Source organism: Caballeronia arvi, assembly GCF_001544695.2.
Classification (GTDB): domain Bacteria; phylum Pseudomonadota; class Gammaproteobacteria; order Burkholderiales; family Burkholderiaceae; genus Caballeronia; species Caballeronia arvi.
Genome location: NZ_FCOM02000003.1, coordinates 112,914 through 228,256, shown reverse-complemented (window position 1 = coordinate 228,256; position 115,343 = coordinate 112,914). Strand labels below are relative to the sequence as shown.

Sequence of the window (115,343 nt, the reverse complement as noted above, 5' to 3'; positions counted from 1 at the left end):
CGCCGGCGCGGGCAACGGCCCGAGATACGCGAACACGAGTCCACCAAGTTCCTGCACCGGATACGCCTTCAATTTCTGCTTGATCTCGCCGCGCGGCGTGGCTTCCATCGGCCGCTCGACGCATTTGCCGTCTTCGTTGAAGAGCCAGCCGTGATAGGGACAACGCAGACCGCAGTTGTCGGGGATGCCGAACTTCAGATCGACATTGCGATGCAGACAACGATCGCCGATCAAACCGAGCGTGCCGCTCTTGTCCTTATAGAGCACGAGATCTTCGCCGAGCACGCGCACCTTGTGCACCGGATTATCGTCTTCGAGTTGCGAATAGGGCGCAATCGGAATCCAGTAGCGCCGCATCAGTTCGCCGCCCGGCGTGCCCGGGCCGACGCGCGTGAGTCGTTCGTTCATCGCTGCACTCAGCATGTTCCGTCTCCGTGTTCAGGTGAGTGCAGATTAGGGTCCGTATAGCGTTCTGACAAGCGGCACAAATTCTGTTGGACAGAACCATCGTCGCGGGCTATAAATTCCGTCATGAATCAGCTTTGAGGAGACGAAACGATGCACCTCGATCACCCGATGCAGGCAGAGCAAGCGGACGCATCATTCTATGAAGCGATCGAAGCCGAAGACAAGCGTCCGCGTGTCGAAGCGGTCGAACGTTCGCTTGCAATTCTTCAATGCTTCCGTCTTCCTGGCGAAGCGCTATCGCTGGCGGTGCTCGCGCAGCGCTCGGGCTTCTACAAGAGCACGATCCTGCGGCTGTGCGCGTCGCTCGTGCATATGCGCTTTCTCGATCGCGATGCGAGCGGCCATTTCACATTGGGCCCTGAATTGCGGCGCCTCGGCGCGCTGAGCCAGGCCGATGTGAGTCTCGAAGATCTGGTCCGCCCAGCGCTGCAGAAGCTGTCGACGTTCACGCGCGAAACCGCGTCGTTCTATGTGCGTGATGGCGACGAGCGCATCTGTCTGTATCGCGTGAATTCGCCGCGTTCGGCGCGGCATCATCTCGACGAAGGCTCGCGGCATTCGCTGAAGGGCGGCGCGGCGGGCCGCGTGTTGTGGGCGTTCGATCCACAGTCGCGCGGTGAGGAATCGAGCATGCCGGTGCGCTCGCGGGGTTGGGTCGTGTCGAAGGGCGATCGCGATCCCGATCTCGCTGCGGTCGCGGTGCCGCTTCTGAACGAGCGCGGCGAGTTGCTTGGCGCATTGACGGTGTCGGGGCTGCTCACGCGCTTCACGACCGATCAGGTGAAAGTGTTCCGCAAGATGCTGCTCGATACGGCTGCCGCGCTCAAGCCGCGCCTGCCGATGAAGAGCGTGCTGACGAACGTTACGCGTCACGTCAAACAGGATTGATCTCGCGGCGCGACGACGCCGCACGTATTGAGGAGTGGTTCCATGTCTTTGTCGATGAATATGCGCGTGACGGCGATCCGTTATGCCGCCGACGATATCAACGTCTACGAAATCCGTCGTCCCGACAATGCGACATTGCCGCGCGCGGAGCCGGGCGCACATATCGACGTGCATATGCCGAGCGGCCTGATGCGCCAGTATTCGCTCGTGACCGCCGATGGCGACGAGCGCGCGTATCTCATCGGCATCAAGCGCGATCGTGCGAGCCGGGGCGGGTCGCGATTTATGCATGAGCAGTTGCGCGTGGGACAGATGCTGGATATCGGCGGGCCGCGCAATAACTTTCCGTTGTGCGAGACGGCGGCGCATACGGTGTTGATTGCGGGGGGCATCGGCATTACGCCGATCTGGTGTATGGCGCAGCGGTTGATGCGTCTTGGTCGGTCGTTCTCGTTGCACTATGCGTGCCGTGAGCGCAGGGAGGCTGCGTTTCTCGATACCTTGACTTCGTTGCCGCAAGCGGCGCTGCATTTCGATGCGGAGCATGATGGTCGTGTGCTCGATATTGCTTCGATCGTCGCGACGGCGCCCGATGGATCGCATTTCTATTGCTGCGGGCCGCAGCCGATGCTCGCGGGTTATGAAGCCGCGACGGCATCGGTCGATCCGGAGCGCGTGCATATCGAGTATTTCGCGCCGCGTGCGCAGGCCGCTTGTGAAGGTGGATTCGTCGTGAAGTTGCATCGCACGGGGCAGGAGTTTGATGTGCCTTCTGGGAAGACCATTCTCCAGGTGTTGCGTGAAGCGGGGGTTTCCGCGCCTTATTCTTGCGAAGAAGGAATCTGTGGAGCTTGCCAGGTCGATGTGATCGAAGGGACGCCGGAGCATCGGGATAGCGTTCTTAGTGAACGCGAGCAGGTCGCGGGGGATACTATGCTTATTTGTTGTTCCGGGTCGAAGAGTCAGCGGCTTGTTATTGATTTTTGAGTTTTTTGTTTTCGGTTTTTTGCCGGATCCCGTATTGGTGTTGGTTTATTAGCTTCGCCCCTATGCGGGGCAGCAGTCACTTTCTTTGCTGCTGCAAAGAAAGTAACCAAAGAAACAGCTATCCCCATCCAAAGTACTTCATGCCGGCCGCGGCACAGGCGATTGGCTGAATGGAACCCGGAGTAGCGAGTGCCCTCACAAGCAGAATCGGGCTTGGATCGCGCACGGTCTGACGAGCCATAACTTTGAGCGCGCTGGTTCAGCACGAAAGAGTTTCGGCACAGCGCTATGCGCTGCCGTGGGGTATGCAAGGGAAACCACGCGGATGCACACGCACACGCAACCCCCGATTGACCGGTCGGCCGCGAAGCGGGCCGGAGCTTGCAGGGGTGCACCAGTCCCTTAAGCGGTGCGATGAAACAGACCGTGCGCGATCCAAGCCCCGCGAGTTTTGCGAAACACTCGCTACTCCGGGGGCCATTAGATCAATCGCCTGTGCCGCGGCCGGCATGAAGTGCTTAGGCTGGGGATAGCAGTTTCTTTGGTTACTTTCTTTGCGTCGACCAGAGTTGGCGAATTAGCGCTTACTCTGGTCCCGAGCAAAGAAAGTGACTGCCGCCCCGCACAGGGGCGAAGCTAATAAACCGACATGAATTCAGGATTCCACATAAAATTCCTAAGAATCAAGCGCAACGCCGAGCGCATCGGCCTTCCTAGGATCACTTTGTTCCGGATAAACATAAGGCCCGAGCCGAACGATAGAAACCACTGACAAACCGACCAACCCTGAAAACACCCAAAGCGCCAGATGATAGGACCGCGTAAGGTCATAACAAAGTCCCGAAAGAAAAATCATGATCCCCGCGCCCCAACCCCAACAAGCCCACATACCGCCGCATACACGCCCGAACAAACGCAAATCGAAATAACGACTCACAATAAACGTGATGATGTCCGCTTCAGCGCCAATACTCACACCGATCATCGCCGATGCAATCATCGCCGTATCGCCGGTCGCGCCCGCAGCAAGAATCAACACACCGCACAACGTCAACCCGAACGACATAGCCGCAACATAAGGCGCATGCACACGATCCATCAGATAACCCGCGAACAAACGCCCGACCGCCGACGCAAGCCCTGCAATGGAAAGCATCGTCCCCGCCGCGCGCACGGTCTCGCCGCGATCGGTCATCATGGGTACGAGTTGCGATAGCAATGCAAGCAACACCCCCGACATGCAGAAGATCGCAATGCCGAGCAATCGAAACGTGCGATCGTGACGAAAGATCGTCCACAGCGAAGGCAGATCGGCTCGTGCCTCGCGCGCGTGTCGCGAGATCGCTTCATCGACACCAGGCGGCATCTTCACGAGAAAGTACAGCGCGGGAATCGACAACACGACCATCAGCGCGGCAACGCCGAGATAACCCGTGCGCCAGCCGAAATGTCGCAATAGATAACCCGCGTATTGCGGCATCAACATCGCGCCGATAGCCGTGCCGCCGACAGTGAGCCCGAGCGCCAGCCCGCGCCGATGATCGAATCGCGCACAAACGACTTTCGCGTAAGGCAACGCATTGCTGCCCGGCGCAAAGAAGCCGACCATCACGAAGACGAGACAGAAGGCCACGAGCGAAACCGGAATTACGCCGACGAGCGCAATGGATGCCGCGAATAGCAGCAGAAACAGCAGCGTAGGGCGGCGCACGCCGAAACGGTCGATCAGCGAGCCGAGCATGATCGTGCCCGGGCCCATCGCGAACTCGAAGATGGTGAGGCCGAGCGATACCTGCGCGCGGCTCCAGCCATTCTCCGCTGCAATCGCCTTGATGAACGTGCCGAACATGAACGCCGATATCACGCCCGCGCCGACGGATAAGCAGATCGCGCCGCCGAGGACGGTCCACCATCGATTGATGTCTTGCTTCAAAGCCTTGTCTCCAGCATGTTGTGTCGCTATGCGCCGAGAGCGGCGAGCAGACCTTCCAGATAGCCCGCGCCGACCGGAAGAATCAGCATCGTGCAATGAGGGCGCAGCAGGTCGGCCGTGAAGGCATGTTTGCGGCTTTCGAGCGAAGGCCCGACCACGCCCGACACGGTCACGCCACGGCTACGATACGCCTTCGCCGCGACCGCGCCCGCATGCGCGTCATCGCCTTCGCGGCCCGCGATCACCACAAGATCCGGCGCGCCGAGCCATGCGTTCAACGCGGCCGTGCCTTCGGTCTGCAACAGCGCGGCGAGTTCAGTCGCGTACACGAACTGCACATCGGCGTGCGCGCGTTCGGCGCATCTTCTCACTTCCGCATCGTCATCCGTAAGAGCGATGACCCTGATACGGCGCGGCACCGAATTCGGGGCGCGTACCCTGAATCGCACCTCCGACGGTACGCGATGATCGGGCATGGTTACTTCCACGGGTCGATCGTCATGTGAATCGCGCCTTCGACGCCTTCGCCCTGCAAGGTGCGCAGCGCAAGATCGGTATCGTCGAGGCCGAAGGTGTGCGTGCTCATCTGCGTGACATCGTGCCGGTTCGCGGCGATGAGTTGCAGCGCGAGCTCGACCGACTGATAGCTGTGCCCGCGCATGCCCTTCACCGTGAGAAAGCGCGCGATGATCATGTCGCTGTTGAACTCGGGAATCGGCACACGCTTCTGGCCGCCGAGCACGACGGTGCCACGCTTGCGCGCGAGCTGAATGGCGGACGTGACGGTCGCCGGGCCGCCCGATGCGCAGTCGATCACGAGATCGGCCATCGCGCCGCCGGTCAGATCGGCGACACGTTCGAGCACGTCTTCCCGATCGACTTCGATGGTGTGATCCGCGCCGAGACGTTTCGCGAGCTCGAGGCGATCGCGATCGGTTTGTGTCGAAAGGCCCGTCACGATGATCTTCGCCGCGCCCGCTTCACGCGCCGCGACGACGCACGACAAACCTTGCTGTCCCGGCCCCTGAATCACGATCGCCTGGCCCGGTCCCGCACCGCCTTGCAGATACGCCCATTCGATGCCGTTGCCGAGTGGAAGCGCGAGCGCCGCATGCGTGGGCGCGACACTCGACGGCACGCGATGAAACACCGTGTTCAACTGCAAGTACTGGTACTGGCTGAAGCCGCCCCAGAAGCTCGGCGCAGTGCGCAATCCGGTTGCGCCGTAGCGCAGGCCGTTGAGACGCCAGTCGGTTGCATCGCAAAGACGGAACTCGTTGGAGAGGCAGTATTCGCAATGGCCGCACGGCACGTATTCTTCCAGCGCGACGTAATCGCCTTCTTTCAGGCCCCATCGTGCGCGCGCGAGCTCGCCCGCTTCCTCGATATGTCCGACCGTCTCATGCCCGAGAATGAGCGGGCCGCGGCTTTGCGGCAGTTGGCGATAGTAGGGGCCATCGCTGCCGCACACGCCCGTGATCGCGACGCGCAACAGTCCCGTCGATGCCGTGATGTCCGGCCGCTCGAACGTCTGAATCTCCGTGCGCGACGATTCGACCGCGACGGCGGCCTTGAATGTGCGTGAAGATTCGCTATGTTGATGATGTGCTTCGTTCATGCATCAATGGCGCGCGATTCATGACGAACCGTGCGCCTCCTCGTCAGATGGTGGTGTGAGCCTTGCCCGCTTCGGAGTGAAGCGCATCGTGCGCGCCTTCCTTGAACGGCTTGTCGCGATGCAGGACGATCGCGACCGAACGCACCTTCTGCGACTCCGGATCGCGTCCCGGCGGCTCGATGCCTTTCTCGGCAAGCGCACGCGCCGCCTTCATCAAACGATGACGCACCATGATGATGCCGTTGTCCGTCGAGACGAGGTTCTCGCGCGTGCGGTCCTGAACGGGCCCCATGCTTTCCTGTAGCGATGCATCCTGCATCGCAATGCCTTCCACGCCGCTATACGTGATGCCCGCCTTCTGCGCGGCGCGATCCATCAGATAGTTGTTGGTCTTGTTTTGCAGCGGAATGTACGTGCCGGGAATGTAGCGCACGTGAATGCCCTTGCCGTCTTTCATCGCCTGCACCTCGGCTTGGGTGAGATCGCGCGTCGGATGATAGTCGAAGCTCCAGGCCCAGCAGCTTTCATCGTCGATGGGCACCCAGAAGTGGCCGTGCACCGGATGATCGCCGCGCGGCGGAACCATCGTGAAGCAGGGCATGACCCACGGCGTGATGCGCCAGTAGTACTGGTCGTCCTCCGCATTGCGGCGCGCGCCGATGAAGAGGCCGCCATCCGCTTCCGCCACTTCGAACACCGGGCTCAGGTCGGACAGGTTGTATTGATTGCCGCGCGAGCCCTTGAAAAGCGGGTCCGTGTTGAGGCTTCCGCTGTGCAGGAAGGAAACGTGGCTCGAATCGACGCCGCCTTCGAGCGCCTGCAGCCAGTTGCATTCCTGCAGACGCTTGCTCGTGAACGACTGGCTCTGAGGCACGGTCGAGAACTCGAACGCGGGCAGCGGCGGCTGTTCTTCCTTCGGTCCCATGTAGACCCAGATCACGCCGCCCTGCTCGACGAGCGGATACGACTTCAGCTTGATCTTGTTGCAGTAGCCGCTCGCAGCCGGTTCCGACGGCACGTCGATGCACTGGCCGCTCACATCGTATTTCCAGCCGTGATACGGGCAGCGAATGCCGCCTTCCTCGTTGCGGCCGAACCAGAGCGAGACGCCGCGATGCGCGCAGAACTCGTCGATGAGGCCGAGCTTTCCTTCCGAATCGCGGAACGCGAGCATGCGCTCCGACAGCAGTTGCAGGCGCACCGGCTCGCCGCCCGCCTCGGCGAGTTCCTCGGACAGCAGCGCGGGCAGCCAGAAGCGCCGGAAAAGTTCGCCCATCGGCGCGCCGGGGCCGGTTTGCGTGACCAGATCGTTTTGCTCTCTTCTCAACATAGTGCTTGCCTCAGGGTTTGCGCTTGTCTCTCGACGTGTTCGTGTGGACGGTTGGTTAGACGTGTTCCGTATAAAGGAACTCTGTTCTTTAAACAGGAACAAAGTTATCATTTGCCCCATGCCATGTCAAACGGAGAAGGAGAGAACCGATGCATCAAGCTTGTGCTTTTGCCCGCCTTTGCAGCGCCGGCGATGTCGCCGAAGGTCAGGCCATCAAGATCGAAAGAAACGGTCTTGCACTGGCGGTGTTCAACATTCAGGGCGAATACTTCGTCACCAACGACACGTGCACGCATGGTCCGGGTTCGTTGTCCGAGGGATATATCGACGGCGACGTGGTGGAGTGCGATTTCCATAACGGCTCCTTCAACATCAAGACGGGCGAGGTCGTCGCGCCGCCTTGCATGATTCCGCTCAAGACCTACAAGACGCATGTCGAGGATGGTGAAGTGAGCATCGAGATCGACGAGCAATGACGCAGCCCGCCGAGGCGCGCACGTTCAGCGTGCTGCGCCCGGCTTCACGATCAACGTGAGTCCACTCTTCACATCGTTCGGGATCGTCGATGTACGCGTAATCTGCGCACGCGCGTCGCCACGCGCGAGTTGCACGAGAGCGAAGCAATCTTTCAGCCGCACGAGCCCCTTCAGACGCAATAGCGAATCGCCATATCGCTCTTTGAGTTCGATGACTTGCGCGTGCAGTGCGTCGATATCAGGCGCATCTTCGATCGCGATGAAGCGCGTCATCGCATCGTGCGAGCGCAGGCGAGAAAAAGGCGGCGCGACCGTGCGTTCGACGCGCGGCGCGGGCTGAGCCAGAAGCGAAAGCGCATCCTCCAACGCGAAACTCGCGTTCGCCGAATGCGCGATGCGTGTGCCGGAACAGGCTATGTGATCTTCCACGGCGGCGCGTTCTTGCGCTCCGACGAGATCTGTCTTCGTCACGATCACGGCATCGGCGCCGCTCAGTTGCGCGCGCGCTTCCGGAAAGCGCGAGAGCGTATCGAGCGCAGTGTTCGCGGCGATGGCCGTGAACGTGCCTGCAATGCGATAGCGTTCCTTCACCAGCGAATTAAGGCTCAGCGACGCGACGAGCGGCCTCGGATCGGCGAGTCCGGTCGTTTCGATGACGACCATCTCGAAGCGCTCGATACTGCGATGGAGCCGCGCCCAGAACAGCTGTTCCAGCGCTTCGTTCAGCGCGGGCAGGCCGCTGCAGCAGACGCACGCATCGGCGAGGAGCATCGATGTATCGCCCGAGAATCCGAGCGTTGCGTGATCGATGCCGACCTCGCCGATTTCATTGACGATGAGCGCCGCGTTAGAGAAGGGCGCTTCCTTCAGCCAGCGCGCGAGCAGCGTGGATTTGCCGCTGCCGAGAAAACCGGTCACGACATAGACCGGTATGCGTTCACGATGCATGTGAAGCGATCAGTCGCGCGCGCCGAGCTTGCCCGCGTGATAGTCCCAGACCTTCTGCAGCAGGTTCGGCTTCCAGAGATTGCGCCGGATCGCTTCGATCTGTTCCGCATCGAGCACGGTCGGCTCGCCGAGTTGACTGGCGAGATACTGGCGATGCGCGTTCTCTTCGAGGTAGAACGCGAGCACGAAGGCTTCGAGAATGCTCGCCGCCGCGATCACCGAACCATGTGACTTCAGCATGGCGACGCGATGCGGCCCGAGCGCTTCCGCAAGGGCTTCACCGAGTTCCTTGCGATTGATCGATGCGGTCTTCGGAAAGCGCTGGATCTCGCCGAGCACGGCCGCCTGCATGATGACGGGCAATACATGCCTGCCCGTCATGGAAAACAGCGTCGACCATAGCGGATGCGCATGAATCACCGAACCGACATCCGGCCGCCTGCGATAGATCTCCGAGTGGATATGAAACTCCATCGGCGGGGCGGAATCGCCTTCGATCAGATTGCCGTCGAAATCGACGATGACGATATCGGCGGCAGTGAGCGCGCTGCGCACGGATGCGCCCGAGTTGATCAACATGCGTTCCTGGCCGGGCACGCGCCAGCTTGCATGCCCGTTGAAATCGATGACTTCGGCGCGCTCCAGCATGAGGATCGCGTCGGCCAGCATGCGCTTCTGGCCGGTATGGTTCTGCGTTTGAATCGTTGCGGTCGAATTCATGACATGACGAATGATTGAGGCGCGTTCAGCGCGACGACTTCCACGGAATCAGCTTGCGCTCCAGCTCCGTCAGCACCACGGAGATGAAGTAACCGAGCGCGGCGATGACGAGCAGGCCCACATACATCTGCTCGACGGAAAGCAGTTCCCACGCGTTCCAGATCATGTAGCCGAGGCCGCTCTTCGATCCGATCATTTCCGCAATCGCGATCAGCATGAGACCGAGACCGATGCCGAGCTTGATGCCGCTCATGATGTGCGGCACGGCGCCCGGCAGCGCGATGGTGCGGAACACCTGCCAGCGGCTTGCGCGGAAATTGCGGCCCACGTCGAGATAGATCTTGTTGAGTTCGAGCACGCCCGTCGCGGTATTGATGAGCACCGGAAAGAACACGCCGATCGCAACCATCACGATCTTCGATGCTTCGCCGAGGCCGCAGATCAGAAGCAGCAGCGGGAAGATCGCGCTTTTCGGCACCGGATACGTCGCCGCGATCAGCGGATCGAACACGGCGCGCAGCGGACGCGAAAGACCGATGGCGACGCCCAGGATCAGCGCGGGAATGCCGCCGGCGAGCGTGCCCCAGAAGAGACGTTGCAGCGTGGCCCACGTGTTGTCCCACAGCGAGCCGTCGTTGACGAGCGCGATGAAGGTGCCGAAAACTTTCGACGGTGCGGGAAAGAAGCGTTCGTCGATGACGCCCGTTTCAGCGAGAATCTGCCAGACGATCAATAGCACGATAGGCGATGCGATGCTGATCATGCGATCGCGGTTATTACCCGAGAACCAGCGCTTGAGCCGGGAAGGAGAGGACTTGTATTGCATCGCGGGTGCGGTCAGTTTTTGCGCGGTTTTCATGCGTGGATCTCGCCAAGGTCGCGTGAGCGGGCGCGCTGGACTTCATCGCGCAATTGTCCCCAGATGGAATAGACGAACTCGCCATACTCGGGCCGCGAACGCAGTTCGAGCACGGAGCGCGGACGCTCGAATGGCACATCGACGATCTGTTTCGCCGTGCCCGGTTGCGCGGTCATGATCATCACGCGGTCGCCGAGCGTCACGGCTTCATCGACGCTATGCGTGATGAAGAGCACGGTCTTGCGCGTCTCTTCCCAGATGCGCAGCAGTTCTTCCTGCAAGAGCACCTTGTTCTGTTCGTCGAGTGCAGAGAAGGGCTCGTCCATCAACAGGATGTCGGGGTCGTTCGCGAATGCGCGCGCGATCGACACGCGCTGGCGCATGCCGCCCGACAGTTGATGCGGATAAGCCTTGGCGAAACGCGTGAGACCCGTGCGACTGAGGTAATGACCGACCACTTCGCGAATCTGCGCTTTGGGCACGCCGCGCAACGTGAGACCGTAAGCGGCGTTGTCCCACACGGTCATCCACGGAAAGAGCGAATCGCCCTGAAAGACCATCGAATTGCTCGGACGCTTTTCCGCAGGCGCACTGATTTCGACGGTGCCGCTCGTCGGTTCGTCGAGATTCGCGAGCATGCGCAACAGTGTGGACTTGCCGCATCCGCTCGGTCCGACGATCATGAAGAAACAGCCCGTCGGAATATCGAGCGACATGTTGTCGAGCGCGGTCACGGTGCCGCCGCCAGATTGAAACGACTTGGTGAGATTGCGCAGGCGAATCTTGACAGGCGGATCGTCTGCGATGAGCGAGGGAATCGACATGCCGGCTCCTTACTTGAGAGGTTTGTACGGGCCGAGTTCCTTCACGGCATTTTCTGCAAACGACGTGTCGAGCACTTGCGCGACCGTCACGTTGCCCTTCACCACGCCTTCGCTCTTGAAGAACGCGAGATCGTTCTCGAGGCTCGCGACGTTGAGCTTGCCGTCGGGGTTCGTTCCTTGAGGCACGATCGTGCGATAGATGTTGGGGTCTTTGATCGGCGTGTATTCGGTGAGGATCGAGATCACTTCGGGCGCGTTCGGCCCCGCGAGCTTGCCGTTCGAAAGCGCGTTGTTGTAGTCGCGCACCGCGCGAAGATAGGCGCGCATGAAAGCCTTGGCCGCATCCGGATGATCCTTGATGAAGCCTGTCGAATAGAGCACGACAGCGAGCTGATGATTCGGATAGATTTGATCGTCGCCGACCACGCGCACGGCTGCGCCGCGTTTCACGGCTTCGGTGGCGGAAGGCTCGGTCGTGAGCGCGGCATCGACGGCCTTGTTCTGCAGCGCCATTACGTGCTGCGGAAACGACAGATAGATGCGCTCGACGTCCTTCGTCTTCAGACCGGCTTTCTTGAGCGCCTCGTTCATCGTCGATGTGGATGCGCTGCCCGTTGCGCTGCCCGCGACCTTCATGCCCTTCAGGTCCGCAAGCGACTTGTAGCGGCCATTCGCAACGAGATCGGCGCGCACGAGCAACGGTTGATAGCCATATCCCGGCGGCGTCGAGCCCTTGTCCGCGACGATCTTGATGCCAATGCCGCGCACCACGGCGTTATAGAGTCCCGCGGAGGGCGAGCCGCCCGCGACATCGAGCTGGCCGGCGCCGAGCGGCGCGACCATCTTCGCGCCGGAGTCGAAGGGAATGAACTTCGCGTCGAGACCTTCCTGACGGAAGTAACCCTTCTTCTCCGCGATGAAAAACGCCACGTCGCTGCTCGCGTTGGCAATGCCGACGCGCACCGTCGTCAGATCGGCCGCTGCACCCGATCCCGACACGACGCACGCGACGAGCGCCGCACTCAATAGCCTGACTGCTTTCACTGCTTGTCTCCTTGATCGAACACCTATCGCGCATGGCTTCATGAGCCGCGGCGCCCGCGCGCCGTGCCCTGTCCGTCGATCAGGTATGCAGCGTGGGGCGCCCGAATTTTTATCGTTCCTTTATTCGGAACGAAGTGTCGTTGTGTGGAACAACATTAGCATCGGCGAATTCGCGATGTCAATGTAAAACGCATCAGAACCGATGACGCAGCGAGAGCTTGACCGCTACCTGATTCGCCGTCGACGACTGGCCGAGCGAGCCGATCGCCGCGACGGCCGGTTTGCCGGTCGAATCGATGCCCGATGCGTGCTGCCATACGCCGACGAGGTTCAGGTCCGTGCGCTTCGAGATGAAGTAGTCGGGCCCGAAGTCGACCTGCTCGTATTTCGCGGTCTGAGCCTTCGTGTAGTCGAAGGAGGCGGCGATCTGGAGCGTTGGAATCACGAACCAGCGCGCATTGATTTCAAAGCTGTTGAAGGTGGCCTTGCCGCTGTTCGGCGTGGTCGGCGTGCGCAGAATGTCGTTGAAGCGGGTGTTCGTATAAACGAAGCCGATCTTGCCGGGGCCGAAGTTATACGCAATGCCGGCGCCGAAGATCTCGAGCGAATTCGCCGATGCATAACCGCTGTACACCGGGCTCTTGCCCGGCGACGTATAGCCCGGCTGTCCAGGATTCACGGTTCCGTCATACGCGGACACCGACGGATTGTTCACGTTGTCATAGGCGATCGCCGCGCTGATCGGGCCGTTTGCGTAAGACGCGGCGAGCGTATAGATGCGGTTCGTGCCGAAGTTGCCCGCGACGCCGCCGGGCGCGAAGATGCCGGACAGGCGCAGGCCATTCATATTCGGCGACATGTACTTCAGCGAGTTGTTGACGCGGAAGTTCGAGTTGAGGTTGTCGAAGTCGCCGGGGTGCGTGCCGACCCAAGCCCACAGCGATGTTGCTGCGATCTCGCCGATCCATTGCGTCATCGGATCATATTGGCGGCCGAGCGTGAGCGTGCCGTAATGGCTTTCCAGACCGACGAACGCTTGCCGGCCGAACTCGCGTCCGCCTTGCAGCAGCTTGCCGTTGGACGTATCGAAGCCGTTTTCGAGCGTGAAAATCGCCTTCATGCCGCCGCCGAGATCCTCGGCGCCGCGCATGCCCCAGCGGCTGCCGTTCGTCTGTCCCGTCACCGTCTCGATGTTGGAATGGCCCGACTGATTGTTGATATAGACCAGACCGGCGTCGAGCAGGCCATATAACGTGACCGAGCTTTGGGCGTGCGCCACGCCGGCGCATGCCAGCATGGGAAGTGCGAGAAACAACGCTGTCTTTTTCATGCGGTCTCCGTCCCTTGATTCATAGTGATGCCGGTTTCATTCGAACCGGGATGCTTTGCTACGGAATCTTCCAGTCGCATTTTTTTGGACGCCTTGTATTACGGATGACTAACCGTATGCGCGTCCTGCGCGCTTCCTCGAGCGCTTGTTCATGACGAATGTTCGGTTGTTTCTGTTTGCCGGGCGGCAAGTTCGGGTACGCTATTTCGTTCCGATATACAGAACGATAGTCTGTTAAAATGGAACGAATCGAGTGTCGCTTTGTTTAGGTTCCTAAGTCAAGCGGAACGAAAGCCGGTCAGGGTTATTCCGCATCCTCTCCGGGCGCGATCGTCCGCAATTGAGGCAATCCGTTGTTTTTGCGTCGTGCAGGAAGGGATCTGACGGTACGGTCGGGGATGAATCAATGCGTTCCTATATACGGAACGCTATTCCATTTCAGTATTTCGTGGAGTATATTTCGATGAAATCAGAGGCAACGCAGCACGAAGCAGGCAAGGTGCAGGAGAAGGAGGAGGGACCGCAGCGCCTGTCGTCGGTGACGGCGGCGCTCCAGTTGCTCAAGGTGTTCTCGGAGCATGAGCCGGAACTGGGTATCAGCGTGCTCGCGAAACGCATGGGTATCGCAAAGAGCACGGCGCACCGGCTTGCGAGCGCGCTGCTTGCCGAAGGCATGCTGGAGCAGAACGCGGACAACGGGCGTTATCGGCTGGGCATTCAGTTGTTCACGCTCGGCGCGCTGGTGCGGCGGCGTTTCGATGTAGCGAAACAGGCGGTGCCGTTTCTGCACGTGCTGCGCGAGCACACCGACGAAACCGTGCATCTCGCGGTGCTGGACGACACGAGCATCGTGTACCTGTTCAATCTCGAGAGCGATCAGGCCATCCGCATGCGGTCGTATATCGGCGTGCGCAAGCCTGCGTTCTGCACCGCCGAAGGTCATGTGCTGCTCGCGTCGCGCACGCCCGATGTGATCTCGCGCGTGCTCAAGGAAGGGCTCGCCGCGCGCACGCCGAAGACCAACACCGACACGCAGGTCTTCCTGAAGACGCTGGAGGCAGCGCGGCGCGACGGCTATTCGATCGACGATGAAGAGTCGGAAGTCGGCATGCGCGGCATCGCGGCGCCCGTGCGCGATATCTCGGGCAGCGTGGTGGCGGCGGTCGGTATCGGCGGGCCGTCGCAACGGCTCACGAAAAAGGCGCTGCGCGCAGCGGTGCCGCATTTGCTTACCGCGGCCGAAGGCATTTCCGCAACCCTCGGATTCCACAGGCCGCTATGACATAACTCATCAATCGAGGTGGATTCATGCATTCGGACGGCCCCGCACATCGCATCACGCTCGCAGCATCCGATCAAACGTACGAATGCACAAACGGCGATGTGATGCTGCGCTCGGCCTTGCGCGCGGGCATCGCGTTTCCGTACGAATGCAACGTGGGCGCGTGCGGCAACTGCAAGTTCGAACTGATCGAAGGCGACCTCGATGTCCTATGGCCGGAAGCACCGGGCTGGACCGCGAAGGATCGCGAGCGCCGCCGCTATCTCGGCTGTCAGAGCGCGCCGCGTGGCGACTGCACGATCAAGCTGCGTCCTTCGGCGCACTATGCACCGAAGCATGCACCGCGCCGCGTGAACGGCACGCTGAGCGAACGTCGCGCGATCACGCATGACATCGAGGAATTCCGTTTCACGCTGTCCGGCGCCATGCCGTTCGAGCCGGGCCAGTATGCGCTGCTGACGCTGCCTGGCGTCGAAGGCCAGCGCGCGTATTCGATGAGCAATATCGCCGATGGCATGACGCATCCGCGCGAATTGCATTTCCAGGTTCGCCGGGTGCCGAACGGGCAGGGCACGGGTGTGCTCTTCGATGTGCTCGATATCGGCGCGTGCATCGATATCGACGGGCCCTATGGCATGGCGTATCTGCGACGCGACGTGAAGCGCGACATTCTCTGCATCGCGGGCGGATCGGGCCTCGCGCCGATGATCTCGATCGCGCGTGGCGTAGCGGCCGAGCGCGCGCTCGACGACATCAAGCTGCACTTCCTCTACGGCGGCCGCACGCCGCGCGACGTATGCGGCCGCGACATGCTCGAAACATTGCCGGGATGGGCCGAGCGCCTGCATTTCCAGGCGGCCGTTTCCGATGTCGCGCCCGATAGCGAAACCGCATGGGATGGCCACGTGGGCTTCGTGCACACGGTGGCGGAAACGCTCTTCGGCGAGAACCTGCGCGACATGGAGATCTATTTCGCCGGCCCGCCCGCGATGGGCGCGGCGATCCAGCGCGCGCTCGTCGCGTTGAAAGTGCCCTTCGATCAAGTGCACTTCGACCAGTTCTATTGATCCGCGCGTCGCTCGACGTGCGCCGCATGAATCCCCAACACGCTGCCAGGAGCAGACCTTGTCCAAGCTGAGACTCACCTTCGGATGCTGGAATTACGACCGCACACGCGCATTGATGGACGGCAGCGTGCAGCCGGACGGCATCGATCTCAACTATCTGAACATGCCGGTGGAAGAGACGTTCTTTCGCATGCTGCGGCATCATGAGTTCGATGCGTCGGAGATGTCGCTGTCGTCGTACACGATGTCGTGCTTTCGCGAGCCGCGTCCGTTCATCGCGATTCCGGTGTTTCCGTCGCGCTTCTTCCGTCACTCGTGCATCTACGTGAATGCGGATTCGGGCATCGACAAACCGCAGGATCTGATCGGCAAGCGCATCGGCAATCCGGAGTATCAGATGACCGCGCCCGTGTGGATTCGCGGCATTCTGTCAGATCATTTTGGCGTGCCCGTCGATAGCGTCACGTACTACACCGGCGGCGAGGAAGAGCCGAATCGGCCCGAGAAATTGAAGCTCGATCTGCCTTCGAACATTCGCGTCGAGCAGATCGGTCCGGACAAGACGCTGTCGCAGATGTTGCTCGACGGCGAAATCGATGCGCTCTATACCGCGCGCATGCCGTCGTCGTACGTGAATGGGAAGGGACGTGTGAAGCGTCTGTTCGAGAATTACATCGACGTTGAGCGGCAGTATTTCCGCGACACGAAGATGTTTCCGATCATGCACACCGTCGTGCTCAGGCGCGAGGTCTACGAAGCGAATCGCTGGGCCGCGCAATCGCTCTATAAGGCGTTGATCGAATCGCAACGACGCACGTATGCGGATCTCAACGAAACGGCCGCGCTCAAGTCGATGTTGCCGTGGCTGAACGCGCATGTCGAAGAAACGCGCAAGGAAATGGGCGACGATTTCTGGCCTTACGGTCTCGACAAGAATCGCGAGAATCTGCGCACGTTCCTGCGCTATTCGTACGAGCAGGGTTTATCGAAGCGTCTGCTCGAACCTGAAGAAATCTTCGCGCCGGAAACGTTCGAGTCGTTCAAGATCTGATGATATGAGCATGATGCGCCGCGTGCGAATTGCGCGGCGCATCGCTCATGAAAGCGATACGCCCAGCAGCCTGCCGAGCCCGAACGTGCACCCTGCGGCGATCATGCCGATCAGCACCTGGCGCACGGCAGAGAAGAGCGCGCCGCGGCCATTGAACAGCGACGTGAACACGCCGATGCCAGCAAGCCCGAGGCCGCTCAACGCGATGCACTGAACGATCGCGTCTGCTCCGCTTGCCCATAGAAACGCGATGGCCGGAAAGATCGCGCCGATCGCGAATAGCGTGAACGATGCAAGCGCGGCCGTCCACGGATTGCCGCCCAGCTCGCGCGGATCGAGACCGAGCTCTTCGCGCGTGAGCGTATCGAGCGCCTTGTCCTTGTCGCGCATGATCTGTGCGGCGACGCGTCTCGCTTCGGCTGCATCGATGCCCTTTGCCTGATAGATGAGCGCAAGCTCGTGGCGCTCGGCATCGGGCATGTGATCGAGCTCGTCGCGTTCCTTTGCGATCTGCGTGCGCGCAAGTTCGCGTGCATTCGTGACGGAGAGCCACTCGCCGAGCGCCATCGATGCCGCGCCCGCGATGAGTCCCGCGAACGCCGTGAGCAGCACCGTTCTGCTGTTGCTGCCCGCGCCCGCGACACCCATGATGAGACAGAAGTTCGACACGAGGCCGTCGTTCGCGCCAAGCACCGCCGCGCGCAAATCGTTGCCCGACGCTACGCCGCGATGCCACGATTCCGCCGCTGCAATCGCACCGCCTTTGCTCAAACCCTTGTTGCGATTCGCCACTTCCTGCACGATATCCGCGTGATGCCGCTCTTCCGCCGACATCTGCGCCGCATCGGGTTGCCCCGCGTATTTGTCGCGATCCGCCATCTCACTGGCGGCGACGGAGCGCAGCACGAAATCCGGGCCGAACGCACGCGCGAGCGCGCGCATCATGCGTGTTTTCGCACCGACGCGATGCGCGCGCACCGACACGCCATTGGCCTTGAGCTTCGCGGCCCATATGTCGGCATGACGGCGCTCGGCGGCTGCCAGGTCGGAATACACGCGCCGCTTGTCTTCCTGCTTCTCGGCTTGCGCGAGCGTGTCGTAGAGCGCCGCGCTGTCGAGTTCGTCGGCGAGATTGGAGCTAAAACGTTTGAGTTCTGTCTGGGACGCCATAACGTCACCTTTTTATCGTTCGTCTCATACTTGCTAGAGTAAAGACGAAGCTCATGTCATGACGTTAATACCCCCACAAGTCGCGATGAGTGAGAATGGAATCGCGTCTCATGGTCGTCATCGTTTAGACGGCGCCTGATTGCGACGAGCCGGGAACATGCGTTCCAAAGTTCGATCGCGCAAGACGAACTGATGAAAAAGCGCAGCGCCGACATGCAGGGCGACGAGCGCGAGCAGGACCCACGCGAAGTTGCGATGCCAGTCGCCGAGCGCGTGACCGATGGACGAGCCGGCCGACGAGAGCGGCGGCATGGGCAGGAACGTAAAGAGCGTGACCGGCCACCCGCGCGCCGACGCGTTGGCCCAGCCCATCAATGGAACGGCGAGCAGCAGGATATACAGCAGCCAGTGCGTGAATCGTGCAACAGTGCGCAGAACTGGCGGCACGCTGCCGGGTTCGGGCGGCACGTCATGCGTGCTACGCCAGAGAAGCCGAATGATGACGAGCAGAATGATCACCATGCCGACGCCCAGATGCCACGCGATCAGGCCGATGGGCTTCGTATCGCGATGCACGTCGGGCATCGTCCAGGCCAGCAGGTATTGAACGAAAAGCAGCGCGGCGGTGAGCCAGTGAAACACTCGGGCGGGCGCATTATAGACAGACGCGTACAGGTTGCGCATAAACGGGTTCTCCGATGAAACGATATACGGCCGCGCTCGCACGGACCAGGCCGCAATCATCGGAGAGAAAGCTTATGCAAGCCTTATGGCGAGGAAAAATATGTGGATCGGACAGTCAAATATCGAGCACCAGTTCATTCGAGCACGCGCGCGATACGCAGATCATGATCTCGGAGGCCTGCTCGTCTTCATCGAGCACGAAATCACGATGATCGGCCTCGCCCGAAAGCAGACGCGTTCTGCATGAGCCGCATGTGCCTGCTTCGCATGAGCTCGGCGTGTCGATTCCGTTCGCGCGCAGTGCGTCGAGAATGGTTTCGCCGGGCGCGACGTTCAAGCACCCGCCGGTGCGTGCGAGACGAACCGTGAACGCCTTTTCGCCTGCGGCGTTTTCCTGCGCGCTCGTGCCGAAATCCTCGAAATGCACGGCGGAAGAGGGCCAGTGCGATGCGGCGTCGCGCACCGCCTGCATCAGAGGACGCGGGCCGCAGCAGTAGATATGCGTATCGCCGGAACGGTCGGCCACGAGAGGCGCGATGGCGAGCGATTGCGCGCGGTCGCCGAAATCGTGATGCACACGCACGCGCGAGGCGAACGCGCCGGTCTTGAGTTCGTCGAGAAATGCGGTGGATTCGGGCGAGCGCGTGCAATAGATCACATCGAAATGCGCGTCACGTGCCGCGAGTTCGGCCATCATTGCGCGCATCGGCGTAATGCCGATTCCGCCCGCGATCAGCAGATAGCGCGATGCATCGCTCGAAAGCGCGAAGTAGTTCATCGGCCATGACACGTTGAGCGTTGCGTCGATGCGAACCTCTCGGGCCATGCTGATCGATCCGCCGCTGCCCGCCGCATCGTGCTTCACCGCGATCACATAACGATCGCGTTCGGCGGGATCGTTGCAAAGCGAATAACGTCGCGCTATGCCAGCGGGCGTGTGCACCAGCAGATGCGCGCCGGCGGTGAAGGGCGGCAGCGCATTGCCACCGGCGTCGCGCAATTCGAACAGAAAGATATCTTCGGCGATCTCGCGCTTGTCCGTGACGGTCAGCGCGAGCGTTGCATCGGCGGATTGGATTCGATCAGGCATGCTAAGGGTATTCATGATTCCATTGCGGACTCGTTCGCCGCCTCACGGTTGGGTCAGGCAATCACGCAATCATGCGAGTGCGACCTGATGCTCCAGAAATACTTCCTCGCCACGTTCGGACGATGCGATCGCAGCCGCGCAGACTTCGAGATTGGCGACGCCCCAGCGGCCGTCATGAATGGCGCGCTTGCGCCCGCTGATCGCGTCGTGGAACTCGCGCATCACGAGTTCGCGCGGCGATACATCGGCCGGCAATTCGATTTCGCGTTTTCCATCGTTCGTGTAGACGAGCAGCCCCTTCGGCGATTGGCGCATCTCGCCGCGCTCGCAGCTCACGACGGTCAAGCCGAAGAACGGTTGATTCGGCGCGCCGGCGGGAATCGCATGACGCGCGCGTTCGGCCTTGGCGCGCAGTTCGTCTTCGACATTCGACGGCTTTGCAATCGCGCGCGATTGCGCCGGAAAACCCCATTCGCCGATGTCGAAGCACAACTCCGCGCTCGCGAACCGGCCATAGCCGTTGTAGACGGCAGTGGCGGCGGCGCCATCGTCGAATTCGATGAATACCGTGTGCGCGCCGATCGCGCGGCGCTCCGGGTCCCAGTCGAACGTCTTCGCGCGAACGCTGCGCGCAGCTCCGCCCGCAAGCAGGCGAATGATGTCGAACTGATGCGAGCCCTGGCGCAAGGTGACGCCGCCGCCTTGCGACGCGTCGAGTTCGTCGGGGCGCCGCGGGCGATAGATCCAGTCGGTGAAGCACCACGTATGCACCATGCGCACGCGGCCCAGCTCGCCCGAATCGATGAGGGCGCGCATCGCGTGAATCGGCTGATCATAGCTATGCGAATGTCCGGCGAGCAGGACGATGCCCGCGGCGTCGGCGGCTTGGACCATCGCGCGCGCGTCGTCGAGATTCGCGGCCATCGGCTTTTCGACGAGCACGTGCTTGCCCGCGCGCGCCGCAAGCTCCACATGCGCGCGATGCAGCGTGGTCGGCGAAGCGACATAGACGGCATCGAGCGCACCATGTTCGATGAGCGCTTCGATGCTCTCGTATGCCGTCACGCCGAACTCGCGCGCACCTGTTTCGCGCACCGTCGCGGACGGATCGGCGAAGCCTGCGAACACGAAGCCCGGATGCCCGACGATGGCCGGAACGAATGCGCGTCCCGCCGTGCCGAAGCCGACGATGCCGATGCGCACGGCGCTCGTGTTCGTCACAGTGAGTCCTCGCTGTTATCGTCATTGGCCGAATCGCGGCCGTTCTTCGGCGCGGCGATTTCATCGGCGGCCAGGTTCTCGATCATCGCGAGCAGCGTGCGACGCGTCGCCGCGATGTCGTCCTGCGTGATGCCTGCTAGCGCGATGCGGTTCACGTCGATTGCAAAAGGCACGAGCACGGTGCGCAGCGCGACGCCCTTCGGCGTGAGAAAGACGCGCACCTGCTTGCGGTTGTCGGGCAGCTTCTGGCGCGTGAGATAGCCGAGGTTTTCCATCGTCTTCAATGCGGAGAACGTGGTCGGTTCGGCGACGCCCGCCTGCTCGCTCAACTGTCGCTGCGTGAGACCGTCCGTCTGCCAGAGAATGCGCAGAAACGTCCAGTGGCCATAGAGCACCGAATGCTCTTTGAGACGAGCCTGTAAGGAGCGCGAAAAGCCGCGCGCCGCATCCTTGACGAGATGCGCCATGCGCTCTTCGGGCAGTGCCTCGCGCCAGTGCTTGAGCGTGCCCGGCTGCGGGTCGCGTGGAATCTTTTGCTCGCGCTTGTTCATCCTCTCACCTGTTTTCGGCATGTAGCGATGCCCTTTTCGTTAACTTAGATAACTAAGTTTAATTTGTCAACGATCTGGATATCAGGGTGAATCCGGATCTCGTCGCGCGGTGGCACATCGGGAAGAAATCGCCTCCATATAGACGCGATAGGCAAGAGACGGCTTTTCGGATGCGCGTGATCCCACCTAGTACTTTCCATTATTTTTAAGTTAGATACCTAAGCATATTATCGATTTCAAGGCCGGCGGCATGACGGTGCCTCCGGCGCGCTTCTTCAAACATACGGGAATCGACTCATGCTCACGGCAGAACAAAACGAAACGTTGACGCGCATCGGACCGGGCACGCCGATGGGCAAGCTGTTGCGGCGTTACTGGCAGCCCTTCGCAGCGGCATCGGAACTCGACGACAAGTGGACCAAACGGGTGCGTCTGCTCGGCGAGGATCTCGTGCTCTTTCGGGACCGGCAGGGAAAGCGCGGTCTGATCGCGGAACAATGTCCGCATCGGCGCGCGTCGTTCGCGCACGGCATTCCCACGGAACAGGGCATCCGTTGCCCGTATCACGGCTGGGAGTTTAGCGCAGAGGGTAAGTGTCTCGATCAGCCGAACGAGCCGGACAACTGCGCGTTCCGCGACAAAGTGACGACCGATGCGTATCCGGTCGAAGAGCTCGGCGGCGTGCTGTTCGCTTACATGGGACCGGAGCCGCGCCCGCTGCTGCCGCGCTTCGACGGCTTCGTCGCGCAGGGCGCGATCCGCATGATGGGCCGCGCGCTGTTGCCGGTGAACTGGCTGCAGATCATGGAGAACTCGGTCGATCCGATCCATACCGAGTGGCTGCATGGTCATCACTATGAATTCCAGAAGGAGCAGGAAGGCGTCAAGGTGGCGATCAGCGCGAAGCACGAGAAGATCGCCTTCAATGAGTTCGAGTTCGGCGTGACGAAACATCGTCTGCTCGCGGGCCATTCGGAAGACTCGGACGACTGGCGCATCGGGCATCCGATCGTGTTCCCGAACATGCTCGCGGTAGGCAATGGCGACGAGGCTTCGCGCTACTACTCGTTCCAGATTCGCGTGCCGGTCGATGACGAGCACACGCTGCACCTTTGGTACAACGCATACCTTCCGCCGAAGGGCATCGACGTGCCGGCGCGGCTCACCGAGCGTCTGCATACCTACGACGTGCCGTTCAGGGACGAAGACGGCGAGTTCATCGTCGATAACGTCGACGGGCAGGACATGATGGCGTGGATCACGCAGGGCGCGATTGCGGACCGCACGCGCGAGAACCTCGGCGCATCCGACCAGGGCCTCGCGATCTACCGCCGCATGTTGCGCCGCGAGCTGAAGAGAGTCGAAGCGGGCGAAGACCCGATGGGCATCGTGCGCGATCCGGTGCGCAATCAGTGCATCGATTTGCCGAACGAGCGCAAGAAGCATCACAACAGCGACGGCTTCTCGAGCTTCATGCTGCGCACGCACGCGAAGTATTCGCCGATCGCCAAGGATCTGGTGCGTATCTTCGAATAGTGCCGGGACGGGCAAGGCATAAGACGTAAGGCGCACGACGCAGGGCAAGACGGCGGCGCGGCTGCATGTTGCATGCAAAACGCATAACGCAAAACCCAATCGTGAATGCGTAATGCAAAACACATCATGCAAACAGGCATGTCGCGCGGCGGCGAGCAGTTCGACTGGCGGTTCGACCATAAACACCCGGCCACGCAGCCGGGCGACTACCGGAGACTTGAGATGCGACCCACAAGCACTCGATCGCGTTGTCACGGCCGCTGTCGTGCCGCGCAGCAAGCTCACCGGGAGGCGCGCTGATGCTCGACGCCGCCCTCCATGCGCTGACCCTGATCCTCGATCCGCTGCGCCTCGGGATCATGCTGGGCGGTGTGCTGCTCGGACTCGCGCTCGGTGTCGTGCCGGGCCTGGGCGGTATCGTCGGGCTCGCACTGCTCATTCCGTTCACCTATCACCTCGACGGCTATACGGCCTTCGCGCTCCTGCTCGGCATGGCCGCGGTGACGACGGTGTCCGACTTCATCCCCGCCGTGTTGTTCGGCGTGCCCGGCACGGTCGGTGCCGCGGCCACGGTGCTCGACGGGCATCCGCTCGCGAAGCAGGGCCACGCGCGGCGGGCATTCGGCGCGGGCTACGCGTCGTCGCTCGCGGGCGGCATCTTCGGCGCGCTGCTGCTCGCGCTCGCGATTCCGGTCTTGCGCCTGATCGTGCTCTATATCGGCTCCGCGGAATTGCTGGCGATGTGCATCTTCGGCCTCTCGATGGTCGCGACGCTTTCGGGCAAGGCGCCGATGAAAGGCCTCGCGGTCGCGTCGTTCGGCCTGATGTTGTCGCTGATCGGCTCCGATCCGCAAACGGGCACGCTGCGCTGGACGTTTGGCACTTTGTATTTATGGGACCATCTGCCGATCGTGCCGGTCACGCTCGGCATCTTCGCCCTGCCCGAACTCGCCGACATGGCCATCGAGCGCACCGGCATCGCACGCGCGCATCCGCAGCCCGGCGTGCGCGCCAGCACGCAATGGGACGGCGTGAGGGACGCGGCGCGCCACTGGTGGCTGATCCTGCGTTGCAGCGGGCTGGGCGCGCTGCTCGGCGCGGTGCCGGGCATCGGTTCGGCGGTCATCGACTGGATGGCCTACGGGCACGCGATTCGCACCGAGAAGAACGCGGAGAACTTCGGCAAGGGCGATATTCGCGGCGTGATCGCATCAGAGAGTTCAAACAATGCGAAGGAGGGCGGCCACCTGATTCCGACCGTCGCGTTCGGCATGCCCGCGGGCGCGTCGATGGCGCTGCTGCTTTCTGCATTCATCATGCACGGCTTCACGCCCGGTCCCGAGATGCTGACCAAGCATCTCGACGTGACGTACACGATCATCTGGACTCTGACGATCTCGCACATCATGGGCGCGGTGATCTGTCTTTCGAGCAGCAGCCTGTTTTCGAAGCTCGCGACGGTGCGCGTCGGCATCCTGATTCCGCTCGTCGTCGCGATCGTCTATCTCGGCGCGTTCAATGCAAGTCAAAGCTGGGGCGACCTCTGTTCGCTCGTCCTGTTCGGTGCAGTGGGCTGGATCATGAAGCGCCTGAACTGGCCGCGTCCGCCGCTCATTCTCGGACTCGTGCTCGGCAGCATCTTCGAGCGTTATTACTTCATCTCGCACGAGATCTATGGCATCGGTCTGTTCGCGCGGCCCGTCGTGATCGTGATTCTGCTCGCTGCGTTGTGGGTCGTGCTCGGCCCGACGATCAAGGGGCTGCGCAAGACCTTGCGCACGCGTTCGCAAGCGTCGTCGCGCGGTGCGGTCGCGCCTTCGTTCAAGCTGCGGCTGCGCGGCTTCGACTGGCAGATCGTCTTCACGATGGTCCTCACGGCGCTCGTGATCATCGCGATGACGGTGGCGCGCGACTGGGCCTTCGCCGCGAGCCTAATGCCGATGACATCCGCCTGCGCCGCGCTCGTGTTCTGCTGCATCGTGCTGATCGAGCAGTTGTTCACGCGCGAAGTGACCAGCGCTGAAACAAGGATATCGCCTTCGGTTGCCATGAACGAGTTCGCACTCGCGGGCGCAGGCGCGCCTTTCGATGCACCGCAAAGCAATGGCGATTCCGAGGCCGCCATGAATGCCATCGCGAAGACGAATGCGAACGCCACGGCAAGCCCGGGTTTCGGCGCACACGGCGAGCCGTCGACGCACGACGGCCTCGCATCGTCACTGGATACGCGGACCATTTATCTGCGCGGCGTGCGCTTCTTCGCATCGATCGCGGGCGCGCTCGGCACGGCCGCTGTCATCGGTCTGCTGCCCGCCTTGCTGATCTTCATGTTGCTCGTCGCGCGCTTCGAATTCGGCGAGCGCTGGCGCACTTCGGCTGTGTTGTCGATCGCGATGACCCTCGCATTGTGGCTCGTATTCGGCCGCATCTTTTCGACACCGTGGCCGCAAGCGCTCATCGGCGACTGGCTGCCCTGGCTGCGTCAATTCGGCGGCCTCGTTTGATCTCGTGTGCAATCACACGACACCGGCGGCAAGCCCACATCGGCCAGCCGGTCATAACTGGTGGAGACAGAACCATGAACGATCGACTCTCGCAGATAACGTCGCGCAAAGGCCCTGAAACAAGGGGCCGGCGCATGGGTGCGCGTGCAGCCATCTCCGCGCTTGCGGGCATGATGCTGTGTGCGCCGCTCGCGAGCCGCGCGGCCGCCGAATCCGTGGCGGACTTCTATAACGGCCGCAATGTCACGATGACGATCGGCTATTCCGTCGGCGGCGGCTACGATACTTATGCGCGCCTGCTCGGCAAATACATCGGCAATTTTCTCCCGGGCAAGCCGACGATCACGCCGCAAAGCATGCCGGGCGCGGGCAGTCTGAAGGCCGTGAATTATCTCTATGGCATCGCGCCGAAAGATGGCGCGACCTTTGGGACCTTCGGCCGCACGATGCCCGAGCAACCGCTTCTGGGCGATGCCAATTTCGATGCGCGCAAGCTCACGTGGCTCGGCAGCATCACGAGCGATGTCAGTCTGTGCGTGACGTGGAATACATCGCCGGTCAAGACGTTCAAGGATCTCATCGATAAAGAAGCGCGCATGGGCGGACAGGGGGCGGGCTCGGACCCTGACGTGATTGCGTCCACCATCAAGAATCTCTTCGATTCGAAGCTGAAACTGGTCACGGGTTATCCGGGCAGTAACGAAACGGCGCTTGCGATGGAGCGCGGCGAGATCGACGGCGAATGCGGCGTGTCGTGGAGCACGATTCAAACGCGTCATCCCGACTGGATCACGGGCAAGAAGATCAACATCCTCGTGCAGGTCGCGCTGGAGAAGCATCCCGAGTTGCCCGATGTGCCGTTGCTTCTCGATCTCGCGCCGAACGATCAGACGCGTCAGGTGCTCAAGGTGATCGTCGCGAGTCAGGTGTTCGCGCGGCCGTTCGCGGCGCCGCCGGGCCTTCCACCGGAACGCACGGCCGCGTTGCGCCAGGCATTCGAGCGGACCGTGAAAGACCCGCAATTCCTCGCCGAAGCGAAGCGCATGGGTCTCGAAGTGCGCCCCGTTTCGTGGCAGCGCATGGACCAGTTGCTCGACGAGCTCTACAAGACCCCGCCCGATGTGCTTTCGAAAGCGAAGGCCGCGGTGGGCGGGCGCTACTAGCCGATTCATTTCCCGAACGCAGGACGACACCATGACTCTCAACGAAGCGAAGCAGAAACTGATCGATGCCGGCCGCATTCTCGAAGCGGAAGGTCAGGGCGATCTCACGCGCGGACATATTTCCGTGCGCGTGCCGGGCGATCCCACGCATTTCCTGATGAAGCCGCATAGCCACGGCTTCGACGAGATCACCGACGACAACATCGTCGTCTGCAATCTCGAAGGCGAGAAAGTGAGCGGCGGCGGACGCCGTCATAGCGAGGTTTTCATCCACTCCGAGATCTTCAGGGCGAGGCCCGATGTGACGAGCGTGATCCACGCGCATCCGACGCATGCCGTCGCGCTCTCGGCAACGGGCCAACCGCTCGAGATGATCAGCCAGCCGAGCGTGCACTTCGCGGACGGCCTGCCGTACTACACGGACACGATGAACCTGATCCGCACGCAGGACATGGGCGCGGGCGTCGCGCGCGCGCTCGGATCGAGCAAGGCCGTGCTGATGCGCAATCACGGCGTCGCGGTGGTGGGACGCTCGATCGAAGAATCGGTCGTGCTGTCGCTCCTTTTGGACAATGCATGCCGCATTCAATTGCTGACGAAGGCGGCGGGCGGTGTCGGCGAAACCTTCTCGCCGGAAGACGTGGACCGTCTGCACGACGCCGTGACGCGCGTCGAGCAGTTCGCCGTCAACTTCGAATTCCTGCGCCGCAAGGTCAACCGCAACCTCGTGCATTCGTTGGTTTGATGCACTTTGCATGCAATCGACCAATCGGTTTTATGCACGCAAAATGCCGGAGCTTCACACGATGATCGGAAAACTCAAACTCTCCGTCGCGATGGGCGACTACGACAGAACACGCCCGCTGCTCGACGGCCTGGTGCAGATCGACGGCGCCGAGCCCGTGTTCATGACGCTGTCGCCGGAAGAGATGTTCTTTCGCGCGTTTCGCTACGAGGAGTTCGATATCAGCGAGCTGTCGTTCTCCAGTTATGCGGTGAAGACAGCGGAGGGGTCGTGTCCTTACGTCGCGATACCCGTGTTTCTGTCGCGTGCCTTTCGGCATACGTCCATCTATGTGCGCAGGGACCGCATCGAACGGCCCGAGGATCTGAAGGGCAAGCGCATCGGCCTGCCTGAATATCAGCTGACGGCGAATGTATGGGCGCGCGCCGTGCTCGAGGACGATTTCGGCGTGAAGCCGAGCGATGTGAAATGGGTGCGCGGCGGTATCGACGAGCCGGGGCGCCCGGAGAAGATCAAGCTCGATCTGCCTTCCGATATCCGTCTCGAAGCCGCGCCCGAAGACGACACGATTTCGGCGATGCTCGATCGCGGCGATATCGACGGCTTCATGGCGCCGCGCCCGCCCGGCTGCGCCGCGATCAACCCGAACGTCGGCTGGCTGTTTCGCGATCCGACTGCGGCGGCGAAGGACTATTACCGTCGCACCCGCGTCTTTCCGATCATGCATGTCGTGGGCATTCGCAAGACGCTCGTAGAAGCGCATCCGTGGTTGCCAGCGGCCGTGCTCAAGGCATTCACCGAGAGCAAGCGCATTGCGCTCGCGCGTCTGTCGGACACATCGGCGACGAAGGTCACGCTGCCTTTCGTCGAAGAACAATTGAAAGCCGCGCGCGAATTGATGGGCGACGATCATTGGTCTTATGGCATCGAAGGGAACCGCGATACACTCGAGACCTTCCTGCGCCATCATCATTCGCAAGGGTTATCGAAACGCCGCCTGACTATCGAGGATATCTTTCATCCGGCCACGTTCGAAACGGCCAAGATATAGATATAGGCGCGCCTCTTTTCCACCGCACGCATCGCGATGACTGCCCATACCCTCAACGAGCTTCCGCCCGCCGCCACGGTTTCGAGCGAAGTGAATACCTATGGCGTGCCGCCGACGCCCACTTCGTTCGCGCTTTTCAAAGCATTCTTTTTCATTGGACTGACGGGCTTTGGCGGCGTGTTGCCGTGGGCGCGACGCATGCTGGTGGAAAGACTGGGCTGGCTCACGAATCGCGAATTCGCGGAGTTATTGCCGCTTGCGCAATTGCTGCCGGGGCCTAACGTCGCAAACATAGCGACTGTACTCGGGCGGCAATATCGCGGCGCAAAGGGGGCGGCGATCGCGGTGTTCGGGCTTTATCTCGCGCCGACCATCATCACGATCGGCGTCGGCTATGCCTATGCGCGATGGGGACATGCACCGGTCACCGCACATCTCTTCGCGGGGCTCATGCCCGCCGCGACGGGCCTCGTGATCGCAACGGTGCTCAAGCTCGTGACGAGTCTGCCGCGCGGCGCGGCGAGCATCGTGCTCGTGGCGGCGACGTTCATCGCCATTGCGATCATGAAGATACCGCTGCTCATCGTGCTTGCCGTGCTCGGTCCGCTCGGCACCATCGCAATGCTGCGCGGCGCGCGCAAGGAGTGATGCGATGTGGAGCACACTCGCCGATCTCTTCGTGCATGGCGCGATCTGGTCGTTGCTCGCCGTCGGCGGCATGAACGCGACACTCGCCGATATCCAGCGCTATGCAGTCGATACGCGTCATTGGGTCACCGGCGAGCAGTTCGTCACGTTCTTCTCCATCACGCAGGCCGCACCGGGTCCCAACGGCATGGCGGTCGCGCTCATCGGCTTTCAGGCGGCGGGACTATCAGGCGCATTGGTTTCGACCGTCGCTAAGATTTTGCCGTCTTCATTGATGGCGTATTTCGTGAGCGCATGGGTGGAACGGCGGCAGGACTCGCGCATCGTCGGCGCGATTCGCAAAGGACTCGCGCCCGTGACGGTCGGGCTACTCGTATCAGCGGCCTATGTATTCGCGCGCGAAACGGATGTGAACGTGTCTCGCACGCTTTGCACGGTGGTGTGCGCGGCCGTCGCTTATCGCAGCAAGCTCAATCCTATCTGGCTCGTCGCGGCAAGTGCTCTGCTGGGTCTCGCGGGCGTGTTCGGCTGACGATTCAGCCGGCAAGCATGGCGTCGACATCGACGACGATCTTGCCGCGCGCCGTGCCATCCAATAGCGCTTCATAAGCCTGCTCCGCACTGTGCAGATCGAAACGTCTCGCATCGATGCGTGGCGTGATCTTGCCTGCTTCTGCGAGCCGCGTAGCTTCGCGCAGCATCTCGCCATGATGTGCGCGATGCTGTCCCGTCAACAACGGATGCAGCGTGAAGACCCCCGAATAACTCGCCTCGCGAAACGACAGCGGCGCGAGCGCATGCGTGCCCCATCCCAGCGCGCTGACTACATGACCGAAGTGCCTGACCGCTGCGAACGATGCATCGAGCGAAGGGCCGCCGGCAGTATCGACGACGAGATCGAAACCCGCGCCTCCCGTATGCACGGCGACATATTGCTCGACGTTCGTCGTGCGGTAATCGATCGGCGTCGCGCCGAGGCTCCGAATGTATTCATGATCGCGCTCGCTCGCGGTCGCGAATACTTGCGCGCCGAGTGCGCGAGCGAGTTGCACGGACATATGACCCACGCCGCCCGCACCGCCTTGCACGAGCACGGTTTGTCCCGCCTGCAAATGCGCGCGATCGACGATGCCCGCATAAGACGTTATGAACGCGAGCGGCATGGCGGCGGCGCTGCGCATCGAAAGGTTCGCGGGCTTGTGCGCGAGCAGTGCGGCATCGACGGCTGCGTACTGCGCGAGTGAGCCCTGAATGCCGCCGACACCGCCGGTCATGCCATATACCGCATCGCCCGGCTTGAACGCATCGATGCCCGCGCCGACTGCTTCGACGATACCGGCCATATCGATGCCGAGCACGAGTGGGAGCGGATGTTTCGCATGCGCCGCGGCGCCGGCGCGAATCTTCGTATCGAGCGGATTGAGCCCGCTCGCCGCGATACGCACGAGCACTTCCCCTGATTTTGCTTCGGGACGATCGAGCTCGATCCGTTCGAGCGGACCGTTATGACGATCGAGAACGAGTGCTTGCATGGTGGACATCGGCGGCTCCGAGAGGATTGAACGTTGATAGCGATGCGCTCATACTCTGCCATGCATGCGAGCATGTAAATCGACAGATGTGCACGGTGGTCATACGAAAATGAATGGACCCAATCTCGAATGGAGCGACGTCCGTGTGTTTCTGGCGATCGCGCGAAGCGGCACGCTGGGCGCAGCCGCGCGAATGATCGGCCAGACGCAACCGACGATGGGGCGACGCCTGCGCGCGCTCGAAGAGGCGCTGGGACACGTGCTATTCCAGCGTACGAGCGACGGCTTCGTCCTCACCGACGAAGGCGCGGCCGTGCTCGCGTATGCGGAACGCATGGAAGAAGAGGCGCTCGGCTTCACGCGCGCACTCGCCGGACAGGACGCGAAGCTCACGGGCTTGCTGCGCATATCGTCGTCGGACTGGTTCGGCGTGCATGTTCTTACGCCGGTGTTCGCGCGCTTTCTGGCGAAGCATCCGGAGGTGTCGATCGAACTCGTCACCGATGCGCGCCGTTATAACCTCGCGCGGCGCGAGGCGGATCTGGTCTTTCGCATCACGCCGTTCGATGAACCCGATGTCGTGCAGCGCAAGCTCATGCATATCGACTACGCGTTGTATGGGCGCGCGAATCTCGCATCGCCCGAAATAGGCAATGGAGAAGGGCAGACGCTCATCAGCATGGATAGCGCGTTCGATCAATTGCCCGATGTGCTCTGGATAAAACGCATGTTGCCCAAAGCGAAGCTTATTTTCGGCAGCAACAATCGCGACGCGCAGGCGCATATGTGCGCTGAAGGCGCGGGCTTCGCGGTCTTGCCGTGTCCTTTGGGCGATCCGGACAAGCGCATCAGGTGCTTCGATCTTGGAGAAGCGCCGCCCGGACGCGACGTATGGCTCGGTTATCACCGCGATCTTAAACGCGTCGCCCGCTTGCGCGCGTTGCTCGAAGAGACCATGACGCTCGGCGAGCGATAACTTCCGCATAACATTTGCATTTCGATCGCAACTAACCGTCCTTCGCCCAACCAACCTCCGAATGCAACCCGGCGCATGGGCAAACAAAGCAGGCCGGAGTTTCAGGCAATGCAATGCGTCGCAAACATCACGCCCCATTCTGAATTGCATTGGCTAAGCTATTTCGAATACACCGTCGTTCAAGCTCGATTTTTAAAGCAGCGCTACAATCCCGATGCCTTAAAAGCTGACTGTCCCCACACAGTCGGCCATTTGCGATATCCGCGAAACCATTTAAAAGCCGGAGCCGCTCATGACCACGCTTTCCATCAACGGACAGAACCATACGATCGATGCGCCGCCCGACATGCCGCTCCTTTGGGTGTTGCGCGATATCGTAGGTCTGACCGGAACCAAGTTCGGCTGCGGCATAGCGCAATGCGGCGCATGCACGGTTCATCTCGATGGCGCCGCCGTCCGTTCGTGCGTATTGCCAATCGCAGCCGTTGGCGATCGTAAAGTGACGACGATCGAAGGCATTGGAGACACGCCGGCCGGCAAGAAAGTGCAGGCAGCCTGGCGTCGACTCGATGTCGTGCAATGCGGTTACTGTCAGTCCGGACAAGTGATGTCCGCAACCGCTCTGCTCACGACCGTCCCGAATCCCAACGACTCCGATATCGATGCTGCGATGGCAGGCAACATCTGTCGCTGCGGCACTTATCACCGCATCCGCGCGGCCATCAAGCAGGCCGCAAAGGAGGCGTGACATGTCGCAAGGATTGATCGAAGCGGGATGCCATGCGGCTCGCGCCGGATTTTCACGTCGCGCTTTCCTCAAGCTCGGCGTGACCGCGGGCGTCGCTGCAAGCGGCGGATTGCTGATCGGTTTCAGCATGCCCGCCGTGAGTCAGGATCAAGGCAAAGGCAAATCCGTGATCGGCGGAGATGGCATCGAGACGCCGCAAGACGGCGTATTCGCGCCGAATGCTTTCGTGCAGATCGACAAGAGCGGCAAGGTCGTACTCATCATGCCGAAGGTCGAGATGGGACAGGGCGTCTATACCGCGCTGCCCATGTTGATCGCCGAAGAGCTGAACGTGCCGCTCGAAAACGTCACGATCGATCATGCTCCGCCCGATGAAAAACTCTTCACGGACCCGCTATTGGGCGGCCAGCTGACGGGTGGCTCGACTTCCGTGCGCTATGCGTGGGAGCCGATGCGCAAGGCGGGTGCGGCCGCACGCATGATGCTCGTCGCAGCCGCCGCACAACAATGGCAGTGCGATCCATCGTCTTGCCAGGCGCAAGACGGCAAGGTAACGCATGCATCGGGTGATCGCAGCGCAAGTTATGGCGATCTCGCGGAAGCGGCCGCGAAAATGCCCGTGCCGCAAGATATCAAGCTCAAAGACCCGAAGGACTTCAGGATCGTCGGGACGCCGGTCAGGCGTCTCGATTCGCCGGAGAAGGTAGACGGCACCGCGATGTTCGGTCTCGACGTACGCTTGCCCGGCATGGTGTATGCGGCAATCGTCAATTGCCCGGTATTCGGCGGCACACTCGCATCCGTCGACGATAGCAATGCGAAGAAGATTCCCGGCGTACGTCAGGTCGTCAAGTTCGACAATGGCGTCGCGGTGATCGGCGATCATACGTGGGCTGCAAAGCGGGGCGCAGCCGCGTTGAACGTTCAATGGAATGAAGGCGCGAGCGCGAACGTATCGACGAGGCAGATCGTCGACGACATGGCGAATGCGTCGCAGCGTGCGGGCGCCGTCGCGCGCAAGGAGGGCGATGTCAATAACGCGTTCGCCAATGCAAAGACGCGCGTCGATGCGGTCTACGTGCAGCCGTTTCTCGCGCATGCGACGATGGAGCCGATCAACTGCACCGTGCATGTGCGCCCCGATGGCTGCGATATCTGGCTCGGCACGCAGGTGCCCACGCGTATCCGCGATGCCGGCATGCAGGCGACCGGCTTGCCTGCGGACAAGATCTTCGTGCATAACCATCTGCTCGGCGGCGGCTTCGGGCGGCGGCTCGAATTCGACATGGCGGCACAAGCGCTCAAGATTGGCAAAGCGCTGGGCGTACCCGTCAAAGTGACATGGTCGCGCGAAGAAGACATACAGCACGACATGTATCGCCCGTGTTATTACGACAAGTTATCGGCGGGGCTCGATGCGAACGGCAAACCGGTTGCGTGGACGCATCGCATCGTCGGATCGTCGATACTCGCGCGTTTCGCACCGCCCGCCGTGAAAGACGGTGTCGATCCGGACGCGGTGGAAGTGGCATCCGATCTTCCGTACGATCTGCCCAATCAACTCATCGACTACGTGCGCCTCGAACCGCACGACGTGCCCACGGCATTCTGGCGCGGCGTCGGACCGACGCGCGGAACCTTCGTCGTGGAAAGCTTCATCGACGAACTTGCTGTGCTGGCAAAAGCCGATCCCGTCAAATACAGGCGCGATCTGCTCGGCAAGTCGCCGCGCGCGCGCAACGTGCTGGATGTCGCGACGCAGGCCGCCGGCTGGGGACAGCAATCCACGCCGCAAGGACAAGGCCGTGGTGTTTCGGTGATGCATGCTTTCGGCAGTTTCTTTGCGGTCGTCGCGGATGTCGCCGTCGACAAGGACGGCGCGGTGACGGTGAACCGTATCGTATGCGCGGTGGATTGCGGCATGGTCGTGAATCCCAATACGGTCGAAGCGCAAGTGCAGGGCGGCATTCTCTTTGGCATCACGGCAGCGCTTTATAGCGAAATCACCATCAAGGACGGGCGCGTCGAGCAGAGCAACTTCACGGATTATCGAATGTTGCGCATTCACGAGACGCCGCCGGTGGAAGTGCATATCGTCAAGAGCACCGAGGCGCCTGGCGGTATCGGCGAACCGGGCACGGCTGCGCTGATACCCGCTATCACCAATGCTATCCATGCCGCGACGGGCAAGCGATTGAGGAAGTTACCCGTCGGCGATCAATTGCGTAGCGCTTGAGGAGGCCGTCATGAGAAACGCTCTAAAGCCTCTCTTTGCGGCGCTGTTTGCGTCGGGTGTCGCATTGGGCATGCTATCTACCGCACGCGCCGCCGACGATGCGCTCGTCGTGCGCGGTGCGTATCTCGCGAAGGCGGGCGATTGCATAGCCTGTCATTCCGCACCGCGCGGCAAACCCCTCGCAGGCGGCTTGCCGATGATGACGCCATTGGGCGCGATCTACACGACCAATATCACACCGGACCCGGATACTGGCATTGGTCGCTATACGGAAGAAGATTTCGCGCGCGCGTTACGTGAGGGCGTGGCGAAGGACGGCCACAATCTTTATCCGGCGATGCCTTATCCATCGTATGCAAAGATCAACGACGAAGACATGCATGCGCTCTACACGTATTTCATGCATGGCGTGACGCCGGTGAGACAGGCCAATCGCGACCCGGACATGAAATGGCCGCTCAATATGCGCTGGCCGCTGAAGCTATGGAACGCGGTCTTTCTCGACAAAGGAATTTATCAGAACAAATCCGGAAAAGATGTCGCGTGGAATCGCGGCGCTTATCTGATTCAGGGACTTGGCCATTGTGGCTCGTGTCACACGCCGCGCGGCATCGCGTTTCAGGAAAAAGGACTGGACGAAAACAGCGGCACGTATCTGACGGGCGGCCTGCTCGACAACTGGTTCGCGTCCAATCTGACGGGTGAACACAACACTGGACTTGGACGATGGTCCGAGCAAGATATCGCGGCATTTCTAAAGACAGGCGCCAACGCGCATGCGTCGGCATTCGGGTCGATGACGAGCGTCATCAATAACAGCACGCAAGAATTGACCGACACCGATATCGCCGCGATGGCGCGCTATCTCAAGTCGTTGCCCGCATCCGGAGGCGATACGCGCGCGCCTTATTCATACGATGCAAAAGCGAGCAAGGTTTCTTTGACGCGCCCGGCCGCAACGGATTCGGGCGCGCGGCTATATACCGTCTACTGCATGCATTGTCACGGCGCGGACGGCCGCGGCTTTGCGCCGATGCTCGCGCCGCTCGCGGGCAATCCGAATGTGCTGGAGAAGGACGCATCGTCGCTGATCAACGTCACGCTGAATGGCACCGGCGATCTCGTGCTGCATGGCGTGCCCGCGCCTTATCCGATGCCGCGTTACGCGCCCGTGTTGAACGACAAGCAGATCGCCGACGTGCTGACATTCGTTCGTGGCGCCTGGAATAACAACACGCCGGCTGTGCAGATCGATGATGTGAGCAAGATACGCAAGGCGACGCAGGCGGCGCGCTGACTGGCGCCGCTGTTTGTGCGGCAGCGCTCTCAGGACGCAAAATCGACGACGTCGAGATGAACCGAACTGGAAGGATGCGCAAGAAACTTTCGATGCACGCGTGCGCTGATGCGCTCATAGCCGTCGCTCAGGGCTTTTAGCAGGCGCTCGTCGCTCGCGCCCGTCGGCGCCCAGAAGCACTGTTCCAATGCCTTGCGCGTGATGTTGCACTGGATGGCCTGCTCGCGTGAGAACGCGACGAAGCTGACGGAAGCGCGGTCCGCCGAAATGGTGGCATGGATCGAGATCTTGCTTGTCATGATTCGACAGGAGAGTACGGTTCACTGGTTTTTATTGTGTCAGAAATCGGCGAGTTCGCGCATCCTCGAATAAGGGTGAAACGTGCGCAAACGGTCAAATGAATGGGTGAACATGTTCTTTGCCATTTCGCCGCGTCAGCGGGCGCGGCACACATGACGGCGATATTCATAAATCGAACGTTCGTTCTTTTTTGCGGACTTTAATTGCCTGCTTATTACTTCGATTGTCCACTACGCCGCCTCCAAGAGGCCGCCGTCTATGCGCAACGGGGCGCTGGCGCGATGTTCTAGCTTGTCCACGAAAAAATGAAAACAAAAGCATGCTCAGGTGTACTACTCTAGGAACGATCATCCGAAGCGGCGCTTGCATACCGGCTCAGGAAGCGGGTCGTGCGGCGCATTCCCCGGAACTCCACCGGCAACGTCCACTCCGGCTTCTTCTGCTGCGGCGTGCGTTGTCGCTACCAGGAGCGGAACATGAAGCATCCATCGTTGATGGATCCCTGGAGCCGTACCCTGGCATTGCTCGACAGCCGTTCGAGCCGCCCGTTGGAAGTGAATGACAAGTTTGCATTGATGACACGATCGCTCGTACGCAATGTGCCCGGCAAGAGCCCATGCACAGGACCGGCCGAGGGACATTGCGTCAATATTCGCGTGCTGGAGCGCCTGAGCGATTCGACGCTCGCGCTGTCCTGGCACGATCCCACTTCGTTCAATTATTCGGAGCAGGTCTGGGCGCTTTGCACCGCCCGCAAGCGCGGAACCTGTGCGCTGAGCGGACAGACAATCCGACGTGGACAGCCGGTTTATCGGCCAAGGCGAGTCGGCAGCTCGGTACCCTTGAATAGCGGCGCGATGATTCTGGCGCTTGCGCTGACGCCCGCGGAAGAGGAAGCGAGCGTCGTTTCCGATTGATCGACTGCGAATTATCGGGACGCGTGTGCAACGCACGCGTCTGTCATTCGAGCGCGCCGGTGCCGGTGCGAGGACGGAGCGTGCACGACGTTTGCGTAACGTCGCGATGACATCATCAGGCTCTCGATCGGCAGCGTCACAGTCGCATACATCCGATGCGTGGATCAAAGACGCTGATGATATGCACTTTAGAAAATCCGGATGTCGGCAAATAATCTTTGCACAAGAGTGCTTATCATTGCATTGCGCGATTAAGATTCGCTTGTGGCAGAAATAAAACATCGAATCGATTCATTAGATGAACGGCAATGCCCGTTCACCGCGCTGCCTGGCAAAGTTATGCAGGACGATAGAGGAGGGAAGATGGCTACATTGGCACAACTGGAAGGCCAGATTCAGAAATTGCAGCGCCGCGCGGATGCATTGCGCGAGAAAAAGTCGGTCGAAGTCATCGCCCAGATTCGGGCAATGATGGACGAATATGGCCTGACTGCAGCCGATCTCGCGAAAGCCGGCTCAGGGACCGGCAAGAAGCGCGGCCGTCCGCCCGGCGCGGGGAATTCATCCGGCACGAGGAAAAAAGCGACATCCAAACTTCCGCCCAAGTATCGTGACCCGGAAACGGGCGCCACGTGGAGCGGTCATGCGCGCCCGCCCGGTTGGATCAAGGATGCGTCGGATCGCAGCGTGTATTTGATCAATGGCGCTGCCGGTTCCGCATCACGCTCGGGCGCGCCAAAGAAAAGCGCTCGACGGGGACACGCGGTATCGGGATCGCGTGCTTCGCGCGCAGCGTCCAAGAAACCGGCGAAACGCGTCGGCCGCACGGCGGCAAAGAAAGCCACGCGCAAGAACGCCCAAAGCGCTGCCGGCTGATAACTCGCGATCCGTCAGCCGAGCAACGGACTGCGGGCGCTCGAATATCCACTTGCGCGGTCGTAGGCGAGCCCGATCTGCAATACGCCCAGATCTCCTTGCGTCGGACCGATGATCTGCAATCCGGCTGGCAAGCCGTTTGAGCCGAAGCCGGCCGGGGCGCTCAGTGCGGGCAACGAAGCCATCGTCGCCGGAACGACGGTTTCCATCCAGCGATGATAGGTATCCATCTCCCGATCCGCGATAACGTGAGGCCAGTCCAGTCCGGCGTCGAATGGAAAGACTTGAGCCGAGGGCATCACGAGATAATCGAAGCGATCGAACAGCGCGTTGATTGCCTGATACCAGGCTGCGCGGACACGGACGGCTCGCGATACATCTTCGCCCGATAACTTCAGCCCCCGTTCGATTTCCCATATTGCTTCGGGTTTGAGCAGCTTGCGTTTCTCAGCGTCGCGATAGAGCGGCGCATTCGTGCCGGAGAACGTGAGGCTACGCAAATCCATCCACGCGTTCCAGAGAAGATCGAAATCGAAGTCGAGGTGTGCGGGTTCGACGATGCAACCCGCGGTCTCGAAGTGGCGCAGCGCCGATACGTACGTGTCCATCAAACTTGCTTCGGTCGGCAAACGTCCATTCAAATCGCCCAGCCAGCCGATGCGTGCGCCGCGTCTGTCGCGCTCCAGCGAGTCGGTGAAATCGGCAGGGTTGTCGCTTCTGCGCGATAGCGGCGCACGCGCATCGAAGCCCGCCTGCACGGATAGCAACAAGCCGAGATCGGGAATGTTTCGCGCAATCGGGCCGGCTACGCTGAATTGCTGAAAGAACACATCGTCGCTGGGTGCATAAGGCACGCATCCCGGCGTCGTGCGAAAACCAAAGACATTGTTGAATGCGGCAGGCGTGCGCAGCGAACCCATCATGTCCGAACCGTCTGCGCACGGCAGCATGCGCAATGCAACGGACACGGCTGCGCCGCCGCTGCTGCCGCCCGCCGAGCGCGACGGGTCGAATGCATTGCGTGTGGTTCCGTACACCGGGTTATAGGTGTGACCGCCCAGGCCGAATTCGGGCGAATTCGTGCGGCCGATAAAGATTGCGCCCGCTTTGCGCGCGCGCTCGAATACCACCGCATCGACCTGACTGACAAGGTCTGCGTAAATGGGCGAGCCTTTCGTCGTGACCATGCCGGCAACCGGCAGAATATCTTTGGGCGCTTGTGGAAAGCCATGCAGAGGGCCGAGGCTTTCGCCTTTGGATAACTGTGCGTCGCGTTCGGCGGATAGCGCAAGCACGGCATCGCGATTCTGCATCGCGACGATAGCATTGACCATCGGGTTCAGGCGATCGATCTGCGCGAGGTAGGCCTTCATCACTTCGACGCAGGAGATGTCGCGTGCATGGATAGCTCGCGAAAGCGCGACGGCATCGAGCGAAACGATATCGTCGCTGGGCGGGCAAGCGGAATTTGCGTCGAGTGCGGTCATGGTCTTGTCGGGAATAAACGAGCAGATCAGCGATGAAACTCGGGAAGCACATGTGCGGCGACTTCCTCGATGATATCGCGCGCGGGCCGTCGCTCCGATGTGATGTTGAGCGTGACATGATGCGTGCCGCTCTCGCGCATATCGCGCAAGATGGCCGCGAGCCCGCGATGTCCCGTGCGATAGCCGAGCGAGATATCGGTTGCAGGCTCGTCGGCATCTTCGACGAGATCGAGCCGCATGGCAACGCCGAACGCGCGAAAGGCGCCGGAAGCCGCGCGATCGACGGCGGCGCGCCACATGCTATAGCGCCCGCGCTGCGCCTGCGGCTCGCGATGATAGGTCATCCAGCCGAGCGAGTGCCGTGCGATCCAGTCGACGCTCTGACCGCCCGAGCCCACGGCAAGCATTGGAATCGACGCATGCGGGCGAGGCAAGAGATAGAACTCGGGCGCGCCTTCGGGCGACGCGTCGGGAATCACGCGCGAAGGCACGGTAACGGCTGCCGCGAGCGTTTCCCAATGTCTTCTGTAGAGATCGCGTCGCTCTTCGGGATCGCGGCCGAATGCGGCATATTCCGGTGGACGATCGCCCGAACCGACGCCGAGAATGAAGCGTCCTCGAGAGAGCGTGTCGACGGAAATTGCGCCCTTCGCGACATGGAGCGGATGTCTGAGTGTCAATACGATCGCGCCGCTGATAAGCGCGATGTGTTCCGTATTCGATGCAAGCGCGCCGAGCAGTACCCACGGATCGAGATGTCCGACCGGATCGGGGTAATCGATGCTATTGAGCGGCACGTCGCGGACCCAGAGCGCGCGAAAGCCGAGCCGGTCGGCGAGTTGCGCAAGTGCTATCTGCTCGCTGAAGTCGACGACGCCTTGATCGTCACCGGTTATAGGCAACGTAATGCCGATGGATAGCTTGCCTTGCGCGAAGACGGCGTTAGTGATCGAAGACGAGGCCGAAATGTTATCGCTTGCGGTCATGACACGCAGTGCGTCGGGAGTGGGCTCGACGCCGATGGTATCACTGCCGTCGAAACACATGCCCGACGCAAGAGACGCGCCGGGCATGTCGAATCATCGAGCCTTTAAATCGCAGGCACGATACTGCGCCGCGTGACGAGCGAGACGGCAAACGTCACCGCGATATTCACGACCAAAGCGATCAACCCGATATAGATCGGCCAGGCCGCGTCACCGAGATGCAGGACATAGACCGGTTTGAGCCCTTGCGAGATTGCGAGACCCGTGCCTAGCACGATGCCGAGTAGCCAGCCGAGAAAGAGGCCCGGCGTAGTCAATCGACGAGTGAAGAGCGTGAACACGATAGCCGGGAAGATCTGCAGGATCCACACGCCGCCGAGCAGTTGAAGATCGATCGCATACTGCGTGGGCAGGAACACGATGAAGAGCAACGCGCCGAACTTCACGACGAGCGACGCGACCTTCGCGGTCGATGCTTCGGCAGCGGGCGACATGTCGGGCGATACCAACGGACGCCACAAGTTGCGCGTGAAGAGATTCGCCGCACCGATCGACATGATCGCGGCCGGCACGAGCGCGCTGATCGCGATTGCCGCCGCTGCAAAGCCGACGAACCACGAAGGGAATAGCGTGCCGAATAACGCCGGCACGACATCGGACGCCGATTTAACATGCACGCCCGCCGCGATCGCCATATAACCCAATAGCGCGATCAGGCCGAGCAGCAATGTATAGGCGGGCAGAAAGATCGCGTTCTTGCGCACAGTCATCGCTGACGACGAGGACAGCACCGCGGTCATCGTATGCGGATACATGAAGGCGGCAAGCGCCGAACCGAGCGCGAGCGATGCGTACGCCGTGAATTGACCCGGCTGGAGAATGATGCCGGTCGGACCGCCTTTTGCCTTGAAGTATTGATCGGCGGAATCGAACACATGCGCATAACCGCCGAGCTTCAGTGGAATGAGCCACACGGCCGCTATCACGACGATGTAGATCATGATGTCCTTGACGAACGCGATCATGGCGGGCGCCCGCAAGCCGCTCGTGTAGGTATAGAGCGCGAGGATCACGAACGCGACGATGAGCGGCAACTCGCCCGTCACGCCGAGCCCTTTGATGACCACCTGCATGCCGACGAGTTGCAGCGCGATATACGGCATCGTCGCGACGATGCCTGTCAGCGCGACCGCGGCCGGAAACCACTTGCCGCCGTATTCGCCGTGCACATAATCTGCGCCGGTGATGTGATTCTTCGCGTGCGCGATCTTCCATAGCTTGGGCATCACCGCGAACACGAACGGATAGACGATGATCGTATAGGGCAGCGCAAAGAAGCCGTATGCCCCAACCGAATAAACCAGTGCAGGCACGGCGATCACGGTATATGCCGTATAGAAATCTCCGCCGACCAGAAACCATGAGATCAACACGCCGAACTGGCGGCCGCCCAGGCCCCATTCGTGGAGCTGCGTGAGATCGCCGCGTTTCCAGCGCGCGGCAAAAAAGCCGACGACGGTAACGAGGACGAAGAACGCGATGAAAATGGTCATCGCAACCGGATCGACTGGCGTGAGTTCGTTCATTTCAGGCCCCTGTACACGACATAAAGCAGGAGCGACGTGAGCGGCACCCACAGAAACTGATACCAGTAGAAGAACGGGAATCCCGCGAATGAAGGATGCGTGTCGTTATAAAACGGCAGCCAGAGCAGGGCGACGTAGGGTATGAGAAGGGCGACCCAGAGCCATGGGCTGCGGGGTTCATCATTGTCAGGTTGCAAAGCTTTTTCTCCTCGTGAATCAGCGCTGATAAGAACGTGCCGGCGCACGGCCTTCGCCTTCATTTCGCTGATACGAGCAAGCGCCGCGCCGCCAACGGCTGCGCATTATCCAGCTTATTTTGCTTTATTGCCCAACGCGCAAAACGGGTGGTATGCGCATCAAACAGCGCGCTTACGCGGTGCTTTCTTTGCAATGACACATTAGCGAACTGATGCGCAGTGCGCGAAGAAAACGCCTTCATTCAGGCGGATTCAACGATTACGAATCAATGACGGCGTTCCCGGAAAGCGATCGCTTGCCGACCAGCATCGCGCGCTTGCCGCCGAAGCCCGCGACCTTGCGATATTCGAATCCGCTTTGCACGAGTGCGCGTTTGACATCGCCGGCGCTGGTATAGGTGGCGAATGTCGCATTCTCTTTGGCGATGCGAGCGAGCGACGTGAAAATCGCGGGCGTCCACATATCCGGGTTCTTCGCGGGCGCGAAGCCGTCGAGATAAATGGCGTCCGCTGCGGCGCCGCTATCGGCTAAATGCGGCAAGAGCCGGGCGGCATCGCCGAGCGCGAGCGTCAATGTGACGGCGCCAGCGTCGAATGCAAGTCTATGCATGCCGGCCTCTAGCGGTGGCCACGCCGAAGCTAGCAAGTCGGCGAGCGGAACGACAGCGTCGTCGTCGATGATCGCCGCGTGCGCCGCGCGCAGATCGTTTGCGCTGAACGGATGCTTTTCTATCGAAACGAAGTTGAGTATCGTCGCGCGATGAGCATCGTTACGCCAGGCCGCCCATGTCGCCAGGAAATTGATGCCCATGCCGAAGCCGGCCTCGATCACCGTGAAGCATGCCTTGCCGCGCCAGCGACCGGGCAAACCGTTGCCGTCGATAAAGACGTGGCGCGCCTGAGCCAGCGCGCCCGCCGCGCTGTGATAGATATCGTCGTGACGCGGCGAGTACGGCGTTCCATCGTCGCGAAAGACGAGCGATGCCGAAATCAGCGCGTCGCTCATCACTCAGGCATCGGGCGACGATTGATCGAGCGTGATGCCGAGTTCGCTTGCCATGCGCTGAACCATCGCGCGCAACTGCGCGACTTCATGTGCAAGGCGCTTCTGCTCCGACTTCAGGGATTCGAACTCGGAAAGCGAAAACGATTCGCCGCCTTGCGTGTCACGCGCAGGAAAATCGCTGATGCTGACTTCGCCGCACAGCAGATGCATCCATCGGCTTTCGCGCTCGCCCGGCGTGCGCGGCAGCTTCACGACGCGCGGCGGATCGTTTTCTGCGAGTTCATCGAGAAAACTTTCTACCGACGATATATCCGCAAACGAATGGAGCCTCGCGCTGTTCGCGCGCAATTCCGCCGCCGTTTGGGGACCGCGCAGAAAAAGCGTTGCGAGCAGCGCAACCGACTGGCTCGGCACGCCGAGTACGCGGTTCACGTTATGTTCGAAGCGCGGCACGCGGCTGCTGCTTCCTTCGATGACGAGGCTCAGGCGCTTCAGGCCATCGATGGTCGTCATCACTTCGTCCTCGCTGACGTTCATCACGGGCGCGCGCGCAGTCTTCTGATTGCAGCCCGAGGTTAGGGAATTCAACGAAAGAGGATAAGTGTCCGGCACGGTATGCTGTTTTTCGATGAGCACGCCGAGCACGCGTGTTTCGAGAGGCGTGAGTTCGCGCAGGGCAGGACGGGGTGCGGCTTCGGAAGGCGTGTTCATGGGCGTGAGTGACGTGCGGTAAGACGCCTATGATACCGGCGTGGCGACGCGGCTTTGAAACTTACGCACCGTCATGCAGCATCCAGTCGATGCACCGAATGTGCAGATCGCTTCAACGATGCGCGGTTTTGGTGCAGACACTACAGATCACGCGGCCCGAAGGTTTGTTTTACAAGGAGAAGAATCGCTCATAACATTGGCATTGAAGTTGCTTTTTCGTTTGGTACTGGGCTGCCCGCGCAAAGCTTCGAGGTTGCCTGTCGACGTATCCGCTTTATGTGTACGTCGTGTCGTTCGGGCTATTGAAGCGTCTTGCGAGTGCAGCCAGAAATACGAGCGAAGGGAATCGCCACCACATGCACTTCATATGGAAGACCGGCTATGACGCAAGCATTCTTCAACGAGATGTTCGAGCGCAGTGATCTGGAGGCGCATGGCTTGCCGGCGGCGGCGTTTCGTGGCGTGGGCGATCCGCGCACGCATTACCGCGACTTCATGACCTGGCTCTCCGCGCAGAACGATCAACAGATCGATATCAAGCGCGCCGAAGCGGATCTCAACTTCCGGCGCGTCGGCATCACGTTCGCGGTCTACGGAACGAGCGATCTGCCCGGCATCATTCCCGAGCGCACGATTCCCTTCGATGTCATTCCGCGCATCTTTCCCGCCGACGAATGGCGAGCACTGGAGCGCGGACTGCGGCAGCGCGTGAATGCGCTGAACCGTTTCATTCACGACATCTATCACGAGCAGGACATCATTCGCGCGGGCATCATTCCCGAGGCGCAGATTCTCGGCAACGCGCAGTATCGGCCGGAGATGCGCGGCGTCGATGTCGTCCGCGATATCTACGCGCATATCGCGGGCATCGATATCGTGCGTGCGGGACAGGGCGAATTCTATGTCCTCGAAGATAACCTGCGTGTACCGTCGGGCGTCTCGTACATGCTCGAAAATCGCAAGATGATGATGCGGCTTTTTCCCGATCTGTTCGCGCGCAATCGCGTCGCGCCGGTCGCGCATTATCCGGACTTATTGCTCGACACATTGCGCGCGGCCGCGCCTGCCGCCGCAGAAAATCCGACCATCGTCGTGATGACACCGGGCATGTATAACTCGGCGTATTTCGAGCACGCCTTTCTTGCGCAGCAGATGGGCGTCGAACTCGTCGAAGGGCAGGATCTCTTCGTCGAGAACGACTATCTGTATATGCGCACGACGCAGGGGCCGCAGCGCGTCGATGTGATCTATCGCCGTATCGATGACGACTTTCTCGATCCGCTTGTGTTCCGCCCGGACTCTGCGCTCGGTGTGCCCGGATTGATCGGCGCATATCGGGCGGGCAATGTCGCGTTATGCAATGCAGTGGGCACCGGCATCGCGGATGACAAATCGATCTATCCCTATGTGCCGGACATGGTGCGTTTCTATCTCGGCGAAGAGCCGATTCTCAACAACGTGCCGACATGGATGTGCCGCAAGCCAGACGATCTCGCGTATGTGCTCGATCATTTGCCCGAGCTCGTCGTGAAGGAGACGCATGGCGCAGGTGGTTACGGCATGCTCGTCGGCCCCGCGTCGACGGCGGCGCAGATCGCCGAATTCCGCGCGGTGCTGGAAGCGCATCCGGAGAAATACATCGCGCAGCCGACGCTCGCTCTCTCGACATGTCCCACTTATGTGGAGGCAGGCATTGCGCCGCGTCATATCGATCTGCGTCCTTTCGTGCTGTCGGGAACCGAAGTGCGGATGGTGCCGGGCGGCCTGACGCGCGTCGCGCTGCGGGAAGGATCGCTCGTCGTGAATTCGTCGCAAGGCGGCGGCACGAAGGATACGTGGGTACTGGAGCGCTAGAAAACATTCATTGCCGCTCTGACGACAACGACAAACAAATCGAGAACACCCATGCTGAGCCGTACCGCGGATCATCTCTTCTGGATGGCGCGCTATACCGAACGCGCCGAGAACACTGCCCGGATGCTCGATGCGACCTATCAGCTCTCGCTTTTACCGCAGTCCGATGAATACGCGGAGCTGGGCTGGCGCGCGATGCTGTCGATATCGGAGTTGAGCGGCATCTATTCGGCCGCGCATCACGGCATGAAAAGCCGCGAAGTGATCGACTTCATGGCCCGCGATCTGACGAACCCGTCGTCGATCGTCAGTTGTCTGCGCGCCGCGCGCGAGAACGCGCGAGCCGTGCGCAGCTCCACGAATAGCGAGCTATGGGAATCGCTCAATACGACCTGGCTCGATTGTCAGCGCATGCTCGCCGACGGCATTCTCGAGCGCGAGCCTTATGCGTTCTTCGAATGGGTGAAGTTCCGCTCACATCTTTCGCGCGGCGTGCAGCTAGGCACGCTCGTGAAAGACGATGCGTTCTATTTCATGCGCCTCGGGACTTTCATCGAACGCGCCGATAACACGGCCCGCATTCTCGACGTGAAATTCGAAATGATGGAGCAGCGTGCCGATACTTCGGCACAACCGTTCGATTATCACCATTGGGTTGCGGTGCTCGGTTCCGTATCGGGCCTGGAGGTGTATCGGCGAGTCTATCGCGATGTCATTACGCCGGAGCGTGTCGCGGGCTTGCTGATTCTTTATGGCGACTGGCCTCGTTCGCTTGCGGCCAGCATCGCAGAAGTGGAGCAGCTGATCGGTCACGTGACGAAAGGGCGCGATACGGAAGCCGCACGCCTTGCAGCGCTGTTGAGCGCGGAATTGAAGAACGGGCGCATCGTCGACATTCTGCGAGGCGGACTGCACGCTTATCTCGTGAATTTCCTTGCGCGCGTGAACGATCTCGCGAGCCGCGTGAGCCGCGATTTTCTATTGCCGATTGCGCCGGAAGCGCCTGCCGCGCCGGAGCAATCGCAGACTCAAACGCAAACGCAAGGCAACGGTTGAGCGTGCGTGCTCAGCGTTTGGCCGCCGCCGTGACCACGCGATGAACAAAGCGCAGTTTGTCTATCACGGCAGGCGCCAGCGCGAACGGATAACCGTCCGGCATGCCGAGGCTGCGGTTCAGGCTATTGAGGACATACGTGAGCGGAAACCAGCGGTTCATCAGGTTATCGAACGTGGTTTCCTCGATTGGCGTCTGGTCGGTGAGCGTGGGCTCGTGTGGGCTATCGGGCACGAGCACGAGGCCGCACGAAACCGCGGTGTCGAGCGTATCGACGATATGCAGGTAATGCGCCCATGTTTCCGCCCAGTCTTCCCACGGATGCATCGTGGCATAGGCGCTGATGAAGTTGTCTTCCCATCGGGCGGGCGGCCCTTCGTTGTAGTGACGATCGAGCGCGGCGGCGTAGTCGGCTTGTTCGTCGCCGAAGGCGGTGCGAAACGGCGCGATGCGCGCGGTGTCGGCGATCAGGCGGTCGAAGAAATAGTGCCCGGATTCATGGCGGAGATGGCCGAGCAGCGTGCGATACGGCTCGTGCAGCGCAGAACGTGTCTGCTCGCGATGCGCATCGTCGGCTTCGGCAATGTTGAGCGTGATGATGCCGTCGTTATGACCCGTCATCACGCCGTGGCCGTGCGCGTCGCCTTCGAGAAACTGGAATTCGAGGCCGTGCTCGGGATCTTCCTGACGCGACGCCACGGGCAGGCCCAGTTCCGCGAACGTGTAGAGAAGGCGGCGCTTGGCGCTTTCTATGCGATACCAGTAGAGGCGGTTATCAGGATTCGAGAGGTTGGGAATGGTGCTCGTCAATTCACAGGAGCAGCAAAGCGTATCGGACGTATCGCTCTCGGGCGCGGGCACGACCCAGTTGCACACGTTTTCGACCGCATAGTTGTGGCACGGCCGATACAACGAGTCCTTGGCGAGCGGATGAAGGCTGCGCCAGCGGCCGTCGCCGGTTTCCTCGAACGCACTGATCTGATTGATTTCGGGCACGTAGCCAAGCTGCGCGCCGCACTTTTCGCAATGCGTGTTTTCGAAGAACACCAACTGATTGCAGCGGTTGCAGTGAAAGGTCTTCATCGTGTGGCCGGTAGAGGTGGAATCGCGGAATGTTCCGTGCACGCGCTGTCGTGCAGTGCAAACATCGTGCCGCGGCAAGATCGCGTTTTCATGTCGCTGGCACGACGTCAATTGATCAAAGGAGTCGGGTGTGTCCATTCGTGTTGCATTGAACCATGTCACGCATTATCGATACGACCGGCTCGTCGGCCTGTCGCCGCAAGTCGTGCGTCTGCGGCCCGCGCCGCACTGCCGGACGCCGATCGTGTCGTATTCGATGCGCGTCGACCCCGACGATCATTTCATCAACTGGCAGCAGGACGCGTTCGCGAACTATCAGGCGCGCCTGGTTTTTCCCGAGAAAACGCGCGAATTCAAGGTGACGGTCGATCTCGTCGCCGAAATGGCGGTCTATAACCCGTTCGACTTCTTTCTCGAACCGGCCGCCCAAAGCTTTCCCTTCAGCTATGCGCCCGAATTGCTGCACGATCTCGCGCCCTACATGGTCAAGCGCGAACCGACGCCGCGTTTTGCGGCATTCGTCGAAAGTATCGACCGGACGCCGCGCACGACGATCGATTTTTTCGTCGAACTCAATCAGCGCCTGGCAGAGGAGATTCGCTATCTGATTCGCATGGAACCGGGCGTGCAGACGCCGGAGGAAACGCTCGAAAACGCGGCGGGCTCGTGTCGCGATTCGGCCTGGCTGCTCGTCGAGACGCTGCGTCATCTCGGTCTGGCCGCGCGCTTCGTGTCGGGCTATCTCCTCCAGCTCGCACCGGACGCCAAATCGCTCGAAGGCCCGAGCGGCACGGAAGTGGACTTCACCGATCTGCACGCGTGGTGCGAAGTGTATCTGCCGGGCGCGGGCTGGATCGGCTTCGATCCGACTTCGGGTTTGCTCGCGGGCGAAGGACATATTCCTGTCGCGTGCACGCCGGAGCCGGACAGCGCGGCGCCGGTCTCCGGCGCGGTCGAAAAGTGCGAAGTCGAATTCGTTCACACGATGTCGATAGAGCGCGTGCTCGAAACGCCACGCGTGACAAAGCCCTACAGCGAGCAAGACTGGAGCGCCGTGCTGCGCATGGGCGAGCAGGTCGACGCGCAACTCAACGCATCGGACGTGCGCCTGACGATGGGCGGCGAACCGACCTACGTCTCAGTGCGCGATCGCGACGAGGCCGAATGGAATACCGACGCGCTCGGCCCGACGAAGCGCGCCTACGCCGTGTCACTGATGGACAAGCTGCGCGCGCAGTACAGCGTGAATGGCTTTCTGCATATTGGACAGGGGAAGTGGTATCCGGGCGAGCAATTGCCGCGCTGGGCGCTGTCGCTGTTCTGGCGCGCGGACGGGCAACCGTGCTGGCACGATCCCTCGCTCTTCGCGGATGAACGGCAACCCGCGTCATACACGGCGGACGACGCCGCGCGCTTCATTCGCCATCTCGCGGGCAAGTTGTCTTTGAATGCAAAATTCATTGAACCGGCATACGAAGACACGTGGTACTACCTGTGGCGCGAGCGCCGCTTGCCGGTGAATGTCGATCCGTTCGATTCGCGTCTCGACGACGAACTCGAACGCGCGCGCCTGCGCCGCGTGTTCGATGCGGGCCTGCCGTCCGTCACGGGCTACGCGCTGCCGATCGCACGCGAGGATGACCCGGCGACGGAGCCGGGCCGCTGGGTGAGCGGGCCGTGGTTCTTCCGCGACGAGCGCATGTATCTGGTTCCGGGCGATTCGCCGATGGGCTATCGTCTGCCGCTCGACTCGCTGCCGTGGGTGGCGGAGCACGATTACCCCTGGCAGCACGCCCACGATCCGTTCGGCCCGCCTGTGCCATTGCGCACGGCAACTGAATTACGCATGCAATATGCGGATCGGGATGTTGAATCACGCGTGCAAAACGCCGATGCGAAAACGAGCGCGAGCACGGCCGCGACCGCGACGCGATACGCCGGCACGGCGCCCGGCGCGTCGCGGGAGCGCATCCCGCAGCGTGGCGAGTCGGCCAAATGGACCGCACGCACGGCGGTGTGCGTGGAGGCGCGCGACCCGGCGCGCGCGGCCGGTCCGCAAGCGGAAGCCGCCGCACTGGACAAGCACGGCAACGGCAACAAGCTCATGCACGTGTTCATGCCGCCGCTCGCCGCGCTCGATGACTATCTCGATCTCCTGACCGCCGTCGAAGCGACCGCAGCCGATCTCGCCATTCCCGTGATCGTCGAAGGCTATCCGCCGCCTCGCGATGCGCGTCTAAAGATGCTTCAGGTGACGCCCGACCCTGGCGTGATCGAGGTGAACATTCATCCGGCGGCGAACTGGAACGATCTCGTCGATCACACCGAGTTTCTCTACGGCGCGGCGCACGAGTCGTATCTGAGCCCCGAGAAGTTCATGCTCGACGGCCGCCACACCGGCACCGGCGGCGGCAATCACTTCGTGCTCGGCGGCGCGACACCCGCCGACAGTCCGTTCCTGCGCCGCCCCGATCTGCTCGCGAGCCTCATCGCTTACTGGCATAACCATCCGTCCTTGTCGATGCTGTTTTCGGGGCTCTTCATCGGTCCGACGAGTCAGGCGCCGCGCGTCGACGAAGCGCGCAACGACCAGGTCTACGAGCTCGAGATAGCGTTCGCCGAATTGCAGCACCAACTCGACTTGCTCGGCGGACGCGGCAGTGCGACCGTCCCGCCGTGGCTCATCGACCGCATTCTGCGCAACGTCCTGATCGATGTGACGGGCAACACGCACCGTGCGGAGTTCTGCATCGACAAGCTCTATTCGCCCGATGGTCCGACGGGCCGCCTCGGCCTGCTGGAATTGCGCGGCTTCGAGATGCCGCCGCATGCGCGCATGAGTCTCGTGCAGCAATTGCTGTTGCGCGCGCTCGTTGCGCGCTTCTGGGAGACGCCCTACACCGCGCGCCTCACGCGCTGGGGCACCGAAATACACGACCGCTTCATGCTCGGCACCTTCGTGCAGATGGATTTCGACGACGTGCTCGCCGAGTTGCGCGACGCGGGCTTCGCCTTCGAGCGAAGCTGGTTCGCGCCGCACTTCGAGTTCCGCTTTCCGCTCGTCGGCGCATACGACACCAACGGCATCGCGCTCACGATCCGCAATGCGCTGGAGCCGTGGCATGTGATGGGCGAAGAGGGCGCCATCGGCGGCACGGTGCGTTTTGTCGATTCATCGGTCGAACGTCTCGAGGTGCGTGTGCTCGGCCTGAACGGCAACCGTCATGTCGTGACCGTGAACGGCGAGGCGCTGCCGTTGCAGCCGACGGGACGCGTGAGCGAATACGTGGCGGGCGTGCGCTTTCGTGCGTGGTCGCAGGCGGCGTCGCTGCATCCGACGATCGGCGTGCATGCGCCGCTCACTTTCGATATCGTCGATACATGGACGGGGCGCGCGATCGGCGGATGCCAGTATCACGTCGCGCATCCGGGCGGACGCAACTACCAGACCTTCCCGGTGAACGCCTATGAAGCCGAAAGCCGCAGACGTTCGCGCTTCTTCGCGACGGGTCATACGCCCGGCGCAATGCAGGTCGAAGCGCGCGAGCGCAGCCGCGAATTTCCGTTCACGCTCGACCTGCGTTATCGTTGAAGCGCAGACATCATTCGAATAAAGACCGGGACGACCTTGGCTTATCAATCGACCTTGCCCTTCGACATCGCGGCGGCACGCATCGATGCGCTCGCTCTGCTGCGCACGCTGCCGGCGCGCGAGGGACATTGGGACGAGCTGCGCGATCCATCGGGCCAGTTGCGCGAGCCCTGGCGGCACTTCTTCGAGCTGCTCGGCGAGCAGGGCATCGCGCGCCTTGGCGATGGCGTGGCCGCCGTCGCACAGCAAGTGCGCGACAACGACATCACGTACAACGTCTATGCCGATAACGGCAAGCCGCGTGCGTGGTCGCTCGATCTCCTGCCGCTCATCATCGACGAAGACGAGTGGGCGGTGATCGAGCGCGGCGTCGCGCAGCGGGCGCGGCTGATGGAAGCGATCGTCGCCGACATCTATGGTCCGCAGACACTGCTGCATCGCGGACTGTTGCCGAGCGCGCTTGTGTTCGGGCATCCCGGCTATCTGCGCGCGATGAAAGGTTTCATGCCTGCCTTCGGCCGCTTCCTGCAGATCGTCGCGGTGGATCTCGCGCGTGCGCCATCGGGTGCATGGACGGTCATCGCGCATCGCACGGAAGTGCCTTCGGGGCTCGGCTATGTGCTCGAAAACCGCCTGATCGTCGCGAGCCTTTTCTCCGATCCGTTTCGCGCGATGCGTGTGAGCCGTCTCGCGCCGATCTATTCGCAACTCATCGCGACCATCGCGCAAGGCGCGCGTGAAACGATGCGCGATGACGAAGGCGGCCGTAGCGATACATCGGGCGATGCGCCGCATATCGCGTTGCTGAGTCCCGGCCCGTTCAGCGAAACGTGGTTCGAGCATGTGTTTCTTGCGCGCTATCTCGGCGTGACGCTCGTCGAAGGCAAGGATCTCACGGTGCGTCACGACAAGCTCTATCTGAAGACATTGGCTGGCCTGTCGCGCGTGCATGCGGTGTTGCGGCGTCTCGACGATGCGTTCTGCGATCCCGTCGAATTGCGCGCTGATTCGACCATCGGCGTGCCGGGTCTTCTGCAGGTGATGCGCGCGGGCAACGTGATGGTGTCGAACGTGCCGGGCGCGGGCTTCACCGAATCGCCCGCGCTCAATGCGTTCTTGCCGGGCCTTGCAAAGACATTGCTCGATGAAGTGCTCGAACTGCCGACCGTGCCGACATGGTGGTGCGGCGAAGAAGCCGCGCGCCGCGAAGCCTTCGAGCGTCTCGACAGCGCGCTCATCGCGCCGACATGGCCGGGCGCGCAAGCCGATCAGGCGCCGGGCATCGATGCGGGCGTGCAGGAACTCGCGGCATGGCGTGAGCGCATCGAACGTGCGCCGGATGTTTTCACGGTGCAGGAGAATCTGCCCTTTTCCACGACGCCGCGTTTTCATGACGGTGCGCTCGGCTCGCGTCCCTGCGTGTTGCGCGCGTATGCGATCGCCAACATCGACGGAAGCTGGAGCGTGCTGCCCGGCGGCTTCACACGGCTCGCAGCCGACAAGCGAGCGACGGTGTCGATGCAATTCGGCGGCAGCAGCGTCGATACCTGGGTGATGTCGAGTCAGCCCGGGGCCGGCGTATCGTTGCGCCCTGCGCCGATGAAGCCCGGCGATTTGCGCAAGCATCGGACCGTATCGAGCCGCGCCGCAGAAAATCTCTTCTGGGCAGGACGCTATGGAGAGCGCGCCGAAAACAACGTGCGCTTGTGTCGACTCCTGCTCGGCATGCTCGATGGCAGCGACGCCGAGGCGCTCTTTCCGACGCTCACCGAACTCGCATCGCAATGCGGACTGATTCCATCGGCCGACAAGCTCGCGAACGCCACGCCGCAAGCGTTCGAGCGCGCGCTCGTCGCGGGGCTGCCGGAATCGAGCTGGGCGACGAGCATCGGCGGCAATCTCGCGGATCAGGCGCGTGCAAGCGGCGAGATACGCGACCGTCTGTCGACGGATCACTGGCGCACGATCCTCGCGTCGCGCAACGACTTCCGCGATGCACTCGCACGCGTCGCATTCGCCGATGCCGAAGTGGAAGGCGTGGTCCGCATCGGCCGCGATTACGATCGCCTGATGCTTGCGGGCGCGCTCGAACATCTCGCGACGCAACTGTGCGCGATCAGCGGCGCGCAGGGCGATCGCATGACGCGCGACGAAGCGTGGCGGCTCCTGTTCATCGGCCGGCATATCGAACGTGTCTCGACGATGGCGACGTTTCTGCGCGTCGTTGCGGAGCGCGGCACGCTCGCATCGCCCGCGGCCTTCGACTTGTTATTGCAGCTCTTCGACAGCACGCTCACATATCGGTCGCTATATCCCGGCAGACTCGAAGTGCCCGCGCTGATCGATTTGATCGTGGTCGATCAAACCAATCCGCGCGGACTCTATGGCGTGTACGCACGACTGCGCACGAAACTCGACGAGATCGCGGCGGCAGCGGGCGGCGCGCGCCGCGCGCAAGCGATGCGTTTCGCGGATCTGCTCGTTCACGCCGATGCGTTGCCGGACCTCACCGCGCTTTGTGAAACACGCGAAGATGGCCGTTGCGACGCGCTGATCGCGCTATGCGACAGACTCGTCGCAACGGTCGGCGCGGCATCGAACGAAGTGAGCGCGCGCTATTTCAGCCATGCGAACACGCTGGCCGCGCAGGTGACGTCATGAGGATGACGAAATGATTACGGGTGCAAACAACACCGTGCTCGCGGTCACGCATCGCACGACGTATCGCTATTCGACGCCCGTCGAGATAGCGCAGCATCTCGCGACCATCCGTCCGCTGCATTGTCCGTGGCAGCAGGTGATCTCGCATACGGAACGCATCGAGCCGGTGCCGTCGTATGTGCATAGCCGAGTCGATGCATTCGGCAACGACGTGCTGTACTTTTCGCTCGATGCACCGCATGAACGCCTCTCGATGACGAGCGAAACCACGGTGCGTCTGACCCCGCGCTGGCGTTCGCTCGACGCCGGCGCGACGCCGCCCTGGGAAGAAGTCGCGCAACGGCTGCGCTATCGTGCGGGCGGATCGTTTCATCCGGAAAGCGAGTTTTGTTATGCATCGCCCAACGTTTCGCTCGATCATGATTTGCGCGACTATGCGCAGTCGAGCTTCGACGCCGGCGCGCCGCTCGTTGCGGGCGCGATCGATCTGATGCATCGCATTCACGCGGACTTCGAATATCGGCCTTCGGCCACCACATTCGATACGCCCGCGTCGCGCGCGTTCGATCTGCGTCATGGTGTGTGTCAGGATTTCTCGCAGGTGATGATCGGTTGTCTGCGTGCGCTTGGATTGCCGGCGCGTTATGTGAGCGGCTATTTGCGCAACGATCCGCCGCCGGGGCATGCGCGTCTGATCGGCGCGGATGCATCGCATGCGTGGGTGTCGGTGCATTGCCCGCAAAGCGGATGGATCGATCTCGATCCGACCAATGACGTGCTCGCCGATCTCGATCACGTGACGCTCGCGACGGGGCGCGATTACAGCGATGTGTCATTGTTGCGGGGGATGATTCTCGGGGGTGGCGCGCATCATGTGGATGTGGCGGTGAATGTGCTGGCGCTTTGAACGTCACACAGCGCGCCGCGCGATCCTGCGTTAATGTTCAGGGTTTGGTCGCTCATGCGCGAGCGCATGCCCTTTCATTCTGCAAGGAGATCCACCCGATGGACTACGTGAAACTCGGCTCGACCGGTCTCGACGTGTCGCGTTTGTGTCTTGGCTGCATGACCTATGGCGCGTCCGATCGCGGCACGCATCCCTGGACGCTCGACGAGGAAAAGAGCCGTCCGCTCATCAGGCAGGCGCTCGAAGCGGGGATCAATTTCTTCGACACGGCCAACACCTATTCAGACGGCACATCGGAGGAAATCGTCGGCCGTGCGTTGCGCGATTTCACGAAGCGCGACGACATCGTGATCGCGACGAAGGTGTTCAATCGCATGCGTCCCGGCCCGAACGGCGCGGGACTCTCACGCAAGGCGATCTTCAATGAAATCGATAACAGCCTGAAGCGTCTCGGCACCGATTACGTCGATCTGTACCAGATTCATCGCTGGGATTACAAAACGCCGATCGAGGAAACGCTCGAAGCGCTGCATGATGTCGTGAAGGCGGGCAAGGCGCGGTATATCGGCGCATCGTCGATGTATGCGTGGCAGTTCAGCAAGGCGCTTTACACGTCGCGCGCGAATGGCTGGACCGAGTTCAAGACGATGCAGAACCATCTGAATCTGCTGTATCGCGAGGAAGAACGCGAGATGATGCCGCTGTGCAAGGATCAGCGCATCGGCATGCTGCCGTGGAGCCCGCTCGCGCGCGGCCGTCTCACGCGCGACTGGGATACGACGAGCGCGCGACAGGAATCCGACGCCTTCGGCAGCACGCTGTATCGTACCGACGACGCGGATCGCGCCGTGGTCGAAGCCGTCGCCGCAGTGGCGCAGGCGCGCGGCGTGCCGCGTGCACAGGTCGCGCTCGCGTGGGTCGCGCAGAAGGCGCCGGTCACTGCGCCGATCGTCGGTGCATCGAAGCCGAATCATCTGAGCGATGCGGTCGCGGCGCTCTCGCTGAATCTCACGGCGGAGGAGATCGCGCAGCTCGAAGCGCCGTATGTGCCGCATGCGGTTTCGGGTTTCAAGTGATGCCGCATTGAACGCAGGCAGGCGCGCGGCTCACAACTGCGATTCGATCGGTAAAAGGCCGAGCATCCAGATGCCCGCGCGCTTGAGCGCCGACACGCCCGGCTCCTTGTCGAGCACGGTCGTGTCGCCGTTTGCGGCCGTATCGATCCACACCATGCGCGTGCGGCCATTGCCGTCATCGCGCAGTTCGACACGCCACGCAATGCGATCGAGATTTGCCCCGAGGCCATCCGCCACCTGCACGGCCGCGGCCTCGCTCTCGCAATACACGCCGATCTCCGTGTTCAACTCGACCGAGCGCGGATCGAGATTCATCGAGCCGATGAAGATGCGCTTGCGATCGAACACATAAGTCTTCGCATGCAGCGACGCCTTCGATGATCCGAACGTCGACTTCTTCGTGGTCTTGTCGCCATCGGCCGAAGCAATGGGCTTCAGCTCATACAGGATCACCCCCGCTTCGAGCATATCCTTGCGATAGCGCTGATAGCCCGCATGCACCGCAGCGACATCCGTGGCGGCGAGCGAATTGGTGAGCACGGTGACGCGTACACCACGCGATGTCATCGAGCGCATCCATTGCACGCCTTCCTTGCGCGGCACGAAGTAAGGCGACACGATCAGCATGTCCTTCTCGGGCGCGAGATTCAGGGCCCTGAATTGCGACATCAGATGCCCTTCGGTGTCGCCGGGCGCGCGCGTGATCTTCGCGGGATCGTCGTAGAGGAGCGTCGCCTTGCCCCACGAGAATGCGGTGTCGTGCGCCTGAATCACATCGGCGAGGCGCTCGCGCACTTGCGCGACATAAGGCGAGTGCTGCTCCGACAACAGGTACGCATCGAGCTTCTTGCGATAGTCCGCGAGCGCGTCGGGATCGGCATGACGTCCCATCAGATTCTCGATCGGATACGCCGCATCCGAGTTCCAGTACAAGTCGAATGCGGTAGATACCTCGCGCACCACGGGCCCATGCACGAGCACATCGAGATCGCCGAACGAGACCGTGCTCGACGCGCCGAAGTATTCGTCGCCGATATTGCGTCCGCCCAGAATCGCAGCCTCGTTGTCCGCGATGAACGCCTTGTTGTGCATGCGCCGGTTCACGCGAAAGAACTCGACCGCGGAGCCGAGTGTCTTGAACGTGCGGCTCGCGACCGGATTGAAGAGACGCACTTGCACGTTCGGATGCGATGCGAGCGCGAGCAGGAACTGATCGTCGGCATTGGTGCCGAGATCGTCTAGCAAGAGACGCACGCGCACGCCGCGATCGGCGGCACGCATGATCGATGCGGCCATTTCGCGGCCTGTCAGATCGCTATGCCAGATGTAGTACTGGAGATCGAGCGTGCGTTCCGCGCGCTCGCTCAGGATCACACGTGCGACGAGCGCGTCCGTGCCGTCGACGAGCAAGTGAAACGCGTTGTCGCCGGGATGCGCGGCTTCGCTCGACGAGAACATCATGCCGAGGCGCGTGCTCGCGGTATCGGGCAGGGCGTGAGTCTCTATGCGTCCGCTTTGCGGGGGCAGGCTCGCGCAAGCCGTCATCAGCAGCGTGAATGCAATGAACCAGCTACGAAGTTTCATCGTGTGCCCTCCGTGCAGCACGTGCGGCGCTAAGCCATGCTCTTCTCGCGACGCGAGCCTTCACGCAAGCGCGCCCGCACGAAACTGACGTGTTCACGCAGGACGTAGAGCGCATCGGCATGGGCGAGCGGAAGCCTGAGCGTGTCGAGCGATTCTTCGATGTAGTCGAGCTCGACGAGCAGCGCGCGCCGCTCCTCTTCGTTCGTGACGCGCATGGCGCTGCGTTCCACCGCGATGAGCGCGCCGTAATAGCGATAGATGCGCGAGCGCACGCGCCATCGATACATCGCGGGCACGACACGCAGCGCCGGAAAGATCAGCACCGCGACGGGCAGCAGCAGCAAGAGCGCACGATCCGCGATGTTCGCAAGCCAGAACGGCAGCATGCGATACAGGAAGCTCTTGCCCGAGCGGTAATAACGGCTCGCGTCTTCGCTGATCGGAAACTCGTGCGCGACAGGCGTCGGAAACTGTCCCGCGCGTTGCAGCAGGCCGGCCGTGCCGTGCACTTCCTGCGCGGCCTCGATGAGCAGATCGGACAGCGCCGGATGCAGGCTCGGCCGCGCGACCAGCTCGACCGTCGGGCTGATCAGATGCACCGTCTCCGGCGGAATGCGCCGGCCTAGATCGAGCACGCCGGGCGGCAACTCGATCTCGTCGAGATACGGGAAAAGGCGCGTGTAGGCTTGCGCCTCCTTGAAGTCCATCGCCGAGATGCCGGGCACGCGCAGCAGGCGCAGCATCAGGCCGCGCGTGGCCGAATCGCCGGACAGAAACACGGCATCGGCTTCGTTGCTGACGAGCTGGGTCGCGGCTTGCAGGCCATCGGTCGGAAGCAGTTGCGTTTCATTGCCCGGATAGATGCCGTTCGCCGCCAGTAGCTTCAACGACAGCATGCGCGTGCCGCTGCCCTCGCGGCCTATCGCGATGCGCTTGCCTTCGAGTTGCGACAGCAGCGTGAGCGCCTTGCCGCGATAGAACACGACGAGCGGCACATACGACACGCTTCCGAGCGACATCAGTTGCGACGCCTGTTCCTTCGTCGCGATGCCGCCCTGCACGAGCGCGAGATCGACATGCTGTTTCGGATCGAGCAGGCGTTCCAGGTTCTGCACCGAGCCATCGGAAGGCAGCACCTTCAACGTGATGCCATTGCGCGCGAGGATCTTCGCGTATTCCTGAGAGATCACATAGAACGAGCTGTCGGTCTGTCCCGCGCTCATCGTGATGGTCCTGGGCGGCGCGGGATCGACGAGCCAGTAGACGAGCGCGACGACGATCGCAATGATCAGCACCACAGGACCGGCGGTCCACGTGATGTCGTGCAGGACGCCTTTGGCATGATCGCGAGGCAGATGCGGACGCTTCATGCGGTCCCTCGTCATGAGCGGATGGTCTTGACTGCCTGCGTGTCGCGAAAGACATGGAGCATGTCGTGCCTGTGCCGGAAGCCGCGTTGACTTGCAGTGTAACGCCGTATGCCGATGAAACGACAAGGCCGGAGCGCATGCGGCCGGCCTTTCGGTTCCGATGATGCGCGTTCAGATCCAGTGCGCGGGCACCCACACTGCGCCGACGAAGTGACCCGGAACCCAGATCGCGCGACGCGGCACGACGTAGACGGTCTTGACGGGCGGCGGGGGCGGCGCGACGTACACGGTCTTCACAGGCGGCTTCGGCGCGACATACACGGTCTTGGCGGGCACCGGCGCGACATAGACCGTCTTCGCGGGCGCCGGCGGGGGCGGCGTCACGACGACCGTCGACGAGGGCGGGGGCGGCGTGACCACGACCGTCGACGGAGCCGGCGGCGGAGCGACCACCACGGTCGTCGAAGGCGGCGGGGGCGGCGGCACGATCACAGGCGCCGCGATCACCGTCGTACCCGTGACGACCGGCGCCGTCGCGACCGCGACCGTCGTGCTCGATGTCACCGTGCTGCCGCCGCCGACGACCGTCGTGCTGTGCGAGCCGTTGCTGACCGTCGCGGTGCCCGACGTAGTGACGACGCCCGGCGCCACGCTCGTCGCGCTGCCCGAATGCGCCACGGTGCCGCCGTTCGCCGTGTTCACCGTGCCGGAGCGGTTGCAGGTGTAGCCGCCGCAATTCGTCGATGCCGAGTGCGTCGACGTGTTGCCGTTCGGCCCCGTCACCGAACCCGACGAGTTGTATTGGCCGGGTGCCGTGCGCGTCACGGTATCGCTGCCGGTCGCGGTCTTGCCGTTCGGGCCGGTCGCACTGCCGGTGTGCGAGCAGCTGCCGCCTGCGCAGCTCGTGTCGCCCGCATGCTGCACGGAGCGGCCGTTCGGGCCGTAGGCCGTGCCGGAGTTGGAGAACTGACCCGGGGAGGTGCGCGTCACGGTGCCCGAGTTGGTGGCGACGCGGCCCCAGGGATTTTCGACGCCGCCCGCATGCGAGCAGCTGCCGCCGCCGCACGAGCCGACGTGCGCGCCCTGGTATTCGCCGCGGCCCGTGTAGGCCGTGCCGCCGCGCGCCCAGCCGGCGAACGCGGAACTGCTGCAGAGCGTGAGGGCAGCCGCCGCTGCGATCACGAGCAGATGACGCGTGCGGCGCTTGCCGGAAGCCGCGTCGGAGGAAGACGCAACGCGGACGTTTGAAGCGAAAGTCGATTCGTTTTTCACGGGATGTCCTTCTCGGTTCCTTAGGCCACGTTGCGTTTCGAGTGGCGACGGAAGTGACTATAAATAAACGTCCGGGCGAAGTCCCGCGGCAACTTATTTCAAGTCATGTCACGCCCGTTTGGCCTTGCTGCACAAGGCGTTGCGGGAGATCGAGATGACCTCCTGCGGACCTGCGCGACATGAATCGGCGCATTGCGTCACACTCATGGCTTCGGCCCGATCCATTCGTCACAACAAACGACATCACCAATGCCCACATCCACTCCGATCAAAGTCGCCGTCCTCGACGACTATCAGAACGTCGCGCTTTCGATGGCCGACTGGTCGCCGCTTGCCGGGCGCGCCGACATCACCGTGTTCAACGATCACGTCGCCGGCCGCGACGCGTTGCTCGAACGCCTGCGCCCGTTCGATATCGTCTGCGCGATGCGCGAGCGCACGCCGTTCTCACGCGACATCATCGAGAGCCTGCCGAACCTCAAGCTGATCGCGTCGACGGGCGCGGCCAATGCATCGATCGATCTCGATGCGGCAGCCGCACGCGGCGTCGAAGTGCGGCACACGGGCTACCAGTCCACGCCGACGATCGAGTTCACGTGGGCGCTGATTCTCGCGATGATGCGCCACGTTCCCGCCGAAAACCGCTCGCTCAGAGACGGCGGCTGGCAGACCGCGCTCGGTTCGGAACTGGCCGGCAAGACGCTCGGGCTGCTCGGTCTCGGACGCGTGGGATCGGCGGTTGGCGTGATCGGCCGCGCGTTTCGCATGAACGTGATCGCGTGGAGCCAGAACCTCACACGCGAGCGTGCGGAAGAAAAGGGCGTGGAGCTCGTCGATAAAGACACGCTCTTCAAGACCTCCGACGTGCTCTCGATTCACTTACGCCTGAGTGAGCGCACGCATCATCTCGTCGGTGCGAACGAACTCGCGCAGATGAAGCCGACGAGCCGTCTCGTGAACACATCGCGCGGGCCTCTCGTCGACAGCGCTGCGCTCGTCGATGCGTTGCGCTCGGGCAAGCTCGCGGGCGCGGCCATCGACGTGTACGACGAAGAACCGCTCGCCGCCAACGATCCGCTGCGCTCGCTGCCGAACGTGCTAGCGACGCCGCATATCGGTTATGTGTCGGAGGAGTTGTATCGCACGTTTTATGGCGATACGGTGCGCAATATCGTCGAATGGCTGGATGCGCGCAAAGCCTGAGTCACTTCGGCGGCAGCAATGAAAAGAGCGTTTCGATGGCCGTGCTCGCACGGCGCTTGCCGTCCGAACGTCCCATGGCGAGATCCATGACCGCGAGCCCCACGACGAGCGCGTGCACCATCGCGACATGTTCCTTCGTGACGACGAGGCCCATTGCTTCGAGCATGCGCGTGATGCGTACCGCGACGCCCTCGGCCAGTTCGCGAAAGAGGTTGCGAATGGTCGGCTCTTCGTCGGCGGCTTGCGCGAGCGCCATCAGCACGCGCGTGTTTTCGTGGCGCATTGCGACGTTGGCGATGGATGCAGCCGTGACCTTGGGTGACGCTTCGCCTGCGAAGGCATCGACGGCGGCGAGCTGGCCATCGATCGCGGCGCGCGCAACGGCTTCGATCAAGGCGAGACGCGTCGGGAAATAATAGGTCAGGTGGCTTTGGCGCACGCCCGCGCGCGCCGCCACGCGCGGTTGTGTAAAGCCCGAATACCCTTCTTCACGCAATGTATCGAGCGCGGCTTCGAGTATGGTCTGTCGACGATCCTGCACGAGACGCAATCCGTTATTTGGTTGATTTACCAACCATAGCCTGCGCCATGCATCGCGTCAACCTGAAGGCGGTTGCGGGTTATGCGCGGGGTTTGTGTCGAGCTTGCGGATATCCAGAATCGCATCGTGTCCGAGCAAACGGAGATCGGCTTCGAGTGCATCGGCCAGCGCCTTGTCATAGACTTCATCGCCGTGCACATAGAGCGTGAACGCTTCGAGATATTTGGCTTTTTTCGCGGGATTTTCGATGGTTTCGCGCGTCCATTGATAAAGCGGATAGTGCTCGACGCCTTCGCGCTCCGCTTGCGCCACGTAATCGGCGAACGCGTCGTACTGGCATTTCATCAGTGCATCGTGCCTGATGAGCAGCGCGTTGATCGCCGCGAGCTTTTCGTTCGACGGGTCGCGACGCGCCAATGCCGCATGGTCGGGCGCGAGCCGGATTCGAACCTGGTATTGCCACGATTCGTTCATGATGTCCTTTCAGCTTTGAAAGCGATGAAAACACGGGCGTGCGTATCGGGCGATTCATGCACTACACTTCCTCTCGCATCGCGAAGCAGGCCGGCCATCGACGTTCATCATTGCAGGCGACGAACAAGAGAGAGGGTAACGATGAGTCTTCGACATTCGATGTACTGCCCATGTTGCGACACTGCGCCGGGCAGTGCAAGCCGGCGCGCTTTTCTCGCGCTCGCGGGCCAGGGCGCCGCCGCACTCGCGCTCTTTCCGCAGCTCGCGTATGCCGACAGCGACGTGCCGCCCATTCCCTACGATTCCGTTCCCGATCCGGTGCGCCTGCCGCGCGACGTGTACTTCGGCGAATGCTCCGGCGTCGCGCTCAATTCGGCGGGGCATATCTTCGTGCTTTCGCGCGGCAATACGACCGGTCCCGCCTATGGCGCGGCCGCGGCCCAATTGCTCGAATTCGATCGCAATGGGCGTTTCGTGCGCGAGATCGGGCATAACCTTTATGCGTGGTCGTTCGCGCATACGGTGAAGGTGGACCGGCAGGACAACGTCTGGGTCACGGATAAAGGCTCGGACATGATCATCAAGTTCACGCCGGAAGGGCGCGTTGCGATGGTGTTCGGCCGCAAGCAGGAAGCATCGGACGAAGAGACCGCGCCGCTCAAGCATCCGAATCCGCCATTGCCTTCCGAGCCGGGGCGCTTTCGTCAGGTGACCGATGTCGCGTGGGATGCGGAGGGCAATACCTATATCAGCGACGGCTATATCAACTCGCGCGTCGCGAAGGTCGACCGCGACGGCAACTGGCTGAAGTCATGGGGCGAGCGCGGCAAGGGGCCGGGGCAGTTTCATACGCCGCACAGCATTGCCGTCGATGCAAACGGCATGGTCTATGTCGCCGATCGCAGCAATCGCCGCATTCAGGTTTTCGATGGCGAAGGCAATTTCCAGCGTCAATTCACGATCGACGTACCCGTGCCGCCCGATGCACGTCCGGCTATCGGCAATATGCCCGATGAAGCGGCGATTGCCGCGGGCACCTTTGCGCCGGGTTCGCCGTGGGCCATTTGCATATCGCCGGGACCGAATCAGGTCTTGTATTGCTCCGACGCGTTTCCCGGACGCATCTACAAGTTATCGCTCGATGGCAAGCTGCTGGGCGTGCTCGGCCGCTCCGGCAAGCAGTTGAAGCAGTTCGGATGGATTCATGAAATGGCGTGTCCGGCCGAGAATACGCTGTACGTTGCCGAGCTGCTGAACTGGCGCGTGCAAAAGCTCGTGCTGCATGCGTGATCCGCATCACTTGCGCGCGGCATTCGCCTGCCTTGACATGATCGGCCTGGGCTGCGCATCGCAACGATTCTCGCGCCACGAGCGAAGCGTATCGAGTGCGACCGAATTGCGCACATAGCGATGCCATACGAACGCGAGATCGAAGATCAGAATCGCGAGCCACCACGCATACAGAAAGAACGCGCCGCCGAGCACGACGGGCCATAGCGGCTTGCCCGCGAGATCGCCCCAGAGCCGCACACCGACGATCAGCGCCATCATCAGCGCGCCGAGTGTGACGAGCACACGCCGGCCGATACGCGGCTTGCGTGGCGCGAGCCAGCCGCTTATCGCGCATACGAGCCCGGCCAGCACGAAGACCGCCTTGCCGACGACGGGATCGGCGACATCGCGATGCAGCAGATCCGCAAACGGGCTCGCAAGAAATGCCGCCACGCCGCTGATCAACACGAACCAGAAGATCGCTGCACCCGCGACGAACGCGAGCAGCGCGACGATGCGCCAGCGCAGCCACGCACTCGTGCGCTTTGCGCCGCGCGCTTTCACGAGACGCGGAAGGCGCGCTGCGACCGTCGTGCCCATCAACAGGCAGGCCAGCGCGAATACCGAGCGCGTGAGATAGATGAACTCGGGCGTGGTGCTCGCTGCGCCCGCGCCGGAATCGGACGACGCCGTGACGGCCTTGTAGATGAAGAACACCGCGAGCAGATGCAGCGCGAAGCTCAGCAGATAGGGAATCGCCGTGCTGATGATGCTGCGAAAACGCCTGTTTTGCGGGACTTTCGCGGTGTTTCCGCCGAACACGACGTTCTCGATGAAGTGACCGAAAACTTCGTGATCGGTCCAATAGTCGGTGTGCGCCTTGCCCGGCAGCCAGTAGCGCGCGAAGCCGATGTCATGCGACGGCTCGAATTCGAACGCACGGCAGCCGCGATGATCGAGATAGGCACGCGCCGTATCGAGCGCGAAGCCCACGGGGTCGCCATAGTCGTAATAGTTGCGCCACCGGATACGCGAGGGCAGCGTCATCGGGCCGCCGGGACGTTCGACTTGCGTGACTGCGTCGCCTTGCATTTCGCTTTTGAGCGCCATGCCTTCCCAGAGCTTCGGCCACAACAGGATGTGCTTGTCGATCGGCGAGCCGATGGTCATGAAGCCGCGCAAGCTTTGCACCCAGTCCGTGCTGATGACGTCGTTGCTGTCTTTCGGGTCGTGCACCGTCGGCGTGGAAAGGGCCTGCAAAATGCCGAGAAAACTGATCACGGTGCCTTCGCTGTGCGCGACGATATACACCTCGGGCGCACACTGGCAGCGCGCGGTGACGAGTGCGACGAGCCGCTCCATCACGCGATGAAAGCGGAATACGATCGTGTCGCGATGCTGCTTGAAATCCGCGACGAGCTGCACGTCGCCGACATAGTCGCGCAGCATCGGCGCGAGATCGAACTTGAAGATGCCGGCTTTTTCCGCAACCGCGAGCAGGCTTTGCATCACTGCCACGGTCTCGACGACCTCCTCGACGACACCGGACGCCAGCGAGAAATCGTCGGGCTCGAGCTTGCGTTCGTCGACATTGAGCATGTATGCCGCCTGCGCGCGGCTCACGATCGAAAGGCCCCACGCCTTGCTTTCTTCGAGCGTGTCGTCCTGCTTCACGACTTCGCGCGGAATGTCGGCCCAATACACTTCGGCGAATCCGAGCGCGGAATAGAACTCGCGCTGTTCCGGCGTGTAGGGGCCGCCCGGTGGCAGATCGAGTTGACGCACGTCCACTTCGCCGACGCCCGCGATATCGAAATACCCGAGCGGCATGACCGGCAACGGCGGGTCGTAGCGCGCACCGAACTGGCTCGCCACCGACCGAACCGTGTCGCTATGCAACTGATTGCCGATGCCATGTATCGCGACGACGATCTTCTGCACGCGTGGCGCGATCGGCACATCGGGCGCGGGTGCTGCTTGCGCGTCGGGGGATGATGCGTTCATGAGCGTCTCCCGCTTCTTCATGTCTCCTGCATCAGCTTATACGCAGCCGCTCGATGCAGATTAGTTCATTTTTGGAGCGGTGAATCGAAATGATCGTCTGAAAGCGTTCAGCATGTGCCGATGGCATTTTGCATGCGTGATGTTGCACGCAAGATGCACGCGCGGTCGAATGCATGCAATATCAGCCGCCGCGCGCGAGCCCGGTTTCCATCGCCACGCCGTTCCACAGGTGCATGGCCGCATAGGCGCGCCACGGACGCCAGCGCTCGGTGCGGGCGCGCTGCTGGGCGGGCTTGGCGAGCGACGGGTCGCGCCGCGCTATCGATTGCATGAGGACGAGATCGGCGTCGGGCCACGCGTCGGGATCGCGCAGGGCGCGCATCGCGACATAACCGACGGTCCACGGTCCGATGCCCGGCATCGCGAGCATCTCGCGTTTGACGAACTCGGGATCGGCGCCGGGTTCGTCGAGCGGCAGCGCGCCCGTCGCGACGGCCTGTGCGAAGCGCTGCACGGTCTCGATGCGCTTCGTCGGCATGCCGATTTTCTCCAGATCGGCGGCGGCGAGTTCGGCGGGCGTCGGAAAGCGCCACGCGGTGCCTTCGTGCGGATGCCCTTCGATTCTTCTGCCCGCGCGCTGCACGATGCGGTTCATGATCGTCGACGCGCCTTTCACGCTCACCTGCTGCCCGACGATGGTCCGCACCACGAGTTCGAATCCGGACCACGCGCCCGGCACGCGCAGGCCGGGCGCGGCTTCCACGAGCGGCGCGAGCACCGGGTCGCCGGCGAGGCAGCGGGCGATCTCGCGCGGATCGGCGTGCAGGTCGAACATGCGCGCGATCGGCGCGGCGAGTTCGTCCGCATGGCGCGCCACGGCGCCCTCGACGCTCACGACGATGCGATGCCTGCGCTCATGCGGCCGGACTTCGACGGTGCCGTCCGCACCGCGCCATTCGATGGCGCGCCGGTACACCCCGTCATCGACCGACTCGACGCCCGCCGATGCGCGCCCGCCGATGAATTTGAGCATGCGCGTCCAGTCGAAAGGCCGCCGGAAGGGAAGCTCGAGCGTGGCGGTCGATGTGTCGAATGTCGAATGCATTTTGAATGCCGATTTGCGCGATGGTCGAATGCATGCCGATCTTACTCCGGCAGGCGCTCATTCCCGGCTAAGTCTCGGCGGCCACAATGCCTCACATCGGCAGCAGGCAACCAGCTGCATCGATAGTCAATATCACAAGGAGCCGGATATGAACGCCTTCTCGATCAGCATCGTCGCCATCGTCATCGTCGCCGCGCTGGCGGCCGTCGCGCCGGTCACGCGCTATACGCAGCATGAATTCGCCGTGTTGAGCGCGCATGTGGCAAACACGCGCAGCCAGGTTCGGCTCGGCGGGGGAAGCGGACTCAAGGCTTGAGCGACGCGCGCCCGGATCAGGGACGTTGCGCCAGCTCCATCGAGCGCGCGTTGAGCAAGCGTTTGAACTCGGGGTCCTGCGAAAGCAGGTGGCGCGCGCTCGTGACCAGTTGCGGGCTGCGGTCCCATTGATCGGAGCGCACGACGCAGCGCGCGAGTAAATCGGCGTAGACGGGATCGATGCTCTCGCGGTCATGCACCGCGGTGAGACGGGCGATGCGGGCCTTCTCGTCGTGCGTCAGTCCGCGCGCAAGGCAATCGACGGTCGCGCGGTCCATTGCGGCCTGCGAAGTATCGAAGTCCGGCGAGTGATAGAAAGAAAAGCCCGCGATGACGAGCACCGCGCCGAGCGCAATGCCTATCCTTCGAATCCTGTTCATGGTGTCCCCCGATCGAAGGCTCTGACGGCCCTACTTTCGGAGGAAATGAGCGAGCGTTCTATTCGCTAGCGCTCATCCCGTGACGACTTGTTCGCCGCGCGCTTTTTTGGCGTGTCGGACTTCACCGTCGATAGAGTGCGCTCGGCGAGCACCGCATCGCGCTTGGAGAGCAAGTGCTTGCGCAGGATGTCGCCCATACGCCTGGCATCCCGGTTCTCGAGCGCCTCGATCATCTCTTCGTGATCGCGAATGGCGCTGTCCCACTTCGGCGTCTGAAAGTTCGAGCGGAAGCGCAGCGCCATCAGACGCCGGTTGATCGACACGTAGGTCTGGCGCAGCGCCGTATTGCGCGCGGCCTCGTTGATCTTGTCGTGAATGGCCTGATTGCGGCTGTAGTAGCCGGAAAGGTCGTTCTGCGCGCGACACGCGAGCATCGCGTAATGCAGCGCCTTGATCTCGGCGATCTCGAGCGGCGTGATGCGCTCGCACGCGAGTTCGCCGGAGAACGCTTCGAGCCCGCTCATCAGTTCGAACATCTCGCGGATTTCGAACTCGCTCATCTGCGATACCGACGCGCCACGGTTCGGCGAAATATCGATCAGGCCTTCGGCGGCCAGCACTTTCAGCGCCTCGCGCAGCGGCGTACGTGAAATGCCGAGCGTCTCGCACAGCTTGCGCTCGTTGAGCTTCACGCCGGGCGCGAGCAAGCCTTCGACGATGAAGCCGCGCAAATGATCGACGACGGTGTCGTGTAGCCGCAGCCGCTCCAGCTTCGGCAGCGCGGACGAAACGTGCGTTTCTGGCAAATCGGGATTTTGCATTCAATACCTCGAACTCGTATTCGGCAATTTTAGCCCAGCGTCAGCGGAAAAAACCGCCAGCGGGTTATCCCTAGGCCATTCGGACTATGTATTCCTAGACGCGTCCGGTTTGCTGCGTTATTGTATTTTGCATGCAAAATTACATTTTAGAGGACGCGAACCTATGCTGAAGCTCGACTCTCATCCGGCTGGCCGTCACTTCCTACAGATCCCGGGGCCGAGCCCGGTGCCCGATCGGATCCTGCGGGCGATGAGTTATCCGACGATCGATCATCGCGGCCCGGAGTTCGGCGCGCTGGGCCTGAAAGTGCTCGACGGCATCAAGAAGATCTTCAAGACCAGTCAGCCGGTGGTGATCTATCCGGCATCGGGAACGGGTGCATGGGAGGCGGCGCTCTGCAACACCTTGAGTCCCGGCGACACGGTGCTGATGTACGAGACCGGCCACTTCTCGACGCTGTGGAAGAAGATGGCGGAGAACCTCGGTCTGAAGCCCGAGTTTCTGGGTTTGCCCGGCATCGAAGGATGGCGGCGCGGCGTGCAGGCCGACATGATCGAGAAGCGCCTTCGCGACGACACGCAGCACACGATCAAGGCCGTGTGCGTCGTGCATAACGAAACGTCGACGGGCGTGACTTCGGATATCGCCGCGGTGCGACGCGCCATCGACGCCGCGGCGCATCCCGCGCTGCTGATGGTCGACACGATTTCGGGTCTTGCATCCGCCGACTATCGGCATGATGAATGGGGCGTCGACGTGACTGTTTCCGGCTCGCAGAAGGGCTTGATGCTACCGCCGGGGATCAGCTTCAACGCGGTATCGGAGAAGGCGCGCGAGGCATCGAAACATGCAAGGCTGCCGCGCGCGTTCTGGGACTGGGCCGACATCATCGAAATGAACAAGCAGGGCTACTGGCCTTATACGCCGAATACGAACCTGCTTTACGGGCTGTCGGAAGCGCTCGACATGATTCTAGGCGAAGGGCTCGACAACGTGTTCGCGCGCCATTTGCGGCTCGCGGCGGCGTGCCGCGCGGCGGTCAATGCGTGGGGACTCGAGATTCAATGTGCGGACCCGTCCGTCTATTCGCCGGTGCTCACGGGGGTGATGACGCCCGAAGGCGTCGATGCCGATGCCGTGCGCAAGCTCATCTACGAACACTTCGACATGTCGCTCGGCACAGGGCTCGGCAAGATGAAGGGCCGCATGTTCCGCATCGGACATCTGGGCGATTGCAACGATCTCACGCTGATGGCCGCGCTCACCGGTTGCGAAATGGGCCTGAAGCTCGCGGGCATCGAACTGAAGGGCAGCGGTGTGGCGGCGGCGATGGACTATCTGACGAGCCATGTTGCGAAGCCCGCGCTGAAGGCGGCGGCATGAGCGCCGCATTCGACGCCAACGCGCTCGCAGGGCTTTTCGTCGAGGCGCGCGCGCATCGCGCGAAGCTCGACGCCTTGCCCGACGACGCGCGCCCGATCGATGCGACCCAAGCCTACGCCGCGCAGGAAGCGACATTGCGATTGCTGCGCGCGGACATCGGCGGATGGAAAGTCGGCGCCAAGTCGCCCGATGGCCCAATTCAGGGCGCACCGCTTCCCGGCGATGGCATGCATAAAACCGGCGCGCGTCTCGCTTTGCATGCATTCGGCAAGGCGGGGTTGGAACTCGAAGTGGCGTTCAGACTCGGCCGTCGTTTCGAGCCCGGCAGCGGACCGTATCGCGATGAAGACGTGCTGGCCGCGATCGAGTCGGTGCATGCGTCGATCGAAGTGGTGGCGAGCCGTTTCGCGGCGTGGCCGGATGTCGAGAAGCCCTGGCAGCTCGCGGACCTGCAGAACCACGGCGCGCTGATCGTCGGCGCGGGCGTGCCGTACGACGCGGCTTTTCCGTTCGTGTCGCCTGCGATGACCTTCACGTTCGACGGCGCGCCGCTCTTCCAGGGCGATCCCGCGAACCCTGCCGGCGATCCGCGCCGCCTGCTCGCGTGGACGGTGAATCACAGCGTCTCGCGCGGACTCGCCGTCGAACGCGGCACCGTGGTCACGGCTGGCTCATACACCGGCCTCGCGTTTCCTGCTGCGCCCGGCACGGCGATCGGCGTCATCGAGGGCTTGCCTGCCGTCGAATTGCATAACGCATAACGCATAACGCATAACGCATTCATAAGGCCAGGACCGCAGGACATTCCGGCACTCACCGACAGCGACGATGCTCAATTCCCCTACCGACCGGCTCGTCAAGCCGATCCATCTGATGCCCGCTTCCGCGCGCGCGCGGCTCGCGTCCACGCCCACGCCGCTGCAGGCGCGTTTGCAGCGCGAACTGAAGGGCGACGTGCTGTTCGATCGCGCATCGCGCGGGCGCTACGCCACCGATGCATCGATCTATCAGATCATGCCGCTCGGCGTCGTCGTGCCGAAGGATCAGGACGACTTGCGCATCGCGTTGCAGATCGCGCGCGATAGCCATGCGAGCGTGCTGGCGCGCGGCGCGGGCACGAGCCAGTGCGGGCAGACGACGGGCGAGGCGCTCGCCATCGACACGACCAAGTGGCTCAACAACATCGTTCACTTCGACAAGGACGCACGCACGGTCACGGTCGAGCCGGGCGTCGTGCTCGATCATCTGAACGTGTGGCTCAAGCCGCATGGCTTGTGGTTCCCGGTTGATGTGTCGACGAGCGCGCAGTGCACCATCGGCGGCATGGCGGGCAACAACTCGTGCGGCTCGCGCTCGATGGAATACGGGATCATGGTGCATAACGTCGACGCCATCGACGCGATCCTCGCCGATGGTCACGAAGCCGCCTTCGGCAAGCTCTCGTCGATGACGATCGATGCACGCACGCGCGATCTCGTCGACGCCATTCGCAGCATCGCGATGCGCGAACAGCAGGAGATGCGCGAGCGCATACCGAAGGTGCTGCGGCGCGTGGCCGGCTACAACCTCGATCTCTTCGACTGTCAGAGTCCGCTTGCTTTCAGCGCCGACGGCGAGCCCAACCTGGCCAGCCTGCTCGTCGGATCGGAGGGCACGCTCGCATTCAGCCGTCAACTGACATTGAAGCTCGCACCGCTGCCCGCGCATAAGACGCTGGGCGTCGTGAACTTCCCGAGCTTCTACGATGCGATGGACATGACGCAGCACATCGTGAAGCTCGGACCCGTCGCGGTGGAACTGGTCGATCGCACGATGATCGATCTCGCGATGTCGAATCCGGCTTTCAAACCCGTCATCGAAAAAGCGCTCGTCGGCCGGCCGCAAGCGGTGTTGCTCGTCGAGTTCGCGGGTACGGATCGTGATGCGCAAGTCGCGAAGCTCGCGCAGCTCGTCGAACTGATGGACGATCTCGGCTTGCCCGGCTCCGTCGTGCAGATGCCCGATGCCGGTCCGCAAAAGGCGCTGTGGGAAGTGCGCAAGGCGGGCCTGAACATCATGATGAGCATGAAGGGCGATGGCAAGCCGGTGTCCTTCATCGAAGATTGCGCGGTGCCGCTCGAACATCTCGCCGAATACACGAGCCGTCTCACCGAAGTCTTCAGGAAGCACGGAACGGAAGGAACGTGGTACGCGCATGCGAGCGTCGGCACGCTGCACGTGCGGCCGATTCTCGACATGCGCCGCGACGGGGCCATCAAGATGCGCGCGATCGCCGAAGAGGCTGCCGCGATGGTGCGCGAATACAAGGGCGCATTCTCGGGCGAACACGGCGATGGTTTGTGCCGCGGCGAATGGGTTGCATGGCAGTATGGCCCGCGCATCAACGAGGCGTTTCGCGATATCAAGCAGCTCTTCGATCCCGAGAATCGATTGAGCCCGGATCGCATCGTCGCGCCGCCGAAGATGGACGATGCGAGCAACTTCCGCTTTCCGCCTTCCTATCGCGAACGCGCATTGACGCCGCATCTCGACTGGTCGGCATGGAACGTCACGCGCGATCCGCTGACGGGCGAAGAGGGCTCGCCGGGCTCGGGCGGCGATCTGTCGGGCGGACTCGCGAAAGCGGTCGAGATGTGTAACAACAATGGCCATTGCCGCAAGTTCGATGCAGGCACGATGTGCCCGAGCTATCGCATCACGAAGGACGAGCAGCATCTCACGCGTGGCCGTGCGAATACGTTGCGGCTGGCGTTGTCGGGACAGTTGGGCGACGACGGCCTCGCGAGTCAGGACGTGAAGGACGTGCTCGATCTGTGCGTGTCGTGCAAGGGCTGCAAGCGCGATTGTCCGACGGGCGTCGACATGGCACGCATCAAGATCGAGGCGCGTGCCGCGTGGACAGCGCGTCACGGCGTGCGTCTGCGTGAACGGTTGATTGCTTTCTTGCCGCGCTATGCGCCGTATGCGAGCCGTATGCCGGCTTTGTCGAATGCAATCGAAGAGAGCATGCCGGGCGTTGCACGCTGGCTCAAGACGAAGATCGGCCTCGCACCGCAACGCGCGTTTCCGCGTTTCAAGAAGCCTTTTCTGCAAGGCTCTCAGAGCTCGCGATCGACGTCGGCAAGCAATGAAGTGCTGCTCTTCGTCGATACCTTCAACAACTACATGGAGCCCGACAACGCGCGTGCGGCGAAGCGCGTATTGGAGGCGGCGGGCTACACGGTTCATCTCAACGTGAAGGCGGGCGAGCGGCCCTTGTGTTGCGGGCGCACGTTCCTTTCCGCCGGTCTCGTCGATGAAGCGAAGGCTGAAGCGCGCCGCGCGCTCGATTCGCTCATGCCTTATGTCGAACGCGGTGTGGCGATCGTTGGATTGGAGCCGTCGTGTCTGCTTTCCTTGCGCGACGAGTTTCTCGGTTATGGCTATGACGATGTCGCTAAAAAGCTCGCGAAGGCATCGTTCCTCTTCGAAGAATTCCTCGTGCGCGAAGAGGCCGCAGGGCGATTGCAACTGAAGCTCAAAGCGCTCGATCGATCGAGCGCGATGGTGCACGGACATTGCCATCAGAAAGCATTCGATGCGGTGCGCCCCGTCGAGAAAGTGCTCCACTGGATTCCCGGGCTCGACGTGAAGACGATCGAATCATCGTGCTGCGGCATGGCCGGCAGCTTCGGCTATGAAGCGGAGCATTACGACGCATCGCAGGCGATGGCGGAGCTGTCGCTGCTGCCGGCCGTGCGCGCGGCGCGCGATGCGCTGATCGTCGCCGACGGCACGAGTTGCCGTCATCAGATCGCGGATGGCGCGCAAAGGGAGGCGCTGCATGTCGCACGTGTGCTCGACATGGCGCTCGATGCAAAGGATTGACGACAGCGAGACGAGAGATTTTCTTTCAACGATGCAAAACAGCGGACCGTGACGAGCCGCGACAGGAGACAAGCCAATGACATCACCGCGCAAACCACGCATCCGCAAGCTGCGCCGCCGAACGCAATAGCGCGCATATCGAGCCGCAATCCTCATCCGACGTACCCAAGCAAAGTTCCGCATACCGCGACAACTGGCGCCTTTCCATGAAGGCGTCCGGCCCGCGCACGCGGCTACACAAGGAGACGATGATGTTCCGTCGAGCCACCACGCGCGTTCTGCTGCTGCTATGCGCGATGTATTTCATCACCTATATCGACCGGGTCAATGTCAGCACCGCGGCGAGTCAGTTCGGCGCCGAACTCGGCCTCTCGCACACGCAAGTCGGTTTCGTGTTTTCCGCATTCGCGTATCCGTATCTCGTGTTTCAGATCATCGGCGGATGGGTGGGCGACCGCTTCGGGCCGCGCCGCACGCTCACGCTGTGCGCGATCATCTGGGCGGGCGCCACGGTGCTGACCGGTCTCGCGGGCGGCTTCGCTTCGCTGATCGTCGCGCGCGTGCTACTCGGCCTCGGTGAAGGCGCGACCTTCCCGACCGCGACGCGCGCGATGTCCAACTGGATGCCCGCAGACCAGCGCGGCTTTGCACAAGGCATTACGCATGCAGCATCACGGATCGGCAATGCGGTGGCGCCGCCGCTCATCGTCTGGCTCATGGTCGCGACGAGCTGGCGCGGCGCGTTCGTCATTACCGGGATCATCAGCTTCCTGTGGGCGCTCGCGTGGGTCTTCTACTTCCGCGACAATCCGCGCGATCATCCGCGCATCACGGAGACCGAATGCGCGACGCTTGCGACTTACTCGGGCGTGAAGCAACGCACGCCGGTGCCGTGGCGCACGCTGCTGGGCCGGATGGCGCCTGTCACCGCGGTGTACTTCTGCTACGGCTGGGTGCTGTGGCTCTTCCTCGGCTGGATTCCGCAGTACTTCCTGCACAACTATCACATGCAGCTCGGCAAGTCGGCGCTGTTCGCGTCGGGCGTGTTCTTCGCGGGCGTGCTCGGCGATTGGCTCGGCGGTTCGGTGACGGACCGCATCCTCAGAAAAAGCGGGAACGTGCGCCTCGCGCGCAACGTGATGGTGGGCGTGTGCATGGCGCTGACGTTGTTGTCGCTCGCACCGATCATGCTGATCTCCGATATCTCGATCGGGCTCGTGGCGGTGTGCCTGTCGGCCGGCTTCTTCTTCAACGAGATGACGATCGGCCCGATGTGGTCCGTGCCGATGGACATCGCGCCGAAGCACGCGGGCACCGCGTCCGGCATCATGAATTCCGGCTCGGCGCTCGCCGCGATCATCAGTCCGGTCCTGGGCGGCTGGCTCATCGACCGCACCGGCAACTGGAACCTGCCGTTCACGGTGTCGATGATCCTGATGGCGGTCGGCATCATCCTCTCGTTCACGATGCGCCCGGACCGCGCGCTCGAAGTGGAAGAGGAAAAGGACAAGGACGACCCGGCGCCCGCGCGCAAGTTCGTGTGATCGTGCAAGCAGGGCGGTTCGATGCATTTTGCATGCATTGAACCGCATCGAATAACGCATGCAGCATTCAATTCAAGGAGGCGCTGTGGCGGAGCCATCCATTCTGATCGAGCGCGACGGCGATATCGCGACGGTCGTCATCGACCGGCCCGGGAAGCTCAACGCGATGACCAAGCCTCTCTGGGGCTCGCTGGGCGAAACCATCGAGACGCTGTCCGGCGACGATTCGCTGCGCTGCATCGTGCTGCGCGGCGCGGGCGAGAAGGCGTTTTCGCCGGGCAACGATATCGGCGAGTTCCGCACGGATCGCGCCAATGTCGAGCAGGCGCGTGCCTACGGCGCGATCATGCATCGCACTTTGCATGCATTACGCGAATGCCGCCATCCGATCGTCGCGATGATTCACGGCATCTGCGTCGGCGGCGGCCTCGAGATCGCGGCCATGTGCGATCTGCGCATCTGCGGTGAATCGAGCCGCTTCGGCGTGCCCATCAAGAACCTCGGCCTTGTGATGGCGCATGCCGAAATGGAAGGTCTCGTGCGTCTCGCGGGGCCGGCCGCCGCGCTCGAAATTCTTCTCGAAGGACGCATCTTCGATGCGCGGGAAGCGCTTGCGAAAGGACTCGTCACGCGCGTCGTCGCGGACGGCGAAGTCACGGCGCATGCGGACGAAACGGCGCGGCGCATCGCGGACGGCGCGCCGCTCGTCGCGCGCTGGCACAAGCAGTTCGTGCGCCGCGTGATGGACCCCGCGCCACTCGCCGACGCGGAACGCAACGAAGGCTTCGCCTGCTTCGGCACCGAGGATTTCCGCACCGGCTATCAGGCTTTCCTCGACAAGATCAAACCGCAATTCAAGGGACGTTGACATGGCAGATACGAAACCAGGGACCGCCGCAGGCGCAGGACCGCTCGCAGGCATGCGCGTGATCGAACTCGCGCACATCATGTCCGGGCCGATCTGCGGGATGATGCTCGCGGACATGGGCGCCGACGTCATCAAGGTCGAAAAGATTCCCAATGGCGACGATTGCAGGCGTTTCGCGCCGATTCTCGCGAGCGGCGAGTCGGCATCGTTCATGATCGTGAACCGCAACAAGCGGGGCATCGCGCTCAATCTGAAGACCGAAGGCGGTAAGGAAGTGCTGAGGAAGTTGCTCGCGAGCGCGGATGTCGTGACAGAAAACTATCGGCGCGGCACGATGGAAAAGCTCGGCATGGGCTACGAAACGCTCAGGGCGATGAACCCCGGCCTCATCTACTGTGCGATATCGGGTTATGGTCGCAGCGGGCCGATGGCCGACAAGGGCGGCTTCGATCTGATCGCGCAAGGTTTGAGCGGCCTGATGAGCATGACCGGCGAGCCGGGGCAGGCGCCGATCAAGGCGGGTTCCCCCGTCACCGACATCAACGCGGGCATTCTGGCGGCGCTCGGCATCAGCGCGGCCTATGCGCGCAAGCAGGCGACCGGTCTCGGCCAGATGGTCGATACGTCGCTCTTCGAAGCCGGCCTGCAGCAAATGTACTGGGCCTTCGCGAACTACTTCGCCGACGGCACCGTATTGCCGAAAGCGGGCTCCGCGAATCCGACGAGCGCGCCGTATCAGGCGTTTCGCACGCGCGATGGCTGGGTCAATATCGGCGCGGCGAATCAGAACAACTACGAGCGTCTCGTCGACGTGTTGAAGATTCCCGGTCTCGCCGATGACGAACGCTTTCAGACGAACGCGGGCCGCCTGAAGCATCGCGAGGCGCTGGTCGCGATTCTGACCGCGCGGCTCGGCGAACGCACCACGGACGAATGGCTCGCGAGCTTCGACGAGATCGGCCTGCCGAGCGGCGCGGTGCTCGGCGTCCCGGAGGCGTCGTCGCACGAGCAGGCCATCGCGCGCGGGATGATCGTCGAAACGGAGCATCCGCTTGCGGGCCCGATGCGCGGCATCGGCTTGCCGATTCACTTCTCCGAGGGATGCACGAAGGCTTCACGTCCCGCGCCGCTGCTCGGGCAACACACCGGCGAGGTGCTCGGCGAGTACGGCTTCGACGACGCGCGCATCCAGGCGCTGAAGGACGAGGGCGCGATTCTCGAAACCGAAGTGCCGGCGTGACGTCGGCATGCGAGCGGATGGTTTTATGCATTCGTCATGCAAAATGCAGCGCTATGATCGATGCCTGATTCCACTTCATCGCCACGACTCGCCATGACGCTCGCACCTCCTCCCACCGCCCGCGTGGGCGATACGCTCGCATCCGTCGCCACGCCTTCCCTGACGCTCGACCTCGACGCCTTCGACGCCAATCTCGCGGCGATGTCCGCGTTTGCGGCGCGACATGGCGTCGCCTTGCGGCCGCATGCGAAGGCGCACAAGTCCAGCGAGATTGCGAAGCGTCAGATCGAAGCGGGCGCGGTCGGCGTGTGCTGCCAGAAGCTGTCGGAGGCCTATCCGTTCGCGGCGGCGGGTATTGCGAGCATTCATGTGAGCAACGAGTTCGTCGGCGCGGACAAGCTGGCGATGGCCGTCGAGCTCGCATCGCATGTGCGGCTTTCGGTGTGCGTGGATGCGTTGCCGCAAGTGAAGGCACTCGGCGACGCGGCCGCGCGCGCCGGCGTGTCGATCGACGTGCTGCCGGAAATCGACGCCGGCCAGCATCGCTGCGGCGTGACGAGCGAAGATGCGCTGCTTGCACTCGTCGATGGCATCGCCGGGCAGAGCGCGCTGAAGTTCGCGGGCATTCAGGCTTATCACGGCGGCATTCAGCACGTCGCCGACTGGAGCGCCCGCAAGACCGAAGCGCAGCGCGCCGCGGACATTGCCGCACGCTATGTGCGCGCGCTCGATGTACGCGGCGTGCGTTGCGCCATCGTGACGGGCGGCGGCACGGGCACCGTCGAATTCGATGCAAGCAGCGGCGTCTTCAACGAACTGCAACCCGGCTCGTATCTCTTCATGGACGGCGACTACGGCGGCATTGGCTGGAGCGGCGAACTGCGCTGGCGTCATAGCCTTTTCGTGCTGTCGACGGTCATGAGCGCGACGCGTCCCGGCATGGCCGTATGCGATGTCGGTCTCAAGGGTCTCGCGGTCGATTCGGGCTTGCCGCGCAGCGCGCATTGGCTGGATACGAATATCGAGGCCGCGCTGACGTATGTCTCCGCAAACGACGAGCATGGCATGCTGCAAGCGCAGCACGCGCCCGACGACGACTTCGCGCGGCTCGTCGGCCAACGTCTTTTGTTGCCGCCGGGACATTGCGATCCGACCGTGAATCTCTACGACGAATACGTGTGCTATCGCGGCGAGCGCGTGACGGACATATGGCCGATCGACGCGCGCGGTCTCTCGCGCTAGGCCGATGATTCCTTGAGCGGATAGATCGTCGCGATCAGCGCATCGAGATCGGAGACGATCAGCCCGACGACGAACTGCGCCACTTCCTGCGCGCCGTGCGTTGGCTTTTGCGCCGCAAGCATGTCCTTCAGCTCGCGCGCCGAAGAACGCACGTGCGCGAGCTTCGCATCGTCCTGACGATTCGAGGCGAGCACGCTTGCGAGCGCCTCGAACAACCCTTGTAGTTCGCGTCCTGTCGCGCCGAGCCGCAACGCGCAGGTATCGCGGTCCCAACGCGATACCGCCTTTGCAAGAAAGAGCGCATCGCCATGCAGACGCCGTAGAAAGGGCGCGGCTTTGTCGATGGCGTCGGAGCGGCGATTCTGTACGAGCACGATGATGTGTTCGCGCTCGGCCTCCTTCAACGCGTCGTCGAGTGCTTTCTGCGCGTCCGTGCTTTGCGTTTCGAGGCGCTGCGCGCGGGCATCGTCGTGATCGCCCGACAGATACAGTCCGATCAACTGACCGAGGCTCCTCAACGTATCCGCGACGCTGTGATGCGCGGCGTCGAGTGCACGATTCGGCCAAAGCGCGGACACGACGAACGACGATGCCGCGCCGATCAATATCTCCAGCACGCGATGCATCGGCCGCTCGTATGGCGAGCCGGGACCGGCGGGAATCAGCACGACGATCACGAGCGTCACGCACGCGAGCCTGAACGCAGGCCGCTTCGCACTCAACGCGGCAAGCGGCAGGAGCGCCACGCTGAAGACCGCGAGCGGCGCCGCGCCACGCTGCATCGCGACGATGCCGAGCACGCCCGCGACCGCGCCGATGAAGGCGCCGATGATCTGATCGCGCGCGGTATCGACGGCTTGCGTGAGGCTCGGCTGCGTCACGATCACGAGCGTCGTGATGAGCGCCCAGTATCCTTCGGGCAGCGCGGCGAGCCGCGCGGCGCCGTAACTGATCGCGCAACTCATCAGGGTGCGCAGCAGCCGTCTGGCTTCGGGTGCGCCGAAGAAAGCGTGCAGGCGGCGTCGCGTGCGGATGATCGCGGTCATGCGGTCTCTTTCGATGATGAAACGGAACGGATAGTGGCGACGCGACACACGCGCGCGTCCGCACTGCATTATGCCAATGCGGTGCGGGGCGAGATGGAAGGAGGGGAATCAGCGGGAAAAAGAAACAAGGCGGTACGCATGTTCCCGCTTGCAGAACACGCGTACCGCCCTGGTATCGCGAACAACCGAAGTCTCGACGAAACGTCAGGGTGTGTCGTCAGGTAAGCATCGGCACCGCTTCGATCAGCGCAAGCCCGAGTAACGCCCCGAGGGTCGCGCCGATGAGCTTCGGATGCCAGCGGTCCAGATGCAGCGCCGTGAGCAGCGCGCCGATCAGGATGACGCCGAGCAAGGCGAAAACGACGACCAGATAGCCGATTTCGAACTCGTTATTGATAAGCACGACGTTGGCCTCCCGCCGGCTTGAAACCGGCTGACTTGCGCATTGCGCCGCGCTGCGACACCTATCGATCCGCTTGCGCGACAACTCAATTATATGTCACGTTGTGATGTATTCAAGTATTGAAACCGGCGTGCGGATCGCGCACTTAACGGCCGGGCCCGGCGTTGAGCGGCAAGGTCGAGGCGCGCGCGCTGTCGGCGGTCATCTTCGATGCGCTCGGCTTGTAACCGTTCGACAGCAGCAGGAAGGCCATGATGTCGGCGTAGTCCTGGTCCTTGAGCTTGCCCGGACGATCGGCGGGCATGTTGGTCGCCATGTAGGTGAAGATGCCGCCGACTGTCAGATGAGAATTCGATGCCGGCGCGAACGAAGGTCCTTGCAACGCGGGCGCCGTCACGCCCTGAAGCTGCGCGCCGTGGCACTTGGCGCACGCGCTCGAATAGAGCGTCTTGCCGTGCGTCGTTTGCGCCTGTTCGAACGATGGCGGCGCGACGCTGCCTTCGTTCGCGACCTTGATGAAGCGGCCCGCGCGCGCGGCGTTCATATCTGCGAGGACGATGCCATCAGGCGTGTCGCGATGGCGTGCGGTCGAAGCAGTTTGCGCGGGCAGGAGCCATTTCTTCGTCAATGCCTTCAATTGACCATCGCTGCTCATGGACGTGAGCACATCGTCGATACGCCCGCGTAGTGCAGCGGCTTTATCGCCGAATGCGAACGTCAGTTGCCACTCCGCATACGGCGAGTCGGTGGCCGCCACCGCGAAGCTGCGTGCGGGATGCGCGTTGCGATAAGCGACGACCGCGGGGTACCAGACGATCGCGCGTTGCGCACGTCCGTCCGCGACCGCTTCGACCGTCGCGGCCGATGTGTTCTCGAGATCAAGCGTCACGTCCGACGCTTGCACGGCGATCAGCTGCGCGGGGCTCGCATAGGTCGCGGCGATCGCGCGCTTTGCGGCGTCCTTCAGTTCAGCGCCGGGCGCTTCGATGCTGACATAGCCCGCGCGCAGATAGCCGCGCGAGAAGCGCATCTTGCCGCCGGATGCATCGGCGACGGCGGAACGCGGAAAGCCCGCGATCACATCGCAATTGCGTGCGAGTGTCTTGTCGAGTTCCTTGAGCGATACGCCGTCGTCGTCGCCTTCTCCGATGCCGTTCGCAACGAACGTCGCCGCAATATTGGCGCGCGCGAAGACGGCCTGCGCGACGCTGCGATCCAGCGCCGCCGACGGACTGCCGGGAAACGTGCAGATTTTCACGGCGGCTTCGGATGGCGAAGGCGTGAGCACGACGCATGCGGCGAGCATGCTTGCCGCGCGAAGGGAGTTGAATGAATGATTCATGTCGATGCGTCCGATGATGTCGATGAACACCGCGAACGCGCGCTGAAACGCGCTCGCGATTCGATCAGATGTTTTCAGGTGCGATTGAGCGCGAACACATAGAGCGTGCCGCCGCGCGGCACTTTGTCCGCGGCCTTCGCCATCGGGCCACCCCAGATTGGGTTCGCGCCGCCATAGCCCGCGAGAATTGCTACGTATTCCTTGCCATCGATTTCATAGACCGAAGGCTGCGCGATGATGCCGCTCGCGAGCTTGGGGCTTTGCCACAGGACCTTGCCGCTCTTTTCATCGAACGCGTAGAGATGGCCATCGAGCGAGCCGCTGAATGCGAGGCCGCCCGCCGTCGTCGCGACCCCGCCGTTCCAGGGCAGCTTCGTCCAGTGGCTCCATACTTTCTTGCCCGTATCGACGTCGATCGCCTGCAGTTCGCCATAGCCCTTGCTGTTCGGCTCGGGCTTGATCTCGAAGCCTTCGCCGAGGTAGGGCAGGCCTTCCATGTACGTCACCGACTTGCCCGATAGAGACATGCACGCATGCAGCGCGGGCACGATCGCGAGATGCTCTTCCGGATCGTATGAAACGGACCACCAGTTCTTGCCGCCCAGAAAGCTCGGGCATGTCTCGATGGTGGTGCCCGTCTTCGGATACTTGGAGGCATCCTGAATCGGCTTGCCATCGTCCGTATAACCGGTGACCGAAGTCGCGGTGACGAAAGGTCGCGCATAGATCAGCTTGCCGTTGCTGCGGTCGATCGCATGAAAGAAGCCGTTGCGGTCCGCATGAATGATCGCGTCGTAATCCTTGCCCTCATACTTGATGTTCGCGAGCACGGGCGTGTTGACGCCGTCATAGTCCCACGTGTCGTGCGCCGTGTATTGATAGTGCCACTTGAGATCGCCCGTCTTCGGATCGAGCGCGAGCAGCGAATCGGAATAGAGATTGTCGCCGGGGCGAAGATCGGCAAGCCACGGCCCCGGATTGCCGACGCCCCAGTAGAGCGTCTTGCTCTTGGCGTCATAGGTGCCGGTGAGCCATGCGGGCGCGCCGCCGTGATCCTGCATGCCATCGGGCCACGTGTTGCCGCCGGGTTCCTTCGCGCCGGGCACGGTAAAGCGTTTCCACAGCACCTTGCCGTCATTCGGATCGAGTGCCGCGATGAAGCCGCGCGCGCCATACTCGCCGCCCGCGCTGCCGACGACGAGCGCGCCATCGAGCGCGAGTGGCGCAAGCGAGAACGCGTAGCCCACGCCCGGATCGAACATCGCTTTCTTCCATACGAGCGCGCCCGTTTGCGCATCGAGCGCGGCCACTTCGCCGTTCAGCATCGCGACATAGACGTTCTTGCCGTATAGCGCGACACCGCGATTGATCACATCGCAACATGCGGTCTTGAACGATCGCGCATCGAGATTCGGTTCGTATTTCCAGAGCTGCTTGCCCGTTGCGGCATCGAAGGCATAGACGTTGTCCTTTGGCGTCGTCACGAAGAGAAAGCGTCCGTTGACGATGGGTGTCGCTTCGAAGCCTTGCTGCAGTTCCTTTGGAAACTTGTAGCTCCATACCTGCTTCAGGCCCTTCACGTTGCTCGTGTCGATCTGCTTGAGCGGCGAGTGCGCATGACCGTTATACGTGCGGTAGTAGGTGAGCCAGCCCGGATCGTCTTGCGCGCTCGTGAGGCGTTCATAGCTGACATCCGGATACTGCGCCGGCGTGCTGCCTGCCGCGATGGCCGGATGTTGCGCCACGCCGAATGCCGCAACGGCGCCTGCTGCAAGCGCCGCGATGCGCATGGCCGGACTGAAGCGAGTCTTCATCGTTGTCTCCTGGGTATTGTAGGTACGACGTCTTCCTGAATCTCGATAGCAATGCGAAACGGTTGCGGATTCATCAAGGCAAGTCATGTGCCATTCATGATTCATGCTCGCGTGCGCCTTGCTGCATGCGGATCTCATGCGCCAACTGATGCATGCGAGCGCCTGATGCCGTTCATGCCGGTGTGTTGCATCGTGGAACAGTGGGACGTTGGGCGTGTTGCCCGATGTGACAACGCGGCTTCAGTCGAGCCAGCCGAGACGGCGCGCTTCTTCGATGAAGCGATACACATCCGCCGCAAGTCCCGACATGCCGAAGCGCGCTTCGATCTCGCCGATGATGTGGTCGAGCTCGCGCGTGCCATCGCAGCGTGCGAGTATCTCGCCCGCGCTGCGGTTCAGTTCGACGCTGCCGTGCGGATGCACGATCTCGCACGAGCGCATATCCGCATGCCAATGCAGCTTCAATGGCGCGCGCAAACGCGGGCGCGTCGGTGCGCCCGCACGCGCGGTCGTTGTGTTCATGTGGAGCAGGGGAAGAGGGTGCGAGCCCGAATGCCGAAAGGCATCCGGGCCTTGGTTACCGACGCATCAGCGCGTGGCGATATACATCGTGATCTCGAAGCCGAAGCGCAGATCGGTGAAGGCAGGCGTCGTCCATTGCATGTTCATCTCCTTGGTGATGTTCGAGTGAGATCGCGAACGGTTTCGCAATCGGACCTCGAAAATGCAAGCTCCGTGCCTTCGATGAAGAGACCGTGCATGTGCACGCTCCCGGCTTTCAGATTGGTTTCGACGGAGCAGGGTCGCCGTGCCTCTTCGGGACGAAGGTGTATCGAAGTGGAACACTGCAGTGAACAGTTCATTGCTCCATCGATGAACAGGCGGGCATCTTGCGATAGATCGTGTTACGGGAAACCCCTAAGGCGCGCGCGGCCGCGGATACATTGCCGCGATGACGCGCGAGCGCCGCAGCGATCACGGATGCCGTGACTTCCTGCAGACGCCCCGAAGCGAGGGCCGATGAAGCGCATGCTTCGGACATGCTTTGTGCATCGATGCGGGGTTCGTCGAAGAAGTCGTCCGGAAGATGTTCGCGCCGAATGCAGCCGTCGTCGTCCACCATCGCGGCGGCGGTGCGCAACAGATTGCACAGTTGCCGAAAATTGCCGGGCCAGGCGTAGCGCTCGAACAGCGCCATCACTTCGTCGTCGATGGACAGATGCATGCCGCACGATACATCGACGCTCACGGCGTGCAGCATCTTCGTGATCACAGCGGCGAGGTCGGTGCGCTCGCGCAACGGCGGCAACTTCACGACGAGCCCGTTCAAGCGGTAATACAGGTCCTCGCGAAAGCGGTTCTGCTCGATCATCTCGCGCAAGTTGCGATGCGTCGCGCAGATGATGGCGACATCGACCGGTATCGATTTGCTCGAACCGAGCGGATCGACGACGCGTTCCTGCAGCACGCGCAGGAGCCGCACTTGCAGCGGGTAGGGCATGTCGCCGATTTCGTCGAGAAACAGCGTGCCGCCGTTCGCCTGCAACAGCTTGCCGGCCGCGCCCTTGCGCCGCGCGCCGGTGAACGCGCCTTCCTCATAACCGAACAGTTCCGATTCGATCAGGTGCTCCGGAATCGATGCACAATTCACCGCGACGAAAGGCCCTGCGCGACGCGGTGAATCGCCGTGGATGGCTTGCGCGAGCAGTTCCTTGCCCGTGCCCGTTTCGCCCGTGATGAGGATCGGTATGTCCTTGCCGATGACCTTGCGCACCTTGCCGATGACGGCGCCCACTTTCGGGTCGCCCGTGTCGAGCGACGCGAGCTTCGACGATGCATCGATCGCAGCCGATACGCGCGGCGCAGGCCTGACCGTTGCCGGAGCAGACGTCATTTCTGCGATCGGCGCGCGGTTCAGGCGCACGCGCGCGCATACGACGGTTCCGTTGTTCAGGTCGAGCGTGATATGCGGCGTGCGGCACGAACGCGAACGATCGATCAGTTGCGCGCTCGTCAATCCGAATAACGATGACAGCGTATGCGCGCGCAAAGCGGAGAGCGGCAGGCCGAATTGAAACTGCGCGCTGCGATTGGCGGAGAGGAAGCGCCCATCGCAGGTAAAGGCCATGATGCCTTCCATCAGTGTGCCGAGGAATTCGTGCCGGCCATGAAATGCGATTTGCAACATCCCCTGAAAAGTGCTGGAAAACAGATGGTTTTCGATCATCTGCACGGACATGCGCGCGAGCGCCATCGTGTGGCGATGGTAGCTCCGATGATCGCCCGTCACATCGAGCACGCCGATCAGATCGCCGTACGGATCGAGGATCGGCACGCTGGAGCAGGTGAGAAAGCGGTTGGCGGCGAGATAGTGCTGGTCGCCATGCACGACAGTGGCGGTGCGTTCCGCGATAGCCGTGCCGATCGCGTTGGTCCCTTGGCGTTCCTCGGCCCAGTTTGCGCCGGCCCTGAGCGCGACCTTCTCCGCGCGCGCGAGGAAGTCGTCGTCGCCTGTCGAATGAAGAATGAGTCCTTGCGCATCGGTCAGCACGATCATGCTCTGCGTGTTGACGATCTGGTCGCGCAGCGTTTCCATCACCGGTGTCGCGTGCGCGCACAGTACGCGATTCTGTTCGAGCTTGAGCAGGAGCTCGCCTTCGGTCAGCACATCGTAGTCCGGTCGCGTCGACGCGTTCAGCCCGAACGTCTCCGAGCGCTCATGCGCCTGTCGAATCGAGGGAATGAGCCAGCCGCTCTCGCGTTCATCGTGGGAAGCCGCGGTTTCGCGGAAATCGTCTTGCATCGTCTCCTCCGTGTGCAAGTGCCGGTCGTGTCGCCGGACATCTGAGCACTGACAACAGCAAGTCCCGCGCCAACAAGTGGAGACGATTTCGAGTGTCAGCAAAACGAAAGGAGGCGCTTGTCGTGGTCCTTTGCATCCAAAATGCCAGGTGGCGTTTTGCGTTATGCGTTTTGCATGTTGAATTACAAGCCGGTCCTGCCCGCCATGAGCACGAGACGCAGGCCAAGCGCGGTGATCACGCTCGCGGCGATGCGGTCGATCCACTTCTTGGCGCGCAGATACATTTCGCGCGGCCGCTCGCTGGAGAATCCGAGCGCGACGATGGTGTACCAGCCAGTCTCGATGGCGAAGACCATCGGCGGCAATACGATGTAGCACCAAAGCGGAGGATGTTGCGGCAAGAGCGCGGCGAAGATGCTGCCGTACCAGATCGCGGTTTTCGGATTGCTCAATTGCGTTGTAAGCCCGAGCCAGAACGATTTGCGCGCGCTTCTGGCGAGCACGGGCGCATCGTCTCGAGCCGGCATGTGCATCGGCTGCGCGGCGCCGCGCCAGATCTTCGACGCGATATAGATCAGATAGAGGCCGCCTGCAACCTTCAGTCCGATGTAGAGCCATTCGACGGCGACGAGCAGCGTATAGAGTCCCGCGAGCGCGAGGCCGCCGAAGAAGATGCCGCCCACGCCCATGCCGAGCGCGGTCGCGAGACCATCGGCGCGCGATATGCCGATGGCGTTGCGTGCAACGATCACGAAGCTCGGTCCGGGAATCATCGCGCCCAGCAGCAGCGAGAAAAGAATGGCGAGTACGGCGTGGGATGCGGTCATCGGCTTGTCTCCTGCGAACGTGTTTTGAATGCGGAATGCAACTCGCACGATTGCATGCATGATACGGCGCGCTAGGCGCCGCCGCTCGCGACGCTGTCTTCGTGAACCGCGCGATTGCGTCCGGCCCGTTTGGCGAGATAGAGCGCGGAATCGGCGCCGTTGAGCAGCTTGAGCGCGTTGTCGGCGAGACGTGGCGAGGTCGTCGCGCAGCCGATGCTGATCGTCAGCACGCCCTTGGGCGCGGCGCTGTTCGCGATGGCGAGTCCTTCCACTTTCATCCTGAGGCGTTCCGCGAACGTGAACGCGCCGTTCGCGGCCGTGCCCGGCAGCACGACCACGAATTCCTCGCCGCCATAGCGCGCGACGATATCGCCGGGACGCTTCGCGGAATTCTGTATGCAATCGGCCACCGCCGTAAGCGCATCGTCGCCCATCGCGTGACCGTACGTGTCGTTATAGAGCTTGAAGTAGTCGACGTCGACGAACAGCGCGGAGAGCGGCTGATCGGCGCGGCGCGCACGCCGCCATTCCTCGTCGAGCCGGCGGTCGAGCGCGCGGCGATTGAACAGGCCGGTGAGCGCATCCGTGCCCGCGAGACGTTGCAGCTTCTCTTGCGCGATTGCGCGCGAGCGCAGCGAGATCGCCAGCAGCCAGGAGATGATGACGAAGCCGCCGCCGAACATCAGCGTCAGGCCGCCTATCACGATGCTGCGCTGGCGCCATGCCGCGAGCACGTCGTTTTCCGCGGGTGCGACTGCGGCGATCAGATGCGTGCCCGGCACGTGCTGAAAGGTATAGAGCCGCCGTACGCCGTCGATGGGCGAGCTCGAGATGTAAGAGCCAGAGGGCGCGTCCTTCATCAAGGCGAAGCTCGGCGACTTCGCGACATATCCCGCTTCGTCCGGCCGCAATGCGGGCTTGCGCGCGATCATCACGCCGTCCTGCTGCACGATGAACACCGAGCCGGAATGACCAACGTTCACGCGCGAAAGCAGATTGTTGAAGTAGGCGACGTTCAACGCGATGACAGCGACGCCTGCGAACGAGCCATCCGGTGCATCGATGCGCCGGCTCATCGCGAGCGAGGTCACGCCCTTGCGAAGCCGCGATGCGTAGGGTCCGGAAATGAACAGGCCCGCGTCGCGTTGTCCGGCGTGAATCTTGAAGTAATCGCGATCGTCGAAGAGCAGATCGGCGTGCTGCGAAGGATCGCGTTCGAGAACGATACGTCCTTCGCGATTCATCACGAACGCACCGCCGACATAGTTCATGCCGGTCGCGCCATCGAAAACGACGAGCTTGCGTAGATCCGGCGGGAGCGCCATCACGGCGGGATTTTGCACGCCGCTCACGATGGTGCGTAGCGACAGGTCGCTCGCTTCGACGTTGCGCGCGATATCGGCGCTCAGGGTGGCGACCAGATTGGCCGATGCGAAATGCGCGTTCTGCAGCGCTTGCGCGCGTCCCTGCCAGAGCGCGGCGAACGACAGCACGGCCATTGAAATGGCGATAGCGGTGCCGAGGAGTCCGGCGAGTACCGGAAATCGCGAGAAGGACTCGGCGAAACGCATTGCAGCAGTGCTGTTGCGTCGCAACAGCCGGCGACTGACCACGCGTCCGGTCTTGCGAACGGCATTCAAACTGGCGGGCATTCAGGTTCTCCGCACGGCGCCCTTTCCCTGACGACTGCGTCGAAAACTCCGTGATGGACGGACTGGAAATGACTGTGACGCGCTTTTGATCAACGTGCCGCGCGTCATTGCATGTCGATTGTAGTCGGTTGCGCTGCTTCTTTCAGCACGAGCGTTCTGAAGATCAATTTCATGCTAACAAAAGGACTCCGTAATATCGTCATCGGATATTGGAGTATCGATCTATTTGACGAGGTGCAGCCGTTTGGTGATGATCGTGCCATCCCTGCGATCGATGAGCCACGCTGCATTGACGCTTCCATTCAACGTCGATGTCCTGCGCGTGATATCCGTCGGCTCTTCGTCGGTGGGCGCTATGTGCTCGACGTCATCCACCAGATAGGGCGGCGCGAGCGTGCAGATGAGCACGACGGCGAATTCGCCGTTGCCGCGCTCGTGATCGAAGCTGGGCAACATCATGCGGCCCCGCACCGTCGTCTTGATGCCGCCTTCCGGCTGCAACTGGATGACGTCGAAAGTCTGGACGAAACCCTTCGCCTTCGCCTCGGGCGCTACGACGAGCTTGCGGCCGCTTTGCCCTATCACCGTCTGCTTGAGCAGAATGGCGTCCGGATGATCCGGCGCCGCCAGCGACACGTTCACCGTGAGCACCTTTTTCTTCGCCAGATAGCGCACGCCGTATGAAACCGGAATCACGAACGTGAATGTACGCGCCGCTTCCGCGCGCGTCTGACTTGCGCCCGCGGCAGCGGACGCGCCTTGCTGGGATTTATGGAACGGATGCGAGAGAAACGCCCGCACGCGGCTCGTGATCGACGACGGCTGTCCCGGCGCCGGATGACCCGCGAGCGCATCGCGGACGTGCTCGGGATCGTCGCCGGTGAAGTCGGGCGCAAGCACATTGGCGGTCGGCAGATTTTGCGCCGATGCACGGCTCGCGCTCTCGACGGCACTGGCCGCATGGCCGCCGGACGGCGCGGCGGCCCAGGCGGACACCGTGCCGCACGACAACGCAAAGGTCACGCAAAGAACGGCGCCATGCCCACGTTTCATTAAGAACACCTGCCACTCCTCGCGCATCAAGCGGGTCATGATGAAGCGGCTATCTTAAAACGAAGCGGAACAATCGGCATCTTGCATGCGTAATGATGAATTCAATCCATGCGCGCGTATTCGTCTATTGCCGCGAGCGAGCCGTTCTGCAGTTTCGTCGCGGCGCGCACGAGCGCTTCGCGAAGAGCTGGATTGCGTGCGAGCGATGCAGGGAACACGTCGCTCACGGCAAGCAGCGCATCGACGAGGCTGTCCGGCGTGCCGGCATTATCTGCTGCGTTCGTGAGACGTTCCGCAAGCGGATCGCTGATCGCGTAGCGCGAGCCGTCGTCAGCGCGGCCGCGCAGGAACGTGAACCATGCCGCGACCGCCAGCGCGAGCCGCTCGATCGGCTGACCCGCATCGAGCCGTGCCTGAATGGTCGACAAAATGCGCGGTGGCATCTTCTGGCTGCCGTCCATCGCGATCTGCGCACAGCGGTGTTTCAACGCGGGATTCGCATAGCGAGCGAGCAGGGCGTCGCGATAGGTGCCGAGATCGAACGATGGCGGAACGTCGAGCGTCGGTGCGATTTCGCGCGTCATCATCGCGTGGATGAGCGAGGCGAGCGGCGCGTGGCCGACCGCGTCGCTGATGGTTTCGAATCCCGCGAGCATCGAGAGATAAGCGAGCGTCGAGTGCGTTGCGTTCAGCATGCGCAGCTTGGCGATTTCGAAAGGCGCGACATCGTCGACGAGTTGCGCGCCGGCCGTCTCCCACGCCGGGCGTCCGGCAGGAAAGCGATCTTCGATGACCCATTGACGGAACGGCTCGCACGGCACGGGCGCTTCGTCGCGTACGCCGAGCGCGGCTTGTGCGGCTGCGCGGTCGGCGTCCGTGGTGGCGGGAACGATGCGGTCCACCATCGTCGACGGAAATGCGACGTGCGTTTCAATCCACATGGCGAGCGCCGGGTCGAGGCGGCGCGCGAACGAGCAGACGGCTTGCCGCAATGCTTCGCCGTTATGCGAGAGGTTGTCGCAGGAGAGAACGGTGAACGGCGGGGTGCCCGCATCGCGGCGCGCCTTGAACGCGGCGCAGAGAATGCCGGGCACCGTCGAAGGCTCGTCCGGATGCGCGAGATCGTGCGCGACGCCCGAATGAGTGAAATCGGCGTCGCCCGTCTGCGGATCGCGGCAGTAGCCCTTTTCGGTGACGGTCAGCGACACGATGCGCACGCGCTCATCGGCGAAGCGTTCGAAGAGACGCGCGCGGCCGAAGGGCATCGCCAGCACTTCGCGCAATGCGCGAACGACCGTCACGCGCACGCCGTCCGGCCCGCGTTCGACGACGCTGTATAGCCCGTCCTGCGTCATCAATGCATCGCGCTTGCTCACGTCCCCTTGCAGCGTGACGCCGCAGATGCCCCAGTCGCCCGGTTGCGCGAGCATCGCTTCCTCCGTGTAGAGGGCTTCGTGCGCGCGATGAAAGTTGCCGATGCCCAGATGCACGATGCCGATGGCCGGCACGCGCCACTCGGATGACAGGCAGTGCGCTTCAAGCGCGCTCAGCGAAGAACGGGAAAGCATTGATTTCTCAGTCATTTTCGATGGCATTTTGCATTAAGAATGGGGAAAACCCGTAATTGACGATGTGACATACTGGTATGGTAGTATCCGCCACATCGAATGCCCATTCAAGGAAATCCCTATGAAAATCATCCGCGCCGACGTGATCGTGACGTGCCCCGGCCGCAACTTCGTCACGTTGAAAGTGGAGACGGACGAGGGCATTTACGGCATTGGCGATGCGACGCTCAATGGCCGCGAGCTCGCCGTCGCGTCGTACCTGAAAGATCACGTGTGTCCGCTTCTGATCGGGCGCGATGCCAGCCGCATCGAGGACACGTGGCAGTTCCTGTACAAGGGCGCGTACTGGCGGCGCGGCCCCGTGACGATGACCGCGATCGCTGCCGTCGACATGGCGCTCTGGGACATCCTGGGCAAGGCGGCCAACATGCCGCTCTACAAGCTTCTCGGCGGCGCGTCCCGCGAAGGCGTGATGGTCTATGGACACGCAACGGGCCGCGATATTCCCGAAGCGCTCGATCGCTATGCGGAGCATATCGAAGAGGGCTACAAGGCGATCCGCATCCAGTGCGGCGTGCCGAACATGCGTTCGGTGTATGGCGTATCGAAGGGCGACGGCATGTACGAGCCCGCGACCAAGGGCTCGGTGGAAGAGCAAAGCTGGTCTTCCGAAAAGTACCTGGATTTCGTGCCTAAACTCTTCGAAGCCGTGCGCGACAAGTTCGGCTTCGACACGCATCTGCTGCACGACGTGCATCACCGTCTCACGCCGATCGAAGCCGCGCGGCTCGGCAAATCGGTCGAGCCGTATCGCCTGTTCTGGATGGAAGATCCGACGCCCGCCGAAAATCAGGCCGGTTTCCGCCTGATCCGCGAGCACACCGTCACGCCGATCGCGGTGGGCGAAGTGTTCAACAGCATCTGGGACTGCAAGCAACTGATCGAAGAGCAGTTGATCGACTACATCCGCGCAACGCTCACACATGCGGGCGGCATCACGCATCTGAAGCGCATCGCGGATTTCGCTTCGCTCTATCAGGTGCGCACCGGCTGTCATGGCCCTTCCGATCTGTCGCCGGTCTGCATGGGCGCGGCGCTGCATTTCGACCTTTGGGTGCCGAACTTCGGCGTGCAGGAGTACATGGGCTTCCCGGAGGAAGCGCTCGAGGTGTTTCCGCATGCGTGGTCGTTCGATCGCGGAATGATGCATCCGGGCGATGCGCCGGGGCACGGCGTGGATATCGACGAGAAGCTTGCCGCGAAGTACGCGTACGACCCGGCCTATCTGCCGGTGGCGCGCCTCGAAGACGGCACGCTCTGGAACTGGTGATCGCGCAACTGCGCAAGTGCGTAACTGCATTAAGCATCCAAAAGACGAGATACCGGAGAGAGACATGGCAGACAGGGAAACCAGCGCGATGCTGCGCCGTGTGGCGGCGGCATCGACCATCGGCACGGCAGCGGAGTATTACGACTTCTTCGTCTACGGCACGGCGGCGGTGCTCGTGTTCGGCGCGAAGTTCTTTCCGAGTCACGATCCGCTGATCGGCACGCTCGCCGCGTTCGCCACCTATGCGGTCGGCTTCGTGGCGCGGCCCATCGGCGGGATCGTGTTCGGGCATTTCGGCGACAAGATCGGCCGCAAGAAGGCGCTCATCGTCACGATCCTGATCGTGGGACTCGGCACGTTCGCCATCGGTCTGTTGCCGGATTATTCGCAGATCGGTTTCTGGGCGCCGGCGGCGCTCGTGCTGATCCGCGTCCTTCAGGGCTTCGGCGTGGGCGGCGAGCAGGCGGGCGCCGTGCTGCTCACCGCCGAATACGCGCCGCCGCGCGAACGCGGCTTCTTCGCGAGTCTGGTTCAGCTCGGCGCGCCTGCGGGCTTTCTGATTCCATCGGGCATTTTCGCCGTGCTCACCGCCGCGCTCACGCACGAGCAGCTGATGGACTGGGGCTGGCGTCTGCCATTTCTCGGCAGCATCGTGCTGGTCGCGGTCGGGCTGTATATCCGGCTGCGCACGGAAGAATCGCCCGTGTTCGCGGCGATCCGCGCGACCAAGGCGGTCGAGTCGCGGCCCGTCGTGGAAGTCGTGAAGCAACACGGCGCGACGATCGTGAAGGGCGTCGGCGCAAAGCTGATCGAAGCCTGCACGTTCGCGATGTACACGATGATCGTGCTCGCCTACGGCCGCGCACATGGCATCGCGGATGCGCTTCTGCTCCAGAGCATCATCGTCGCGGTGGTGCTTGAACTGATCGCGATTCCGCTCGCGGGCGCGCTGTCGGATCGCATCGGCCGGCGCACGACGTTCATCGCGGGCGCGGTGTTGCACGTGCTGCTCGTGGTGCCGCTCTTTCATGCGATCGACAGCGGCAGTCGTCTCGCGATTCAAACCGTGATGATTCTCGCGATCACGGTCGGCCACAGTCTCTGTTATGCGCCGCAGGCGTCGCTCTTCCCCGAGCTGTTTCCGGCGCGCGTGCGCTGCAGCGGCATCGCGCTGATCTGGCAGATCGGCTCGCTCATCGGCAGCGGCGTGCTCGGCCTCGTCGCGGTGAAGCTGATCCAGGCGACGGGCGGCAGTTCGATCGGGCTCATCGCCTATGTGGCCGTGCTCGGCATCGTCTCGACGATTTCGCTCCTGCTTCTGCCCGAGACCGCGCCGGTGCGGATCGGCGGCGATCTGCATGACTGGGGCGCACCGCAACACGACACTGCGGCCGTCGAATCGCAGGCCGCTGAGCGCATTCAAAACGCGTAATACAAAACGCAATCTGCACAACCCGATCCGCACAACCCATCCGCAACCCAGGACACCGATCATGCTCGCAGCCGTTCTTCACGAACCGAAAAAGCTCGTCATCGACGAGATCGACACACCCGAGGCGCAACCCGGGCAGGTGCAGATCCGCGTGCGCGCGGGCGGCATCTGCGGGTCGGATCTCTCGTATTACTTCAAGGGCAAGAGCGGCGACTTCGCGGTGCGCGAGCCGTTCGTGCTCGGTCATGAAGTGGCGGGCGAAATCGCCGCGTTGGGCGAGGGCGTGACCGGGCTCGCCGTCGGCCAGCGCGTCGCGGTCAACCCGGGGCTGAACTGCGGCACGTGCCGCTTCTGCGTGAAGGGCATGGCGAATCACTGCCTGAACATGCGCTTCATGGGCAGCGCGTCGACGTTTCCGCACATGCAGGGCATGTTCCGGCAATACATCACCGCGGCCGAGCGCCAATGCGTGCCGGTGCCGGATACGCTCGATTTCGCGCAGGCGTCGATGGCCGAGCCGCTCGCCGTCGCGCTGCACGCGCTGAAGCTCGCGGGCTCGCTCGTCGGCGCGAAGATGCTGCTCGTCGGCTGCGGGCCGATTGGCTGCATCGTGCTCGCGGCGGCGCGGCGTGCGGGCGCGCATCGCATCGTCGCGCTCGATCTCGCGGAAAAGGCGCTGGCAATGGCCGCGTCGCTCGGAGCGGATGAAACCGTGCTCGCGAACGATCAGACGCGCATCGACGCGTGGTCGCGCGAGCGCGGCACGTTCGATGTGGTGATCGAGGCATCGGGCAGCCCGGCCGGTCTCGATACAGCGCTGCGTTCGGTGCGCGCCGGCGGCACGGTGATCCAGCTCGGCAATCTGCCCGCGGGTCAGTCGCCCGTCGCGGCCAATCTCGTGATGGCGAAGGAGTTGCGCTATCAGGGCTCGTTCCGCTTCACCGACGAATACGCAACGGCCGCCGATGAAATCGCGTCGCAGCGCATCGATCTGCGTCCTTTGATGACGCACGCCTTTCCGCTGGCGGAAGCGAATCGCGCATTCGAAGTCGCGCTGGACCGAAATCAGTCGATGAAAGTGCATCTGCAATTCGACTGACGCGCGCTGCTCGAAGCCGGCATTCAAAATTCATCATTCATAAAACCGCCCAGGGCTACGGTCAGAAGAGGCGGTGCATCGGAGACTCACCATGATCAAAAGTCAGCGATGGTTCGTCGTCGGCCTGCTGTTTCTCGCGGGCGTCGTCAACTATCTCGACCGTGCGGCGCTCTCGATCGCCGCGCCGCTCATTCAGAAAGACCTGCATTTCACGCATGCGCAGATGGGCATCGTGTTCAGCAGCTTTTTCATCGGGTATGCATTATTCAATTTTGTCGGCGGCGTGCTGTCGGACAAGATTGGCGCGAAGAAGGTGTTCGGCGGCGCAATGGGCATCTGGTCGCTCTTTTGCGGCGCGACCGCCCTGGCGAGCAGCCTCGTTTCGCTGATCGTGCTGCGCGTGCTCTTCGGCATGGGCGAAGGGCCGTTCAGCTCGTCGAACAGCAAGATGGTGAACAACTGGTTTCCGCGCCGTGAAGTGGCGAGCGCCATTGGCGTCATCAGTTCGGGCACGCCGCTCGGCGGTGCGCTGGCCGGTCCGGTCGTCGGCTATATGGCGATCACGTTCGGCTGGCGCTGGGCGTTCGTCATCATCATGATGATCGGCTTTGCGTGGCTCGTGCTGTGGGCGCTGACGACGACCGAGCATCCGCAGCAGAACAAGCGCGTGAAGCAGTCCGAGCTCGATCTGATCGTCGCGGGACAGCAGGATGCGCCGTCGATGGACCATGGCGCGCACGGCAAAAAGGCGAATCTCGGCTTCTATCTGCGTCAGCCGATCATACTCGCCACGGCGTTCGCGTTCTTCTCATACAACTACGTGCTGTTCTTCTTTCTTTCGTGGTTCCCGACGTATCTCACCGAAGCGCATCACATGTCATTGCGCGACATGAGCTTCGCGACGGTCATACCGTGGCTGCTCGGCAGCATCGGGCTCGCGGCGGGCGGCTTCATCACCGATGCGATCCTGCGCATCACCGGCAAGCCGCTGATGTCGCGCCGCATCGTGTTGACGGTGTGTCTCGGCATGGCCGCGCTGTGCGTCGCCTTTGCGGGCCGCGTGGAGAGCACGCAGGGCGCGGTGGCGTTGATGTCGGTCACGATCTTCTTCCTCTACGTGACGGGCTCGGTGTATTGGGCCGTGATTCAGGACACGGTGCGGCGCGAGAACGTCGGTGGCGTCGGCGGCTTCGTGCATCTGCTCGCGAATCTGGCGGGCGTGATCGGGCCGGCGGTGACGGGCTTCATCGTCGAGGCGACGCACGGTGCTTATGGCAGCGCATTCGTATTGGCCGGCGTGATCGCGGTGCTCGGCGCACTGTGTTCGTTGATGTTCATCCGCGAACCGAAAACGCGCGCCAAGCGTGAAAGCGCGGCAAGAGCTGCGTGATAGTATCGAGACGCGGCGCGCCTTCATGCGCCGCGCTCATCAACAAGGTTTCGATCATGCAAGACGGTATCGTGTCGAATGGCTCAACAATGCGGCGTGCGCGCGTGCGCAGGCCGCTCGCGTCGCAGAAGATCGAGTTGCCCGATCTGACTTCGATGATTTCGCACGAGTCGCACGAGCCTATCGGCAAGCAGATTTTTCGGGCGTTGCGTCAGGCCATTTTTGCGGGGCAGCTCGTGCCCGGCACGCCGCTCTCGGAAAAGGAAGTATCGGAGATGTTCCAGGTTTCGCGGCAACCGGTGCGCGAGACCTTCATCAAGCTCGTCGAAGCGGGCGTGCTGCAAGTGCTGCCGCAGCGCGGCACCTTCGTGAAGAAGATTTCGCCGCGACAGGTGCGCGAAGGACGCTTCATTCGCGAGGCGATCGAAACGGCCGTCGCGCGCAAGGCGGCCGTCGCCATCACCGATTCACAACTCGACGATCTCGCCGCGAACCTGCGCGAGCAGAAGACCGCATCGAAAGTGAACGACACCAGCGCGTTTCTCACGCTCGATGAACAATTCCACATGCGGATCGCGCAATCGATCGACTGCGTCGCCGCGTGGGACACGATTCAGGACATCAAGGCGCAGATGGATCGCGTGCGCTATCTGAGCTTGCCGGACGTGTCGCCGCTCGATCTCCTGATCAAGCAGCATGCGCGCATCGTGAGCGCGCTGAAGGCGCATGATCCCGATGGTGCGGAAGAAGCGATGCGCGCGCATCTTCGTGAGATTCTCGTGTCGCTGCATCCGATTGCAGCGCGTAATCCGGACTGGTTCGAGCCGGATGAGCCGGAGCGGGTGGCGTTGGGTTCATGAAAAAAAAGAGCGGCGCGTGCCGCTCTTTTTCGTTCGATGAGGAGGATCGTCACGTCTTCGCCGTCACCGCACGTGCATCGTCGTTCCGCGTCTTGCGGCTCAAAAGAAGCGTGATGACCGCGGACATCGCGAGCGTCGCGCCGACCACATACAAGCCCGCCGAATAACTGCCCGTGCTGTTCTTGAGCCAGCCGATCGCAAACGGTCCGACGAAGCCGCCGAGATTGCCGATCGAGTTGATCATCGCGATACCCGCCGCCGCGCCGGCACCCGAGAGAAACATGCTCGGCATCGCCCAGAGCGGCGCCTTTGCCGCGCTGATGCCCACGTTCACGACGATGAGCGCGAGGATCACGAAGAGCGCCGTGCTCGCCTGACCCGCGAAGATGAAGCCGATGCAGGCAAGCGCGCAAGGAATCACGACGTGCCACGTGCGTTCCTGCGTACGGTCCGAATGCTTCGCCCAGAGGATCATCGCGACGACGGCGACCACGCTCGGAATGCCGGTGATGAGACCCGTCTCCAGCGCTGTGAAGCCGAACTGTCGAATGATGAGCGGCGCCCATAATCCGAGCGTATAGAGACCCGCCGACGTGCCGAAGTAGATCAATGCGAGCGCGAGCACACGCGGATCGCGCAGCGCGTTCCATGCGCCCGCGGTGTGGCCTGCGTGGGACTGCTTTGCATCGGCTTCGCTCTTCAGCTTCGCGATGAGCCATTCGCGTTCATCGCTCGCGAGCCAGTGCGCTTTGGCGGGTGTATCGGTGAGGAACTTGAGCACGACGAAGCCAAGCACGATCGCGGGCAGCGCTTCGATGATGTAGAGAATCTGCCAGTCGGCGAGACCGAACATCGGCGGCAACTGCATGATCGCGCCGGAGAGCGGCGAGCCGATCGCGGTCGAGATCGGCGCGGCGGCCATGAACCATGCGGCCGCGACCGCGCGTTGCTTCGCGGGAAACCACAGGCTTAGATACAGGATGACGCCAGGGAAGAAACCCGCTTCGGCGACACCCAGCAGAAAGCGCAGCGCATAGAAGCTCGTCGGCCCCGTGACGAACGCGGAAGCCACCGACACGATGCCCCACGTCACCATCACACGCGCGATCCAGATACGCGCGCCCACTTTGTGCAGGATCAGGTTCGACGGCACTTCGAACAGAAAGTAGCCGATGAAGAACAAGCCGCCGCCGAGACCGAACGCGGTGGGCGAGAGGCCGATGGCCTTGTTCATCGTCATCGCGGCGAAGCCCACGTTGACGCGGTCGAGAAAGCTGATGAAGTAGAGCAGCATCACGAACGGAATGATGCGCCATGCGAGCTTGCGCGAGACGCGCGCTTCGACATTGGATTCGATGCTGGATTGCATGTGTCTCCTCCTGGGAGGCAGAGCGTTGCGCTCTCGATGAAGGACGCGCAAGCGTCCCCGCTGCCCGCGATGTGCATTGCATCGCGGGTCAGTTGCGTTGATTGCCTGGATGAAACTCGATGGGGCTTTAAGCCGCGGCGGCTTCCACGCGTTCGACTAGCGCGCACACGGCGGCCGTCACTTGCACGGTGGTCGCTTTGCCGCCGAGATCGCCGGTATGGAGCGCGGGATCGGCGGTGACGGCTTCGACCGCGGCCATCACGCGCTTGGCGGCTTCGAATTCGCCGAGATGCTCGAGCAGCATCACGACGGACCAGAACGTGCCGATCGGATTCGCAAGCCCCTTGCCCATGATGTCGAATGCGGAACCGTGGATCGGTTCGAACATCGACGGATAGCGGCGCTCGGGATCGATGTTGCCCGTCGGCGCAATGCCGAGACTGCCCGCGAGCGCGGCGGCCAGATCGCTGAGGATATCGGCGTGCAGGTTCGTCGCGACGATGGTGTCGAGCGTGGCGGGACGGTTGACCATGCGCGCGGTGGCGGCATCGACGAGTTCCTTGTCCCACTTCACGTCCGGGAATTCCTTCGAGATCGCCAGCGCGACTTCGTCCCACATGACCATCGCGTGACGCTGCGCGTTGCTCTTCGTGATGACGGTCAGCAGCTTGCGCGGACGAGACTGCGCGAGTTTGAATGCAAAACGCATAATGCGTTCGACACCGGCGCGCGTCATCATCGACACATCGGTCGCGGCCTCGATCGGATGACCCTGATGCACGCGGCCGCCGACGCCCGAATATTCGCCTTCCGAGTTTTCGCGCACGATCACCCAGTTCATGTCTTCGGGCTTGCAGCGCTTGAGCGGCGCGTCGATGCCCGGCAGGATGCGCGTCGGGCGCACGTTGGCGTACTGGTCGAAGCCCTGGCAGATTTTCAGGCGCAGGCCCCACAGCGTGATGTGATCGGGAACGTCCGGGTCGCCCGCGGAGCCGAAGAGAATCGCATCCTTGTCGCGGATCGCGTCGAGACCATCGGCGGGCATCATCACGCCGTGCTGGCGGTAGTAGTCCGCGCCCCAATCGAAATTCTCGAATTGGAATTCAAAATTTTGCGTGCTGCGTGCAATCGCTTCGAGGACTTGTTGGCCTGCGGGCACGACTTCCTTGCCGATGCCGTCGCCAGGGATGGTTGCGATGCGATATGTCTTCATGTGTCGTCTCCGTGTTCCACTTGTATCGGGGGTGCTTCGATGTGGGTCCACTGTACACAACCGTCGGCGCTGTAACCGGCACTGAACTCAAAGCATCTTTAACTTTGATTCACAGGTGCGCGCGCATGGTGAATTCGGTCGAGCCGAAGAATTCGGGTTCTTTCGACACGCGGGCGACGTTCCGGCGCATCATTCCCCCCAAACTACAGCGCTATACTGACGATCCTTTCACCGCTTCCCGACTCGCGGAACCCTCCCGCGGCGCAAGTCCATAAATTGGCTGAACACGATCTCGAAAAACTCAAAATCGACCGGGGACCGTCCGCCGCCATGCCGCGGCGCCGGCGCAACTGGCTTCGTTACGCGATCATCGTCGCGATCCTGCTCGCGCTCATCGCCGTCGCGCTTCGCATGACCGGCCCGCAAGCCGTCGAAACGGCGACCGTCACCTCGGTTTATCCGTCGCAGAGCTATACGCTCCTGAACGCCACCGGCTATGTCGTGCCGCAGCGCAAGGCGGCGGTGGCGTCGAAGGGACAGGGGCGCGTCGAATGGCTCGGCGTGCTCGAAGGCTCGGTGGTGAAGGAAGGGCAGATCATCGCGCGGCTCGAAAGCGCCGACGTCGCCGCATCGCTCGCGCAGACGCAAGCGCAGGTGAAGGTCGCGCGGGCCAATCTCGAACTTCAGCGCGCCGAGTTGAAGAACGCGGACGTCGATCTCAAGCGCTTTAAAATCCTCGCTCCGCAAGGCGCGATTCCCGTGACGCAATACGACGCGGCGCTCGCCCGCTACGACAAGGCCAAAGCCTCCGTCAACAGCGACGAAGCCGCGATCGTCGCAGCGCTCGCCAACGCGCAGGCCGCGCAAGTGGCCGTCGATCAGACCGTGATCCGCGCGCCGTTCGACGGCGTCGTGCTGGTCAAGCACGCGAACGTGGGCGACAACATCACGCCGTTTTCATCGGCATCGGACAGCAAGGGCGCGGTCGTTACGATGGCCGACATGAAGACGCTCGAAGTCGAAGCCGATGTCGCCGAGTCGAACATTTCGCGCATCGCCGTGGAGCAGCCGTGTGAAATTCAACTCGATGCGCTGCCCGACGTGCGCTTCGCGGGCCGCGTATCGCGCATCGTGCCGACGGTCGATCGCTCGAAAGCCACCGTGCTCGTGAAAGTGCGCTTCGTCGATCGCGACGCGCGCGTGCTGCCCGACATGTCCGCGAAGGTCGCGTTCCTCTCGAAGCCCGTGCCGCCCGAGGAGAAGAAAGCGGTCGTAGCCGTACAGCCGTCGGCGGTCGTCACGCGCGATGGCAGGAAAGTGGTCTACGTCATCGATCACGACACGGCGCGCGAAGTGCCCGTGACGACGGGCGAGCGCATCGGCGATCTGCTCGCGGTGCAGGGCGTGAAGCCCGGCGATGTCGTTGCGCTGTCGCCGGGCGACAAGCTCAAGGACGGCGCCAAAGTCACTCTGGCGAAGAAATAGCGTGAGCACGCCACCTCTGGTTCAGATCAGCCACGTCGCGAAGTCGTATCGGCGCGGCGTGCAGACGGTGCCCGTGCTGACCGACATCACGCTGTCCATCGGCCGGGGCGATTTCGTCGCGCTGATGGGGCCGTCCGGTTCCGGAAAAAGCACGCTGCTCAACCTGATCGCGGGCATCGACCGGCCCGACAGCGGCGAGTTGCTCGTCGGCGGGCTGGATATCACGCGCCTGCCCGAAGCGGCGCTCGCGGACTGGCGCGCGGCGCACGTCGGCTTCATCTTCCAGTTCTATAACCTGATGCCCGTGCTGTCCGCGTTCGAAAATGTCGAACTCCCGCTGATGCTCACGCGCCTCACGCGCCACGAACGACGCGAACGTGTCGCGATGGTGCTCGACATGGTCAGCATGTCCGACCGCATGAGCCACTATCCGTCGGAGCTGTCGGGCGGGCAGCAGCAGCGCGTCGCGATTGCGCGGGCGCTCATTACGGACCCGACGCTGATCGTCGCCGATGAACCCACGGGCGATCTCGACCGCAACTCCGCCGCCGATGTCCTCGCCATGCTGCAACGCCTGAACGACAAGCTCGGCAAGACCATCATCATGGTGACGCACGACGCGCATGCGGCGGGCGCGGCGAAGTCGCTCGTGCATCTGGAAAAAGGCGAGCTGATCGATGGAACTCCGCGATAAGCCATCATGACCGTGCTCAAGCTGATCCTGCGCAACGCGCTGCGTCACAAGCTGCGCACCACATTGACGGTGCTCGGCCTCACCATCGCCGTGCTCGCCTACGGTCTGCTGCACACGGTCGTGGATGCGTGGTACGCGGGCGCGGCGGCGGCATCGAACGCGCGGCTCGTCACGCGCAATGCGATTTCGCTCGTGTTTCCGTTGCCGCTCGCCTACGAGAACCGCATACGCGGCGTCGACGGCGTGACGCTCGTCGCGCGCTCGAACTGGTTCGGCGGTGTCTATCGCGATCCGAAAAACTTCTTCGCGCAGTTCGCCGTGTCGGACAACTATCTCGATCTCTATCCCGAGTTCATCATTTCCGAACAGGCGCGTTCCGATTATCGACGCGATCGCAAAGGCTGCCTGATCGGGCGGCAGCTCGCCGACTTGTACGGCTTTAAAGTTGGCGACGTCATCCCGCTCAAGGGCACGATCTACCCCGGCACGTGGGACTTCGTCGTGCGCGGCATCATGGAAGGGCGCGATGAATCGACCATCACGCGGCAACTGATTTTTCACTACGATTACCTGAACGAGACGATCCGAAAAACGACGAAACGCAATGTCGATCAGGTCGGCGTGTATGTGGTCGGCATCAAGGACCCGGATGAGGCGGCCACCGTCTCGCGCAATATCGACAACGTCTTCAAGAACTCGCTCGCCGAAACGCTGACCGAGACGGAGCAGGCGTTTCAGCTCGGCTTCGTCGCAATGTCGAATCAGATCATCGCGGCGATACGCGTCGTGTCATATGTCGTTATCCTGATCATCATGGCTGTGATGGCGAATGCAATGGCGATGAGCGCGCGCGAGCGCATCACCGAATACGCGACCTTGAAGGCGCTCGGGTTCGGCCCGGCGTTTCTTTCGACGCTCGTATTCGGCGAATCGCTCGCGATCTGCGCGATCGGCGGCGGCATCGGCATTCTTGCGACGCCGCCGATGGCCGAGGTCTTCAAGCGTGCGACGGGCGGCGTGTTCCCGGTCTTCATGGTGTCGCACGAAACGATGCTTCTGCAGGCCGCATGCGCGCTCGTCGTCGCGCTCGCGGCGGCGATCGTGCCGGCGGTGCAGGCAAGCCGCGTGCGCATCGTCGAAGGCCTGCGGGCGATCGGCTGAGGACGCGCGATGGCCATTCCGGTTTCCTACGTCGCACGCAATCTCTGGGCGCGCCGTCTCACGACGATGCTCACCGCAGGTGGGCTCGCGCTCGTCGTGTTCGTGTTCGCGACAGTGCTGATGCTCGATGCGGGCCTGAAGAAAACGCTCGTCTCGACCGGCGAACGCGACAACGTCGTCGTGATCCGCAAGGGCGCGGAAACGGAGATTCAAAGCGCGATCGACCGCGGCCAGGCCAACGTGATGGAGATGCATCCATCGGTCGCGATGAACGGCGACGGCGAGCCGCTCGCGTCGAAGGAAACCGTCGTGCTGATTTCGCTCACCAAGCTTGGCACGAACACGCCCGCGAACGTCGTGATACGCGGCGTCTCGCCGATGGGCCTGCAACTGCGCCCGCAAGTGCAGCTCACGGCGGGCCGCATGTTCAGGCGCGGATCGTCGGAGATCATCGTCGGCAGCGGCATTGCGAAGGGATTCGGCGGTACACGCATCGGCGATCATCTGCGTTTCGCGCAACGGGACTGGACCGTGGTCGGCCATTTCGATGCGGGCGGCAGCGGCTTCGATTCCGAAATCTGGGGCGATGTCGACCAGTTGATGCAATCGTTCCGGCGCACCACGTTTTCTTCGATGGTCGTGCGCCTCGCGCGCAGCGACGCGTTAGAGCGCTTCCGCGCTGACATCGACGTGGACCCGCGTCTCACCGAAGAAGCGAAACGCGAGCAGGTTTTTTACGGCGATCAGTCGAAGGCGCTGTCGTCGTTCATCAATATTCTCGGCATCACGCTGTCGAGCATCTTCTCGATCGCGGCGATGATCGGCGCGATGATCACGATGTACGCGTCGGTGGCGAATCGCGTCGCGGAAATCGGAACTTTGCGGGCGCTCGGCTTCAAGCGCTTCGACGTGCTCGGCGCGTTCCTGCTCGAAGCGTTGCTGCTCGGGCTCGTCGGCGGCGTCGCGGGGCTTGGCTGCGCCGCGCTGATGCAGTTCGCTTCCTTTTCCACGACCAATTTTCAGACGTTCGCGGACTTGTCGTTCCGATTTATTCTGACGCCTTCGGTCATCGCGCAGACGCTCGGCTTTTCGCTCGTGATGGGGCTGGTCGGCGGTTTTCTGCCCGCGTTGCGGGCCTCGCGGATGAATATCGTCGACGCGCTGCGGGCCCGTTGAACGTCGCGACGATTCGATTTCCTGGAATGATCCGTTCCGAACTTTCAAATATTCCGAACTGGCGGACCGGCGTAGAGTTGGCCTGACTCCACCTCCATTCCGGAAGGAAACTCATCATGCCGCTCGTCAGAATCTCGCTCATCAAAGGCAAGCCGCGCGATCATGTCCGCGCCATCTCCAACAGCGTGCACGAGGCGCTCGTCGAAGCGTTCAAAGTGCCCGCCGACGATCGGTTCCAGTTGATCGAACAGCGCGACCGCGACGACTTCATCTACGATCCGGGTTATCTTGGCGTCGAACGCAGCGACGATCTCGTGTTCATCCACATCACCGCGAGCGACTGGCGCGATCTGCCGACCAAGAAGGCGTTCTATAAAACGCTGGTCGCGAAGCTCGTGGAATCGCCCGGCCTGCGGCTCGAGGACGTCATGATCGCGCTCGCGCCGAATCGGCGCGAAGACTGGTCGTTCGGTCGCGGCATCGCGCAGTATGTGGAGGACGCGGGCTGAACGAAACCGCAAAGGAGACAGAGCCACGATGAACCCGACGATCCTGAAAGGCGCGTGCCATTGCGGCGCGGTCACGTTCGAAGCCGATACGCCGATCGAACCCGCCAAGCGCTGTAACTGCAGTTTCTGCCGGCGGCGTGGCGCGGTGATGTCACCGCCGTTCACCAGAGACAAGCTGCGCATTCTTTCGGGCGAAGAGGACCTCGTGCTGTATCAGTTCAACACGCACATCGCGCAGCATTTTTTCTGCAAACATTGTGGAATCTATACGTTTCATCAGACGCGCTCGAATCCCCAGGAGTGGCGCGTGAACCTCGGCTGCATCGACGGCGTGAACGCGTATGCGCTCGCTTCGGACGTCGCCGATGGCGCAAGCAGTTCGGTGGTGACGGACGCATGACAGCGCGTCCGTGTGAATAAAAAGTGGAACGCGGGTCGCCGGGAACGCAGCATGCTATTACCCGGCACCCACAAGCCGTTCGCCTTCGATGTCCCGAAGCGCAACCGTTTGCCGACGAACGGCGTTCGATAACTACATTCACACGGAGCGTCGCCATGGCACGACCCCCTTCGAACGAACCCGACGCGGTACGCCGGCGTCTACTCGCGGCGCTCGCCGGCACGGCGATGTTGTCCGCGTGCGGCGGCGGCAGCGACGACAACTCAGGCACCGTCACGCCGACGAGCCCCATCGGCAATATCCCGCCCGATCGCGCGAACCTGCCGCGTCCCGCGTTGCCCGCGCCGGCGACGTCGGGCATCGATCACATCGTGCTGGTCACGATGGAAAACCGCTCTTTCGATCACCTGCTCGGCTGGGTGCCGGGCGCGGAGGGCGGGCAAACAGGCAGGCAGTTCACCGATGCTTTCGGCGAGACGCATCCGACCTTCGCGCTCTCCGCCAATGCCGCATACGGCTTTCAAGGCTGTCAGTTCGCCGACCCCGATCACGAATACGACGCGGGCCGCGCGCATCTCGCGAACGGCGCGATGAACGGTTTTCTGCTCACGCCCGACACGAACAAGACGCGCGGCGACCTCTTGCCGATCGGCTATTTCACGGGCAGCGATCTCGAGTTCTATCGGCAGGCGGTCGCGCAGTACACGGTCTGCGACTACTACATGAGCGGCATCCTCGCCGACACGTTTCCGAACCGCATCTATCTGCACAGTGGCGAGACGGATCGTCTGAGCGACACGATCGACACATCGTCGCTATCGACGATCTGGGACCGGCTCGACGCGAAGAACGTGTCGTCGAAGTACTACTTCCACGACGTGCCGTTCACGGCGCTGTACGGCACGCGTTATGTCGGCCGCTCGAAGGTCTTTGCCGATTTTCTTGCCGATGCGGCCGGCGGCAATCTGCCGTCGTTCTGCATGGTCGATCCGAGTTTCGCGGGCGAAGCGAACGGCACGTCCAACGACGATCATCCGCACGCGGACGTGCGCAACGGTCAGGCGCTGCTCGGGCAAATCTACGAAGCGCTGCGCGCGGGGCCGAACTGGAGCACGACGCTCATGATCGTCGTCTACGACGAGTGGGGCGGCTTCTTCGAGCATGTCGCGCCGCCGGTGAAGTCGCTTTCGGTTGCGGAACAGAAGCTCGGCAACGACGGACGTCTCGGTTTTCGCGTGCCCTGCATGCTGCTCGGTCCGCGCGTGCGGGCGAACAACGTGGCGCGCTATCCGTTCGATCCGAGCTCGATCCATCAACTGCTCGCATGGCGCTTCGGGCTCGATCCGCTGGGCGTGCGCGCAAGCGATCCAGGCACGTTCAACATGGCCTATGCGCTCGATCTGAGCGACGCGCCGCGCACCGATGCGCCCGCGCTCGCAGTGCCGCCAGGACCGTTCGGACTCGCATGCTCGAACACGTCGGTGATCGGGACGGGCATCGGCGCCATCGACAAGTCCCAGACCGCGAAAGCGGCGGAAGGCGCATCGCAAACGCCGACACCGGGCGGGCGCTTCGCCGATCTGCGCGCGAAGGCGTCGTTGCTTGGGTTTCCTTCCTGACGTCCTTCTCTCGCAATCCGAAACGAAGCGCTGCACGATGCGCATCGCGCGTCTTTACAAAGCCTCGCGATTCCAATATTGCTGACGGCAGGCTTTGGTGTCGCGGAGGGTGAGCCATGAGAACGCTGATGAACGCACGGCGGCGGCGCACGAAGAAGCGCTTCTGCCTCGCGATGCTTGCCGTCGTGCCGATGCTCGGCGCGAGCAACGCATCGGCGACGGAAGGCGCGCTCGGGCGGCCCGTCGCGGGAACGAGCGTGCTGTCGGGCGTGGGCATCGTGCCGACCGAGCCGGTATGGATCGCGAACCTGGAGACCGTTTATCTCGATGGCACCATCAGCGGGAATCGTCAGGTGCCGATCGCGGGGCAGCGTTCGCTCGGCATCGACGGCGAACTGTCGCTCACGCTGGCAAGCATTCTGAAAGTGTGGGGCAGCTATGGCGGCTGGGCATTCGCTTCGGGCTTCACGCTGCCTTACATCTGGGAAAAGGTCACGGGGACGTTCGCAGTCGGCCAGATCAACAGAACGACGAGCGACCGCGCGTCGAATCTCTACGACATGCTCTTCACGCCGATCGAAGCGGGTTACCAGTTTTCGGAGAACGATCACATCGCGCTGTCCTTCAACATCTGGGCGCCGACGGGCAAATACGAGGTGACTTCGCTCGCGAATCCGAGCCTCAACAACTGGACCTTCGTGCCGCAGATCGCCTACACAAAGACCGTGCCGAAGTACGGCCTCGAATTCGATGCGGTGATGGGCTTCCAGTTCTACACGAAGAACACCGCGACGGATTATCAGAACGCGCCGTTGTTCACGCTCGACGTGATGGGCCTGAAGAAATTCGCGAACGGTGTCGGCGTGGGCATCGTGATGGGCACGGTGCAGCAACTCGGTCACGATAGCGGCCCGATCGCCGATCAGCTCGACGGCTTCGTCGGGCATGATTTCACGATCGGTCCGATCATCACGTATGAGACCAAGCTCGGCGGCAAGGCGCCGCTGGCCGCGAGTCTGCGCTGGGTGCCGTCGGTCGTGAGCACCAACCGGCTGAAGAGCACGAAGACCTTCATGGCGACGGCCACGCTCGTGTTCTGATCGCTCGGTTTTATTCCGGCCCGCCGATCACCCAAAGATAATAAGGATTGCTGCGATCGGCCTGCATCGCCGTGCCGATGTCGCGCGTCCACGCCTCGCGGTCGCCGCGATACGCGTCGAGGCCCGCGCGATAGAACGCGTGCAGCGTGCGGCGTTCGGCGGCGAGCGTGTCGACGAACGATGCGTCCGCGCCCGTCAGCGGCGGCTCGCTTTGCAGCGCGAGCAGGTGCGCGAGCGTCGCCGCAAAATCGCCGCGGCGCACCCACGGCGCATATTCGATGCGCGGATCGTCGTCGGTGACGGGCGGCGCGTCTTCCGCGTAATAGGCGAGCGCGCTGCGGTCCGCGACCCACGTCGCCGCGAACGCTTCCGGCGACGCAATGCCGACTTCGCGCAATGCGCGCGCGACTTCGGGATGCGCGAAGCGCTCGCGCAGACGCGGCACGTCGAGCGGCATCGGCTGCATGGAACCGACGAGCATCATCTCGTGGAATTCGGTCGTCCACAGCGCCGCGTGCGGAAACACGTGCAGGAAGCTCTGGATCAGCGAGCGCGTCTGATCCTCGTTCTGCGTCGCGAGCGGCAGCCATTGCGCGACGATGCCGCCATCGTTCAGACGCGCGGCCGCGAGGCGATAGAAGTCCGTCGAATACAGATTGACGACACCCGCGGCCGATGGCGGCGGCGGCTCAAGCGTGACGAGATCGTAACGCTCGTCGCGCGCGAGCAATTCGCGGCGGCCATCCACGAGGCGTATCTCGATGCGCGGATCGGCGCTCATGCCGAGGTTGCCGTCGAAACGCGACGACGCGCGCACGACCGCCGGCAACAGCTCCGCGACGACGCGCCTGTCGAGCGTCGGCCACGTGAGCAGCGCGCCGCCCGTGATGCCCGTGCCGAGGCCGATCACGAGCGCCGAGCGCGGCGTGCCCGTATGCACCATCAGCGGCGCGAGCGCTTGCAGGCGCATGTAGCGGCGTGAGGTCATCGCGTCGCCCGAGTTGGACACGCCTTGTATGTAGAGACGGCGAAAGCGCTGCGCGCCATCGCCCTGATCGAGCACGGCCACCGTGCCGCCCGCGCTTTCCTCGTAATACGCGAGCGCGCCGCCGTGCGCCTTCGCGAGCAGCGCGCCGAGGCGATCGGCGGGCGTGACGACCGCGACGATCGCCGACAGCGCCGCAATCGACGCACACGCGACGATGCCCCCACGCCGCACGGCGCTGCCGCTCAATGCCGCCGACAAGCCGATGAGTCCCGCCGCGACCGCGAGCACGCCGAGCGAGCGCACGAGCCCGAGCGACGGCACGAGCACGAAACCCGCGAACAGCGTGCCCGCGATGCCGCCCGCCGTGTTCATCGCGAGCACGCGGCCGACATCCGCGCCGATGCCCGACTTCGGCTCGCCGGCGCGGCCATTGGCCACCATGCGCAACGCGAAGGGGAAAGCGGCGCCGAGCAGCAGCGTCGGCAGGAGCACGATCGCGCAGGCGGCGACGGCGAAGCTCGCGCACATCGAGGCGAGCATGTTGCCGGTCGCGGCGAGCACGAGCGCCGCTGCATGGCGTTGCGCCCCGGAGAGCCAGCCGCCCGCGCCTGCGACGCCGCCGAGCGCGGCGAGTCCCGCCATGCCGATGAGCACGCCGAACGCGCTCCAGGGATCGCGCGCGCGGTCGGCGTAACGCGCGGCGATCGCGCTGCCGAGCGCAAGGCCTGCGAGATACGTCGCGAGCACGATCGAGAAGGCGAAGCTGCGCGTGCTGATGAATTGCGCGATCGCCTGCGACCATACGACTTCATAGCCGAGCGCGATGCCGCCCGCGACCGCATAGAGCGCAATCGCGATGCGTGCCTGCGCGGCATCGGGCGATGTTCGCGTGCGTGCCGTATCGGCGGCGATGGTCGTCGCAAGGCTCGGCCGCGCGCGACGCGCGATCGCGACCGCGCCCAACGCCGCGACGGCGTTCAACGCGCCGGCGGCCCACGCGCTGCCTTGCACGCCGAGCGACGGAATCAGCAGGAACGCGGGCAACAGCGCGCCGGTGATCGCGCCCGCGGTGTTCGCCGCGTAGAGCCGCCCGCCCGCGCCGCCGACGCCTTGCCGCGACGGCGCGAGCGCGCGCGTGAGCACGGGCACCGTGCCGCCCATCGCGATGGCGGGAAGGCCGACGAGCGCGAAAGGCAAGGCCCACGCGAGGGGCCCGGCGCTTGCCTGCAACGTGGCGAAGAGGGCGGCGCTGTGCGCGAGCGCATGCGTCGCGCCGATGCCAAGCACGAGCGCCGCGACTTCGAGCGCGGCACAAAGCAGAAAGGGCTGCGCGATGCGATCGGCGAACTTGCCGAAGCGCCATCCGCCGATGGCGAGTCCCGCGAAGAACGCGCTGATCGCGATGGTGACCGCCTGAACCTCGACGCCCACGACGAGCGTCAACTGCTTCACCCACAACACCTGATAGATGAGCGCGGCCGTCCCGGATGCGAACAGCAGCAGCGCGGGCCACGTGACACGCATGACCCGCGTCGTGCTGCCCGCACGGCTGGAAACCCGCTTGCGCTGCCCCGCGCTGAGATGGCTCATCGTGCGCGTCCGGGGCTTACTTGCCCGTCGCGCTCAGGCTCTTCATCAGCGAGTCCGTCATCTGGTCGATGCTGAAACTCGCCGGGCGCTGGCTCGGCGGATAGTCCTTGAACGACGCCAGGAACGGCGCGACCTTCGACACCGCATATTGCGCGATATACGCGTTTTTCGTGACCCAGTCGTAATACTGGTCCGAGACCATGTCCGCGCGCTCGTAGGGGTCCATGCGCAGATTGAAGACCTTCGGCACGCGCAGGCAGGTGAACGGATTGGCCCACACCTCGAAACCGCCCGGCGCGCGCTGCTCGCAGAAGACGACCTTCCAGTTGTCCTGACGCATCGCGACGAGCAGGCCGTCGTCGTTGAAATAGAAGAACTCGTGGCGCGGGCTTTCCTTCGACTGGCCCGTGAGATAGGGCAGGAAGTTGTAGCCGTCGAGACGATTCTTGAAGTTCTTGCCGCCGATCGACGCGCCTTTCGCGAGACGATCGCTGATGTTCGTGTCGCCGGCGGCGGCGAGCAGCGTCGGGAACCAGTCGAGGCCGGACATCATCTGCGTCGATACGACGCCCGGCTTGATATGACCCGGCCATCGGACCAGCGCGGGCACCCGGAAGGCGCCTTCCCAGTTCGTGTTCTTTTCGCTGCGGAACGGCGTGGTGGCGGCATCGGGCCAGGAGAACTGATTCGGCCCGTTATCCGTCGTATAGACGACGATGGTGTTATCCGCGATCTTCAGATCGTCGAGCGACTTGAGCAGCTTGCCGACGTCGCCATCGTGCTCGATCATGCCGTCCGCGTAGTCGTTGCCGGGCATGCCGCTCTGACCTTGCATCGAAGGCCGTATGTGCGTGTACATGTGCATGCGCGTCGTGTTCATCCACACGAAGAACGGCTTGTTCGCCTTCGCCTGCTTCTGCATGAAGTCGATGGCAGCCTGCGTGGTTTCGTCGTCGATGGTCTCCATGCGCTTGGTCGTGAGCGGGCCGGTGTCCTCGACCTTGCCGTCCGCGAACGAATGGATCACGCCGCGCGGCGCGTTGCCCTTCACCCAGGCCTTGTCGTTCTTCGGGTAGTACGGACGTTCGGGCTCTTCCTCCGCATTCAGGTGATAGAGATTGCCGAAGAATTCGTCGAAGCCATGCGCGGTCGGCAAGTATTCGTTGCGGTCGCCGAGGTGATTCTTGCCGAACTGGCCGGTTGCATAGCCGAGCGGCTTCAACGCCTGCGCGATCGTGATGTTGGATGCCTGCAAGCCCACGGTCGCGCCCGGAATGCCGACTTTCGAAAGACCGGTGCGCAGCGTCACTTCGCCGGTGATGAACGTCGAGCGGCCCGCCGTGCAACTGTTCTCCGCGTAGTAGTCGGTGAACAGCATGCCCTCGTTCGCGATGCGGTCGATGTTCGGCGTCTCGTAGCCCATCACGCCCTTGCTATACGCGCTGATGTTGGTCTGCCCGATGTCGTCGCCGAAAATCACGAGGATGTTCGGCTTGTTCGAGCTCTGTTTCTGGTTGTTTTGCGCGGCGGGCGCGGGCTTCGCAGGCGCGGCGGGTTTCGCAGTGTTCTGCGTTTGCGCGGTCGAGATCATCGGTGGGACGATCAGCACGCACGCCGCCGCGATCGCGGCGAGTGCGCCGGTGATATAGCGAACGCGTCGAAGATTCGTTTGTGTCATCGTTGTTCTCCCAAGGCCGCTTGCCCTGTTGAAACCGTTACTGCCCCGCGTTTGGCGGATAAATCACGTTCCAGTCGTCCTTCATGCTCACGACGATCCAGCCTTTCGCGAGCGCTTCGTCCCACGCGCGATCGAGCTTGCCGACTTTCGATTGCCGGTCGTAGGCGAACTCGCGCACCGCATCGTCGTGGTGCACGAGGAGCGCTAGATGCGGACCCGTTTGCGCCGCGGTGTACTGCAGCATCTGAAGATCGCCGTCGGAGTTGCCGAACGCGAGCACCGGCTTGCGTCCGATGTTGCGATAGATGCCCACGGGCTTGCCCGGACCGTCATCGACGAAATCGAGCTTCGGTTCGCGCACGAGCACGGGCTTGCCGTCGCGCGTGTCGAACTTCACGGCCTGGCTCGATCCGATGACCTGCTCAGGCGGAACGCCGTAGACGCGGTCCGAAAACACCCGCATGAATTCGATGGTCCCGCCCGACACGATGTACGTCTTGAAGCCGTTGGCGCGCAGATACGCGAGCAATTCAAGCTGCGGCTGATACACGAGATCGGTATAGAGCCGCTGAAACTTCGGGTGCTTCGCGGTCGCGAGCCATGCGCGGATCGTGTTGTCGTATTCATCGGCGGTCATGCCGCTGTTCGCGATCGCGATGAGCTTCATCAACTCTTTCTGCTGGCCCGCGAGCGCGGCCTGGTCGTGCGCGGCGAGCGCGCGAAACGCCGGGTTGTTGCGCCATTCCGGATGCTTCGGCGCGGCGGCCTTCACTTCGTCGAGCAGGAACACGAACTGGAAGTAGAGCGGCTGCTCGCTCCACAAGGTGCCGTCGTTGTCGAACACGGCGATGCGCTCGGCGGGCGGCACGTAGTTTGGCGAGCCTTCGCGCGTCACGTCGTCGACGAAGTGGATGATGGTTTCGCGCGCGATGCCTTCGCGCCATGAAGGCAGCACCGCGGTCGCGGCGGGTTGCGCCGGTGCAACGACGGCGTCGGGACTGCCGCCCGGGCTCTTGCAGCCGGCGATGACGAACGCGGCGAGCAGCGCCGCCGCGAACGCGAAGAAAAGCTCAGCGCGCTGCCGTATCGATCGATGTTTGTCCATGCGTCCGATCCCACGAATCCTTGTCCATCACGAGCCGGAAGCCCAGGTGCGACATGCTGTTGAACGGATCGGTGCCGCGCCGCGCGCTCGGGCGATAGCTGAGGCAATACGCTTCGTTGCACAGGAACGAGCCGCCGCGCGTGACGCGCTTGGGCGCCGCCACAGGCACGCCGGGATCGGCAGGATCCCATGATTCGGACGGCCCCTTCGGCTCATCGACGACGCCGCCCGCCGACGCCTCGCGCCGAAACTGGTCCGCGCGATACCAGTCGGCGGTCCATTGCCACGCGTTGCCGGTCATGTCGGCCAGGCCGTAGCCGTTCGCGGGAAAGCTGCCAACAGGACTCGTACCCGCCGCGCCGCCCGCCTTCGCATTGACGACGGGAAACGGCTGCGGCTGCTGTCCCTGCCAGACGTTGGCCATCTGCCTGCCATCGGGCGTGAACTGATTGCCCCACGCATAGGTGGCCTGATCGAGCCCGCCGCGCGCGGCGAACTCCCATTCGGCTTCGGTCGGCAGACGCTTGCCCGCCCATTTCGCGTAGGCCTCGGCATCCTCATACGAGACCTGCACGACAGGATGATCGTCCTTGCCGTCGATATTGCTCGCCGGTCCCGTCGGATGACGCCAGTCCGCGCCGGGCACGAAGCGCCACCAGCGCGAGAAGTCCTGCAGCGGCACTTGCTCCTTCGTGCCGACGAAGACCATCGCGCCGGCCACGAGCGCGCGTTCGGGCGGGCGCGGCGTGCCGGGCGGCAACTGCACCTCGAGGGTTTCCCAGTCGGGCTTCTTTTCGGCGGTGGTGACGTAGCCTGTCGCCGCGACGAAGGCGCGGAACTGTGCGTTCGTCACGTGATGCTCGTCCATCCAGAAGCCGTGGATGCGGACCCTGTGCGCGGGACGCTCGTTCGCTTGTGCGAGCTTGCTGTCGCTGCCCATCAGGAAATCGCCGCCGGGCACCCACGCCATGTCCTTCGGGCCGTGCACGCCATCGCCGAGCACGATGCGGACCTGAGGTTTCGCATGCTCCGTCATCGCCCAGCTGACCGCATAGCCGACGAGCGCGGGGCACAGAAGCAGCAGCACGGCCCACAGCGCGACGCGGCGCATTCTCGAGCTGCGCGCGTCCGTGTCCTGCTTTTGTTTCGCCGATGTGTCCGCCATTGCGTGGCTCCGCTTGCGTCCTGGTTATCGCATGGACTCCAATCGGTCTCACCAATATACGAACGATTAAGCGAATTCAACGTTTTTTTTGCGGCCGCGGCGCGAGGGTGCGAGAGGGTCGATTCGAGCGGAAATCGCTTCGAAATGCGCATTCGGTTTCAAAAAACAAAGCAATGCGATGCTTTGACGAAAGCGCGCGGGTCCAGTAACTTGTCGCTCACGCGGGCAAGAGCAACCCATCGGGAACGAGCCAGTCATGCGCGATACCATCCGGCGTTTCGAAGCGAGCATCGGGCAAGCGGTCGTGGGACAGGAAGCCGTGGTGCGGCAAATCCTGATCGCGCTGCTCGCCGATGGTCACGTGCTGCTCGAAAGCCTGCCGGGACTCGCCAAAACGCGCACCGTGAAGGCGATCGCCGCGCGCCTCGCCGCCACGATGAAGCGCATCCAGTTCACGCCCGATCTCCTGCCTTCGGACATCACCGGCGGCGAAACGCTGTTGCAATCGGGCACGGAGCGCACGCTCGCGTTCCAGCCCGGACCGATCTTCGGCAATCTGATTCTTGCCGACGAAATCAATCGCGCGCCCGCGAAGGTGCAATCCGCATTGCTCGAAGCGATGGAAGAGCGGCAGATCTCGGTCGCCGGCAAGACCCATGCGATGCCCGATCTCTTTCTCGTGATGGCGACGCAGAACCCCATCGAGCAGGAAGGCA

At 62.6% G+C, this 115,343-nt stretch carries 99 protein-coding genes and 1 pseudogene (2 of these 100 cut by a window edge); 49 read left to right on the top strand and 51 right to left on the bottom strand.

The window, feature by feature from the left end; genetic code table 11:
* A protein-coding gene (locus tag AWB74_RS05775) for a Rieske 2Fe-2S domain-containing protein (RefSeq protein ID WP_061145807.1) crosses the window boundary here: on the bottom strand, positions 1 to 423 show its 5' portion. Its footprint begins 921 nt before the window's first position; the window shows 423 of its 1,344 coding nt (coding positions 1-423); its start codon is at positions 421 to 423; the stop codon falls past the left edge of the window.
* A 135-nt stretch (positions 424 to 558) separates the two neighbouring features.
* On the opposite strand from AWB74_RS05775, the gene AWB74_RS05770 reads away from it, so the two are divergent.
* Both AWB74_RS05770 and AWB74_RS05765 read left to right on the top strand, forming a co-directional pair.
* A complete protein-coding gene (locus AWB74_RS05770; RefSeq protein WP_061145806.1) occupies positions 559 to 1,356 on the top strand; it encodes an IclR family transcriptional regulator in 798 nt (265 codons plus the stop codon).
* Between the two features lie 42 nt (positions 1,357 to 1,398).
* Positions 1,399 to 2,343 (top strand): PDR/VanB family oxidoreductase, encoded by a 945-nt coding sequence (locus tag AWB74_RS05765; RefSeq protein WP_061145805.1) that lies wholly within the window; start codon positions 1,399 to 1,401, stop codon positions 2,341 to 2,343.
* Between the two features lie 676 nt (positions 2,344 to 3,019).
* Here AWB74_RS05765 and AWB74_RS05760 read toward each other — a convergent pair.
* Genes AWB74_RS05760 through AWB74_RS05745 form a run of 4 tightly spaced genes read right to left on the bottom strand, consistent with a single transcriptional unit; the run spans position 3,020 to position 7,224 of the window.
* Entirely contained in the window at positions 3,020 to 4,276 is a 1,257-nt protein-coding gene (locus AWB74_RS05760; RefSeq protein WP_061145804.1) for an MFS transporter, read from the bottom strand.
* Between the two features lie 26 nt (positions 4,277 to 4,302).
* Entirely contained in the window at positions 4,303 to 4,752 is a 450-nt protein-coding gene (locus AWB74_RS05755; protein ID WP_235024489.1) for a hypothetical protein, read from the bottom strand.
* Positions 4,753 to 4,754: 2 nt separating this feature from the next.
* Positions 4,755 to 5,894: a zinc-dependent alcohol dehydrogenase gene (locus AWB74_RS05750; RefSeq protein WP_061145802.1), complete on the bottom strand. Its 1,140-nt coding sequence runs from the start codon at positions 5,892 to 5,894 to the stop codon at positions 4,755 to 4,757.
* Between the two features lie 43 nt (positions 5,895 to 5,937).
* Entirely contained in the window at positions 5,938 to 7,224 is a 1,287-nt protein-coding gene (locus AWB74_RS05745) for an aromatic ring-hydroxylating dioxygenase subunit alpha (protein ID WP_061145801.1), read from the bottom strand.
* Positions 7,225 to 7,373: 149 nt separating this feature from the next.
* Between AWB74_RS05745 and AWB74_RS05740 the strand changes: the two genes are divergently transcribed.
* Positions 7,374 to 7,700, top strand: a complete 327-nt coding sequence (locus tag AWB74_RS05740; RefSeq protein ID WP_061145800.1) for a non-heme iron oxygenase ferredoxin subunit — start codon at positions 7,374 to 7,376, stop codon at positions 7,698 to 7,700.
* 24 nt (positions 7,701 to 7,724) lie between these two features.
* On the opposite strand, the gene AWB74_RS05735 is transcribed toward AWB74_RS05740, so the two are convergent.
* The 6 genes from AWB74_RS05735 to AWB74_RS05710 form a co-directional block, all read right to left on the bottom strand.
* The gene (locus tag AWB74_RS05735) at positions 7,725 to 8,648 is read right to left on the bottom strand and encodes a CobW family GTP-binding protein (protein WP_061145799.1); all 924 of its coding nucleotides are present in this window, start codon (positions 8,646 to 8,648) and stop codon (positions 7,725 to 7,727) included.
* 9 nt (positions 8,649 to 8,657) lie between these two features.
* Positions 8,658 to 9,368: a class II aldolase/adducin family protein gene (locus AWB74_RS05730; protein ID WP_061145798.1), complete on the bottom strand. Its 711-nt coding sequence runs from the start codon at positions 9,366 to 9,368 to the stop codon at positions 8,658 to 8,660.
* A gap of 25 nt (positions 9,369 to 9,393) precedes the next feature.
* Positions 9,394 to 10,227 carry an ABC transporter permease gene (locus tag AWB74_RS05725; protein ID WP_200821926.1) on the bottom strand — a complete coding sequence of 278 codons (834 nt, stop codon included), beginning with the start codon at positions 10,225 to 10,227 and terminating at the stop codon, positions 9,394 to 9,396.
* Positions 10,224 to 11,051 carry an ABC transporter ATP-binding protein gene (locus tag AWB74_RS05720; protein ID WP_061145797.1) on the bottom strand — a complete coding sequence of 276 codons (828 nt, stop codon included), beginning with the start codon at positions 11,049 to 11,051 and terminating at the stop codon, positions 10,224 to 10,226. The genes AWB74_RS05725 and AWB74_RS05720 overlap by 4 nt, the downstream gene beginning before the upstream one ends.
* Before the next feature lie 9 nt (positions 11,052 to 11,060).
* Positions 11,061 to 12,095 (bottom strand): ABC transporter substrate-binding protein, encoded by a 1,035-nt coding sequence (locus tag AWB74_RS05715; RefSeq protein ID WP_087038852.1) that lies wholly within the window; start codon positions 12,093 to 12,095, stop codon positions 11,061 to 11,063.
* Between the two features lie 193 nt (positions 12,096 to 12,288).
* The gene (locus tag AWB74_RS05710; protein WP_061145795.1) at positions 12,289 to 13,425 is read right to left on the bottom strand and encodes a porin; all 1,137 of its coding nucleotides are present in this window, start codon (positions 13,423 to 13,425) and stop codon (positions 12,289 to 12,291) included.
* Between the two features lie 463 nt (positions 13,426 to 13,888).
* On the opposite strand from AWB74_RS05710, the gene AWB74_RS05705 reads away from it, so the two are divergent.
* The 3 genes from AWB74_RS05705 to AWB74_RS05695 are packed head-to-tail and all read left to right on the top strand — an operon-like array spanning position 13,889 to position 16,825.
* Entirely contained in the window at positions 13,889 to 14,707 is an 819-nt protein-coding gene (locus tag AWB74_RS05705) for an IclR family transcriptional regulator (RefSeq protein ID WP_061145794.1), read from the top strand.
* Between the two features lie 26 nt (positions 14,708 to 14,733).
* Positions 14,734 to 15,774, top strand: coding sequence for a 2Fe-2S iron-sulfur cluster-binding protein (locus AWB74_RS05700; RefSeq protein ID WP_061145793.1), 1,041 nt, complete (start codon positions 14,734 to 14,736; stop codon positions 15,772 to 15,774).
* Between the two features lie 58 nt (positions 15,775 to 15,832).
* Positions 15,833 to 16,825 carry a hypothetical protein gene (locus AWB74_RS05695; protein WP_061145792.1) on the top strand — a complete coding sequence of 331 codons (993 nt, stop codon included), beginning with the start codon at positions 15,833 to 15,835 and terminating at the stop codon, positions 16,823 to 16,825.
* A gap of 45 nt (positions 16,826 to 16,870) precedes the next feature.
* Here AWB74_RS05695 and AWB74_RS05690 read toward each other — a convergent pair whose 3' ends face one another.
* The 5 genes from AWB74_RS05690 to AWB74_RS05670 all read right to left on the bottom strand — a co-directional run bounded on the left by AWB74_RS05690 (position 16,871) and on the right by AWB74_RS05670 (position 21,541).
* Positions 16,871 to 17,995, bottom strand: coding sequence for a VIT1/CCC1 transporter family protein (locus AWB74_RS05690; RefSeq protein WP_061145791.1), 1,125 nt, complete (start codon positions 17,993 to 17,995; stop codon positions 16,871 to 16,873).
* Positions 17,996 to 18,112: 117 nt separating this feature from the next.
* Positions 18,113 to 18,679: a cytochrome b gene (locus tag AWB74_RS05685; RefSeq protein ID WP_061145790.1), complete on the bottom strand. Its 567-nt coding sequence runs from the start codon at positions 18,677 to 18,679 to the stop codon at positions 18,113 to 18,115.
* Positions 18,680 to 18,794: 115 nt separating this feature from the next.
* Entirely contained in the window at positions 18,795 to 19,769 is a 975-nt protein-coding gene (locus tag AWB74_RS05680; protein ID WP_061145789.1) for a PDR/VanB family oxidoreductase, read from the bottom strand.
* 69 nt (positions 19,770 to 19,838) lie between these two features.
* Positions 19,839 to 20,990 (bottom strand): Gfo/Idh/MocA family protein, encoded by a 1,152-nt coding sequence (locus AWB74_RS05675; RefSeq protein ID WP_061145788.1) that lies wholly within the window; start codon positions 20,988 to 20,990, stop codon positions 19,839 to 19,841.
* On the bottom strand, positions 20,987 to 21,541 hold the full coding sequence (locus tag AWB74_RS05670; protein ID WP_061145787.1) for a MarR family winged helix-turn-helix transcriptional regulator: 555 nt from the start codon (positions 21,539 to 21,541) through the stop codon (positions 20,987 to 20,989). The genes AWB74_RS05675 and AWB74_RS05670 overlap by 4 nt, the downstream gene beginning before the upstream one ends.
* Positions 21,542 to 21,838: 297 nt before the next feature.
* On the opposite strand from AWB74_RS05670, the gene AWB74_RS05665 reads away from it, so the two are divergent.
* The 7 genes from AWB74_RS05665 to AWB74_RS05635 all read left to right on the top strand — a co-directional run bounded on the left by AWB74_RS05665 (position 21,839) and on the right by AWB74_RS05635 (position 29,720).
* Positions 21,839 to 23,077 (top strand): aromatic ring-hydroxylating dioxygenase subunit alpha, encoded by a 1,239-nt coding sequence (locus AWB74_RS05665; protein WP_061145786.1) that lies wholly within the window; start codon positions 21,839 to 21,841, stop codon positions 23,075 to 23,077.
* A 299-nt stretch (positions 23,078 to 23,376) separates the two neighbouring features.
* Entirely contained in the window at positions 23,377 to 25,581 is a 2,205-nt protein-coding gene (locus AWB74_RS05660; RefSeq protein ID WP_061145785.1) for a tripartite tricarboxylate transporter permease, read from the top strand.
* A 74-nt stretch (positions 25,582 to 25,655) separates the two neighbouring features.
* A complete protein-coding gene (locus tag AWB74_RS05655; RefSeq protein WP_061145784.1) occupies positions 25,656 to 26,744 on the top strand; it encodes a Bug family tripartite tricarboxylate transporter substrate binding protein in 1,089 nt (362 codons plus the stop codon).
* Positions 26,745 to 26,775: 31 nt separating this feature from the next.
* Positions 26,776 to 27,489, top strand: a complete 714-nt coding sequence (locus tag AWB74_RS05650; protein WP_061145783.1) for a class II aldolase/adducin family protein — start codon at positions 26,776 to 26,778, stop codon at positions 27,487 to 27,489.
* 64 nt (positions 27,490 to 27,553) lie between these two features.
* Positions 27,554 to 28,540 carry an ABC transporter substrate-binding protein gene (locus AWB74_RS05645; RefSeq protein ID WP_061145912.1) on the top strand — a complete coding sequence of 329 codons (987 nt, stop codon included), beginning with the start codon at positions 27,554 to 27,556 and terminating at the stop codon, positions 28,538 to 28,540.
* A gap of 36 nt (positions 28,541 to 28,576) precedes the next feature.
* On the top strand, positions 28,577 to 29,188 hold the full coding sequence (locus AWB74_RS05640) for a chromate transporter (protein ID WP_061145782.1): 612 nt from the start codon (positions 28,577 to 28,579) through the stop codon (positions 29,186 to 29,188).
* A gap of 4 nt (positions 29,189 to 29,192) precedes the next feature.
* Positions 29,193 to 29,720, top strand: coding sequence for a chromate transporter (locus AWB74_RS05635; protein WP_061145781.1), 528 nt, complete (start codon positions 29,193 to 29,195; stop codon positions 29,718 to 29,720).
* Positions 29,721 to 29,724: 4 nt separating this feature from the next.
* Here AWB74_RS05635 and AWB74_RS05630 read toward each other — a convergent pair whose 3' ends face one another.
* Positions 29,725 to 30,729 (bottom strand): zinc-dependent alcohol dehydrogenase family protein, encoded by a 1,005-nt coding sequence (locus tag AWB74_RS05630; RefSeq protein ID WP_061145780.1) that lies wholly within the window; start codon positions 30,727 to 30,729, stop codon positions 29,725 to 29,727.
* Positions 30,730 to 30,829: 100 nt separating this feature from the next.
* Between AWB74_RS05630 and AWB74_RS05625 the strand changes: the two genes are divergently transcribed.
* The 4 genes from AWB74_RS05625 (at position 30,830) to AWB74_RS05610 (ending at position 35,977) form a co-directional block, all read left to right on the top strand.
* Positions 30,830 to 31,696 (top strand): LysR family transcriptional regulator, encoded by an 867-nt coding sequence (locus tag AWB74_RS05625; RefSeq protein WP_061145779.1) that lies wholly within the window; start codon positions 30,830 to 30,832, stop codon positions 31,694 to 31,696.
* A gap of 292 nt (positions 31,697 to 31,988) precedes the next feature.
* Positions 31,989 to 32,444 carry a (2Fe-2S)-binding protein gene (locus AWB74_RS05620; protein WP_061145778.1) on the top strand — a complete coding sequence of 152 codons (456 nt, stop codon included), beginning with the start codon at positions 31,989 to 31,991 and terminating at the stop codon, positions 32,442 to 32,444.
* Between the two features lies 1 nt (position 32,445).
* Positions 32,446 to 34,680, top strand: coding sequence for a xanthine dehydrogenase family protein molybdopterin-binding subunit (locus tag AWB74_RS05615; protein WP_061145777.1), 2,235 nt, complete (start codon positions 32,446 to 32,448; stop codon positions 34,678 to 34,680).
* Positions 34,681 to 34,690: 10 nt separating this feature from the next.
* A complete protein-coding gene (locus AWB74_RS05610; RefSeq protein ID WP_061145776.1) occupies positions 34,691 to 35,977 on the top strand; it encodes a c-type cytochrome in 1,287 nt (428 codons plus the stop codon).
* Between the two features lie 29 nt (positions 35,978 to 36,006).
* Here the strand turns inward: AWB74_RS05610 and AWB74_RS05605 are convergent, their stop codons facing one another.
* Positions 36,007 to 36,276 carry a DUF1488 family protein gene (locus AWB74_RS05605; protein ID WP_061145775.1) on the bottom strand — a complete coding sequence of 90 codons (270 nt, stop codon included), beginning with the start codon at positions 36,274 to 36,276 and terminating at the stop codon, positions 36,007 to 36,009.
* A gap of 477 nt (positions 36,277 to 36,753) precedes the next feature.
* Between AWB74_RS05605 and AWB74_RS05600 the strand changes: the two genes are divergently transcribed.
* Both AWB74_RS05600 and AWB74_RS05595 read left to right on the top strand, forming a co-directional pair.
* Complete coding sequence (locus AWB74_RS05600) at positions 36,754 to 37,194, top strand: DUF3331 domain-containing protein (RefSeq protein ID WP_061145774.1); 441 nt, start codon at positions 36,754 to 36,756, stop codon at positions 37,192 to 37,194.
* 264 nt (positions 37,195 to 37,458) lie between these two features.
* On the top strand, positions 37,459 to 38,070 hold the full coding sequence (locus AWB74_RS05595; RefSeq protein ID WP_235024488.1) for an H-NS histone family protein: 612 nt from the start codon (positions 37,459 to 37,461) through the stop codon (positions 38,068 to 38,070).
* 14 nt (positions 38,071 to 38,084) lie between these two features.
* Here the strand turns inward: AWB74_RS05595 and AWB74_RS05590 are convergent, their stop codons facing one another.
* The 6 genes and pseudogenes from AWB74_RS05590 to AWB74_RS05565 all read right to left on the bottom strand — a co-directional run bounded on the left by AWB74_RS05590 (position 38,085) and on the right by AWB74_RS05565 (position 44,043).
* Positions 38,085 to 39,557: an amidase gene (locus AWB74_RS05590; RefSeq protein WP_061145772.1), complete on the bottom strand. Its 1,473-nt coding sequence runs from the start codon at positions 39,555 to 39,557 to the stop codon at positions 38,085 to 38,087.
* A 26-nt stretch (positions 39,558 to 39,583) separates the two neighbouring features.
* Positions 39,584 to 40,543: an LLM class oxidoreductase gene (locus AWB74_RS05585; RefSeq protein ID WP_061145911.1), complete on the bottom strand. Its 960-nt coding sequence runs from the start codon at positions 40,541 to 40,543 to the stop codon at positions 39,584 to 39,586.
* Between the two features lie 104 nt (positions 40,544 to 40,647).
* The gene (gene mctP / locus AWB74_RS05580; protein ID WP_061145771.1) at positions 40,648 to 42,129 is read right to left on the bottom strand and encodes a monocarboxylate uptake permease MctP; all 1,482 of its coding nucleotides are present in this window, start codon (positions 42,127 to 42,129) and stop codon (positions 40,648 to 40,650) included.
* The gene (locus AWB74_RS05575) at positions 42,126 to 42,326 is read right to left on the bottom strand and encodes a DUF3311 domain-containing protein (protein WP_061145910.1); all 201 of its coding nucleotides are present in this window, start codon (positions 42,324 to 42,326) and stop codon (positions 42,126 to 42,128) included. Before AWB74_RS05575 ends, mctP begins: the two co-directional genes overlap by 4 nt.
* A 295-nt stretch (positions 42,327 to 42,621) precedes the next feature.
* Positions 42,622 to 43,332: pseudogene (mnmD, locus tag AWB74_RS05570) on the bottom strand (tRNA (5-methylaminomethyl-2-thiouridine)(34)-methyltransferase MnmD); the annotation flags it as partial.
* A gap of 3 nt (positions 43,333 to 43,335) precedes the next feature.
* On the bottom strand, positions 43,336 to 44,043 hold the full coding sequence (locus AWB74_RS05565) for a YceH family protein (protein ID WP_061145769.1): 708 nt from the start codon (positions 44,041 to 44,043) through the stop codon (positions 43,336 to 43,338).
* Positions 44,044 to 44,424: 381 nt separating this feature from the next.
* On the opposite strand from AWB74_RS05565, the gene AWB74_RS05560 reads away from it, so the two are divergent.
* Both AWB74_RS05560 and AWB74_RS05555 read left to right on the top strand, forming a co-directional pair.
* Entirely contained in the window at positions 44,425 to 45,897 is a 1,473-nt protein-coding gene (locus AWB74_RS05560; protein WP_061145768.1) for a circularly permuted type 2 ATP-grasp protein, read from the top strand.
* A gap of 51 nt (positions 45,898 to 45,948) precedes the next feature.
* Positions 45,949 to 46,953, top strand: a complete 1,005-nt coding sequence (locus AWB74_RS05555; protein ID WP_061145767.1) for an alpha-E domain-containing protein — start codon at positions 45,949 to 45,951, stop codon at positions 46,951 to 46,953.
* A 10-nt stretch (positions 46,954 to 46,963) separates the two neighbouring features.
* On the opposite strand, the gene AWB74_RS05550 is transcribed toward AWB74_RS05555, so the two are convergent.
* A complete protein-coding gene (locus AWB74_RS05550) occupies positions 46,964 to 48,034 on the bottom strand; it encodes a zinc-binding metallopeptidase family protein (protein ID WP_061145766.1) in 1,071 nt (356 codons plus the stop codon).
* A 130-nt stretch (positions 48,035 to 48,164) separates the two neighbouring features.
* Here AWB74_RS05550 and AWB74_RS05545 point away from each other — a divergent pair, with 130 nt between their 5' ends.
* The 4 genes from AWB74_RS05545 to AWB74_RS05530 all read left to right on the top strand — a co-directional run bounded on the left by AWB74_RS05545 (position 48,165) and on the right by AWB74_RS05530 (position 56,270).
* Positions 48,165 to 51,626, top strand: a complete 3,462-nt coding sequence (locus tag AWB74_RS05545; RefSeq protein ID WP_061145765.1) for a transglutaminase family protein — start codon at positions 48,165 to 48,167, stop codon at positions 51,624 to 51,626.
* Between the two features lie 36 nt (positions 51,627 to 51,662).
* Positions 51,663 to 54,287 (top strand): circularly permuted type 2 ATP-grasp protein, encoded by a 2,625-nt coding sequence (locus AWB74_RS05540; protein ID WP_061145764.1) that lies wholly within the window; start codon positions 51,663 to 51,665, stop codon positions 54,285 to 54,287.
* 10 nt (positions 54,288 to 54,297) lie between these two features.
* Positions 54,298 to 55,194 carry a transglutaminase family protein gene (locus AWB74_RS05535; RefSeq protein ID WP_061145763.1) on the top strand — a complete coding sequence of 299 codons (897 nt, stop codon included), beginning with the start codon at positions 54,298 to 54,300 and terminating at the stop codon, positions 55,192 to 55,194.
* Positions 55,195 to 55,292: 98 nt separating this feature from the next.
* Entirely contained in the window at positions 55,293 to 56,270 is a 978-nt protein-coding gene (locus AWB74_RS05530; protein WP_061145762.1) for an aldo/keto reductase, read from the top strand.
* A 30-nt stretch (positions 56,271 to 56,300) separates the two neighbouring features.
* Here AWB74_RS05530 and AWB74_RS05525 read toward each other — a convergent pair whose 3' ends face one another.
* The 3 genes from AWB74_RS05525 to AWB74_RS05515 form a co-directional block, all read right to left on the bottom strand.
* Positions 56,301 to 57,854 (bottom strand): phospholipase D family protein, encoded by a 1,554-nt coding sequence (locus AWB74_RS05525; RefSeq protein ID WP_061145761.1) that lies wholly within the window; start codon positions 57,852 to 57,854, stop codon positions 56,301 to 56,303.
* Positions 57,855 to 57,883: 29 nt separating this feature from the next.
* Positions 57,884 to 59,224: a TAXI family TRAP transporter solute-binding subunit gene (locus tag AWB74_RS05520; protein WP_407642403.1), complete on the bottom strand. Its 1,341-nt coding sequence runs from the start codon at positions 59,222 to 59,224 to the stop codon at positions 57,884 to 57,886.
* Positions 59,225 to 59,395: 171 nt separating this feature from the next.
* Positions 59,396 to 60,496, bottom strand: a complete 1,101-nt coding sequence (locus AWB74_RS05515; RefSeq protein WP_061145759.1) for a hypothetical protein — start codon at positions 60,494 to 60,496, stop codon at positions 59,396 to 59,398.
* 249 nt (positions 60,497 to 60,745) lie between these two features.
* Here AWB74_RS05515 and AWB74_RS05510 point away from each other — a divergent pair, with 249 nt between their 5' ends.
* Entirely contained in the window at positions 60,746 to 61,699 is a 954-nt protein-coding gene (locus tag AWB74_RS05510) for a D-2-hydroxyacid dehydrogenase family protein (RefSeq protein ID WP_061145758.1), read from the top strand.
* 1 nt (position 61,700) lies between these two features.
* On the opposite strand, the gene AWB74_RS05505 is transcribed toward AWB74_RS05510, so the two are convergent.
* Complete coding sequence (locus tag AWB74_RS05505) at positions 61,701 to 62,240, bottom strand: TetR/AcrR family transcriptional regulator (RefSeq protein ID WP_061145909.1); 540 nt, start codon at positions 62,238 to 62,240, stop codon at positions 61,701 to 61,703.
* Between the two features lie 57 nt (positions 62,241 to 62,297).
* Entirely contained in the window at positions 62,298 to 62,714 is a 417-nt protein-coding gene (locus AWB74_RS05500) for a hypothetical protein (protein WP_061145757.1), read from the bottom strand.
* 141 nt (positions 62,715 to 62,855) lie between these two features.
* Here AWB74_RS05500 and AWB74_RS05495 point away from each other — a divergent pair, with 141 nt between their 5' ends.
* A complete protein-coding gene (locus tag AWB74_RS05495) occupies positions 62,856 to 64,004 on the top strand; it encodes a peptidyl-alpha-hydroxyglycine alpha-amidating lyase family protein (RefSeq protein WP_061145756.1) in 1,149 nt (382 codons plus the stop codon).
* 6 nt (positions 64,005 to 64,010) lie between these two features.
* On the opposite strand, the gene AWB74_RS05490 is transcribed toward AWB74_RS05495, so the two are convergent.
* Positions 64,011 to 65,990 (bottom strand): MFS transporter, encoded by a 1,980-nt coding sequence (locus tag AWB74_RS05490; RefSeq protein WP_061145908.1) that lies wholly within the window; start codon positions 65,988 to 65,990, stop codon positions 64,011 to 64,013.
* Between the two features lie 181 nt (positions 65,991 to 66,171).
* Positions 66,172 to 67,095, bottom strand: a complete 924-nt coding sequence (locus AWB74_RS05485) for a DNA-3-methyladenine glycosylase family protein (RefSeq protein ID WP_061145755.1) — start codon at positions 67,093 to 67,095, stop codon at positions 66,172 to 66,174.
* A 148-nt stretch (positions 67,096 to 67,243) separates the two neighbouring features.
* On the opposite strand from AWB74_RS05485, the gene AWB74_RS46845 reads away from it, so the two are divergent.
* The gene (locus tag AWB74_RS46845) at positions 67,244 to 67,411 is read left to right on the top strand and encodes a hypothetical protein (protein ID WP_200821925.1); all 168 of its coding nucleotides are present in this window, start codon (positions 67,244 to 67,246) and stop codon (positions 67,409 to 67,411) included.
* A gap of 16 nt (positions 67,412 to 67,427) precedes the next feature.
* On the opposite strand, the gene AWB74_RS05480 is transcribed toward AWB74_RS46845, so the two are convergent.
* Together AWB74_RS05480 and AWB74_RS05475 are read right to left on the bottom strand one after the other, a co-directional pair.
* Positions 67,428 to 67,790, bottom strand: a complete 363-nt coding sequence (locus AWB74_RS05480) for a hypothetical protein (protein ID WP_061145754.1) — start codon at positions 67,788 to 67,790, stop codon at positions 67,428 to 67,430.
* A gap of 65 nt (positions 67,791 to 67,855) precedes the next feature.
* Positions 67,856 to 68,611, bottom strand: a complete 756-nt coding sequence (locus AWB74_RS05475) for a GntR family transcriptional regulator (RefSeq protein WP_061145753.1) — start codon at positions 68,609 to 68,611, stop codon at positions 67,856 to 67,858.
* 163 nt (positions 68,612 to 68,774) lie between these two features.
* Between AWB74_RS05475 and AWB74_RS05470 the strand changes: the two genes are divergently transcribed.
* The 7 genes from AWB74_RS05470 (at position 68,775) to AWB74_RS05440 (ending at position 78,756) form a co-directional block, all read left to right on the top strand.
* Complete coding sequence (locus AWB74_RS05470) at positions 68,775 to 69,995, top strand: pyridoxal-phosphate-dependent aminotransferase family protein (protein ID WP_061145752.1); 1,221 nt, start codon at positions 68,775 to 68,777, stop codon at positions 69,993 to 69,995.
* The gene (locus tag AWB74_RS05465; protein ID WP_061145751.1) at positions 69,992 to 70,756 is read left to right on the top strand and encodes a 2-keto-4-pentenoate hydratase; all 765 of its coding nucleotides are present in this window, start codon (positions 69,992 to 69,994) and stop codon (positions 70,754 to 70,756) included. Before AWB74_RS05470 ends, AWB74_RS05465 begins: the two co-directional genes overlap by 4 nt.
* A gap of 67 nt (positions 70,757 to 70,823) precedes the next feature.
* On the top strand, positions 70,824 to 73,862 hold the full coding sequence (locus AWB74_RS05460; protein WP_061145750.1) for an FAD-binding and (Fe-S)-binding domain-containing protein: 3,039 nt from the start codon (positions 70,824 to 70,826) through the stop codon (positions 73,860 to 73,862).
* A 248-nt stretch (positions 73,863 to 74,110) separates the two neighbouring features.
* On the top strand, positions 74,111 to 75,406 hold the full coding sequence (locus tag AWB74_RS05455) for an MFS transporter (RefSeq protein WP_061145907.1): 1,296 nt from the start codon (positions 74,111 to 74,113) through the stop codon (positions 75,404 to 75,406).
* 58 nt (positions 75,407 to 75,464) lie between these two features.
* Positions 75,465 to 76,274 (top strand): enoyl-CoA hydratase/isomerase family protein, encoded by an 810-nt coding sequence (locus AWB74_RS05450; protein WP_087038850.1) that lies wholly within the window; start codon positions 75,465 to 75,467, stop codon positions 76,272 to 76,274.
* Between the two features lies 1 nt (position 76,275).
* The gene (locus AWB74_RS05445) at positions 76,276 to 77,514 is read left to right on the top strand and encodes a CaiB/BaiF CoA transferase family protein (RefSeq protein WP_061145748.1); all 1,239 of its coding nucleotides are present in this window, start codon (positions 76,276 to 76,278) and stop codon (positions 77,512 to 77,514) included.
* A 93-nt stretch (positions 77,515 to 77,607) separates the two neighbouring features.
* The gene (locus AWB74_RS05440) at positions 77,608 to 78,756 is read left to right on the top strand and encodes a DSD1 family PLP-dependent enzyme (protein ID WP_061145747.1); all 1,149 of its coding nucleotides are present in this window, start codon (positions 77,608 to 77,610) and stop codon (positions 78,754 to 78,756) included.
* Here the strand turns inward: AWB74_RS05440 and AWB74_RS05435 are convergent.
* From AWB74_RS05435 to AWB74_RS05385, 11 genes are all read right to left on the bottom strand, one after another.
* Complete coding sequence (locus AWB74_RS05435; protein WP_061145906.1) at positions 78,753 to 79,802, bottom strand: FUSC family protein; 1,050 nt, start codon at positions 79,800 to 79,802, stop codon at positions 78,753 to 78,755. The genes AWB74_RS05440 and AWB74_RS05435 overlap by 4 nt on opposite strands.
* Before the next feature lie 217 nt (positions 79,803 to 80,019).
* Entirely contained in the window at positions 80,020 to 80,205 is a 186-nt protein-coding gene (locus AWB74_RS05430; protein ID WP_014252544.1) for a hypothetical protein, read from the bottom strand.
* A gap of 145 nt (positions 80,206 to 80,350) precedes the next feature.
* Positions 80,351 to 81,547 carry a c-type cytochrome gene (locus AWB74_RS05425; protein WP_061145905.1) on the bottom strand — a complete coding sequence of 399 codons (1,197 nt, stop codon included), beginning with the start codon at positions 81,545 to 81,547 and terminating at the stop codon, positions 80,351 to 80,353.
* A 74-nt stretch (positions 81,548 to 81,621) separates the two neighbouring features.
* Positions 81,622 to 83,361, bottom strand: a complete 1,740-nt coding sequence (locus AWB74_RS05420) for a methanol/ethanol family PQQ-dependent dehydrogenase (protein ID WP_061145746.1) — start codon at positions 83,359 to 83,361, stop codon at positions 81,622 to 81,624.
* A gap of 240 nt (positions 83,362 to 83,601) precedes the next feature.
* Complete coding sequence (pqqD, locus tag AWB74_RS05415) at positions 83,602 to 83,883, bottom strand: pyrroloquinoline quinone biosynthesis peptide chaperone PqqD (protein WP_061145745.1); 282 nt, start codon at positions 83,881 to 83,883, stop codon at positions 83,602 to 83,604.
* A gap of 66 nt (positions 83,884 to 83,949) precedes the next feature.
* Positions 83,950 to 84,024, bottom strand: a complete 75-nt coding sequence (gene pqqA / locus AWB74_RS05410) for a pyrroloquinoline quinone precursor peptide PqqA (protein WP_008347847.1) — start codon at positions 84,022 to 84,024, stop codon at positions 83,950 to 83,952.
* 196 nt (positions 84,025 to 84,220) lie between these two features.
* On the bottom strand, positions 84,221 to 86,164 hold the full coding sequence (locus AWB74_RS05405; protein WP_061145904.1) for a sigma-54-dependent Fis family transcriptional regulator: 1,944 nt from the start codon (positions 86,162 to 86,164) through the stop codon (positions 84,221 to 84,223).
* Positions 86,165 to 86,346: 182 nt separating this feature from the next.
* Positions 86,347 to 86,991 carry a LysE family translocator gene (locus AWB74_RS05400; RefSeq protein ID WP_061145744.1) on the bottom strand — a complete coding sequence of 215 codons (645 nt, stop codon included), beginning with the start codon at positions 86,989 to 86,991 and terminating at the stop codon, positions 86,347 to 86,349.
* Between the two features lie 71 nt (positions 86,992 to 87,062).
* Positions 87,063 to 88,643 carry a sensor domain-containing diguanylate cyclase gene (locus tag AWB74_RS05395; RefSeq protein WP_235024487.1) on the bottom strand — a complete coding sequence of 527 codons (1,581 nt, stop codon included), beginning with the start codon at positions 88,641 to 88,643 and terminating at the stop codon, positions 87,063 to 87,065.
* Positions 88,644 to 88,865: 222 nt separating this feature from the next.
* Complete coding sequence (locus AWB74_RS05390; protein WP_235024486.1) at positions 88,866 to 89,696, bottom strand: hypothetical protein; 831 nt, start codon at positions 89,694 to 89,696, stop codon at positions 88,866 to 88,868.
* Positions 89,697 to 89,797: 101 nt separating this feature from the next.
* Entirely contained in the window at positions 89,798 to 91,264 is a 1,467-nt protein-coding gene (locus AWB74_RS05385; protein WP_087038849.1) for a mannitol dehydrogenase family protein, read from the bottom strand.
* 121 nt (positions 91,265 to 91,385) lie between these two features.
* Between AWB74_RS05385 and manD the strand changes: the two genes are divergently transcribed.
* From manD to AWB74_RS05360, 5 genes are all read left to right on the top strand, one after another.
* Positions 91,386 to 92,594, top strand: coding sequence for a D-mannonate dehydratase ManD (gene manD / locus AWB74_RS05380; protein WP_061145743.1), 1,209 nt, complete (start codon positions 91,386 to 91,388; stop codon positions 92,592 to 92,594).
* Between the two features lie 64 nt (positions 92,595 to 92,658).
* Complete coding sequence (locus tag AWB74_RS05375) at positions 92,659 to 94,026, top strand: MFS transporter (protein ID WP_061145742.1); 1,368 nt, start codon at positions 92,659 to 92,661, stop codon at positions 94,024 to 94,026.
* Between the two features lie 61 nt (positions 94,027 to 94,087).
* Positions 94,088 to 95,125: an L-idonate 5-dehydrogenase gene (locus AWB74_RS05370; protein WP_061145741.1), complete on the top strand. Its 1,038-nt coding sequence runs from the start codon at positions 94,088 to 94,090 to the stop codon at positions 95,123 to 95,125.
* 91 nt (positions 95,126 to 95,216) lie between these two features.
* Positions 95,217 to 96,515 carry an MFS transporter gene (locus AWB74_RS05365; protein WP_061145740.1) on the top strand — a complete coding sequence of 433 codons (1,299 nt, stop codon included), beginning with the start codon at positions 95,217 to 95,219 and terminating at the stop codon, positions 96,513 to 96,515.
* A gap of 89 nt (positions 96,516 to 96,604) precedes the next feature.
* Entirely contained in the window at positions 96,605 to 97,375 is a 771-nt protein-coding gene (locus AWB74_RS05360) for a GntR family transcriptional regulator (protein ID WP_327361373.1), read from the top strand.
* A gap of 49 nt (positions 97,376 to 97,424) precedes the next feature.
* Here AWB74_RS05360 and AWB74_RS05355 read toward each other — a convergent pair whose 3' ends face one another.
* Both AWB74_RS05355 and AWB74_RS05350 read right to left on the bottom strand, forming a co-directional pair.
* Positions 97,425 to 98,744, bottom strand: a complete 1,320-nt coding sequence (locus tag AWB74_RS05355) for an MFS transporter (RefSeq protein ID WP_407642401.1) — start codon at positions 98,742 to 98,744, stop codon at positions 97,425 to 97,427.
* 127 nt (positions 98,745 to 98,871) lie between these two features.
* Positions 98,872 to 99,957, bottom strand: coding sequence for a tartrate dehydrogenase (locus AWB74_RS05350; RefSeq protein WP_061145739.1), 1,086 nt, complete (start codon positions 99,955 to 99,957; stop codon positions 98,872 to 98,874).
* Positions 99,958 to 100,233: 276 nt separating this feature from the next.
* Here AWB74_RS05350 and AWB74_RS05345 point away from each other — a divergent pair, with 276 nt between their 5' ends.
* From AWB74_RS05345 to AWB74_RS05310, 8 genes are all read left to right on the top strand, one after another.
* The gene (locus AWB74_RS05345; RefSeq protein WP_061145738.1) at positions 100,234 to 101,442 is read left to right on the top strand and encodes an efflux RND transporter periplasmic adaptor subunit; all 1,209 of its coding nucleotides are present in this window, start codon (positions 100,234 to 100,236) and stop codon (positions 101,440 to 101,442) included.
* Position 101,443: 1 nt separating this feature from the next.
* Positions 101,444 to 102,136, top strand: a complete 693-nt coding sequence (locus AWB74_RS05340; RefSeq protein WP_061145737.1) for an ABC transporter ATP-binding protein — start codon at positions 101,444 to 101,446, stop codon at positions 102,134 to 102,136.
* A gap of 6 nt (positions 102,137 to 102,142) precedes the next feature.
* The gene (locus AWB74_RS05335) at positions 102,143 to 103,297 is read left to right on the top strand and encodes an ABC transporter permease (protein WP_061145736.1); all 1,155 of its coding nucleotides are present in this window, start codon (positions 102,143 to 102,145) and stop codon (positions 103,295 to 103,297) included.
* Between the two features lie 9 nt (positions 103,298 to 103,306).
* Positions 103,307 to 104,473: an ABC transporter permease gene (locus AWB74_RS05330; RefSeq protein WP_061145735.1), complete on the top strand. Its 1,167-nt coding sequence runs from the start codon at positions 103,307 to 103,309 to the stop codon at positions 104,471 to 104,473.
* A 116-nt stretch (positions 104,474 to 104,589) separates the two neighbouring features.
* On the top strand, positions 104,590 to 104,982 hold the full coding sequence (locus tag AWB74_RS05325) for a tautomerase family protein (protein WP_061145734.1): 393 nt from the start codon (positions 104,590 to 104,592) through the stop codon (positions 104,980 to 104,982).
* 28 nt (positions 104,983 to 105,010) lie between these two features.
* Positions 105,011 to 105,382 (top strand): GFA family protein, encoded by a 372-nt coding sequence (locus tag AWB74_RS05320; protein ID WP_061145733.1) that lies wholly within the window; start codon positions 105,011 to 105,013, stop codon positions 105,380 to 105,382.
* A 155-nt stretch (positions 105,383 to 105,537) separates the two neighbouring features.
* Positions 105,538 to 107,001, top strand: coding sequence for an alkaline phosphatase family protein (locus tag AWB74_RS05315; RefSeq protein WP_061145732.1), 1,464 nt, complete (start codon positions 105,538 to 105,540; stop codon positions 106,999 to 107,001).
* A 116-nt stretch (positions 107,002 to 107,117) separates the two neighbouring features.
* Positions 107,118 to 108,101: a SphA family protein gene (locus tag AWB74_RS05310; RefSeq protein ID WP_407642400.1), complete on the top strand. Its 984-nt coding sequence runs from the start codon at positions 107,118 to 107,120 to the stop codon at positions 108,099 to 108,101.
* 10 nt (positions 108,102 to 108,111) lie between these two features.
* Here AWB74_RS05310 and AWB74_RS05305 read toward each other — a convergent pair whose 3' ends face one another.
* Genes AWB74_RS05305 through AWB74_RS05290 form a run of 4 tightly spaced genes read right to left on the bottom strand, consistent with a single transcriptional unit; the run spans position 108,112 to position 114,573 of the window.
* Positions 108,112 to 110,679 (bottom strand): fused MFS/spermidine synthase, encoded by a 2,568-nt coding sequence (locus tag AWB74_RS05305; RefSeq protein ID WP_061145731.1) that lies wholly within the window; start codon positions 110,677 to 110,679, stop codon positions 108,112 to 108,114.
* 16 nt (positions 110,680 to 110,695) lie between these two features.
* Positions 110,696 to 112,357 carry an arylsulfatase gene (locus AWB74_RS05300; RefSeq protein WP_061145730.1) on the bottom strand — a complete coding sequence of 554 codons (1,662 nt, stop codon included), beginning with the start codon at positions 112,355 to 112,357 and terminating at the stop codon, positions 110,696 to 110,698.
* Positions 112,358 to 112,394: 37 nt separating this feature from the next.
* Positions 112,395 to 113,462, bottom strand: a complete 1,068-nt coding sequence (locus AWB74_RS05295) for an HAD family hydrolase (RefSeq protein ID WP_061145729.1) — start codon at positions 113,460 to 113,462, stop codon at positions 112,395 to 112,397.
* Positions 113,428 to 114,573 (bottom strand): formylglycine-generating enzyme family protein, encoded by a 1,146-nt coding sequence (locus AWB74_RS05290; protein ID WP_061145897.1) that lies wholly within the window; start codon positions 114,571 to 114,573, stop codon positions 113,428 to 113,430. Before AWB74_RS05290 ends, AWB74_RS05295 begins: the two co-directional genes overlap by 35 nt.
* Positions 114,574 to 114,883: 310 nt before the next feature.
* Here AWB74_RS05290 and AWB74_RS05285 point away from each other — a divergent pair, with 310 nt between their 5' ends.
* A protein-coding gene (locus AWB74_RS05285) for an AAA family ATPase (RefSeq protein ID WP_061145728.1) crosses the window boundary here: on the top strand, positions 114,884 to 115,343 show its start. Its footprint extends 500 nt past the window's final position; 460 of the gene's 960 nt are visible here — the first part of the coding sequence; it begins with the start codon at positions 114,884 to 114,886; its stop codon lies off the right edge, out of view.

Coding starts and splice junctions, on each gene's coding strand:
- AWB74_RS05685 (WP_061145790.1), bottom strand. CDS start 18,679: ATGCGCAACCTGTACGCGTCTGTCTATAATGCGCCCGCCCGAGTGTTT.
- AWB74_RS05460 (WP_061145750.1), top strand. CDS start 70,824: ATGCTCAATTCCCCTACCGACCGGCTCGTCAAGCCGATCCATCTGATG.
- AWB74_RS05650 (WP_061145783.1), top strand. CDS start 26,776: ATGACTCTCAACGAAGCGAAGCAGAAACTGATCGATGCCGGCCGCATT.
- AWB74_RS05490 (WP_061145908.1), bottom strand. CDS start 65,990: ATGAACGCATCATCCCCCGACGCGCAAGCAGCACCCGCGCCCGATGTG.
- AWB74_RS05550 (WP_061145766.1), bottom strand. CDS start 48,034: ATGAAGACCTTTCACTGCAACCGCTGCAATCAGTTGGTGTTCTTCGAA.
- mctP (WP_061145771.1), bottom strand. CDS start 42,129: ATGAACGAACTCACGCCAGTCGATCCGGTTGCGATGACCATTTTCATC.
- AWB74_RS05465 (WP_061145751.1), top strand. CDS start 69,992: ATGAGCGCCGCATTCGACGCCAACGCGCTCGCAGGGCTTTTCGTCGAG.
- AWB74_RS05565 (WP_061145769.1), bottom strand. CDS start 44,043: ATGAACACGCCTTCCGAAGCCGCACCCCGTCCTGCCCTGCGCGAACTC.
- AWB74_RS05315 (WP_061145732.1), top strand. CDS start 105,538: ATGGCACGACCCCCTTCGAACGAACCCGACGCGGTACGCCGGCGTCTA.
- AWB74_RS05655 (WP_061145784.1), top strand. CDS start 25,656: ATGAACGATCGACTCTCGCAGATAACGTCGCGCAAAGGCCCTGAAACA.
- AWB74_RS05605 (WP_061145775.1), bottom strand. CDS start 36,276: ATGACAAGCAAGATCTCGATCCATGCCACCATTTCGGCGGACCGCGCT.
- AWB74_RS05510 (WP_061145758.1), top strand. CDS start 60,746: ATGCCCACATCCACTCCGATCAAAGTCGCCGTCCTCGACGACTATCAG.
- AWB74_RS05520 (WP_407642403.1), bottom strand. CDS start 59,224: ATGAAGCGTCCGCATCTGCCTCGCGATCATGCCAAAGGCGTCCTGCAC.
- AWB74_RS05725 (WP_200821926.1), bottom strand. CDS start 10,227: ATGAAAACCGCGCAAAAACTGACCGCACCCGCGATGCAATACAAGTCC.
- AWB74_RS05425 (WP_061145905.1), bottom strand. CDS start 81,547: ATGAATCATTCATTCAACTCCCTTCGCGCGGCAAGCATGCTCGCCGCA.
- AWB74_RS05530 (WP_061145762.1), top strand. CDS start 55,293: ATGGACTACGTGAAACTCGGCTCGACCGGTCTCGACGTGTCGCGTTTG.
- AWB74_RS05395 (WP_235024487.1), bottom strand. CDS start 88,643: ATGCCCGCCAGTTTGAATGCCGTTCGCAAGACCGGACGCGTGGTCAGT.
- AWB74_RS05355 (WP_407642401.1), bottom strand. CDS start 98,744: ATGCAATCCAGCATCGAATCCAATGTCGAAGCGCGCGTCTCGCGCAAG.
- AWB74_RS05590 (WP_061145772.1), bottom strand. CDS start 39,557: ATGACCGCACTCGACGCAAATTCCGCTTGCCCGCCCAGCGACGATATC.
- AWB74_RS05475 (WP_061145753.1), bottom strand. CDS start 68,611: ATGCAAAATCCCGATTTGCCAGAAACGCACGTTTCGTCCGCGCTGCCG.
- AWB74_RS05705 (WP_061145794.1), top strand. CDS start 13,889: ATGAAATCAGAGGCAACGCAGCACGAAGCAGGCAAGGTGCAGGAGAAG.
- AWB74_RS05765 (WP_061145805.1), top strand. CDS start 1,399: ATGTCTTTGTCGATGAATATGCGCGTGACGGCGATCCGTTATGCCGCC.
- AWB74_RS05680 (WP_061145789.1), bottom strand. CDS start 19,769: ATGCCTGATCGAATCCAATCCGCCGATGCAACGCTCGCGCTGACCGTC.
- AWB74_RS05495 (WP_061145756.1), top strand. CDS start 62,856: ATGAGTCTTCGACATTCGATGTACTGCCCATGTTGCGACACTGCGCCG.
- AWB74_RS05745 (WP_061145801.1), bottom strand. CDS start 7,224: ATGTTGAGAAGAGAGCAAAACGATCTGGTCACGCAAACCGGCCCCGGC.
- AWB74_RS05640 (WP_061145782.1), top strand. CDS start 28,577: ATGACTGCCCATACCCTCAACGAGCTTCCGCCCGCCGCCACGGTTTCG.
- AWB74_RS05735 (WP_061145799.1), bottom strand. CDS start 8,648: ATGCATCGTGAACGCATACCGGTCTATGTCGTGACCGGTTTTCTCGGC.
- AWB74_RS05710 (WP_061145795.1), bottom strand. CDS start 13,425: ATGAAAAAGACAGCGTTGTTTCTCGCACTTCCCATGCTGGCATGCGCC.
- AWB74_RS05390 (WP_235024486.1), bottom strand. CDS start 89,696: ATGAAACGTGGGCATGGCGCCGTTCTTTGCGTGACCTTTGCGTTGTCG.
- AWB74_RS05610 (WP_061145776.1), top strand. CDS start 34,691: ATGAGAAACGCTCTAAAGCCTCTCTTTGCGGCGCTGTTTGCGTCGGGT.
- AWB74_RS05740 (WP_061145800.1), top strand. CDS start 7,374: ATGCATCAAGCTTGTGCTTTTGCCCGCCTTTGCAGCGCCGGCGATGTC.
- AWB74_RS05720 (WP_061145797.1), bottom strand. CDS start 11,051: ATGTCGATTCCCTCGCTCATCGCAGACGATCCGCCTGTCAAGATTCGC.
- AWB74_RS05365 (WP_061145740.1), top strand. CDS start 95,217: ATGATCAAAAGTCAGCGATGGTTCGTCGTCGGCCTGCTGTTTCTCGCG.
- AWB74_RS05750 (WP_061145802.1), bottom strand. CDS start 5,894: ATGAACGAAGCACATCATCAACATAGCGAATCTTCACGCACATTCAAG.
- AWB74_RS05450 (WP_087038850.1), top strand. CDS start 75,465: ATGCAGCATTCAATTCAAGGAGGCGCTGTGGCGGAGCCATCCATTCTG.
- AWB74_RS05335 (WP_061145736.1), top strand. CDS start 102,143: ATGACCGTGCTCAAGCTGATCCTGCGCAACGCGCTGCGTCACAAGCTG.
- AWB74_RS05325 (WP_061145734.1), top strand. CDS start 104,590: ATGCCGCTCGTCAGAATCTCGCTCATCAAAGGCAAGCCGCGCGATCAT.
- AWB74_RS05690 (WP_061145791.1), bottom strand. CDS start 17,995: ATGGCGTCCCAGACAGAACTCAAACGTTTTAGCTCCAATCTCGCCGAC.
- AWB74_RS05615 (WP_061145777.1), top strand. CDS start 32,446: ATGTCGCAAGGATTGATCGAAGCGGGATGCCATGCGGCTCGCGCCGGA.
- AWB74_RS05535 (WP_061145763.1), top strand. CDS start 54,298: ATGATTACGGGTGCAAACAACACCGTGCTCGCGGTCACGCATCGCACG.
- AWB74_RS05360 (WP_327361373.1), top strand. CDS start 96,605: ATGCGGCGTGCGCGCGTGCGCAGGCCGCTCGCGTCGCAGAAGATCGAG.
- AWB74_RS05585 (WP_061145911.1), bottom strand. CDS start 40,543: ATGACCGCAAGCGATAACATTTCGGCCTCGTCTTCGATCACTAACGCC.
- AWB74_RS46845 (WP_200821925.1), top strand. CDS start 67,244: ATGAACGCCTTCTCGATCAGCATCGTCGCCATCGTCATCGTCGCCGCG.
- AWB74_RS05665 (WP_061145786.1), top strand. CDS start 21,839: ATGCTCACGGCAGAACAAAACGAAACGTTGACGCGCATCGGACCGGGC.
- AWB74_RS05290 (WP_061145897.1), bottom strand. CDS start 114,573: ATGCGCCGCGTCGCGCTGTGGGCCGTGCTGCTGCTTCTGTGCCCCGCG.
- AWB74_RS05435 (WP_061145906.1), bottom strand. CDS start 79,802: ATGACCGCGATCATCCGCACGCGACGCCGCCTGCACGCTTTCTTCGGC.
- AWB74_RS05400 (WP_061145744.1), bottom strand. CDS start 86,991: ATGACCGCATCCCACGCCGTACTCGCCATTCTTTTCTCGCTGCTGCTG.
- AWB74_RS05375 (WP_061145742.1), top strand. CDS start 92,659: ATGGCAGACAGGGAAACCAGCGCGATGCTGCGCCGTGTGGCGGCGGCA.
- AWB74_RS05370 (WP_061145741.1), top strand. CDS start 94,088: ATGCTCGCAGCCGTTCTTCACGAACCGAAAAAGCTCGTCATCGACGAG.
- AWB74_RS05330 (WP_061145735.1), top strand. CDS start 103,307: ATGGCCATTCCGGTTTCCTACGTCGCACGCAATCTCTGGGCGCGCCGT.
- AWB74_RS05385 (WP_087038849.1), bottom strand. CDS start 91,264: ATGCTTTCCCGTTCTTCGCTGAGCGCGCTTGAAGCGCACTGCCTGTCA.
- AWB74_RS05455 (WP_061145907.1), top strand. CDS start 74,111: ATGATGTTCCGTCGAGCCACCACGCGCGTTCTGCTGCTGCTATGCGCG.
- AWB74_RS05470 (WP_061145752.1), top strand. CDS start 68,775: ATGCTGAAGCTCGACTCTCATCCGGCTGGCCGTCACTTCCTACAGATC.
- AWB74_RS05300 (WP_061145730.1), bottom strand. CDS start 112,357: ATGACACAAACGAATCTTCGACGCGTTCGCTATATCACCGGCGCACTC.
- AWB74_RS05625 (WP_061145779.1), top strand. CDS start 30,830: ATGAATGGACCCAATCTCGAATGGAGCGACGTCCGTGTGTTTCTGGCG.
- AWB74_RS05420 (WP_061145746.1), bottom strand. CDS start 83,361: ATGAAGACTCGCTTCAGTCCGGCCATGCGCATCGCGGCGCTTGCAGCA.
- pqqD (WP_061145745.1), bottom strand. CDS start 83,883: ATGAACACAACGACCGCGCGTGCGGGCGCACCGACGCGCCCGCGTTTG.
- AWB74_RS05670 (WP_061145787.1), bottom strand. CDS start 21,541: ATGAACAAGCGCGAGCAAAAGATTCCACGCGACCCGCAGCCGGGCACG.
- AWB74_RS05700 (WP_061145793.1), top strand. CDS start 14,734: ATGCATTCGGACGGCCCCGCACATCGCATCACGCTCGCAGCATCCGAT.
- AWB74_RS05485 (WP_061145755.1), bottom strand. CDS start 67,095: ATGCATTCGACATTCGACACATCGACCGCCACGCTCGAGCTTCCCTTC.
- AWB74_RS05660 (WP_061145785.1), top strand. CDS start 23,377: ATGCTCGACGCCGCCCTCCATGCGCTGACCCTGATCCTCGATCCGCTG.
- AWB74_RS05445 (WP_061145748.1), top strand. CDS start 76,276: ATGGCAGATACGAAACCAGGGACCGCCGCAGGCGCAGGACCGCTCGCA.
- AWB74_RS05405 (WP_061145904.1), bottom strand. CDS start 86,164: ATGCAAGACGATTTCCGCGAAACCGCGGCTTCCCACGATGAACGCGAG.
- AWB74_RS05620 (WP_061145778.1), top strand. CDS start 31,989: ATGACCACGCTTTCCATCAACGGACAGAACCATACGATCGATGCGCCG.
- AWB74_RS05440 (WP_061145747.1), top strand. CDS start 77,608: ATGACGCTCGCACCTCCTCCCACCGCCCGCGTGGGCGATACGCTCGCA.
- AWB74_RS05500 (WP_061145757.1), bottom strand. CDS start 62,714: ATGAACGAATCGTGGCAATACCAGGTTCGAATCCGGCTCGCGCCCGAC.
- AWB74_RS05630 (WP_061145780.1), bottom strand. CDS start 30,729: ATGTCCACCATGCAAGCACTCGTTCTCGATCGTCATAACGGTCCGCTC.
- AWB74_RS05480 (WP_061145754.1), bottom strand. CDS start 67,790: ATGAACAGGATTCGAAGGATAGGCATTGCGCTCGGCGCGGTGCTCGTC.
- AWB74_RS05320 (WP_061145733.1), top strand. CDS start 105,011: ATGAACCCGACGATCCTGAAAGGCGCGTGCCATTGCGGCGCGGTCACG.
- AWB74_RS05600 (WP_061145774.1), top strand. CDS start 36,754: ATGAAGCATCCATCGTTGATGGATCCCTGGAGCCGTACCCTGGCATTG.
- AWB74_RS05770 (WP_061145806.1), top strand. CDS start 559: ATGCACCTCGATCACCCGATGCAGGCAGAGCAAGCGGACGCATCATTC.
- AWB74_RS05755 (WP_235024489.1), bottom strand. CDS start 4,752: ATGCCCGATCATCGCGTACCGTCGGAGGTGCGATTCAGGGTACGCGCC.
- AWB74_RS05310 (WP_407642400.1), top strand. CDS start 107,118: ATGAGAACGCTGATGAACGCACGGCGGCGGCGCACGAAGAAGCGCTTC.
- AWB74_RS05295 (WP_061145729.1), bottom strand. CDS start 113,462: ATGGACAAACATCGATCGATACGGCAGCGCGCTGAGCTTTTCTTCGCG.
- AWB74_RS05730 (WP_061145798.1), bottom strand. CDS start 9,368: ATGAATTCGACCGCAACGATTCAAACGCAGAACCATACCGGCCAGAAG.
- AWB74_RS05560 (WP_061145768.1), top strand. CDS start 44,425: ATGACGCAAGCATTCTTCAACGAGATGTTCGAGCGCAGTGATCTGGAG.
- AWB74_RS05305 (WP_061145731.1), bottom strand. CDS start 110,679: ATGAGCCATCTCAGCGCGGGGCAGCGCAAGCGGGTTTCCAGCCGTGCG.
- AWB74_RS05635 (WP_061145781.1), top strand. CDS start 29,193: ATGTGGAGCACACTCGCCGATCTCTTCGTGCATGGCGCGATCTGGTCG.
- AWB74_RS05525 (WP_061145761.1), bottom strand. CDS start 57,854: ATGAAACTTCGTAGCTGGTTCATTGCATTCACGCTGCTGATGACGGCT.
- manD (WP_061145743.1), top strand. CDS start 91,386: ATGAAAATCATCCGCGCCGACGTGATCGTGACGTGCCCCGGCCGCAAC.
- AWB74_RS05350 (WP_061145739.1), bottom strand. CDS start 99,957: ATGAAGACATATCGCATCGCAACCATCCCTGGCGACGGCATCGGCAAG.
- AWB74_RS05555 (WP_061145767.1), top strand. CDS start 45,949: ATGCTGAGCCGTACCGCGGATCATCTCTTCTGGATGGCGCGCTATACC.